The sequence below is a fragment of the Bradyrhizobium sp. genome (assembly GCF_030646015.1).
Lineage (GTDB): Bacteria > Pseudomonadota > Alphaproteobacteria > Rhizobiales > Xanthobacteraceae > Bradyrhizobium.
In genome coordinates this window covers 1-81,064 of record NZ_JAUSLT010000046.1, presented here as the reverse complement: position 1 = coordinate 81,064, position 81,064 = coordinate 1, and the positions used below count along the sequence as shown (strand labels likewise).

At 64.4% G+C, this 81,064-nt stretch carries 80 protein-coding genes and 1 other RNA gene; 36 read left to right on the top strand and 45 right to left on the bottom strand.

Translation table 11 applies throughout. The features are described 5' to 3' along the window. Nucleotides 1-161: 161 nt before the first annotated feature. From ruvB to Q7T45_RS07195, 5 genes are all read right to left on the bottom strand, one after another. Entirely contained in the window at nucleotides 162-1,211 is a 1,050-nt protein-coding gene (gene ruvB, locus Q7T45_RS07215; RefSeq protein WP_304869192.1) for a Holliday junction branch migration DNA helicase RuvB, read from the bottom strand. After that, a complete protein-coding gene (locus Q7T45_RS07210; protein WP_304869190.1) occupies nucleotides 1,208-1,714 on the bottom strand; it encodes a hypothetical protein in 507 nt (168 codons plus the stop codon). The genes ruvB and Q7T45_RS07210 overlap by 4 nt, the downstream gene beginning before the upstream one ends. Then, nucleotides 1,711-2,328: a Holliday junction branch migration protein RuvA gene (gene ruvA, locus Q7T45_RS07205; protein WP_304869188.1), complete on the bottom strand. Its 618-nt coding sequence runs from the start codon at nucleotides 2,326-2,328 to the stop codon at nucleotides 1,711-1,713. The genes Q7T45_RS07210 and ruvA overlap by 4 nt, the downstream gene beginning before the upstream one ends. Beyond that, the gene (ruvC, locus tag Q7T45_RS07200; RefSeq protein ID WP_304869186.1) at nucleotides 2,325-2,852 is read right to left on the bottom strand and encodes a crossover junction endodeoxyribonuclease RuvC; all 528 of its coding nucleotides are present in this window, start codon (nucleotides 2,850-2,852) and stop codon (nucleotides 2,325-2,327) included. Before ruvC ends, ruvA begins: the two co-directional genes overlap by 4 nt. A 207-nt stretch (nucleotides 2,853-3,059) precedes the next feature. After that, nucleotides 3,060-3,806, bottom strand: a complete 747-nt coding sequence (locus tag Q7T45_RS07195) for a YebC/PmpR family DNA-binding transcriptional regulator (RefSeq protein WP_304869184.1) — start codon at nucleotides 3,804-3,806, stop codon at nucleotides 3,060-3,062. Nucleotides 3,807-4,022: 216 nt separating this feature from the next. Between Q7T45_RS07195 and Q7T45_RS07190 the strand changes: the two genes are divergently transcribed. Further along, nucleotides 4,023-5,783 (top strand): methyl-accepting chemotaxis protein, encoded by a 1,761-nt coding sequence (locus Q7T45_RS07190; protein WP_304869182.1) that lies wholly within the window; start codon nucleotides 4,023-4,025, stop codon nucleotides 5,781-5,783. Nucleotides 5,784-5,792: 9 nt separating this feature from the next. Here Q7T45_RS07190 and Q7T45_RS07185 read toward each other — a convergent pair whose 3' ends face one another. The 6 genes from Q7T45_RS07185 to Q7T45_RS07160 all read right to left on the bottom strand — a co-directional run bounded on the left by Q7T45_RS07185 (nucleotide 5,793) and on the right by Q7T45_RS07160 (nucleotide 9,060). Then, nucleotides 5,793-6,434 carry a hypothetical protein gene (locus Q7T45_RS07185; RefSeq protein WP_304869180.1) on the bottom strand — a complete coding sequence of 214 codons (642 nt, stop codon included), beginning with the start codon at nucleotides 6,432-6,434 and terminating at the stop codon, nucleotides 5,793-5,795. 47 nt (nucleotides 6,435-6,481) lie between these two features. Further along, entirely contained in the window at nucleotides 6,482-7,309 is an 828-nt protein-coding gene (locus tag Q7T45_RS07180) for a TIGR00282 family metallophosphoesterase (RefSeq protein WP_304869178.1), read from the bottom strand. A gap of 4 nt (nucleotides 7,310-7,313) precedes the next feature. Then, complete coding sequence (locus Q7T45_RS07175) at nucleotides 7,314-7,898, bottom strand: 5-formyltetrahydrofolate cyclo-ligase (RefSeq protein ID WP_304869176.1); 585 nt, start codon at nucleotides 7,896-7,898, stop codon at nucleotides 7,314-7,316. 56 nt (nucleotides 7,899-7,954) lie between these two features. Continuing rightward, nucleotides 7,955-8,115, bottom strand: a non-coding RNA gene (gene ssrS / locus Q7T45_RS07170) — 6S RNA. 244 nt (nucleotides 8,116-8,359) lie between these two features. Continuing rightward, complete coding sequence (locus Q7T45_RS07165; RefSeq protein WP_304738311.1) at nucleotides 8,360-8,743, bottom strand: cell division protein ZapA; 384 nt, start codon at nucleotides 8,741-8,743, stop codon at nucleotides 8,360-8,362. Continuing rightward, complete coding sequence (locus tag Q7T45_RS07160) at nucleotides 8,743-9,060, bottom strand: DUF4164 domain-containing protein (RefSeq protein WP_304738314.1); 318 nt, start codon at nucleotides 9,058-9,060, stop codon at nucleotides 8,743-8,745. The genes Q7T45_RS07165 and Q7T45_RS07160 overlap by 1 nt, the downstream gene beginning before the upstream one ends. A gap of 288 nt (nucleotides 9,061-9,348) precedes the next feature. Here Q7T45_RS07160 and tkt point away from each other — a divergent pair, with 288 nt between their 5' ends. The 10 genes from tkt (at nucleotide 9,349) to Q7T45_RS07110 (ending at nucleotide 19,537) form a co-directional block, all read left to right on the top strand. Beyond that, nucleotides 9,349-11,331: a transketolase gene (gene tkt / locus Q7T45_RS07155; RefSeq protein WP_304869173.1), complete on the top strand. Its 1,983-nt coding sequence runs from the start codon at nucleotides 9,349-9,351 to the stop codon at nucleotides 11,329-11,331. Nucleotides 11,332-11,477: 146 nt separating this feature from the next. Next, nucleotides 11,478-12,485 (top strand): type I glyceraldehyde-3-phosphate dehydrogenase, encoded by a 1,008-nt coding sequence (gene gap / locus Q7T45_RS07150; RefSeq protein ID WP_304869171.1) that lies wholly within the window; start codon nucleotides 11,478-11,480, stop codon nucleotides 12,483-12,485. A gap of 139 nt (nucleotides 12,486-12,624) precedes the next feature. After that, complete coding sequence (gene pgk, locus Q7T45_RS07145) at nucleotides 12,625-13,827, top strand: phosphoglycerate kinase (protein WP_304869169.1); 1,203 nt, start codon at nucleotides 12,625-12,627, stop codon at nucleotides 13,825-13,827. Nucleotides 13,828-13,890: 63 nt separating this feature from the next. Beyond that, the gene (locus Q7T45_RS07140; protein ID WP_304869166.1) at nucleotides 13,891-14,100 is read left to right on the top strand and encodes an antitoxin MazE family protein; all 210 of its coding nucleotides are present in this window, start codon (nucleotides 13,891-13,893) and stop codon (nucleotides 14,098-14,100) included. Beyond that, nucleotides 14,097-14,420 carry a type II toxin-antitoxin system PemK/MazF family toxin gene (locus Q7T45_RS07135; protein ID WP_304869165.1) on the top strand — a complete coding sequence of 108 codons (324 nt, stop codon included), beginning with the start codon at nucleotides 14,097-14,099 and terminating at the stop codon, nucleotides 14,418-14,420. The genes Q7T45_RS07140 and Q7T45_RS07135 overlap by 4 nt, the downstream gene beginning before the upstream one ends. Nucleotides 14,421-14,480: 60 nt before the next feature. Next, nucleotides 14,481-15,548, top strand: coding sequence for a class II fructose-bisphosphate aldolase (gene fba / locus Q7T45_RS07130; RefSeq protein WP_304869163.1), 1,068 nt, complete (start codon nucleotides 14,481-14,483; stop codon nucleotides 15,546-15,548). A gap of 124 nt (nucleotides 15,549-15,672) precedes the next feature. Continuing rightward, nucleotides 15,673-16,725: a class I fructose-bisphosphate aldolase gene (locus tag Q7T45_RS07125; protein ID WP_304869161.1), complete on the top strand. Its 1,053-nt coding sequence runs from the start codon at nucleotides 15,673-15,675 to the stop codon at nucleotides 16,723-16,725. Between the two features lie 2 nt (nucleotides 16,726-16,727). Beyond that, nucleotides 16,728-17,408 (top strand): thiamine phosphate synthase, encoded by a 681-nt coding sequence (locus tag Q7T45_RS07120; protein WP_304869159.1) that lies wholly within the window; start codon nucleotides 16,728-16,730, stop codon nucleotides 17,406-17,408. A gap of 8 nt (nucleotides 17,409-17,416) precedes the next feature. After that, the gene (locus Q7T45_RS07115) at nucleotides 17,417-18,532 is read left to right on the top strand and encodes a tetratricopeptide repeat protein (RefSeq protein ID WP_304869157.1); all 1,116 of its coding nucleotides are present in this window, start codon (nucleotides 17,417-17,419) and stop codon (nucleotides 18,530-18,532) included. A 210-nt stretch (nucleotides 18,533-18,742) separates the two neighbouring features. After that, on the top strand, nucleotides 18,743-19,537 hold the full coding sequence (locus tag Q7T45_RS07110) for an inositol monophosphatase family protein (protein ID WP_304869155.1): 795 nt from the start codon (nucleotides 18,743-18,745) through the stop codon (nucleotides 19,535-19,537). Nucleotides 19,538-19,699: 162 nt separating this feature from the next. Here the strand turns inward: Q7T45_RS07110 and Q7T45_RS07105 are convergent, their stop codons facing one another. The 3 genes from Q7T45_RS07105 to Q7T45_RS07095 all read right to left on the bottom strand — a co-directional run bounded on the left by Q7T45_RS07105 (nucleotide 19,700) and on the right by Q7T45_RS07095 (nucleotide 25,310). Continuing rightward, nucleotides 19,700-22,849, bottom strand: coding sequence for a multidrug efflux RND transporter permease subunit (locus tag Q7T45_RS07105; RefSeq protein WP_304869153.1), 3,150 nt, complete (start codon nucleotides 22,847-22,849; stop codon nucleotides 19,700-19,702). Between the two features lie 6 nt (nucleotides 22,850-22,855). Then, nucleotides 22,856-24,058 carry an efflux RND transporter periplasmic adaptor subunit gene (locus Q7T45_RS07100; protein WP_304869151.1) on the bottom strand — a complete coding sequence of 401 codons (1,203 nt, stop codon included), beginning with the start codon at nucleotides 24,056-24,058 and terminating at the stop codon, nucleotides 22,856-22,858. Nucleotides 24,059-24,251: 193 nt separating this feature from the next. Further along, the gene (locus Q7T45_RS07095; protein WP_304869149.1) at nucleotides 24,252-25,310 is read right to left on the bottom strand and encodes a cyclopropane-fatty-acyl-phospholipid synthase family protein; all 1,059 of its coding nucleotides are present in this window, start codon (nucleotides 25,308-25,310) and stop codon (nucleotides 24,252-24,254) included. Nucleotides 25,311-25,668: 358 nt separating this feature from the next. Between Q7T45_RS07095 and Q7T45_RS07090 the strand changes: the two genes are divergently transcribed. From Q7T45_RS07090 to Q7T45_RS07080, 3 genes are all read left to right on the top strand, one after another. After that, nucleotides 25,669-26,667, top strand: a complete 999-nt coding sequence (locus tag Q7T45_RS07090; RefSeq protein WP_304869148.1) for a flagellar motor protein MotA — start codon at nucleotides 25,669-25,671, stop codon at nucleotides 26,665-26,667. 154 nt (nucleotides 26,668-26,821) lie between these two features. Then, complete coding sequence (locus Q7T45_RS07085) at nucleotides 26,822-27,853, top strand: peptidoglycan -binding protein (protein WP_304869147.1); 1,032 nt, start codon at nucleotides 26,822-26,824, stop codon at nucleotides 27,851-27,853. Next, complete coding sequence (locus Q7T45_RS07080; protein WP_304869144.1) at nucleotides 27,853-28,302, top strand: GNAT family N-acetyltransferase; 450 nt, start codon at nucleotides 27,853-27,855, stop codon at nucleotides 28,300-28,302. The genes Q7T45_RS07085 and Q7T45_RS07080 overlap by 1 nt, the downstream gene beginning before the upstream one ends. Before the next feature lie 164 nt (nucleotides 28,303-28,466). Here Q7T45_RS07080 and Q7T45_RS07075 read toward each other — a convergent pair whose 3' ends face one another. Then, nucleotides 28,467-30,326, bottom strand: a complete 1,860-nt coding sequence (locus tag Q7T45_RS07075; protein WP_304869142.1) for an ABC transporter ATP-binding protein/permease — start codon at nucleotides 30,324-30,326, stop codon at nucleotides 28,467-28,469. 203 nt (nucleotides 30,327-30,529) lie between these two features. Here Q7T45_RS07075 and rpmE point away from each other — a divergent pair, with 203 nt between their 5' ends. Next, nucleotides 30,530-30,757 carry a 50S ribosomal protein L31 gene (gene rpmE, locus Q7T45_RS07070; protein WP_304738358.1) on the top strand — a complete coding sequence of 76 codons (228 nt, stop codon included), beginning with the start codon at nucleotides 30,530-30,532 and terminating at the stop codon, nucleotides 30,755-30,757. A gap of 96 nt (nucleotides 30,758-30,853) precedes the next feature. Here rpmE and Q7T45_RS07065 read toward each other — a convergent pair whose 3' ends face one another. Together Q7T45_RS07065 and Q7T45_RS07060 are read right to left on the bottom strand one after the other, a co-directional pair. Then, nucleotides 30,854-31,375: a DUF1465 family protein gene (locus Q7T45_RS07065; protein WP_304869140.1), complete on the bottom strand. Its 522-nt coding sequence runs from the start codon at nucleotides 31,373-31,375 to the stop codon at nucleotides 30,854-30,856. A gap of 427 nt (nucleotides 31,376-31,802) precedes the next feature. Continuing rightward, nucleotides 31,803-31,994 (bottom strand): DUF1192 domain-containing protein, encoded by a 192-nt coding sequence (locus Q7T45_RS07060; RefSeq protein ID WP_304869138.1) that lies wholly within the window; start codon nucleotides 31,992-31,994, stop codon nucleotides 31,803-31,805. Nucleotides 31,995-32,098: 104 nt separating this feature from the next. Between Q7T45_RS07060 and Q7T45_RS07055 the strand changes: the two genes are divergently transcribed. Then, entirely contained in the window at nucleotides 32,099-33,100 is a 1,002-nt protein-coding gene (locus Q7T45_RS07055) for an NAD(P)H-quinone oxidoreductase (protein WP_304869136.1), read from the top strand. Nucleotides 33,101-33,219: 119 nt separating this feature from the next. Beyond that, complete coding sequence (locus Q7T45_RS07050; RefSeq protein ID WP_304869134.1) at nucleotides 33,220-36,096, top strand: EAL domain-containing protein; 2,877 nt, start codon at nucleotides 33,220-33,222, stop codon at nucleotides 36,094-36,096. A gap of 11 nt (nucleotides 36,097-36,107) precedes the next feature. Here the strand turns inward: Q7T45_RS07050 and Q7T45_RS07045 are convergent, their stop codons facing one another. The 3 genes from Q7T45_RS07045 to Q7T45_RS07035 all read right to left on the bottom strand — a co-directional run bounded on the left by Q7T45_RS07045 (nucleotide 36,108) and on the right by Q7T45_RS07035 (nucleotide 37,118). Next, nucleotides 36,108-36,401 (bottom strand): DUF718 domain-containing protein, encoded by a 294-nt coding sequence (locus Q7T45_RS07045; RefSeq protein ID WP_304869132.1) that lies wholly within the window; start codon nucleotides 36,399-36,401, stop codon nucleotides 36,108-36,110. A gap of 84 nt (nucleotides 36,402-36,485) precedes the next feature. Then, a complete protein-coding gene (locus tag Q7T45_RS07040; RefSeq protein WP_304869130.1) occupies nucleotides 36,486-36,839 on the bottom strand; it encodes a DUF2200 domain-containing protein in 354 nt (117 codons plus the stop codon). A gap of 30 nt (nucleotides 36,840-36,869) precedes the next feature. Next, nucleotides 36,870-37,118, bottom strand: coding sequence for a hypothetical protein (locus Q7T45_RS07035; protein ID WP_304869128.1), 249 nt, complete (start codon nucleotides 37,116-37,118; stop codon nucleotides 36,870-36,872). A 151-nt stretch (nucleotides 37,119-37,269) separates the two neighbouring features. On the opposite strand from Q7T45_RS07035, the gene Q7T45_RS07030 reads away from it, so the two are divergent. Further along, entirely contained in the window at nucleotides 37,270-38,754 is a 1,485-nt protein-coding gene (locus Q7T45_RS07030) for a diguanylate cyclase (protein ID WP_304869126.1), read from the top strand. Between the two features lie 160 nt (nucleotides 38,755-38,914). On the opposite strand, the gene Q7T45_RS07025 is transcribed toward Q7T45_RS07030, so the two are convergent. Next, the gene (locus Q7T45_RS07025) at nucleotides 38,915-39,796 is read right to left on the bottom strand and encodes a UTP--glucose-1-phosphate uridylyltransferase (RefSeq protein WP_304869124.1); all 882 of its coding nucleotides are present in this window, start codon (nucleotides 39,794-39,796) and stop codon (nucleotides 38,915-38,917) included. A 236-nt stretch (nucleotides 39,797-40,032) separates the two neighbouring features. Between Q7T45_RS07025 and Q7T45_RS07020 the strand changes: the two genes are divergently transcribed. Both Q7T45_RS07020 and Q7T45_RS07015 read left to right on the top strand, forming a co-directional pair. Next, nucleotides 40,033-41,445, top strand: coding sequence for a lytic murein transglycosylase (locus Q7T45_RS07020; protein ID WP_304869122.1), 1,413 nt, complete (start codon nucleotides 40,033-40,035; stop codon nucleotides 41,443-41,445). Between the two features lie 161 nt (nucleotides 41,446-41,606). After that, nucleotides 41,607-43,322: an SGNH family hydrolase gene (locus Q7T45_RS07015; RefSeq protein ID WP_304869119.1), complete on the top strand. Its 1,716-nt coding sequence runs from the start codon at nucleotides 41,607-41,609 to the stop codon at nucleotides 43,320-43,322. A gap of 130 nt (nucleotides 43,323-43,452) precedes the next feature. Here Q7T45_RS07015 and Q7T45_RS07010 read toward each other — a convergent pair whose 3' ends face one another. Beyond that, a complete protein-coding gene (locus Q7T45_RS07010; RefSeq protein ID WP_304738391.1) occupies nucleotides 43,453-43,821 on the bottom strand; it encodes a CsbD family protein in 369 nt (122 codons plus the stop codon). 57 nt (nucleotides 43,822-43,878) lie between these two features. Then, nucleotides 43,879-44,613 (bottom strand): SDR family NAD(P)-dependent oxidoreductase, encoded by a 735-nt coding sequence (locus Q7T45_RS07005; protein WP_304869117.1) that lies wholly within the window; start codon nucleotides 44,611-44,613, stop codon nucleotides 43,879-43,881. Nucleotides 44,614-44,715: 102 nt separating this feature from the next. Here Q7T45_RS07005 and Q7T45_RS07000 point away from each other — a divergent pair, with 102 nt between their 5' ends. Next, entirely contained in the window at nucleotides 44,716-45,495 is a 780-nt protein-coding gene (locus tag Q7T45_RS07000; protein WP_304869115.1) for an SDR family NAD(P)-dependent oxidoreductase, read from the top strand. 233 nt (nucleotides 45,496-45,728) lie between these two features. After that, entirely contained in the window at nucleotides 45,729-46,616 is an 888-nt protein-coding gene (locus Q7T45_RS06995) for a TauD/TfdA family dioxygenase (RefSeq protein ID WP_304869114.1), read from the top strand. 186 nt (nucleotides 46,617-46,802) lie between these two features. Here the strand turns inward: Q7T45_RS06995 and Q7T45_RS06990 are convergent, their stop codons facing one another. Further along, complete coding sequence (locus tag Q7T45_RS06990) at nucleotides 46,803-47,456, bottom strand: YqgE/AlgH family protein (protein WP_304741811.1); 654 nt, start codon at nucleotides 47,454-47,456, stop codon at nucleotides 46,803-46,805. Nucleotides 47,457-47,592: 136 nt separating this feature from the next. Between Q7T45_RS06990 and Q7T45_RS06985 the strand changes: the two genes are divergently transcribed. After that, entirely contained in the window at nucleotides 47,593-48,432 is an 840-nt protein-coding gene (locus Q7T45_RS06985) for a protein-disulfide reductase DsbD domain-containing protein (protein WP_304869113.1), read from the top strand. Nucleotides 48,433-48,651: 219 nt separating this feature from the next. Next, a complete protein-coding gene (locus Q7T45_RS06980; protein ID WP_304869111.1) occupies nucleotides 48,652-50,025 on the top strand; it encodes an oligosaccharide flippase family protein in 1,374 nt (457 codons plus the stop codon). Between the two features lie 99 nt (nucleotides 50,026-50,124). On the opposite strand, the gene Q7T45_RS06975 is transcribed toward Q7T45_RS06980, so the two are convergent. The 12 genes from Q7T45_RS06975 to cysG all read right to left on the bottom strand — a co-directional run bounded on the left by Q7T45_RS06975 (nucleotide 50,125) and on the right by cysG (nucleotide 61,474). Beyond that, a complete protein-coding gene (locus Q7T45_RS06975; protein ID WP_304869109.1) occupies nucleotides 50,125-50,913 on the bottom strand; it encodes a 3-hydroxybutyrate dehydrogenase in 789 nt (262 codons plus the stop codon). A 5-nt stretch (nucleotides 50,914-50,918) separates the two neighbouring features. Further along, entirely contained in the window at nucleotides 50,919-52,091 is a 1,173-nt protein-coding gene (locus Q7T45_RS06970; protein ID WP_304869106.1) for a DUF3734 domain-containing protein, read from the bottom strand. 92 nt (nucleotides 52,092-52,183) lie between these two features. Then, nucleotides 52,184-52,708, bottom strand: coding sequence for a CAP domain-containing protein (locus tag Q7T45_RS06965; protein WP_370691228.1), 525 nt, complete (start codon nucleotides 52,706-52,708; stop codon nucleotides 52,184-52,186). 53 nt (nucleotides 52,709-52,761) lie between these two features. Further along, the gene (locus tag Q7T45_RS06960) at nucleotides 52,762-53,811 is read right to left on the bottom strand and encodes a sulfate/molybdate ABC transporter ATP-binding protein (protein WP_304869197.1); all 1,050 of its coding nucleotides are present in this window, start codon (nucleotides 53,809-53,811) and stop codon (nucleotides 52,762-52,764) included. After that, nucleotides 53,801-54,646 (bottom strand): sulfate ABC transporter permease subunit CysW, encoded by an 846-nt coding sequence (gene cysW, locus Q7T45_RS06955; RefSeq protein ID WP_370691227.1) that lies wholly within the window; start codon nucleotides 54,644-54,646, stop codon nucleotides 53,801-53,803. The genes Q7T45_RS06960 and cysW overlap by 11 nt, the downstream gene beginning before the upstream one ends. A 204-nt stretch (nucleotides 54,647-54,850) precedes the next feature. Further along, the gene (gene cysT / locus Q7T45_RS06950; RefSeq protein ID WP_304869194.1) at nucleotides 54,851-55,657 is read right to left on the bottom strand and encodes a sulfate ABC transporter permease subunit CysT; all 807 of its coding nucleotides are present in this window, start codon (nucleotides 55,655-55,657) and stop codon (nucleotides 54,851-54,853) included. Nucleotides 55,658-55,711: 54 nt separating this feature from the next. Then, nucleotides 55,712-56,713, bottom strand: a complete 1,002-nt coding sequence (locus tag Q7T45_RS06945) for a sulfate ABC transporter substrate-binding protein (RefSeq protein ID WP_370691229.1) — start codon at nucleotides 56,711-56,713, stop codon at nucleotides 55,712-55,714. A gap of 113 nt (nucleotides 56,714-56,826) precedes the next feature. Further along, nucleotides 56,827-57,561 carry a phosphoadenylyl-sulfate reductase gene (locus Q7T45_RS06940; RefSeq protein ID WP_304869100.1) on the bottom strand — a complete coding sequence of 245 codons (735 nt, stop codon included), beginning with the start codon at nucleotides 57,559-57,561 and terminating at the stop codon, nucleotides 56,827-56,829. Continuing rightward, entirely contained in the window at nucleotides 57,558-58,073 is a 516-nt protein-coding gene (locus Q7T45_RS06935; RefSeq protein WP_304869098.1) for a DUF934 domain-containing protein, read from the bottom strand. Before Q7T45_RS06935 ends, Q7T45_RS06940 begins: the two co-directional genes overlap by 4 nt. After that, a complete protein-coding gene (locus Q7T45_RS06930) occupies nucleotides 58,060-59,715 on the bottom strand; it encodes a nitrite/sulfite reductase (protein ID WP_304869096.1) in 1,656 nt (551 codons plus the stop codon). Before Q7T45_RS06930 ends, Q7T45_RS06935 begins: the two co-directional genes overlap by 14 nt. Before the next feature lie 11 nt (nucleotides 59,716-59,726). Then, nucleotides 59,727-60,041 (bottom strand): DUF2849 domain-containing protein, encoded by a 315-nt coding sequence (locus Q7T45_RS06925; protein ID WP_304869094.1) that lies wholly within the window; start codon nucleotides 60,039-60,041, stop codon nucleotides 59,727-59,729. Continuing rightward, the gene (gene cysG, locus Q7T45_RS06920) at nucleotides 60,038-61,474 is read right to left on the bottom strand and encodes a siroheme synthase CysG (RefSeq protein ID WP_304869092.1); all 1,437 of its coding nucleotides are present in this window, start codon (nucleotides 61,472-61,474) and stop codon (nucleotides 60,038-60,040) included. The genes Q7T45_RS06925 and cysG overlap by 4 nt, the downstream gene beginning before the upstream one ends. A 220-nt stretch (nucleotides 61,475-61,694) precedes the next feature. On the opposite strand from cysG, the gene cysD reads away from it, so the two are divergent. The 4 genes from cysD to Q7T45_RS06900 all read left to right on the top strand — a co-directional run bounded on the left by cysD (nucleotide 61,695) and on the right by Q7T45_RS06900 (nucleotide 67,091). Continuing rightward, complete coding sequence (gene cysD, locus Q7T45_RS06915; RefSeq protein WP_304869090.1) at nucleotides 61,695-62,534, top strand: sulfate adenylyltransferase subunit CysD; 840 nt, start codon at nucleotides 61,695-61,697, stop codon at nucleotides 62,532-62,534. Between the two features lie 23 nt (nucleotides 62,535-62,557). Next, on the top strand, nucleotides 62,558-64,474 hold the full coding sequence (gene cysC / locus Q7T45_RS06910; RefSeq protein WP_304869088.1) for an adenylyl-sulfate kinase: 1,917 nt from the start codon (nucleotides 62,558-62,560) through the stop codon (nucleotides 64,472-64,474). A 145-nt stretch (nucleotides 64,475-64,619) separates the two neighbouring features. Then, entirely contained in the window at nucleotides 64,620-66,782 is a 2,163-nt protein-coding gene (locus tag Q7T45_RS06905) for a malate synthase G (RefSeq protein WP_304869086.1), read from the top strand. 108 nt (nucleotides 66,783-66,890) lie between these two features. Beyond that, on the top strand, nucleotides 66,891-67,091 hold the full coding sequence (locus Q7T45_RS06900) for a CsbD family protein (RefSeq protein ID WP_304869083.1): 201 nt from the start codon (nucleotides 66,891-66,893) through the stop codon (nucleotides 67,089-67,091). 63 nt (nucleotides 67,092-67,154) lie between these two features. Here the strand turns inward: Q7T45_RS06900 and Q7T45_RS06895 are convergent, their stop codons facing one another. From Q7T45_RS06895 to Q7T45_RS06885, 3 genes are all read right to left on the bottom strand, one after another. Continuing rightward, nucleotides 67,155-67,310 (bottom strand): Thivi_2564 family membrane protein, encoded by a 156-nt coding sequence (locus tag Q7T45_RS06895; protein WP_304869081.1) that lies wholly within the window; start codon nucleotides 67,308-67,310, stop codon nucleotides 67,155-67,157. A 148-nt stretch (nucleotides 67,311-67,458) separates the two neighbouring features. Next, on the bottom strand, nucleotides 67,459-68,097 hold the full coding sequence (locus Q7T45_RS06890) for a DUF2865 domain-containing protein (protein WP_304869079.1): 639 nt from the start codon (nucleotides 68,095-68,097) through the stop codon (nucleotides 67,459-67,461). 13 nt (nucleotides 68,098-68,110) lie between these two features. Then, nucleotides 68,111-68,905: a L,D-transpeptidase gene (locus tag Q7T45_RS06885; protein ID WP_304869077.1), complete on the bottom strand. Its 795-nt coding sequence runs from the start codon at nucleotides 68,903-68,905 to the stop codon at nucleotides 68,111-68,113. Between the two features lie 236 nt (nucleotides 68,906-69,141). Between Q7T45_RS06885 and Q7T45_RS06880 the strand changes: the two genes are divergently transcribed. From Q7T45_RS06880 to Q7T45_RS06860, 5 genes are all read left to right on the top strand, one after another. After that, entirely contained in the window at nucleotides 69,142-70,257 is a 1,116-nt protein-coding gene (locus Q7T45_RS06880; RefSeq protein ID WP_304869075.1) for an AI-2E family transporter, read from the top strand. 46 nt (nucleotides 70,258-70,303) lie between these two features. Beyond that, entirely contained in the window at nucleotides 70,304-70,636 is a 333-nt protein-coding gene (locus Q7T45_RS06875; RefSeq protein ID WP_304869073.1) for a YqjD family protein, read from the top strand. A gap of 121 nt (nucleotides 70,637-70,757) precedes the next feature. Then, nucleotides 70,758-71,225 carry a hypothetical protein gene (locus Q7T45_RS06870; protein ID WP_304869070.1) on the top strand — a complete coding sequence of 156 codons (468 nt, stop codon included), beginning with the start codon at nucleotides 70,758-70,760 and terminating at the stop codon, nucleotides 71,223-71,225. A 189-nt stretch (nucleotides 71,226-71,414) separates the two neighbouring features. Then, nucleotides 71,415-71,630 (top strand): hypothetical protein, encoded by a 216-nt coding sequence (locus tag Q7T45_RS06865; protein WP_304869068.1) that lies wholly within the window; start codon nucleotides 71,415-71,417, stop codon nucleotides 71,628-71,630. Nucleotides 71,631-71,951: 321 nt separating this feature from the next. Continuing rightward, entirely contained in the window at nucleotides 71,952-72,518 is a 567-nt protein-coding gene (locus tag Q7T45_RS06860) for a septal ring lytic transglycosylase RlpA family protein (protein ID WP_304869066.1), read from the top strand. 26 nt (nucleotides 72,519-72,544) lie between these two features. Here Q7T45_RS06860 and Q7T45_RS06855 read toward each other — a convergent pair whose 3' ends face one another. From Q7T45_RS06855 to Q7T45_RS06835, 5 genes are all read right to left on the bottom strand, one after another. Beyond that, nucleotides 72,545-72,763, bottom strand: coding sequence for an alkylphosphonate utilization protein (locus tag Q7T45_RS06855; RefSeq protein WP_304869064.1), 219 nt, complete (start codon nucleotides 72,761-72,763; stop codon nucleotides 72,545-72,547). Between the two features lie 195 nt (nucleotides 72,764-72,958). Further along, nucleotides 72,959-73,165 carry a DUF6494 family protein gene (locus Q7T45_RS06850; protein WP_304869062.1) on the bottom strand — a complete coding sequence of 69 codons (207 nt, stop codon included), beginning with the start codon at nucleotides 73,163-73,165 and terminating at the stop codon, nucleotides 72,959-72,961. Nucleotides 73,166-73,181: 16 nt separating this feature from the next. Next, the gene (locus Q7T45_RS06845; RefSeq protein ID WP_304869060.1) at nucleotides 73,182-73,448 is read right to left on the bottom strand and encodes a hypothetical protein; all 267 of its coding nucleotides are present in this window, start codon (nucleotides 73,446-73,448) and stop codon (nucleotides 73,182-73,184) included. A gap of 231 nt (nucleotides 73,449-73,679) precedes the next feature. Continuing rightward, nucleotides 73,680-75,605, bottom strand: coding sequence for a propionyl-CoA synthetase (locus Q7T45_RS06840; RefSeq protein ID WP_304869058.1), 1,926 nt, complete (start codon nucleotides 75,603-75,605; stop codon nucleotides 73,680-73,682). Between the two features lie 192 nt (nucleotides 75,606-75,797). Continuing rightward, nucleotides 75,798-76,574, bottom strand: coding sequence for a hypothetical protein (locus tag Q7T45_RS06835; RefSeq protein WP_370691226.1), 777 nt, complete (start codon nucleotides 76,572-76,574; stop codon nucleotides 75,798-75,800). Between the two features lie 189 nt (nucleotides 76,575-76,763). Between Q7T45_RS06835 and Q7T45_RS06830 the strand changes: the two genes are divergently transcribed. Further along, nucleotides 76,764-77,534, top strand: coding sequence for a hypothetical protein (locus Q7T45_RS06830; RefSeq protein ID WP_304869053.1), 771 nt, complete (start codon nucleotides 76,764-76,766; stop codon nucleotides 77,532-77,534). A 182-nt stretch (nucleotides 77,535-77,716) separates the two neighbouring features. Here Q7T45_RS06830 and Q7T45_RS06825 read toward each other — a convergent pair whose 3' ends face one another. Next, nucleotides 77,717-78,523, bottom strand: coding sequence for an SDR family NAD(P)-dependent oxidoreductase (locus Q7T45_RS06825; RefSeq protein WP_304869051.1), 807 nt, complete (start codon nucleotides 78,521-78,523; stop codon nucleotides 77,717-77,719). Nucleotides 78,524-78,737: 214 nt separating this feature from the next. Here Q7T45_RS06825 and Q7T45_RS06820 point away from each other — a divergent pair, with 214 nt between their 5' ends. After that, nucleotides 78,738-80,777: a TRAP transporter fused permease subunit gene (locus Q7T45_RS06820; protein WP_304869049.1), complete on the top strand. Its 2,040-nt coding sequence runs from the start codon at nucleotides 78,738-78,740 to the stop codon at nucleotides 80,775-80,777. A gap of 19 nt (nucleotides 80,778-80,796) precedes the next feature. Beyond that, the coding region (locus Q7T45_RS06815) for a TAXI family TRAP transporter solute-binding subunit (RefSeq protein WP_304869047.1) at nucleotides 80,797-81,064 on the top strand (268 nt) is incomplete at its 3' end.

Sequence of the window (81,064 nt, the reverse complement as noted above, 5' to 3'; positions counted from 1 at the left end):
CTGTCCCTCGCCGCGACGCTAGCGCATCCGCGAAACTCGGTTGCCCAACCGGCCGATATGCCATCCCAGCCCTCTCCACAGCTAGGTCGCCAGTGAATCGCAGATTCGCCTTTATGCAAAGCTCTCGCAAGCGGGAGAGGGAGAAGGCCAGCAGCCCGACGTCAGTCGTCGCTCTCCGAACCGCCGAACAATCCGAACTGCGACGGATCGCGCGCCGGCTCGGCGAGGCCGAGATGCTTGAACGCGTGCGTGGTCAACAAGCGCCCCCGCGGGGTGCGCTGCAGATAGCCGCACTGGATCAAAAACGGTTCGATGATGTCCTCGATGGCGTCGCGCGGCTCCGACAGCGCCGCCGCCATGGTTTCGACGCCGACCGGGCCGCCGCCGTAATTCATTGCGATGGTGGTGAGATAGCGCCGGTCCATGGCGTCGAGGCCGGCGGCATCGACCTCCAGCGCGCTCAGCGCGTGGTCGGCAATCTTGCGATCAATCGATGAGGCGTCGGCGGCCGAGGCGAAATCCCTGACACGGCGCAACAGCCGTCCGGCGATGCGTGGGGTACCGCGAGCGCGGCGCGCGATCTCGTTGGAACCGTCGGGCGTCATGCCGATGTTGAGCACGCGGGCGCCGCGGGTGACGATCTTTTCCAGTTCTTCCACGGTGTAGAAATTCAGCCGCACCGGAATGCCGAAACGGTCGCGCAGCGGATTGGTCAACAGGCCCGCGCGCGTGGTGGCGCCGACCAGGGTGAATTTTGCAAGTTCGATCTTGACCGAACGCGCCGCCGGCCCCTCGCCGATGATGAGGTCGAGCTGAAAATCCTCCATCGCCGGATACAGCACCTCCTCGACCGCGGGGCTGAGGCGGTGGATCTCGTCGATGAACAGCACGTCCCGCTCTTCGAGATTGGTCAGCAATGCCGCGAGATCGCCGGCCTTGGCGATGACGGGCCCCGATGTCGCGCGAAAACCGACACCGAGCTCGCGCGCCACGATCTGGGCCAGCGTGGTCTTGCCGAGGCCGGGGGGGCCGACGAACAGCACATGGTCGAGCGCCTCGCCGCGCTTGCGCGCGGCCTCGATGAAGATCGAGAGATTGGCGCGCGCCTGCGCCTGGCCGACGAATTCGGACAATAGCTGCGGGCGCAGCGCGGTATCGCCGACATCGTCGCTGCGGCGCTCGGGGGTCACGATGCGGGAGGGCGTGGTCATGCCGATATAGTAGCACGATGCAGCGGCTTCGCGAGCCACCAGCACAGGCTGGTGGGGACAACGGCAAGTGCGGCCAGCATTGCGAACAATGGCAGCGCCTGATCCGCCGAGCGGACGCTGGGCAGGATCACCGCGGATGATTCCGAGGGGATGAAGAACATCCCGCCGGACACCACGCCGGCGATCGCAACCGCCGCCGCGAGCCATGCCATCCAGATCGCGCCGATCCCGGCATAAACAGCGGACGATGCGAAAATGAGGCCGGTCACGGCCGATGGCGGGATCGATGCCATCACCGCCAGGAATGCCAGCAGCCACACCGCGATCGAGAACACCGGACGCAGGGCGCTGAGATCGACCAAGGCCAGCAACAACTGCAGCAGGGCCGCGCCGAATGCGACCACGATCAATGAGGTCAGCGCCGCGAACGCCAGCGGTCCGACCACGGAAAATATCAGGATAATGCCGATCAGCCGTCCGAGCCGGCGGAGCGAGGCGCTCACTTCGCCAGCTCCTTCAGCCCCAGCTTGATGAGCTGCGCGGTCTCCGCCCCCTCGCCCGCGAGGCGCGAGGCCCCGGCAATCGCGGCGGCCGCCTGCGGCTGGCCGTAACCCAGATTGACCAGCGCCGAGATCGCGTCGGTGACCGGGCGCGGCGCGCGGTCATTGTCGATCGCGCCGGACAGATGCACCAGCGCCGGATCGACATTGGCGAAGGCCGGCGCCTTGTCCTTCAATTCGGTGACGATGCGCTCGGCGACTTTCGGGCCGACGCCCGGCGTGCGCGTCACCGCGGCCTTGTCGCGCAGCGCGATGGCATTGGCGAGATCGGACGGCGGCAGCGTCGAGAGCACCGCCAGCGCTACCTTGGCGCCGACGCCCTGCACCGTCTGCAGCAGGCGAAACCATTCGCGCTCGGTGTCGCTGCGAAAGCCGAACAGTTTTATTTGATCTTCGCGGACATAAGTCTCGATCGACAGCACGGCCGCCTCACCGGGCGACGGCAGCGCCTGCAGCGTCCGCGACGAGCAATGCACCTGGTAGCCGACGCCGCCGACGTCGAGAATGACGTAATCCTCGCCGTAGGAATCGATCAGGCCTTTGAGTTTACCGATCATGCGCCGACCACCTTCAGCCGCAAAGCGGCGCTGCCGCGGTGATGCGCATGGGTGATGGCGATCGCCAGCGCGTCGGCGGCGTCGGCCGATTTCGGCTCGGCCTTGGGCAGCAGGATCTTCAGCATCATCAGGATCTGGTTCTTGTCGGCATGGCCGGCGCCGACCACGGTTTTCTTCACCTGGTTGGGAGCATATTCTGCCACCGATATCCCGAACATCGCCGGCGCCAGCATCGCGACCCCGCGCGCCTGCCCGAGTTTCAGGGTGGCGACGCCGTCCTTGTTGACGAAGGTCTGCTCGACCGCGGCTTCCGCCGGCTGGAAGTCGCCGAGCACGGCGGCGAGACCCTCATGGATCGCCAGCAGCCGGCTCGCCAGCGGCAGGCTGTCCGGCGGCTCCACCGAGCCGCAGCCGACGAAAGTCAACCGGTTGCCCTCGATCTCGATCACGCCCCAGCCGGTGCGGCGCAGGCCCGGATCGATGCCGAGGATACGGACGGGATGGCGAATCGGGGGTGATGTCATGGGGTAGTGATACCGCCGGAGGCGGATCGGCGAAACAGAAAGAGAACGTCATCCCCGCGAAAGCGGATGGTGCGTGCCCCGGACGCTGCGCAGCACGAAGTGATGCGCTGCAGAGCCGGGGCCCAAGCCACACAGCGTCGTGTCTCTGGGTCCCGGCTCTGCGGAGCAGCGCCAAGAGCGCTGCACCGCGTCCGGGACACGAGATCTCTACCCGCCCATCTTGGCGACCAGCGCGTCGGACACCTCGAAATTGGCGTAGACGTTCTGCACGTCGTCATGCTCGTTGAGCAGGTCGATCAGTTTCAGCAGCTTCTCGCCGGTCTCGTCGTCGACCGGCACGGTGTTCTGCGGTTTCCAGGTCAGCGCCGCCTTGCGGGCTTCGCCGAATTTCGCTTCCAGCGCTTTTGCCACCTCGCGAAAGGTTTCCTTGGAGGCGTAGATTTCGTGGCCGTTCTCGCTGGAAGCGACGTCGTCGGCGCCGGCCTCGATCGCGGCTTCCAGCATGGCGTCGTCGGAGCCGACCTTGGCGTCGTATTCGATGATGCCGGTGTGGTCGAACATGAAGGCGACCGAGCCGGTTTCCCCGAGATTGCCGCCTGACTTGGTGAAGAAGGAGCGGATGTCGGAGGCGGCGCGGTTGCGGTTGTCGGTCAGCGCCTCGACGATCACGGCGACGCCGCCCGGCCCGTAACCCTCGTAGCGGATTTCGTCGTAATTCTCGCCCTCGGTGCCGGTCGCCTTCTTCACCGCGCGCTCGATCGAGTCTTTCGACATGTTCTCCTGACGGGCGGAGATGATCGCGGCACGCAGCCGCGCGTTCATGGCGGGGTCGGGCGCGCCCATCTTGGCGGCGACGGTGATTTCCCGCGCCAGCTTGGAGAACAGCTTGGATTTCTGGGCGTCCTGCCGGCCCTTGCGGTGCATGATGTTCTTGAACTGGGAATGTCCGGCCATGCGGTCTCTTTTCGGATTCGTCCGGGAGGAAATGGGAAGAAGGCGCGGCGTTATAGGCCGGTAATCCGCCGAAATCAAAGATTTACCGGGGTTTTCGGTATGTCAGTAGTGGTTGCTGCCTGCGGAACAGGCAATCGTTAACCATGACTTCACGCTGAAATGAGACAATGCCAATTACACATTTCGTCCTCCCCAACCTTTCCCCGAGAGACGCCCATGGCATTCGGTTTGTTTCGAAAACGGCTGCCGGAACCTGCCGCGCCTGCTGCCGCGGCAGCATCTCCCGCCCCTCAAATTGCGGCCGATACCCCCCAAGCTCCCGAGCACGATTCGGCCAGGGAAATCCTCGAACTGCTCGAACTCGAACTGGGCGCGATGATCCGCCAGCTCGAACGCGCGGCCAATTCGGTCGCCGGCGGCGCCGAGGCCACCGCGGCGACGCTCTCCACCATTCGACAGCGCACCGATGCCCTGACCGGGCGCACCAGCGCCGCGCAGTCCACCGCGACCACCTTCTCGCTGGCCGCCGACAAGTTCACCCATTCGGCGCAAGGCATCGGATCGCAGGTGCGCGACGCCAGCAAGCTCGCCGATGATGCCAGCGCCGCCGCCCGCGAAGCCAGTCTCAATGTCGACCGCCTGAGGGAGTCCTCGGCCGCGATCGGCAATGTCGTCAATCTGATCGCGCAGATCGCCAGACAAACCACGCTGCTGGCGCTCAACTCCACCAACGAGGCGGCGCGGGCCGGTTCCGCCGGACGCGGTTTTGCCGTCGTCGCCACCGAGGTCAAGGCGCTGGCGGTGCAGACCCAGAACGCCACCGAGGAAATTTCCAAGAAGATCGACGCGCTGCAGAAGGATGCCGCGGGCTCGGTCGACGCGGTGCACCGGATTTCGCAGGCGATCGAAGCGATCCGCCCGGTGTTCGAGATCGTCAATGGCGCCGTGGCGGAGCAGACCGAAACCACCACCGAGATCTCCGACAACGCCGCCACCGCATCGAGCTTCATCGTCTCGGTCGGCGAGAGCGCCGCCGAAATCGACACCGTGACCAAGCAGGCCGAGGCCCATGGCGAAAGCGTCGCCAGCGCAGGCAAGGCCGTCACGATGTTCGCGCAGAAACTGAAGTCGCGCTGCGCGGTGCTGCTGCGCCAGGACGAACGCAAGGACCAGCACAAGGACCAGGCGCTGCCCTGCAACCTGGCCATGGAAATCCATAGTGCGCGCGGCACCATCGCCGCGCCGGCCTATGAGATCTCGATGGAAGGCATCCTGATCGGCGGACCGGACGCCGAAAAACTGCCGCTGAATCAAACCCTCGATGCCACGCTGCAGGATATCGGCGCGTGCCGGATCCGTGTCAGGGAATATTCGAAGGCCGGCGCCCGGGCGCGGTTCGAGGCCACGGACGCCGCGCTGAAGGAAAAGATCGAAGACAAGCTGTGGTCGATCCAGGACGAAAACACCGAATCCGTGACCCGCGCCATGGAAGCCGGCCGCGCGCTGACCAGGATTTTCGACGACGCCATCAGGAGCCGCGCCATCTCCATGGACGACATGTTCGACGAGAACTACGTCGAAATCGCCGGCACCAATCCGGTGCAGTATCGCACAAGGTTGCTGGACTGGGCCGATCGCGCGCTGCCGCCATTCCAGGAGGCTTTCCTGATCAAGGACGCCCGCATGGCGTTCGCCGCGATGATCGACCGCAACGGCTACCTGCCGGTGCACAACAAGATCTACTCGCATCCGCAGCGTCCCGGCGACGTCGCCTGGAACACGGCCAACAGCCGCAACCGCCGCATCTTCAACGATCCCGCAGGCCTCGCCGCCGGCCGCAACCAGCGCGCCTATCTGATCCAGAGCTACGCCCGCGACATGGGCAACGGCAAGACCATCATGATGCGCGAGATCGACGTGCCGATCCGCGTCAATGGCCGCCACTGGGGCGGATTCCGGACGGCCTACAAGCTGTAATTCAAACGCTCAGCGCGGGCTGGCCGGCAGTTCAAACCCCTTGTATTCCCGCTGCAGCATCGCCTTCAGCGCCGGCGTTTCCGGCCTGGCATCCTTTGCCGGCATCGGATCGCTGTCTGCCTTGATGAAATCCGGCGGCGTGCCCGGCAGTCTGTAGAGATTGAAGCCGATCCGGCGCACCGCGAAGTCGGCCTGCAGATGGCCGTCCGCCATCATCGCTCCAGCAGGCGCGAGGTAGAAGCCGTCTTCGCGATAAGGCCCGAGCACCGAGAACGTCACCGATCCCTGTTGCACGCCGCTGAGCTGGCTCGAGAGCTTTGTGAGCTGGGTTTGCTTGCCGTTGGAATCAACATTGACGCGGCGCAGTGGCAGCTCGGCCGCGTCCTGCGTCACCACGCTGACCAGCACCAGCACGTGCTTGGCGAGCTTGCGGTATTCATCGGCGTCGGCCGGCCAGCTGAAATCCACCGACGCCCCCCTCGCCGCACCCTTCGGTGCGGACTTCGCCGTTCGAACCGCGGATTTCTCCAGCCGCTCGGTCATCTCGGCCGACGTCACCGGGTTCTGCGCGACCGGCCGCCGGGTCAGCGTCTGCGCATGCGCGGCCGTGGAAAGCAATGCCGTCAGTATCCAGATCAGGGCAACCCGCAAGCCATCCTCCTTGCAGCGCGAGTTCGCGAAAGCCGGCCTTCGTGCGTTCAGGCTGCGCCCCAAAATCCCGGCATCGCCGGCTCCAGCCGGCCGCCGATCCGCACTGGCGCGACCTTGAGCGCGAGGCCGGTCGCATCATCGGTCTCGACCGCGACGCCGCTGAGCGTGGCGACGCCCGTGGCCGGCTCAAAACGGCCCGAGGGAATGCCGGTCGTGAAGCGGCGCAGCGGTTCTTCCTTCTGCATGCCGATGATCGAATCGTAATCGCCGGTCATGCCGGCATCGGTCATGTAGGCGGTGCCGCCGGTGAGGATCTGGTGGTCCGAAGTCGGCACATGGGTGTGGGTGCCGACCACGAGACTGGCGCGGCCGTCGCAGAAAAATCCGACGCCCTGCTTTTCGCTCGACGCCTCGCAGTGGAAGTCGACCACGATGGCATCGGCGGCCTCGCCGAGCGGACAGGCCTCGAGTTCGCGGTTGAGCACGGCGAACGGGTCGTCGAACGGCGTCATGAAGACGCGGCCGAGCGCGTTGATGACCAGCGCGCGCTTGCCGTTCTTGGTATCCACCAGTGCGGCGCCGCGGCCCGGCGTGCCCTTCGGATAGTTCGCCGGGCGGATCAGGCGCGGCGCGCGCTCGATGAACACCAGCGCCTCGCGCTGATCCCAGGAATGGTTGCCGAGCGTGACCGCGTCGGCGCCGGCGTCGATGAACTCCTGGTAGATTGCTTCCGTGATGCCGAAGCCGCCGGCGGCGTTCTCACCATTGACCACCACGAGATCGAGCGCCCAGTCGCGGATCATGCCCGGTAGATGTTCTGCGATAGCGGTGCGGCCGGACCGGCCGACCACGTCCCCGACGAAAAGAATGCGCAAGCTATCAACTCCGGAAATCGAATATCCCGGTTTCCGTTAGCACATAATCCAGCGGCACGTCGTGCGACAACGCCGGCACCGCCTCGATTTCCTGCGCCGCGAAGGCAAGGCCGATGGCCGTGATGGCTTTTATTTTGCGCAAATGCGCCAGCGTGTAGTCGTAATAGCCGCCGCCATAGCCGATGCGATGCCCGAGCCGGTCGAACGCCGCCAGCGGCACCACCATGACCTCGGGAACGACTTCAGCGGCGGCGGGCGACGGCTCCAGAATGCCGAGTGGCCCTAACATCAGCCGGTCGTCGGGAGACCATGCGCGAAAGGCCAGCGACTTGCCGCGCGCGACGATCGCCGGCAGCGCCAGCCGCGCTCCCTGTTCGGCAAGCTTGCGCATCAGGGGAACGGGATCGATCTCGCCGCGGATCGGCGAGTAACCCGAGACGATCATGCCCGGCGTGATCTCGACCGGCAGGCCGCGTTTGGCGACGGCCTTGGCCGCGGCGGCGCGCTTCTTGTCGCTCAATGCGTCGCGCTTCGCGAGAGCGGCGGTGCGCAGATCGGCCTTCGATCGCTCGGTCGGCAAAGCTGACATCCAGCGTGTTGGACGCACTTTCAGGAAATAACCCGGCGGCAAAAAAACAAGAAAAGTGCGAAGCCGTAATGGCCGTTGAAGCACTCGATCCCGGAGTTCCCTACGAAAGTAGGTGGGCACCATATGACCGGATCCACGGACCCGGCCAGGGACAGTTCCCGGAAGGATCGATAAGGCCCCGGGGATATATGGCTTCTGACGCGCGACACAGCTTCGCCCAGCCAATGTAGCTACGATGCGGCCAAACCGCCAGCGTTAACGGACCGATCTGAAGCGATGCTTTCTTCACCCTCCCCTGGAGGGGGAGGGTAGGCTCGCCATCGAGCGTAGCGAGAGGCGAGACGGGGTGGGGTGACAGTCGCTCAACTCGAACGTCACCCGAAACGATGGACCTTCACCCCACCCCGCCGCGCGTTGCACGCGCGTCGACCCTCCCCCTCCAGGGGAGAGTAAGAGCATCGCTACCCGATCAACACGCCGCCGCCGATGGTGCGGTTCAGCACGTGGGTGGTCTTCTCGATCCGGTCGGCGGCGGAGTTCAGTGCGTTGACCACCGCGATCTGCGTCGCCCTGGCGCGATCCGCCGAGGTCACGCGGACATCGCGCAGCGCGTCGAGTTCCTCTTCGAGATTGCGGATACGCTGGCCGGCATCGAGCAATTCGTCGCACACCGTCAGCGCCGCCATCACGGTGAGGCGCGCGTCGCCGATCTCGCCGAACTTGCCGCGCAGGCTCTGGATCCGCGTTTCCAGGCTTTCGGCGAGCTTCAGGAGCCGCGCCTCCTGGCCCTCCTCGCAGGCCATCCGGACCTGCCGGCCGTTGATGGTGACGTTGATGTGGTTCATCAGCTCTCTCCGGGATCGAGTACGGAGCGGATGGTGCCGATCGCCGCATCCAGCCTTTCGGCGATCTCGCGATTGGCGCGCTCCAGCCGGCGCGACTTCACCAGCGATCCGTCGAGTTCGTCGGCGAGCCGCGACCGGTCGGCGCCGAGCGCCTGGATCCGGGCCGCCAGTTCGTTCTCGTCACGGTCGGCTTCGCGCCGGCGCTCCACCGCGCTTTCCAGGGAATCGAGCGCCGACATCAGCCGCCGCGTCGCGGCGTCGATATCGGCGAACACTGGCTCGGCGTTGCCGGGGCCGTTGGCGGGACGATCGCTCATGAGTGACAGCGCGGACCTTCCGTGAAGCCGGCCGGGGCGCAAAATCCGCGTTCCGGCAAGCGTTTAGGCGGCGAAATTTACGTGGCAAGCGAGGCCAGCGCAACGCCGCTTAGAAGCTATGCACCGCTAAGCGGCTTTTCGCACCGGAAGCGCGCCTGCCTGCCTTGGACTCAGGGGACCGAGATGCTATCCAGCCCCTGACTTCCCGTTGCCTTCTGGCCAGTAACCGCGGCATCCACACGCGATGCGGATCGCCACCAAACATCTCATTTCAGGCGGATTTTCATCATGACGCAGGTCGATCATTCCCGTATGGCCAATGCGATTCGTGGCCTTGCCATGGACGCCGTCGAGAAGGCCAAATCCGGCCATCCCGGCCTGCCGATGGGCGCCGCCGACGTCGCCACCGTGTTGTTCACGCAGTTCCTGAAATTCGACGCCGTCGACGCGAAATGGCCGGACCGCGACCGGTTCGTGCTTTCGGCCGGACACGGCTCGATGCTGATGTATGCGCTGCTGTATTTGACCGGCAACAAGGACATGACGCTCGATCAGGTCAAGAATTTCCGGGTACTCGGCTCCAAGACGCCGGGGCATCCGGAAAACTTCGAAACCAGCGGCGTCGAAACCACGACGGGCCCGCTCGGCCAGGGCATCGCGACGGCGGTCGGCATGGCGCTGGCCGAGAAGATGCTCGCCGCCGAATTCGGCAAGAAGATCGTCAGCCATCACACCTATGTGCTGGCTTCCGACGGCGACCTGATGGAGGGCGTCTCGCAGGAAGCGATCGCCATGGCCGGGCACTGGAAGCTCAACAGGCTGATCGTGCTGTACGACGACAACGGCATTTCGATCGACGGTCCGACCTCGATCGCCGACTCGGTCGACCAGGTGAAGCGCTTCAAGTCCGCCGGCTGGGCCGCTGAGTCGATTGACGGCCACGATCCCAAGGCCATTGCGGCCGCCATCACGCGCGCCCAGAAATCCGGCAAGCCGTCGCTGATCGCCTGCAAGACCACCATCGGCTTCGGCGCGCCGACCAGGGCCGGCACCGCCAAGGCCCATGGCGAAGCGCTCGGCGCCGAAGAGCTGAAGGGCGCCAAGCAGAAGCTCGGCATTGCGCTGGAACCGTTTTCGGTGCCGGACGACGTGCTGAAAGCCTGGCGTGTGGCCGGCAGCCGCGGCGCGGCGGCGCGCAAGGCATGGGAAACGCAATTCGCCGGGCTCGGCAACCGCAAGCGCGCCGAATTCGAACGCCGCCTGCGGCATGAACGGCCGGCCTCCCTGGCGAAAGCGCTGAAGGCGCACAAGAAGGCCTTGCTGGAGACGCCGCAGAACATCGCCACCCGCAAATCGTCGGAACTCGCGATCGAGGCGATCGTGCCGGCGCTGCCGGAATTTCTGGCGGGCTCCGCCGATCTCACCGGATCCAACAACAACAAGGCGAAATCCGCCGTCGCCTTCTCGGCCAAGACGCCGAAGGGCCGCTTCATCCATTACGGCATCCGCGAGCACGGCATGGCGGCGGCCATGAACGGCATCTTCCTGCATGGCGGCTTCGCGCCGAACGGCGCCACCTTCATGGTGTTCACCGACTATGCCCGTCCGGCGATGCGGCTGGCGGCGCTGATGGGCGCCGGCGTGGTCTATGTGATGACCCATGATTCGATCGGGCTCGGCGAAGACGGCCCGACCCATCAGCCGGTCGAACACCTCGCCGCCTTGCGCGCGATTCCCAACATGCGCGTGTTCCGTCCCTGCGACGCCATCGAGGTGGCCGAATGCTGGGAACTGGCGCTGAACCGGACCGACGGTCCGACGGTGTTGGCGCTGACCCGCCAGAACCTGCCGCAATTGCGCACCCACGCGCCCGCCGAGAATCCGTGCAGCCATGGTGCCTACGAACTGGTCGCAGCAGGGGGCGACGCAAAAGTGTCGCTGTTCGCCTCCGGCTCCGAGGTCGAAATTGCAGTCGCGGCGCAGAAGCAACTGGCCGAGCGCGGCATCGCGTCGCGGGTGGTCTCGGTGCCCTCGCTCGAACTGCTGCTGGCGCAACCGGCGGATCGCCAAAAAGCCGTGATCGGCAACGCACCGGTCAAGATCGCGATCGAGGCCGCGGTGCGGTGGGGCTGGGATGCGGTGATCGGGTCGGATGGCATATTTGTGGGCATGCACGGCTTCGGCGCCAGCGCCCCCGCCAAGGAGCTCTACAAGCACTTCGGCATTACCGCCGAGGCTGCGGTTAACGCGGCCCTGAAGCGCTTGGGCTGACGGTTGAGATTGACCCGAAAAGGGTCTACCTAACGGTCATCTAATCCGCTCCCGCCCGGCCGAACCGGGCGTCCGCCGTAAAACCCTCGTGGATGGCTCGATGCCCTCCGCGGGGCTGACAGAGGTCATTGAAGGAGAGACAGCAAATGGCAATCCGGGTCGCGATCAACGGGTTTGGCCGCATCGGCCGCAACGTACTGCGCGCCATCGCCGAGTCCGGCCGCAAGGATATCGAGGTGGTCGGCATCAACGATCTCGGCCCGGTCGAGACCAACGCCCATTTGCTGCGCTTCGATTCGGTCCATGGCCGCTTCCCCGGCATCGTCACCGTCGATGGCGACACGATCAGCGTCGGCAACGGCAAGATCAGGGTTTCCGCCGAGCGCGATCCGTCGAAACTGCCCTGGAAGGAACTCGGCGTCGACATCGCGCTGGAATGCACCGGCATCTTCAGCGCCAAGGCCAAGGCCTCGGCACATCTGACCGCGGGCGCCAAGCGCGTGCTGGTTTCGGCGCCGTCGGACGGCGCGGACGCCACCATCGTGTTCGGCGTCAACCACGACAAGCTGTCAAAAGATCATCTGGTGGTCTCCAACGGTTCGTGCACCACCAATTGCCTCGCGCCGGTCGCAAAGGTGCTGAACGACACCGTCGGCATCGAAACCGGCTTCATGACCACGATCCACGCCTATACCGGCGACCAGCCGACGCTCGACACCATGCACAGCGACCTCTATCGCGGCCGGGCCGCGGCGATGTCGATGATCCCGACCTCCACCGGTGCGGCCAAGGCGATCGGCCTGGTGCTGCCGGAACTGGTCGGCAAGCTCGACGGCGTCGCGATCCGCGTGCCGACACCGAACGTCTCGGTGGTCGATCTCAAGATCGTGGCGCAGCGCAAGACCGACGTGAAGGAAATCAACGAGGCGATGAAGCGCGCCAGCGAGCAGCAGCTCAAGGGCATTCTCGGCTACACCACCGCGCCGAACGTCTCGATCGACTTCAACCACGACCCGCATTCCGCCACCTTCCACATGGACCAGACCAAGGTGCAGAACGGCACGCTGGTGCGCGTGATGGCCTGGTACGACAACGAATGGGGTTTCTCCAACCGCATGTCGGATACCGCCGTGGCGATGGGGAAGCTGCTGTAAGCCTCGCCTCGTGTCCCGGACGCGGTGCAGCGCGCAGCGCTGCTCCGCAGAGCCGGGACCCACACGCCGGGACTGATGTAACCATGGGTCCCGGTTCTGCAGCGCACCGCTTCGCGCTGCGCAGCGCCCGGGACAAGAGATGACAAAATCATTCCGCACCCTCGATGACGTCGACGTGAAGGGCAAGCGCGTGCTGCTGCGCGTCGACCTCAACGTTCCCATGGAAGACGGCCACGTCACCGACGCCACCAGGCTGGAGCGCATCGCGCCCACCATCAGCGAAATCTCCGGCAAGGGCGGCAAGGTCATCCTGCTCGCGCATTTCGGCCGGCCCAAGGGGCGCGACGCCAAGGACTCGCTGAAGCCGGTCGCGGCGGCGCTGGCGCTGGTGATCAAGAAACCGGTCGCCTTTGCCGAGGATTGCATCGGTGAGCCCGCGGCAAAAGCGATCGCCGCGATGAAGGATGGCGACATCCTGTGCCTGGAAAACACCCGCTTCCACAAGGAAGAGGAGAAGAACGATCCGGCCTTCGTCGCGGAACTGGCCAAGCTCGGCGACATCTGGGTCAACGATGCCTTCTCGGCCGCGCATCGCGCACATGCTTCCACCGAGGGCCTCGGCCACAAGCTGCCGGCCTATGCCGGGCGCACCATGCAGGCCGAACTCGACGCGCTGGGCAAGGCGCTGGAAGCGCCGACCAAGCCGGTCATTGCGATCATCGGCGGCGCCAAGGTCTCCACCAAGATCGACCTGCTGGAAAACCTGGTGACCAAAGTCGACGCGCTGGTGATCGGCGGCGGCATGGCCAATACCTTCCTGCACGCGCAGGGCGTCGGCGTCGGCAAGTCGCTGGCGGAAAAGGACCTCGCGGCGACCGCGCTGCGGATCATCGCCAAGGCGGAAGCCGCCAATTGCGCCATCATCCTGCCGGTCGACGCCGTGGTCGCCTATCACTTCGCTGCCAATGCGCCGTCCCAGGCCTACGGACTCGACGCCATTCCGGCCGACGGCATGATTCTCGATGTTGGGCCGCAATCGAACGCGCGCATACATGCAGCGATCGACGACGCCGCGACCTTGGTCTGGAACGGCCCGCTCGGCGCCTTCGAAATGCCCCCGTTCGACCGCGGCACCATAGTCGCGGCGAAGCACGCGGCGGAGCGGACCAAGGCCAAGAAGCTGATTTCGGTCGCCGGCGGCGGCGATACCGTGGCGGCGCTGAACCAGGCGGGCGTTGCCGGCGATTTCACCTATGTTTCGACCGCGGGTGGCGCGTTCCTTGAATGGATGGAAGGGAAACCTTTGCCCGGGGTCGAGGTTTTGAGGACCAAAGGGACGTAACTTGAAGCTTGGCCGCGCCCGGCCTATGTTACATGTAACACTTTTCGGTGAAGGATACGTGCCATGGCGGATGGAGCGAAGCGGGTCCAGAAGCACCGGGACAAGATGAAGGCGGCCGGGCTCAAGCCCGTGACGATCTGGGTTCCGGATGTGAACGCTCCGGGGTTCAAGGAACAAATCGCGCGCGAGATCGAGATCATTAATGCCGACGCCGAGAGTCAGCGCGTCATGGAGGAGATGTTGGCGCTTGCGGATTTTAGCGACTGGAAATGAAACAAGGCGACCTCATCTCCGTTTCGCTTCCGGGAGATTATGGCAAACCGCGGCCGGCACTCGTGATTCAATCGGATATCTACGAGCACTTGAATTCTGTGACCGTATTGCCGCTGACGAGCAATATCCTGAGCGCGGAACGCTGTCGCGTAGTGGTGGAAATGTCCGAAGAAAATGGCCTTCGACACACTTCTCAGGTCATGGTGGAGAAGGCGGCGACCCTGCCTCGGTCGAAAGCAGGACCGGTCATCGGTCGTCTCTCCGCCACCGACATGAGCGCCGTCAATCGCGCCCTCGCCCTTTTCTTGGGGTTTACCTGAGAACCGTCTAGTTTGATTTTGAACCGTGACATTCGCTGTCACCACAGGAGAACGGAACACATGGCACGCATCACGTTGCGTCAATTGCTCGACCACGCGGCGGAACACGATTACGGCGTGCCGGCGTTCAACATCAACAACATGGAGCAGGCGCTCGCCATCATGGAGGCCGCCTCCAGCCTCGATGCGCCCGTCATCATCCAGGCCTCGCGCGGGGCGCGGTCCTACGCCAACGACATCATGCTGAAGCACATGATGGATGCGGTGACCGAAATCTATCCGCATATCCCGGTCTGCGTGCATCTCGATCACGGCAACGGGCCCGACACCTGCATGACCGCGATCCAGGCCGGCTTCACCTCGGTCATGATGGACGGTTCGCTGAAGGCCGATGGCAAGACCGCCGCCGACTGGGACTATAATGTCGGCGTCACCAAGACCGTCACCGACATGGCGCATCTCGGCGGCATTTCGGTGGAAGGCGAGCTCGGCGTGCTCGGCTCGCTCGAGACCGGCATGGGCGACAAGGAAGACGGCCACGGCGCCGAAGGCAAGCTCTCCCACGACCAGCTGCTGACCAATCCCGACGAAGCCGTGAAATTCGTCAAGGAGACAAAAGTCGACGCGCTGGCGATCGCGATGGGCACCTCGCACGGCGCCTACAAGTTCACCCGCAAGCCGGATGGCGATATCCTCGCCATGAACGTGATCGAGGAAATCCACCGCAAGCTGCCGAACACGCATCTGGTGATGCACGGCTCGTCCTCGGTGCCGCAGGAGCTGCAGGACATCATCAACGCCAATGGCGGCAAGATGAAGCCGACCTGGGGCGTGCCGGTCGCCGAGATCCAGCGCGGCATCAAGAACGGCGTCCGCAAGATCAACATCGACACCGACAACCGGATGGCGATGACCGGACAGATCCGGAAAGTGCTGAAGGACAACCCGGAAGAATTCGATCCGCGCAAATATCTCAAGCCGGCGATGGAAGCGATGGCGAAGCTCTGCAAGCAGCGGCTGCAGGAGTTCAACACCGCGGGTCAGGCCGGCAAGATCAAGCGGGTGCTGACCACGGCCGAAATGGCCAAGCGTTACATCAAGGGTGAACTCGACCCGAAAGTGGCGTGACCGGTAGCCGGCAGGCCCTCCCCCGCGCCGCGCCGTTTTCCTTCGGTTTTCTGGACGGTTTCTTGGGTTTTGCCCGAGAACCGTCTATTTTGATCCGCAACACCGTGCTCGGGAGGACGCACCGATGAATCTCGCCGATCTGAACAAAATTGCCCTGGCCATGGTGGCGTCGGGCAAGGGAATCCTCGCCGCCGACGAATCGTCCGGCACCATCAAGAAGCGCTTCGACGCCATCAAGGTCGAGTCGACCGAGCAGTCGCGTCGCGACTATCGCGAAATGCTGTTCCGCTCCTCAGAGGCGATGCGCCAGTACATCTCCGGCGTCATCCTCTATGACGAAACCATCTGGCAGGACGCCGCCGACGGCACGCCGCTGGTCAGACTGATCGAACAGTCCGGCGCCATCCCCGGCATCAAGGTCGACGAGGGCACCCAGGCCCTGCCGGGCTGCCCCGGCGAACTGGTCACCGCGGGGCTGGACAAGCTCGCCGAGCGGCTGAAGAAATATTACGAGCGCGGCGCGCGTTTCGCCAAATGGCGCGCGGTGATCGATATCGGCGAGGGCACTGGCGGCCCGGGCGTTCCAAGCATGACCGCGATCCATGTCAACGCCCATGCGCTGGCGCGCTACGCCGCCCTTTGCCAGGCCGCGCAGATCGTGCCGATCGTCGAGCCGGAAGTCCTGATGGACGGCGGCCACGATATCGACCGCTGCTTTGACGTGACGCAGCGCGTGCTCAACAAGACGTTCCAGGAATTGCGGGTTCAGCGCGTCGCGCTGGAAGGCATGATCCTGAAACCCAACATGGTCATTTCAGGCAAGAAGTGCGCAAGACAGGCCTCGGTCGAGGAGGTCGCGGAGAAGACCATCCGGCTGCTGAAGGCCTGCGTGCCGGCCGCGGTGCCCGGCATCGCCTTCCTGTCCGGCGGACAATCCGACGAGGACGCGACCGCGCATTTGAGCGCGATGAACCGGCTCGGCGGCCTGAATGGTAACCTTCCCTGGCAGCTCACCTTCTCCTATGGCCGGGCGCTGCAGGCGGCGCCGCAGAAGGCGTGGTCGGGCAAGGCGGAGAACGTCGCCGCCGGCCAACGCGCCTTCACCCATCGCGCGCGGATGAATTCGCTCGCGAGCAAGGGCGAATGGCAGGCCGATCTCGAGAAGAAGGCGGCATAGATTTGGCCACTAAACCCGTTCCGCCGCGCCCCGTGCCGCGTCTCTATCTCGCGACGCCGGAGGTGGACGATCCCGCGGCGCTATTGGCCAGCCTTCCCGGCCTGCTGGCGGGTGCCGACATCGCCGCGGTGCTGCTGCGCCTGAAACCGACCGACCAGCGCACCATGATCTCCAGGATCAAGGCGCTGGCGCCGGTGATCCAGGACGGCGGGGCGGCCCTGCTGCTCGACGGCCATGTCGAGATGGTCGCCCGCGCCGGCGCCGACGGCGCGCATGTGACCGGCATCGAGGCGCTGGCGGAGGCGATACCGTCGCTGAAACCCGATCGTATCGCCGGCGTCGGCGGACTGCCGACACGGCACGATTCGATGGCCGCGGGCGAGGCCGGCGCGGATTACGTGCTGTTCGGCGAACCGGATGCGCAAGGGCAGAGGCCCGCGGTCGAGGCGATCGCCGAACGGCTGGAATGGTGGGCCGAGCTGTTCGAGCCGCCCTGCATCGGCTATGCGGCGTCGCTGGAGGAAGCCCGCGAATTCGCCGCCGCCGGCGCGGATTTCGTCCTGGTCGGCGATTTCATCTGGGCCGATCCAAGAGGTGCTGCGGCGGCACTCGAGGACGCGGAACAGACCATCAGGCAAGCGCACGCCGCCACGTCCGGAAAAGTCAAAGCCGAACAGGGATAACGCCGGAAATGAAGATCCTGCGCGCCCTATCGATCCCGACGATTTTTCTGGCGGGTTTGCTGATGCTCCCGGCAAGCGGCATGGCGCAGACTCCGCTGCTGCCGCCGCCCGGCGCGCCAAAGCCGTTGCTGCCGCCCCCCGGGATGCCGGCGCCGGTGGCGCCAGCGAAGAAGGACAAGCCGAAGCCGCCGGTGGCTGCCAAAAAGCCCGCGCCGGGCGCGACGCCGAAGCCGACGGCAACGCCGGCGCCGACCGCGACCGTCACGCCCGCCCCCGTGTTCGATGACCCCAACGTCGACCTGGTGTTCGGCGCCTACCAGCGCGGCCAATACAAGACCGCGTTCGATCTGGCGACCAACCGCGCGCAGTTCAACGGCGATCCCAAGGCGATGACCATGCTCGGCGAGCTCTACGCCAATGGGCTGGGCGTCAAGCGCGACTACGCCAAGGCCGCCGAGTGGTACAAGCGCGCCGGCGACGGCGGCGACCGCGAGGGCATGTTCGCGCTCGCCATGTTCCGGCTTTCCGGACGCGGCGGCCCGGTCAACCGCGAGGAGGCGGTAAAGCTGCTGGCGTCCGCGGCCAAGCTCGGCAATCCCAAGGCGGCCTATAATCTGGCGCTGCTCTATCTGGACGGGCAGACGCTGCCGCAGGACGTCAAACGTGCTGCGGAGCTGCTGCGCGTCGCCGCCGACGCCGGCAATCCGGAAGCGCAATACGCGCTCGCCACCTTCTACAAGGAGGGCACCGGCGTGCCCAAAGACCTCGAAAAGGCGGCGCGGCTGCTGCAGGCGGCTTCCCTGGCCGGCAATGTCGACGCCGAGGTCGAATACGCGATCGCGCTGTTCAACGGCACCGGAGCCCCGAAAAACGAGGCGGCCGCGGTGGCTCTGCTGAGCAAGGCCGCCAGACAGAACAGCCCGATCGCCCAGAACCGTCTCGCGCGCGTGCTGGTGTACGGACTGGGCGCACCAATGGACAAGATCGAGGGGCTGAAATGGCACATTGTTGCGAAAACCGCCGGCAAAGGCGATCCCGCGCTCGATGAGGCGCTTGCCGCCCTCAGCCCCGAAGACCGCACCAAGGCCCAGGATGCCGCCCGCAAATGGCTCGGCACCAAATGATCCGCCTTGACGCCACCACACCGGCAGGGCACCCACTCTGATCTCACCTCTCCCCCTTGGGGAGAGGTCGGCGCTCACGGCGATGCGAAGCATCGTCCGGAAAGCGCCGGGTGAGGGGATTTGAACCTCGCTGACACCATAACCCCTCACCCCTGCCCTCTCCCAACGGGAGAGGGGGCGCACCTTCAGCGCTGAAACACCGGCGGTACCATGCTGCAATCAGCCCTTATGAACGTCATGGTCAAGGCCGCGCGCCGCGCCGGCCGCAGCCTCAGGCGCGACCTCGGCGAGATCGAGAACCTGCAGGTGTCGCTGAAGGGACCGGCCAATTTCGTCTCGCTGGCCGACAAGCGCGCCGAGGAAATGCTGCTGACCGACCTCCTGAAGGCGCGGCCGGGTTACGGCTTCATCGGCGAGGAAGGCGGAACGCGGGTCGGCGACGACAAGACCCATACCTGGATCGTCGACCCGCTCGACGGCACCACCAACTTCCTGCACGGCATTCCGCAATTCGCGATCTCGATCGGCCTGCAGCGCGAGGGCGTCATCATCGCCGGGGTGATCTACAATCCCGCCAATGACGAGCTCTACACCGCCGAGCGCGGCAAGGGCGCCTTCCTCAACGACCAGCGGCTGCGCGTCGCCGGCCGCCGCCAGCTCGGCGACTGCGTAATCGCCTGCGGCCTGCCGCATATCGGCCGCGGCGACCACGAGCTGTCGCGGCTGGAAATGACCGCAATCCAGAACAAGGTGGCGGGCCTGCGCCGGTTCGGCGCCGCCTCCCTCGACATGGCCTTCGTCGCCGCCGGCCGCCTCGACGGCTACTGGGAACGCAACCTGCAGCCCTGGGACATGGCAGCCGGCCAGATCATCATCCGCGAAGCCGGCGGCACGGTGAGTGGGATTGAGGGTGACGATGATCCGCTGAAGAGCGGCAACGTGGTGTGCGGCAATGAGTTTATTCATGCCGAGCTGGTGAAGATTTTGAAGCCGCTGGGGAAGTAGAGGCTACCCGACAATCGTTCAGCCGTTTTCGCTGTCATCATCCGCGAAAGCGGATGATCCAGTACGCTGCGACGACAACGTCCAACCGCAGCATCACGGAGTACTGGATGCCCGCCTTCGCAGGCATGACGAGTGAGATTGCGGGACGCGCCCCGCGCTTCTCTACTGCTTCGACGCTTCCGCCGTGCCCTTCGCCTCGCTCGCCTTCGCCACGACCTCCCGATCCCCCGCCAGCACCCGCTGCACCACGACGAAGAACACCGGCACCATCAGCAGCGCCAGGATCACCACGGCGATCATGCCGCCCATCACGCTGGTGCCCAGCGCCTGCTGGCTGGCGCCGCCGGCGCCGGAGGCGATCACCATCGGCAGCACGCCGCAGACGAAGGCGAGGCCGGTCATCAGGATCGGGCGGAAGCGTAAGGTACAGGCTTCGACCGTGGCTTCGATCAGCGGTTTGCCCTGGGCGCGCAGATCCTTTGCAAACTCGATGATGAGGATGGCGTCCTTGGCGGCGAGGCCGATGATGGTGATCAGGCCGACCGTGAAATAGACGTCGTTGGGCAGGCCGCGCATGGTCGCCGCCAGCACCGCGCCGCAGATGCCGAGCGGCACCGTCAGCAGCACCGCCAGCGGAATGGTCCAGCTTTCATAGAGCGCGGCGAGGCAGAGGAACACCACCAGCAATGACAGAGCCAGCAGGATCGGCGCCTGCGAGCCCGACAGCTTTTCCTGCAGGCTTTGCCCGGTCCACTCGAAGCCGAAGCCGCGCGGCAGCCGGCCCGCGAGCCGCTCCATCTCGGCGATGGCGTCGCCGGAGGTGAAGCCGGGTTTGGCCTCGCCGCTGATGCGCACCGCGGGGTAGTAATTGAATCCGGCGATCTGGGTCGGGCCTTTCGACCACTCCACCGTGGTGAATGCGGACAACGGCACCAGCTGGCCGCGGCTGTTCTTGACGTTGTAATTGAGAATGTCGTCGGCGTTCATGCGGCTGGTGTCGACGGCCTGCACGATCACCCGCTGCATCCGGCCGCGGTTCGGAAAGTCGTTGATGTAGTTCGATCCGAGATTGGTCGAGATCGTGTTGTTGATGTCCTCGAAGGTGACGCCAAAGGCGCCGGCCTTCTCGCGGTCGATCGTCAGGTTGACCTGCGGTCCCGCCGGCAGGCCCTCGACGAAGACCTTCTGCAGCACCCGGCTCGCATTGGCTTCCGAGATCAGGCGGTCGGCGGCGGCGACCAGCGCCGGATAGCCCTTCTGGCCGCGGTCCTGCAGGCGGAAGGAGAATCCGGAGGAATTGCCGAGATTGTCGATCGGCGGCGGCTGCAGCGCGGAAATCTTGGCGTCGCGAATCGAGGACAGTTCACGGTTGACGTCGGCGACGATGGCGGCCGCGGAATCCTTCGCCGGACGGTCCGACCAGTCCTTCAGCGTGATGAAAGCCTGCGCGGTGTTGATGCCCTGGCCGAGAAAGCTGAAGCCGGTGAGGAACGTGACGTTCTCGACGCCCGAGCGCTGCGCCAGATATTTTTCGACCTTTTCGACCGCGGCCTCGGTCCGCGCATACGAGGCATCGGCCGGCGTCTGCACGTCGGTGGTGATAAATCCCTGATCGTCGACGGGGAGAAAGCCGCCGGGCAGGCGAAGGAAGCCCCAGCTCAGTCCGATCAGCAACGCGGCGTAAATCAGCATCAGTCGTCCGGTGCGCTGCAGCGACCAGCCCACGGTGCCGGCATAGCGCACCTTGACGCTTTCGAGCCCGCGATTGAACCAGCCGAACACGCCCTTGCGGGCGTGACCGTGGCCTGCCGTGACCGGCTTCAGCAGCGTCGCGCACAAGGCCGGCGTCAGCGACAGCGCCAGCAGCGCGGAGAAGCCGATGGCCGCGACCATGGTGACCGAGAACTGGCGATAGATGATGCCGACCGATCCCGGGAAGAACGCCATCGGCAGGAACACGGCGATCAGCACCAGCGTGATGCCGATGATGGCGCTCGATATCTGCGACATCGCCTTGCGGGTGGCTTCCTTCGGCGGCAGCCCCTCCTCCGACATGATGCGCTCGACGTTCTCGACCACGACGATGGCGTCGTCGACGAGGATACCGACCGCCAGCACCATGCCGAACATCGTCAGCATGTTGATCGAATCGCCCGCGGCCAGCAGGATCGCGCAGGTGCCGAGCAGCGCCACCGGCACCACGATGGTGGGAATGATGGTGTAGCGGATGTTCTGCAGGAACAGGAACATCACGATGAACACCAGCACCACCGCCTCGACCAGCGTCATCAGCACCTTCTCGATCGACGCCTTCACGACAGGGGTGATGTTGTAGGGAATTTCGTAGGCGATGTTGGCCGGAAAGAACTTCGACAGCTCCTTCATCTTGGCTTCGACCGCGCTGGCGGTGGCCAGCGCATTGCCGCTCGGCGACAGCAGCACCGAGAGACCGGCGGTCGGCTGGCCGTTGAGCCGGGTGTTGAACTGGTAGCTCAACCCGCCGATCTCGATCCGGGCGACGTCGCGCAAGCGCACCGTCGAACCATCCGCATTGGCACGCAGGATGATGGCGCCGAATTCGTCCGGCGAGGAGAGCTGGCCCTTGACCAGCACCAGCGCCGAGATCTTCTGCTCGGGCGTGCTGGGCTCGGCGCCGATGCTGCCCGAGGCCACCTGGGCATTCTGCGCCGTGATCGCCTTGTTGACGTCGTCGACCGTGAGGCCATAGCCGACCAGCCTGGCGGGATCGATCCAGATCCTTAAGGACCGCTCGGTGGAGTAGAGCGTGGCGCGGCCGACGCCGGGAATGCGCCTGATTTCGCCGAGCACGCTGCGGATCATGAAATCGCCGAGACCGACTTCATCGAGGCTCTTGTCGGTCGACTTCAGCGTGATGATCTGCAGCACCGCGCTGGAGGCTTCCTCGATCAGGATGCCCTGCTGGATCACCGCGCGGGGAAGCCGCGCCTCGACGCGCTTGATGCGGTTCTGCACTTCGACCGACGCCGTTCCGGTGTCGGTGCCGGGCACGAAGTTGGCGATGATCTCGACCTGCCCCAGCGAATCGCTGGTGGATTCGAAGTTCAGGATGCCGTTGGCGCCGTTCAGCTCCTCCTCGATCAGCCGCGTCACGCTGTTGTAGAGGTTTTCCGGCGAGGCGCCGGGATAGCTGGTCGAGATCGAGATCGAGGGCGGCGCGATGATCGGATACTGCGCCACCGCCAGCAGCGGAATCGAGATGGCGCCGATCAGACAGATGAAAAGCGCGACGACCCAGGCGAAGATCGGCCTGTCGATGAAAAAACTGGGCATCGACCGTTACCGGTGCGCTTGCTTGGTCTGCCTTGCCGTTGCGGTGTCGGCCGAGGCGTCGCCTTCGGTAAACAGCTGCGGCCTGACCTTGTCGCCGGCGGCGAACTTCTGGAAGCCCTCGACCACGACCTTGTCGCCGGCCTTCAGCCCTTCGGTCACGAACCACTGGCCGTCCTGCATCGATCCGGTGCGCACCGGCTGCACCACGACGCGGTTGTCATCCTTGACCACGAACACTTCGCTGCCGCCGCCGCCGTTGCGCTGGATCGCCTGCTGCGGCAAGGCGATCGCATCGGTGTCGATGCCCTGCTCGATCAGCACGCGGACATACATGCCCGGCAACAGCTCGCGCTTCGGATTGGGAAATTCGCCGCGCAACGTCACCTGCCCGGTATGGGCATCCACCCTGGCGTCCGAGAACAGCAGTTTGCCGGGCGAGGCGTAGACCGTGCCGTCATCCAGCACCAGGCGAACCCTGGCCATGTCGGGCGCGATGCGATCGAGTTCGCCGCTCTCGAGCGAGCGCCGCAGCTGATTGAGCTCGGTGACCGATTGCGTGAAGTCGGCATAGATCGGATCCAGCTGCTGAATGGTCGCGAGATTGGTCTCGTTCTGCACCACGAGCGCGCCTTCGCTGACCAGCGCCGCACCGACGACCCCGTGGATCGGGGCGCGGATCGTGGCGTAGCTCAGATTGAGTTTGGCGCGCGCGACTTCGGCCTTGCGTCCCTCGACCTCGGCTTCGGCCTGCCGCATGTTGCCGATGGCTTTTTCATTCTCGGCCTCGGAGGTGGCTTTCTGGCTGGTCAGGGTCGCAATTCGCCGCGCCTGCTGCGACGCTTGGTCGAATGCTGCAACGGCCTTGGCGAGCGCCGCCTCGCTGGACTGCACTTCGACCTCGAACGGCCGCGAATCGATCCGGTAGAGCGGATCGCCGGCATGGACCTCGCTGCCCTGATTGAACAGGCGCTCGATGACGATGCCGGAGACGCGCGGACGCACGTCGGAAACCCGGGTCGGCGCGACGCGTCCCGGCAATTCGCGCACCAGCGCGCGGGACTGTGGTCTGATGGAGACGATACTGACGTCGGGATCGGAGGTCTGGGCTGCCGCGACCGCGGAGGAAGGTTCATCGCAGCCGGCGAGAAGCGGCGCCATCGCAGCTAACATCAAGGCGATGCCTGCCGATTGCACACGAAATCCAGTCATGAAAGTGATGGCCCCAAGTTGTGAGTTCGGCGCGGATTGCGTTTCCGGCCGGCGCGGGCCGCAACGACACCGCTCTCTTGGGATCAAGTTAGATCAGTCTTGCTGCAATGCAATACGTTTCGCGGCGGCCCAATGTCACAGTCCGGTATAGCGTTGAACAAACAGTATTTTCCGATCTTCACTCGATCGTGAATCAGTTCGAATCCCGCCTTGAGACAGGAGTTCCATCGGCCGCCTTCATGCGATAATGGCTGACGCCCCATTCGCTGCCTTCGGCGTAACCGAACAGCCCCGATGTGGCGAGGAAGAACCAGCGCCAGCGCCGCATCCACAGCGGCGTATCGTTGCCGTACACGCCGCGCAGGATGCCCTCGATCTCGTCATGGTGCGCGTCGAAATTGGCCAGCCAGCCGAGCGCGGTGCGCTGATAATGCGTGCCGCTCCAGCGCCATTCCTTCTCGATCTCGAACAGGTCGGCATATTGCCGGATCAAATGATGGCTCGGCATCATCCCGCCGGAGAAGAAATGCTGCGCGACCCAGTCTTCCCCGTCGGCGCGATCGAACAAATAGGCGCCCGAGCGATGGGTGAAGATGTGCATGAAGAAGCGCCCGCCGGGCTTGAGCCATGACCGCACCCGAATCATCAATTCGCGCCAGTTCATGATGTGCTCGAACATTTCAACCGACACGATGCGGTCGAACTGCCGCCCCGGGTCGAACACGTTCATGTCGGCGGTGACCACGCGAACATTCTTCAGTCCGCGCGATGCCGCCGCCTGCTCGATATATTCGCGCTGCGACGGCGAATTCGACACCGCGGTGATCTCGGCGTTGGGAAACCGCCGCGCCATCGACAGCGCCAGCGAACCCCAGCCGCAGCCGAGTTCGAGGATCGCCTGCCCGTCGGCGAGATCGGCGTGCTCGATGGTCTGGCGCAGCGCTTCTTCCTCGGCCTCCTGCAGCGTCGATGCCGGCTCCTTGTAGAAACATGACGAGTATTTGCGGTTCGGACCGAGCACCTGCGCAAAGAATGTTGCCGGCACCTGATAATGCCGGGCATCGGCTTCGCCGGTGTGATCGGCGATGGCGCGTGCCGACATGGCGCCAGCGAACGCCGCGTCGCTCTCCGCGCCGGCGCTGGCGAGCCGCGTTGCGGTGCGCGAGCACAGCCGCTGGATCGCGGCGCGTATGATGACGTCAGGCAGCGGCACCCGTTCGGCCGTGCCGATCATTCTGGAAACGAAGCTCATGTGACCGCTCCCTTGTGTCGTGGCAGACATCGCGAAGGTCGTCGGTGATTCCCGTCCTTCGCACTGCAATATGGCAACCCAGCCGCAGCGGCCGGATCGCCACCAGGGCTGCGATCCGCCATTGCCGAGGGTCGCGAGCGACAGCGCGAGCGCTCCGGGCTACCAAACTGTCATGCGAAATCCCTGATATCCGCGCTAGACACCGCACATTCATGAACTACGCTCCTAACCAAGCCCCGGTTTCACCCTGGGTTCCACAGTCCACCCCGGATCCGGGGCGTATCTGAGCTTTTCTCCCGGTCCTGCTGTGCCATATTCAGGCTCGAAACCGGTTCCTCGCAACGGATGACACCGACAAATGCCTGCAGGCCCCTCTTCCCGCTCCGCGATGGAGACTGAACTGAACAAACTGTCCTCGCCCCGGATCTTCCTGGTGCGGATGGTGGTGTTCCTGGTGCTGTGCACCCTGCTGATGGTGGTGCTCTATAAGCAGATCATGGCGGCGTTTTTCGCCAATCCGGGTCTCAACGCGCTGATCGGCGCGGTGCTCCTGATCGGCATCATCCTGTCGTTCCGCCAGGTGGTCCGGCTCTATCCGGAGGTCGCCTGGGTCAACAATTTCCGGATCTCCGATCCCGGCCTCGCGGTCGAGCGGCATCCCACCTTGCTGGCGCCGATGGCGGCGATCCTCGGCGGCGAACGCACCGGGCGGATGACGATCTCGCAGCAGACCATGCGGCATCTCTTGGATTCGATCGCCACACGGCTCGACGAGGCCCGCGACATCTCCCGCTACATGACCGGCCTTCTGGTCTTCCTCGGGCTGCTCGGCACCTTCTGGGGCCTGATCGAGACCGTCGGTTCGGTCGGCAAGGTGATCGAGGGGCTGAAGGTCGGCGGCGACGCCGGCTCGCTGTTCGACACCCTCAAGGAGGGCCTGGCGGCGCCACTGAGCGGCATGGGCATTTCGTTTTCGTCGTCGCTGTTCGGCCTCGCCGGTTCGCTGATCCTGGGCTTCCTCGACCTGCAATCGAGCCAGGCGCAAAACCGCTTCTATACCGACCTCGAGGACTGGCTGGCCTCCACGGTGCGCGAATATACCCGCGAAGGCACCGGCGGCCCCGGCGGCGAGCTTCAGGCCGCGGTCGAACGGTTGCGGCTGACCCTCGAAGAGGGCGGCGCGAGCCGCGGCACCACCGCGGCGATGGCCAACCTCGCCGAAGCCATCCAGGGCCTGGTCACGCATATGCGGACCGAGCAGCAGATGATCCGCGAATGGGCCGACGGCCAGGGCGAGCAGAACCGCGAAATCAAGAAACTGCTCGAGCGGATCGCGCGCCAGCCCGAGAAGAATTGACTGGGAGTGACGTGCCCCGGACGCAGCGCAGCATGCAATGATGCGCTGCTGAGCCGGGGCCCATGCTTCGTCGGATGTTGTTATGGGTCCCGGCTGTGCGGAGCAGCGCGAAGAGCGCTGCACCGCGTCCGGGACACGAGATTGGAGACTTCTGATGGCCCTCGCCCGTACCCGCCGCAACGATTCCGGATTCAACTACTGGCCGGGCTTCGTCGATGCGCTGTCGACGCTGGTGCTCTCGATCGTGTTCCTGCTGTCGGTGTTCCTGGTGGTGCAGTTCTTCCTGTCGCAGGAAGTCACCGGCAAGGACAAGGCGCTGGAGCAGCTCAACGCCAAGCTGGCGCAGCTCAGCGAAATGCTGTCGCTGGAAAAGCTCGGCAAGCTCAATCTCGACGACCAGCTGTCGCAGCTGCGTGCGGGACTGTCCTCGGCGGAAGCCGAGCGCGACCGGGTCAAGGGCCTCTATGACGGGCTTGCCGGCGCCGGCAGCGACGCCGCCGGCCGCGCCAGCGAACTCAACAAGGCGCTGGATTCCGAAAAACAGGTGACCTCGCGGGCGCTGGCGCAGATCGAGGTCCTGAACCAGCAGATCAGCGCGCTGCGCCGCCAGCTGGCGGCGCTGGAGGAAGCGCTCGAGGTATCGGAGAAGCGCGACAGGGAATCGCAAGGGCGGATCGCCGATCTCGGACAGCGGCTGAACGTGGCGCTGGCGCAGCGGGTGCAGGAACTGTCGCGCTACCGTTCGGAATTCTTCGGCCGCCTGCGCGCCATTCTCGGCAACCGGCCGGACATCCGCATCGTTGGCGACCGTTTTGTGTTCCAGTCCGAAGTGTTCTTCGACACCGGCCAGGCCTTGCTGCTGCCCGAAGGCCGCGCCGAGCTGGACAAACTGGCGAGCGCGCTGACCGAGCTGGACAAGCAGATTCCCGCCGAGATCGCCTGGGTGCTGCGGGTCGACGGCCATACCGACGTGCGGCCGATTCTGAACAGCCCGGTGTTCAAATCGAACTGGGAATTGTCGTCGGCGCGCGCGATCTCGGTGGTGCAGTATCTGGTCTCGCTCGGCGTGCCGGCGCAGCGGCTGGTGGCGGCAGGCTTCGCCGAATTCCAGCCGCTCGACACCGCGACGACCGAAGAAGCCTACAAGCGCAACCGTCGCATCGAGCTGAAGCTGACGGAACGGTAGTGGCAGAAAAGTTTCAGCTTCGCCCGTATCGCGCCGACGACGAGGACGCCACGATCGCGCTGTGGCTCGAGACCTGGCGGCTCGCCTATCCCTCGATCGATTTCGACGCCCGCGTGGACTGGTGGCGCGAACGCTGGCGCAACGAACTGGTGCCCAACGCAGCGATCGTTGTTGCCGAACAGGCCGGCGCATTGGTTGGCTTCGTCACCATCGATGCTTCGGGCTATCTCGATCAGTTGGTGGTCGCGCCCGACCACTGGGGATCAAAGCTTGCCACCATGCTGGTCGATGAAGCCAAGCGCTTGTCCCCCGATGGCGTCACGTTGAAGGTCAACGCCGACAACAACAGGGCCATCCGCTTCTACGAGCGCAACGGATTTGTCCATGCGGGAGAGGATGTGAACCCGGGGTCGAAGCGACTGGTGCTGAAGATGGCGTGGAAGCCGTAGCGTTCTTCTTCCCTTCTCCCCTTGTGGGAGAAGGTGGCGCGAAGCGCCGGATGAGGGGTCTCTATCCCCAAGCAGACTACCCGTTGAGCCAACCCCTCACCCGTCCGCGATGCTGCGCATCGCGTCCACCCTCTCCCACAAGGGGAGAGGGGAAGAAAGAAACCTCACACCCCCTCGAACTGCAACCTTGCCAGTCTCGCATAAAGCCCGCCCGCGGCGACCAGCTCCGCGTGGGTGCCCTGTTCGACGATGCGGCCCTGGTCCATCACCATGATGCGGTCGCAGGACAGTACGGTGGCCAGCCGGTGCGCGATGACGAGCGTGGTGCGGTGGCGCATCAATTCTTCCAGCGCGGTCTGCACCAGGGTCTCGCTCTCGGCATCGAGCGACGAGGTCGCCTCATCCAGCAACAGCAGCGGCGCATCGCGCAGGATCGCGCGCGCGATGGCGATGCGCTGGCGCTGGCCGCCCGACAGCGTCACGCCGCGCTCGCGGAGCTGCGCCTCGAAGCCGCCGGGCAGCCGGCGGATGAATTCGCTGGCATGGGCCAGGTCCGCGGCGTGCTCGACTTCCGCATCCGTCGCGTCAGGCCGGCCGAAGCGGATGTTGTCGCGCGCGGAGGCTGCGAACACCACGGAGTCCTGCGGCACCAGCGCGATGCGGGCGCGCAACTCCCGCGGATCGGCCGCCCTGACCGGCACGCCGTCGAACGAGATCGCGCCGGAAGCCGGATCGTAGAAACGCAGCAGAAGATGAAACAGCGTGCTCTTGCCGGCGCCCGACGGGCCGACGATCGCAACCTTCTCGCCGGCGCGCACGGTGAGCGAAACGCCATCAACCGCCAGCGCATCCGGCCGGGTCGGATAGGCGAAGCTGACCTTGTCGAAACCGACGTCGCCGCGTGCCGGCTGTGGCATCGCGCGCGGCGACGCCGGTACTGCGATCGCCGACTTGACGCGGAGGATCTCGAACAACCGCTCCGAGGCGCCCGACGCCGCCGACAGCTCGCCCCAGACCTCGCTGAGCTGGCCGAGGCCGGCGGCGGCGAACGCCGCATACAGCACGAACTGGCCGAGCCTGCCCGGCGTGATCGAGCCGGTCAGCACGTCGTTCGATCCGACCCAGAGAATCGCCACCACGCTGGAGAACACGATGAAGATGATGACCGCGGTGAGAACCGCCCGCGCCCGGGTCGAACTGCGCGCCGCGGCATAGGCCTGTTCGACCTCGCCGCCGAACCGCGCATTGGCCAGCCCCTCGCTGGTGTAGGCCTGCACGGTCCTGATCGCGCCGATCAGTTCCGATGCATAGGATGTGGCTTCCGCCAGCGTATCCTGGGCGTTGCGCGACAGCCGCCGCACCCAGCGCCCGAACGCGACCAGCGGAATCACGATCACCGGGATCGCCAGCAGCACGAAGCCCGACAACCGGGGGCTGGTGATCACCATCATCGCGGTAGCGCCGATGAACAGCATCAGGTTGCGCAGCGCGATCGACACCGAGGCGCCGACCGCCGACTTGATTTGCGTGGTGTCGGCGGTCAGCCGCGAGATCAGTTCGCCCGAGCGCGCCGAATCGAAGAAGGCCGGCGACAGCGAAATCAGATGCGCGAACACGTCGCGCCTGAGATCGGCGACGATGCGCTCGCCGATGGTCATGACCAGGTAGAATCGCGCCGCACTGGCCCCGGCCAGCACCGCGACCAGCGCGATCATGACGCTGAAATAGGAATTGATCATGGCGATGCCTTCGGGCGAGAGCCCGAAGTCGATCATCCGCCGCACCGCGATCGGCACCAGCAGGGTCGTGATCGCCGCAATGGTGAGCGAGATGAAGGCCAGAATGGCGCGGCCGCGGTAGCGCCCCACATAGGGCATCAGCGCCAGCAGCGGGCGAAGCCTCGCGCTGCTTTTGGCCGGCAGTTCCGTCAGTCCGGCCTCGACGGAGGGTGCCTCTGCGAGCGCCAGATCGCGCGGCGGCGGCGTCTCGCCACGCCGCTCTTCAAGCCGTTCCACTGCGCTCATGAGATCCGGACCAATCGCTTTGCCAGCCACCAGATAGGCCCAGGCGCCGACGCTGGCAAATCCGGTAACATACTAATGCGGGATCCCCCGGGGGGCGGGGGCCGAACTTGGCTTGTTTTGGGGGCCTTGCTGCGTTATAGAGCGGCCCAAATCCGTCCCCACAGCCATCGATAGACAGGCGCCGGCGCGCCGAAGGATCTGCCATGAAAGCCGAAATTCACCCGGAATATCATATGATTACGGTCGTCATGACCGATGGCACCGAGTACCAGACAAGGTCCACCTGGGGCAAGGAAGGCGACAAGCTGAACCTCGATATCGACTCCAAGTCGCACCCGGCCTGGATCGGCGGCGCCCAGCAGATGCTCGATCGCGGCGGCCGCGTGTCCCGGTTCCAGAAGAAGTTTTCGGGCTTCCTCAAGAAGGATTGAGGGCTTTCAGGCCGCTCGCCTGATGCAGACATCAAAACGCCCCGGCTCGCGCCGGGGCGTTTTTCGTTGGGAATAGGGTCAGTCGATGCCGCGGCGTCAGCCGCTCTGGCGTTCGAACGCCGCCTTCAGGCGATTGAGCTGCGGCACCAGGGGATTGCCGATCGAGGCGCGTTCGGCCGCCGGCGCATGGATCGTGGTATCGAGGCGGCGGACCTTGGTCTGCAGCGCCATCGATCGGGCGATCAGCTCCTGCAATTGCAGCGGCAGCTTTTCGATGATGTCGTCCGGGCCGGGGTCGGCGGCCGAGAGCTTGACCTTGGTCTTTTCGCGGTTGGCCTGGCCCAGCGTCATCTCGCCTTCCTTGACCGCGCGGTGCAACAGCAGCCATGACGCCAGCTGCATCAGGCGGGTGGTCAGCCGCATGCTTTCGGTGGCGTAAGTCAGGCTGACGGAGCGGTCGAGCGCCTTCGCCTCGGTGCGGCCGACGCCGTCGAGATAGGCGGCGGTCTCCTCGACCAGATCCATGCCTTCGCGGAACAGGGTACCAAACGCCGCCGAGTTGGTGAGCCTCTCGCTGAACTGGACGAGAGCGGTTTCGCTTTGCGAACGGTCGGACATGGTTAACGCCTCACGCAACTGTTTACGCCGCCGGCTTGAATGGGCGCCGGCTTATGATGAACAAATCATTACGCGCCGGCCGGCGAGAGTCCAGCCGCAAGCGCTTTTATGGTTTCCAGTGAGGTACCGCGGACGCCAAAAAAAGAGCCGCCATTTCTGGCGGCTTTTGAAGTTGATAACAGGGAGGCGTCAAACAGAGTGGACAGGAGCCACTCGGTGTCCAAACAAGGACAATCAGAGTCATAATCGAGAAAGCTTAATGGACCGTAAATGAGCGGTTCTGTTCACGATTCCTTTGCCATGTCGGCCATTGGCCGAGGCCTGCGCCCCGAATGCGTTGCGCCCCGCCCTCTCATCCGTCGTCCCGGACAAGTGAGCGCAAGCGAACGCCGATCCGGGACGACGAGAGGGAGATCGAACTCAGTTCCTACGTCTTGAAAAAACTGTTCGCCGCATCCTTCGACGCGCGCTTCTTGGTCATCGCCGTCTGCAGCCGCTCGATCTCCGACGTCATCAGCGCGACGCGCTCGGCCAACTCCTCGACCGACAGCAACGACAGGTCCTGCCCGATCTCGTGGGTGACTTTCTTTCTCGGCTTGTCGTCGTCCTCGATAGCCATGCGTTACCTCGTGCTCAGCATTTTGGGGAGGCGGTTGCCAGCCGGAGCGCGGCTGGCTAATCAGGTGCCTCTTCGAATTTCCCATCCTGGCCCAAGGAAACACCATGGAAAAGCTGCCCGCGCAAATGACCGTCGTCGGCATCAGCAAGCCCGGCGGTCCCGAGGTTCTGGTGCCCGAGACCCGCGCGCTCCCGGTGCCGGGTCCCGGTGAAATCCTGGTCAAGGTAAAGGCCGCGGGCGTCAACCGCCCCGACGTCGCGCAGCGCTCCGGCGCCTATCCGCCGCCGCCCGGCGCCAGCGACCTGCCCGGTCTGGAAATTGCCGGCGAAGTGGTCGCGCTCGGCGCGGGCTCCGTCAGGCACAAGCTCGGCGACAAGGTAATGTCGCTGGTGGCCGGCGGCGGCTACGCGCAATATTGCATCGCACAGGACGCCCAGGCGATGGCGGTGCCGCCCGCTCTGTCGATGCAGGAAGCCGGCGCCATCCCGGAAACCCTGATGACCGTCTGGCACAATGTGTTCGAGCGTGGCGCGTTGAAGCCCGGCGAGACCTTGCTGATCCATGGCGGCTCGTCCGGCATCGGCACCATGGCGATCCAATTGGCAAAAGCGCTCGGCTCCAGGGTGATCGTCACCGTGGGATCGAAGGACAAGGCCGATGCCTGCACCAAACTCGGCGCTGACCTCGCCATCAACTACAAGACCGAGGACTTCGTCGAGGCCACGAAGAAGGCGACCAATGGCGCCGGCGCCAATGTCATTCTCGACATGGTCGGCGGCGACTATATCGACCGCAACTACGATGCCGCCGCGGTCGACGGCCGCATCGTCCAGATCGCGTTCCTGAGCGGGACGCCCAAGGCCACCGTTAACTTCTCCAAGGTGATGGTGAAGCGGCTGGTTCACACCGGCTCGACGCTGCGCCCCCGCAGCAATGCGGACAAGGCGGCGATGGTGGCCGCGATCGAGGCCAGGGTGATGCCGCTGTTGCGCGACGGCAGGGTCAAACCCGTCATGGACAGTACATTCCCGCTGGAAAAGGCCGCCGACGCCCATCGGCGCATGGAGACCAGCGAACATATTGGCAAAATTGTGTTGGCGGTTTAACGCTGTTGCGCGATGCGCAGCCGGAAACCCTTTGATTTCCCTCACTTTCATGTCATTTATCGCGCAACGCCGGTCGACCAGCTTCGCCCGGACATGTGACTGATTGCGGAGAACTGACATTGCGTCTGATCAGGTGCCTTGCGCCCCTCGCGCTGGGCCTCATGATTGTTGCCGCCGCGCCTTCGGCGCGCGCTGTCGACGCGGTCAGCGTTCGCAGTGACGCGCCCGCAATCGATCTCACCGCGATCCTCAGTCATCAGCGCAGCGATGCCGACCGCATCCAGGTTTCCACCGCGCCGGGCACCGACGGCATCGTCCGCCGCATCGAAGTCCGCGCCCGCGAAGGCGGCCAGAACTGGGTGGTGTTCGCGCTCGCCAACAACACCGACGACCAGCTCGACCGCCTGATCGTCGCGCCGCATTATCGCATCGTGTCGTCGGGGTTGCTGTGGCCCGATCTCGGACTGTCGCGCATCGCCACCATCACGCCGTCGACCGGCGACCGTCCCGAGAAACAGGAGAGCGCGACCGCGGACATCTTCCGCATCACGCTCGATCCCGGCGCCGTCATCACCTTCGTCGCGGAGCTGCGCACCGATAAATTGCCGCAGCTCTATTTGTGGGAACCGGACGCCTACAAGGACAAGGTCAATTCGTTCACCCTGTACCAGGGCATCGTGATCGGCATTTCCGGCCTGCTGGCGCTGGTGCTGACCATCCTGTTCGTGGTCAAGGGCAGCATCATGTTCCCCGCCGCCGCCGCATTGGCATGGGCGGTGCTGGTCTATATCGGCGTCGATTTCGGCTTCTGGGGCAAGGTGCTCGACATGTCGAACAACGCCGAGCGCGTCTGGCGCGCGGCGGGCGAAGCGATCCTGGCGGCGACGCTATTGGTGTTCCTGTTCGCCTATCTCAACCTCAGCCGCTGGCATGTGCGCTATTCCCACATCACCGTGGGCTGGCTGACCTTTCTCGGCTCGCTGGTGGCGCTGGCGCTGTTCGATCCGGCCGTGGCCTCCGGCATCGCGCGGATGTCGCTGGTGCTGATCGCCTTCGCGGGTTTTGCCCTCATCGTCTATCTCTCGACCCACGGGTTCGACCGCGCGGTGCTGCTGATCCCGACCTGGTTCCTCCTCGTGGTGTGGGTGATTGCGGCCGGCATGACGGTGGCGGGCTCCGTCACCAACGACATCGTCGGCCCTGCCTTGCTCGGCGGCCTCGTGCTGATCGTGATGCTGATCGGATTTACCGTGATGCAGCACGCTTTTGCCGGCGGCGGCGCCACCACGGGTGTCGTTTCCGACGTCGAGCGCCGGGCGCTGGCGCTGACCGGCTCGGGCGACCTGATCTGGGACTGGGACGTCTCGGCCGACAAGGTGTTTACCAGCCCCGAAACCGAGCAATTGCTCGGCCTCAAGCGCGGCACGCTGGAAGGCCCCGCCGCGAAATGGCTCGAGGTGCTGCACCCGCTCGACCAGGACCGATTCCGCGCGGCACTGGACAGCGTGCTGGACCAGCGCCGCGGCCGGCTGGTGCAGGATTTCAGGCTGCGCACACCGGACGGCCACTTCATGTGGTTTGCGCTCAAGGCGCGCCCGGTAGTCGGCTCCGACGGCGAGGTTTCCCGCGTGGTCGGAACGCTCACCGACGTCACCGAGCAGAAGAATGCCGAAGAGCGCATGCTGCACGATTCCGTGCATGACAATCTCACGGGCTTGCCGAACCGCAAGCTGTTCATCGACCGCCTCGGCGCGGTCGCCAATTTCGCCAAGACCATGCCGAACCTGCGGCCGACGCTGATGGTGATCGACCTCGATCGCTTCAAGCAGGTCAACGATTCCGTAGGGATCGCGGTCGGCGATTCGATCCTGCTGACGCTGGCGCGGCGGCTGACCCGCATCCTCAAGCCGCAGGACACGCTGGCGCGGCTCGCCGGCGACCAGTTCGGCCTGATCCTGATGTCGGAGCAGGACCCGGCGCGCATCACCGCCTTCGCCGAGACCATCCGCAAGACCATCCGCGCCCCGATCGCCTTCAACGACCGCGAGATCTTCCTGACCGCCTCGATTGGCCTCGCGCTGTCCGATCCGCAGACGCAATTGTCCGAAGAGATCATCAAGGACGCCGAGCTCGCGATGTACCATTCCAAGCGGATCGGCGGCGACCGCATCGACGTCTACAAGCCGGCGATGCGCGCGCGCAAGACCGACCGGCTGACGCTGGAAAGCGAATTGCGCCGCGCCATCGAGCGCAAGGAAATCACCATTCTGTACCAGCCGATCGTGCGGCTGGAAGATCGTTCGATCGCCGGTTTCGAGGCGCTGGCGCGCTGGGACCACCCGAAACTCGGACGCATGTCGCCGGTGGAATTCATCTCGATCGCCGAGGAAATCGGCCTGATCGTCGATCTCGGCATGTTCGTGCTGGACGAAACGGCAAAGCAGCTGGCGATCTGGCAACGCGCGATGCGCTCGCGCGAGCCGATCTTTGCCAGCGTCAACGTCTCGTCGCGTCAGCTGCTGCGGCACGATTTGATCCACGACATCCGCACCGTGCTGTCGCGCTCCTCGGTGGCCCGCGGCACGCTGAAGCTAGAACTGACGGAATCGCTGGTGATGGAAAATCCCGAGCACGCCGCGCAGATGCTGACCCGGATCCGCGAACTCGGCACCGGGCTGTCGCTGGACGATTTCGGCACCGGCCATTCCTCGCTGGCCTATCTGCAGCGCTTCCCGTTCGACACCATCAAGATCGACCAGTCCTTCGTGCGCACCACCAGCCGCGGCACCCGCCCGGTGATCCTGAAATCGATCATCGCGCTGGCGCACGACCTCGGCATGGACGTGGTGGCGGAAGGCGCCGAGACCGACTCGGACGCCGTCGAACTCTATCAATTGGGCTGCGAATACGCCCAGGGCTTTGCGTTCGGCGAGCCGATGGATGCGGATGCCGCGATGCGGCTGTTGACGGAAGAGCGGCTGGAGGCGGCGAGCTAGGCAGGGCCGCCTCAGAGATCTAGTACGACAGCGCCAGAAACGGCATCGGTAATACCGCGTCCGCCGCCCTGGTCCTCGAGCAGCGACCTGAAACTGTCGAGCGTCTTGATCATCGCCGGCCGTGCGGCAACCATCGCTTCCTGGCTGGACCAGACACCGATCAGGCAGAAGGTCTGCTCGCCGGTCTTGATGATGTGCCCGCTCTCCAGGCCGGGCCATCGGGCCTTGCCGTTGCGGTGCGCATCGAGGAAGGCGGCTTCCTCGCCAGCCTTCACCTTGAACTTGACGACATTGTAAACCTGCATGACGGGCTCCAAAAAATGCGTTGAGGCGGGTCCGTGCGTGGTATCAAGCGCCTTTCGGCCGACGTCCGCTTCGGCCGCTCAGGATCATTCCTTTCGCAGAATTTTATCCATTGTTTTTCCCTTCGCCAACTCGTCGATCAGTTTATCCAGGTAGCGAATTTCCCGCATCGTTGGCTCCTGGACATCCTCCACCCGGACACCGCAGACCATGCCTTTGATCAAGGCGCGCGAAGGATTGATCTTCGGAGCCTTTGCAAAGAAGGTTTCAAAGTCGGTCCGTTTTTCAAGCTGTGTTTCGAGCTGCTTTTGACCATAGCCGGTCAGCCAGGAGATGATCTCATCAACCTCGGCTTTGGTGCGTCCTTTTTTCTCTGCTTTCGCAACGTAGTGCGGATAGACGCTGGCGAAACTCGTCCTATAGATCCGGTGTTTTGCCATGGGTGCTCCAGGGGTCCCTAACCTTGTCGCTCACTTCATCTTCTTGAACCGCACGCTCTTGCCGTCCGCCAGCCGCGTCGCGATGTAGCCGCCGGCGAGGCAGGCTTCGCGTTGCGGCATCTTTTCCTGCGGGCTGCGCAGCGTTTCCCACCACGATGCGCGGTGCGCGGCGCGCGGCAGCGCGGCATCGATGATCTCCTCGATCTTTTCGAAGCTCAGTACGAATTCGGGCAGTGTCTGCTGTTTCAGGTAATCGCGCAGCGGGTCGTAATCGTTCACTTTTTGCCTCGGTGGTTCGTCTGCCCGGAAGGGCCCCGGACCCGCATTTTCCGGGTTCCAGTCAACGAATCGTTAACTCATTACCGCGTCGCTGTCGCCACTTAAGCCTGCGGCAACGAATCCGGTGCATTCAGAGTATCTGGAGCGAACCATGCGATTTGGATGGCGCAAGGAGGGGGCCAGGCGGCCCTGGCGGCTATCGGCGAAACTGCTGATCATCTCGTCGGTCGCGACGGTGATCGGCTTCTCCGCGATTTGCGCCAACGTCATGCTCGACATGCGCCGCGGCGAGGAAGCGCTGGCGCGCCAGATGCTGGAGAATCTCGCATCCGGCGTCGATTCCGACATCAACCGCAATATCGAGCTCTACGACCTGTCGCTGCGCGCCGCCGCCAGCAACATGATCCTGCCGGAAATCAAGGAGCTCAGCAAACCTATCCTGCACCTGATCCTGTTCGACCGTGCCGCCAGCGCCAGGCATTTCGGCGCGCTGCAGGTGTTCGACGCTGCGGGAGAACTGACCATCGATGCGTCGACGCTCGATCCGCGGAAGGAAAATCGCGGCGACGAAGAATACTTCCGGGTCCACCGGGACAATCCCGACTCCGGCCTTTTCATCAGCAAGCCCATGCTGCACCGCAGCGCCTATGCCATCGTGCTCAGCCGGCGCATCACCGACCAGGATGGAGGCTTTCTCGGCGTGGTCGCGGGCTCGATCCGCTTCAGCTATTTCCATGACCTGTTCGGCCGCCTGAGCCTCGGCCCTGACGATACCATCACCGTGCTGCGCCAGGACCGCACCATCATCATGCGCCGGCCATTCGACCTCGACATCATCGGCAAGAATTTGGCGGACCGGGCGAGCTGGAACCCGGCCAACATGAACAGCGGATCGTATGCGGGGGCCGGCCCCGTCGATCCGATACCGCGGCTGTATGTCCGGCATAATGGCGCGGGCCCGCTCAACGTCGTGGTCGGAAAGCCCCTGGACAGCATACTGAGCCTGTGGCGGACCGAGGCGATCCGGATCGCCGCGATCGTGGCGGCGCTGATCGTGTTCGTGCTCGGCGTGACCCTTTTTCTCGCCCGTGAAATCGGCCGCCGCGCCGAGGCGGAGGACAAGCTCGAGGAGCTTGCGACGACCGATGCGCTCACCGGATTGACGAACCGCCGCAAGTTCGATGCCTCGATCGATGCCGAATGGCGGCGCGCCACGCGTCAGAAAATTCCGGTGGGGCTGTTGATGATCGATGCCGATCACTTCAAGGTCTACAACGACACCTTCGGGCATCAGGCCGGCGATGAGGCGCTGATCGGCGTCGCCATCTGCATCTCGGATTCGGTGCGGCGCGCCGGCGATTGCGCCGCGCGTTACGGCGGCGAGGAATTTGCCGTGCTGCTGCCGGCGCTGTCGGCCGAAGAAGCGCTGGCGGTGGCCGAAACCATCCGGCTGAAAGTCGAGCAATGGTCCGACCACACCACGGTCAGCATCGGCGTCGCCAGCCTGACGCCAGGTGTCAGCCAGGATTGGTCCGAACTGGTCGGAGCCGCCGACAAGGCGCTCTACGCGGCCAAGGCCGGCGGCCGCAACCGGTGCGTGGTCGCCACCGTGCCGCAGCTTTCGCTGGTGGCGTAGGCGCGCTCTTCGACCTTGCCCGTAGCCCGGATGGAGCTCTTGCGAAATCCGGGACCCGTCCCGATCCGCTCCCGGATTGCGCCATCGGACGGCGCTTCACGCCGCCCGCTAGCTCCATCCGGGCTACGAGCTTGAAGGATGGGTCACAGGTGACGACCTCTCACTTCTCCAGATAGTGCTTCATCTCCGCCCGCAGGCCGTCGCGCAAATCGGCCCGCGCCATGCCGAAGGCGATGTTGGCGCGCAGGAAGCCTGCCTTGGAGCCGCAGTCATGCCGCTCGCCCTCGAACTCGACGCCGTAGAAGTTTTGCGTCCTGGCAAGGCCGATCATCGCATCGGTGAGCTGGATTTCGCCGCCGGCGCCGCGCTCCTGGGTTTCCAGGATCTTGAAGATTTCCGGCTGCAGGATGTAGCGCCCGGTGATCGAGAGATTGGACGGCGCGGTGCCCTTCGGCGGTTTCTCCACCATGCCGTCGACCTCGAACATGTTGCTGCCGAGGCGCTTGCCGACGCCGCAGATGCCGTATTGATGCGTCATATCGGCCGGCACTTCTTCCACCGCGATCACGTTGGATTTCTCGCCGAGCTTGTTGGCCGCCTCGATCATCTGCGCCAGACAGCCCGGCGTGTTCAGCACCAGCTCGTCCGGCAGCACCACCGCGAACGGCTCGTTGCCGACGATATCGCGCGCGCACCACACCGCGTGGCCGAGGCCGAGCGGCGCCTGCTGCCGGGTAAAACTCGTCGCACCAGCGGCGGGCTGGTCGCGCGCCAGGATCTCGATCTCGGCCTTCTTGTTGCCACGCGCCGCCAGCGTGGTGTCGAGCTCGAACATGCGGTCGAAATGATCCTCGATCACCCCCTTGTTGCGGCCGGTGACGAAGATGAAATGTTCGATGCCGGCCTCCTTGGCTTCGTCGAACACATACTGGATCAGCGGCTTGTCGACGATGGTCAGCATTTCCTTCGGCATCGCCTTGGTGGCGGGCAGGACGCGGGTGCCGAGGCCGGCGACCGGAAAGACGGCTTTGCGGATTTTCATGAGGGGTCAGGATGCCTTTAAGGAATCTGGTAAGGGGGCTTTTAATTGGGCTTTTGGCGACCGTGCATTTCGACCGCACGTTGGTAACCGGTTTGCAGCCGGGAACAAAGGCGGATGTATGATGATAGTTCCCCAGCCTCCCCGCAAAGGGGCAAGAAACGAAACCCCACCTTTGTTAAGCTATTGGAAACCGTAGCAGGGCCTTCTGGCCACGGGATTCGGGGAATAGGCAGACCATGCAGCGGACAGGATTATCGAGGATTGGCTTGGCCGGCGCAGCCGTGCTTGCGACGGCGCTGTTGTTCGCCGGCGAGACTCTGTTCGCTGGCGCGGCCTGGGCCCAGTCGACAGGGGGCGGATTCACGAATCCGTTCGGCAATTTGTTCTCCGGCCAGAAATCCGCGACGCCGATGCAGCCCCAGGCGCAACCGGCGCCCGCCGGCAGCAGCGCCCCGTTGCCGTGGACCGGCGAGGACGGCGCCTCCGGCCACCCCCTGATGACGGCATCCGCGATCCGCGAGGCGGCGGCGAATTTCGACAATTGCGTTGCCGGCATGTGGCCCGATGCCGCACGGCGCGGCGTTTCGCAGGCGAACTTTCAAAAATTCACCGCGGGATTGCAACCCGACCTGCGCATCATGGACCTGATGGATTCGCAGCCGGAATTCACCAAGGCGATCTGGGACTATCTCGACATTCTCGTGAACGACAATCGCCTCGCCAAGGGCCGCGAGATCCTCGCCAAATACAAGCCGCAGTTCGACGCGGTGGAGAAAGCCTACGGCGTCGACCGCTATATCGTCGCCTCGATCTGGGGCATCGAATCGAATTATTCGACGATGATGGGCGACCGCAGCGTGCTGAATTCCACCGCGACGCTGGCCTGCATCGGCCGCCGCCAGAAATACTTCAAGGACGAATTCCTGGTCGCGCTGGAGATCCTGCACCGCGGCGATCTGCGGCCGGAACAGTTGCGCGGCTCCTGGGCCGGCGCATTCGGACCGACCCAGTTCATGCCGACCGCGTTCAAGCGCTACGCGGTCGACGCCGATGGCGACGGCCGCCGCGACGTGGTCGACAATCCCCACGACCTGATCGCCTCGACCGCCAACAATCTGAAAAAGGACGGCTGGCAGACCGGCCAGACTTGGGGCTTCGAGGTCGTGATGCCCAAAAACTTCAACTACATGCTGGCCGACCGCGCCAAGGCGATGACGATTGCGCAATGGGAGCATCTCGGGCTCACCCGCGCCGGCGGCAAGCCGTTCCCGAATCCGGCCGACAAGGCCTATCTGCTGGCCCCGGCCGGGGCCGAGGGGCCGGGCTTCCTGATGCTGCAGAATTTCCGGGTGATCATGAAATACAACCCGGCGGAGGCCTATGCGCTGGCGATCGGCCATTTCGCCGACCGCCTGCGCGGCGGCGCGCCGTTCGTGCAGCCCTGGCCGCGGCAGGAACGCACTTTGTCACGCACCGAGCGGCTGGAACTGCAGCAGCTCTTGGCCCAGCGTGGCTTCTACCGTGGCACCCCCGACGGTCAGTTCGGCGGTCACACCCGCGAGGCCCTGCGCGGCTTCCAGGCCTCGATCGGGGCGCCGGCGGACGGATTTGCCTCCGCAGGCGTGCTGGAACGGCTCAGGGGGCGGTAAAAAGCCGCTTCCGGCCGACGAAAGTAACCTTGACCAGGACATTTCCGGACCGACCTTGACGGCGGCGGCCGAAGCCCGGTCTATGGCGGGAAATCTGCCCGCTTGCGGCCTGATTCCGCTATTATAGCGTTGGCCTGATCTTCAAATCGCGATCGATCCGAATGCAAAAGCCCAAATCTTCTTTAGGGAAGTCCTTTTTCCGGGTGTTCACCGAAAGCGGCCCGCTGATCGTGCTGGCGGTTGCGGTCGCGCTGCTGGTCGGGATCGTCGGGCCGGCATCCGCGCAGTTCTTCAATTTTGGCGGACCACCCCGGCCGGCTCCGCCGCCCCAGCGCGGTGGTGGCGGCGGCGGCTGGTTCGGCGGCGACCTGTTCGCGCCATTCCAGCAGCAGGCGCCGAAACGGGTCGAGAATTTTTCCAGGGCGCCGCCGCCGGACAAGCGCGACCCGAACATCGTGCCGGAGCGCAACGTGCTGGTGCTCGGCGACGCGATGGCGGACTGGCTCGCTTATGGTCTCGAGGATGCCTATTCGGAACAGCCGGACATGGGCGTGATCCGCAAGCACAAGACCGTCTCCGGCCTGATCAAGTATCAGCCCAAAGGCGAGCCTTCCGACTGGGCCGCCGCGGCAAAAGGCATTCTCGCCAGCGAGAAGCCGGACGCCATCGTCGTCATGCTCGGACTCAACGACCGCGTCGCGATCCGCGAAGCAGCGGTCGACAAGTCCAAGAAAGAGAACGACAAGAAGGACCCGCGCGCCAAGGCTGATGCCAAGACCGATGCCAAGACCGACGCTAAACCCGGCGACGCGAAACCCGCGGCGAAGCCGGATGATGTGGCCGACGCCAAAGCGAAGCCGGAGAGCAAGCCGGCCGATGCCGACGCCGCCGACGATACCGACGGCGATCTGCCGTCGATCGTAGCACCCGAGAAAAGCGCGCGAACCGGCAGCGGTCTCCATGAATTTCGCGATGAACGCTGGGTCGAACTCTACGCCAAGAAGATCGAAGAGATGATCGCGGTCCTGAAATCCAGGGGCGTGCCGGTGCTGTGGGTTGGCCTGCCCGCGGTGCGTGGCCCCAAGGCGATGTCGGACACGCTGTTCCTGAATTCACTGTATCGCGACGCCGCCGGCAAGGCCGGCATCACCTATGTCGACGTCTGGGACGGCTTCGTCGACGAAGCCGGCCGCTTCCTGCTGCAGGGCCCGGACTTCGAAGGCCAGATCCGCCGGCTGCGCGCCCATGACGGCGTGTATTTCACCAAGGCCGGCGCGCGCAAGCTCGCGCATTATGCCGAGCGCGAGATCACCCGGCTGATGGCGGCGCGTTCCGGACCGATTGCGTTGCCGACCGAACCCGCGACACCCGATGCCAACGCGCTGCCCGGTCAGCCGGCGCCGCGGCCGCTGGCCGGACCGATCCTGCCGCTGGTGGCCTCCTCCGTCGGAACCGATCAACTGCTCGGAGGCCCCGGCTCGCGGCCGGCCGCGGTCGATGCGCTGGCGGCGCGAACGCTGGTCAAGGGCGAACCGCTGGCGCCGCCCGCCGGCCGCGCCGATGATTTCGTCTGGCCGCGCCGCGAGGTCGGACGCGAACAGGCCAAGGGGGATACGCCGGTGGCATCGACGGCGCCGGATGGAACGGCGGCTGCTCCGGGCGCGCCGCCGAAACCGGTGGTCAAGAGGCTCCGCCCGGCACAGCCGGAGGCGCCGGCGTTTGGGAATTTCTTTGGTTTTGGCGCCGCGCCGGCCCCGCGCCAGGTGGCGCCGCCCCCGCCGCCGCCGCGTGGACCCCTCGCCCCGGCCGCACCGCGTCCGCCGAGCAATGTCGGACGGTCCGCCGCGGTCCCGGGCGTGTTCGCGCGCTCACGATAGTCACGAGTCATTCCGGGGCGATGCGAAGCATCGAACCCGGAATCTCGTCGTAAACTCTGGCCTAATACTTCTGGATTCCGGGTCTGCGCCTGGCGGCGCATCCCGGAATGACGAGAGAAACCGCTCGCCCTCAATACCGCCAGCGCGGCGGCGGCCGGCGTGGCGGACGCGTCATCAGCATCGCCAGCGCAAAGCCGATGCCGCCCGCGATCAGCAGCGCACCGAGCGGATTGTCCTGCACCCTCTTCGCCACGGCTTCCGAACCCTCACGCAGGGTCTCGCCGCTGTTCTCATAGGCATCCTTGGCGAGACCGGCGGCGGCATCGGTAGCGTCGCGCGCGGCATCCTTGGCCTGACCGTACAGGTTCTGCACCGTGCCCGCAGCCTCGCGGATGCGGCCCGACGCCTCGGTCTGGGCATCCCCGGCGATCTTGCCGGCGGCGCCCTCGACCTTACCGGCGAAATCCTTGGCCGAACCGGCAATTCGATCCTTGTCCATCGTGTTTACTCCTGAGCTGATTCTCGCGGAGCTAACTGACGAAACCGGCTCCGGTTCCTAGAGAATGAGTCCCCCGTCGACGATCAAGGTTTGCCCGACAATGTAGGACGAAAGCGGCGAGGCCAGGAACAATGCGGCACCCGCCATGTCGGCCGGCGTACCCAGCCGCTTCAGCGGGATCCGCTCGATCGCGCCCTCGAGCCGCTTCGGATTTGCCGTCGTCACCTTGGTCATCTTGGTATCGACCAGACCCGGCGCGATGCCGTTGACGCGAATGCCATCCTCGGCCCACGCCTGTCCCAGTGTCCGGGTCAGGCCCATGGCGCCGGTCTTCGAGGCGTTGTAGGCCGGATTGCCTTTGGTCGAGTGATAGGCGGCGGTCGAACTGACGATGATCAGCGAGCCCTTCGCCGCACTCAGCATGTCATGGAATTTGCCGGCGCAAGCCATCAGGCTCATCAGGTTGACCTCGAGCACCTTGCGAAACCCGTCCATTTCGAATTCGCCTCTCCGGTAGATCACCGCACCCTGCGCCAGCACCAGCACATCGAGCCGGTCGAACGACGGCTTGAAATTCTCGATCGCTTTTGCGTCTCCGACGTCGAGCCGCGCATACTCCAGACCATCGAGATGCGATCCCTCTTCCGGCGAATAATCCGACGCCGAAGCGCGGGTGCCGCAGACCTGCACGCGCGCGCCCCTGCTGCGAAACGCCTGGGCGATGCCGTTGCCGATGCCGCTGGAGCCGCCGACCACGAGAACCTGCTTAGCCTTGAAATCCAGTTCGTTCATCGCGCGCGCCTTCCGTTCTTTTTCGCCTGGTTTGACCTCTCTGGGGATCGGTGCCAGCCTTGTCAATCCTGCAAGCCGCAGGACCTCATCAGCGAGTATCCGATGTCCGAATTCAAACAGCTCAGCCGCTCGGTCAAGGGATTGACCGTGCTCGTCACCGGCGCGGCCAGCGGCATGGGTCGCGCCACCGCTCGCGTGTTCGCGGCCGAGGGCGCCAATGTCGCGGTCACGGATTATTCGGCCGATGGCGCGCGGGCCGTGGCGGACGAGATCGCAGCCAGCGGCGGCAACGCCAAGGCCTGGACGCTCGATGTCGCCAGCCGCGACGACATCAACGCCGTCGTCAGCGCCATTGCCGCGCATTTCGGCGGGCTCGATATCGTCATCAACAATGCCGGCATTTCGGTGCGCGTGGCGATCGACGATGACGGCTACGAGGAAGCCTGGGCCAGGGGACTGGCCGTGATGCTGACGGCGCATCCGCGCATCATCCGCGCCGCGCTGCCGCATCTGCGCAAATCGAAAAGCCCCCGGATCGTCAATATCGCCTCCACCGAGGCGCTCGGCGCCACCGCCTTGCACAGCCCGTATTCGGCGGCGAAGGCCGGCGTGGCCGGCCTGACGCGATCGCTCGCGGTGGAACTCGGCCGCGACGGCATCACCGTGAACTGCATCTGTCCCGGCCCGATCAGGACCGCGATCACGGAGCGGATTTCGGAGGAGCACAAGACCATCTACGCCAAACGCCGCACCGCGCTCGGCCGCTACGGCGACCCCGAAGAGGTCGCCCATATGACGCTGAGCCTGTGCCTGCCGGCGGCGTCGTTCCTGACCGGCGCCGTGATCCCGGTGGACGGCGGCCTGATGGCGCGGAATGCGTGACGCCGTTCCCCGGACGCTGCGCAGCACGAAGTGATGCGCTGCTGATCCGGGGTCCATCTGGCAACAGGTGATGGTGTAGATGGGTCCCGGCTCTGCGGAGCAGCGCCAAGTGCGCTGCACCGCGTCCGGGACACGAGCCATGCATCGCCATCCGTTGACATCATCCGGTCAGGGAGTAGTTTTTTGTCCAACAGGGCGGAATAACCGCCCGCCTCGATCAGGAGAAACGCGCCATGGCCATCACGATCCGGCAGCTTCACCCGCATTTTTTCGGCGAGGTTTCGGGGGTTGACCTGCGCAAGCCGCTGACGCCGCAGGATGCGCACGACATCGAGGCCGGCATGGACAAATACGCCGTGCTGCTGTTTCGCAATCAGGACATCACCGACGAGCAGCAACTGGCGTTCGCGCTGAATTTCGGCGAGCGCGAGAACGCGCGTGGCGGCACCGTCACCAAGAAGGAAGATTACCGGCTGACGTCCGGACTGAACGACGTCTCCAACCTCGGCAAGGACGGCAAACCGCTGCCAAAGGATCACCGCACCCATCTGTTCAATCTCGGCAACAGCCTGTGGCATTCCGACAGTTCGTTCCGCCCGATTCCGGCGAAATTCTCGCTGCTGTCGGCGCGGGTGGTCAACCCGAAGGGCGGCAACACCGAATTCGCCGACATGCGCGCGGCCTATGACGCACTCGACGACGAGACCAAGGCCGAGATCGAGGACATGATCTGCGAGCACTCGCTGATGTATTCGCGGGGTTCGCTCGGCTTTCTCGATTACACCGATGAAGAGAAAGAATTGTTCAAGCCGGTGCTGCAGCGGCTGGTGCGCACCCATCCGGTGCACGGGCGCAAGTCGCTGTATCTGTCGTCGCATGCCGGCGCCATTAAGGGCATGACGGTGCCGGAAGCGCGGCTGCTGCTGCGCGACCTCACCGAGCACGCCACGCAGCGCGAATTCGTCCACGTCCACAAATGGACGCTGCATGACCTCGTGATGTGGGACAACCGCCAGACCATGCACCGCGTCCGCCGCTACGACCAGTCGCAGCCCCGCGACATGCGCCGCGCCACGGTGGCCGGAACCGAGCCTACGGTGACGCAGCAGGCGGCGGAGTAAGGGACGCGGGATCAAATACCTCGTCGTCCCCGCGAACGCGGGGACCCATACGCCGCGCTGTCTCTTGTGAAATGAGACCGCCGATAAGGCGCGATTGGGCAACCATCGTGCTCTTACAATTACCTACCGGGATTATGGGTCCCTGCGTTCGCAGGGACGACACCGCGTTTGTGTCAGGCACTGCCGCTACGCATGCCCGGCTTCATTCGACAGCATGCCGGGATCGATGCCGATCTTGCGCAGCGCGCGCAGGTATTTTTCCTCGACGTCGCGGCCGAAGATCAGGTCCGGATCGGCGTCGCAATGCAGCCAGCCATTGTCCTGGATTTCGGTTTCCAGTTGTCCCGGCGCCCAGCCGGCATAGCCGAGCGCGAGGATCGCGTGCTTCGGGCCGGCGCCCCTGGCGATCGCCTTGAGAATGTCGACGGTCGCGGTCAGGCAAATGCCCTCGTCGATCTGCAGCGTCGCATCCTTGATGAAGAAATCGCTGGAATGCAGCACGAAGCCGCGGCCGGTCTCGACCGGACCGCCTTTCAGCACCTTCATGCTCTCGGCATTTTCGGGCAGCTTGATCTGGTCGGCTTTCTTGATGATGTCGAGCTGCACCAGCAATTCGGGGAAGTCGATGCTGCCGGCCGGACGGTTAACGATGATGCCCATGGCGCCTTCGGACGAATGCGCGCAGAGATAGATCACCGACCGCTCGAACCGAGGGTCGCCCATGACAGGCATTGCGATCAACAACTGACCGTCGAGATAGCCCTGATTGGACAAATTGTCGCCAGCGCCGGCGGCAGCTTGACGGCGAGCAGTCCTCGTTCTTTTGCCTTCAGGGTCCATCCGCAAAGGACTCTCGTGTTGATGTCCATCCTGATATTGGGTGGCCGTTCTGTCAATCAAGCATCGCGCCGTTTTTCACCCTGCATCACAAGCAATTCAATGGTTTACCGCCTCGCCAGCCTGTAAAGACGGTCTCATGACCGTCATAGTTCCCCTGCGGGCCGCGCTCGGCCTGGCCGTTGCCGTATTTGCGTCATCCCTGGCGGCCGAGGTCCATGCCGGGGATTCGTCGCCATGGCAGCGGGACGGCCACTCCGCGGTCCGGTTGCTGGCGGGCTCGCGCAGCGGCGCGGTGCTGCTCGGCGGCATCGCGTTTCAGCTGCAGCCAGGCTGGAAAACCTACTGGCGGACGCCCGGCGATTCCGGGGTGCCGCCGCGTTTCGATTTCTCGAAATCGGACAATGTCGAAGCCGTCACGGTGCTGTGGCCGGCCCCGATGAAGTTCGATGACGGCGCCGGCGGTCAATCCCTGGGCTACAAGACCCAGGTCGTGCTGCCGTTGCGGATCGTCGCCAAGAATGCCGACAAGCCGGTCACGCTGCGCGCCGATATCAGTTACGCGGTCTGCGAAAAGCTCTGCATTCCCGTCGAAGCCAGGGCCGAGCTTGCCTTCACCAGCGTTGCGAGCACCGAGGACAGCGCGCTGTTCGCCGCCCTCGACACCGTGCCGAAGCCGGCCACTATCGGCGATCCCAATCCGCTGACCATTCGCGACGTCAAACGCGACGGAAAGGCGAACGTGCTGGTCGACGTGGCCGTGCCCGACGCGCGCGAGGTCAGCCTGTTCGTCGAAGGACCGACGCCGGACTGGGCGCTGCCGGTTCCGAAACTGATCGAGGGCGGGTACCCCGGGGTCAAGCGTTTCGGCTTCGAGCTCGACGGCCTGCCGCCCGACGCCAAGCCGGAAGGCGCCGCGCTTAAGTTCACGCTGGTCGGCGGTGACAAAGCGTACGAGTTCAATGTCAATTTGAATTAGTCGTCGTTCCGGCGAACGCCGGAACCCATACGCCGAGGCGGATGCGTTCGGGCACCTGGGTCGACACCTTTTGCAACACTCAAGTCCTGTGGTTATGGGTCCCTGCTTTCGCAGGGACGACGCTGATACTGCCGCAGGCCACCGATTCTTAACGAATAGTTGATAGGCCCAGACATCGCCGCGCCGCCCGCGGCTTCAGGGATTTTCGCTGTGGCCGTGATGGACACTGATTCCGCACCCGCCCTGCCCGCAGGCCCGATCGCGCGGCTGCGGTCGATGCTCGGCCGTCTTCTCGGCGGCACCAGCGAAGCCTCCGTCACCAAACGCCTCGCCGGCACCGTGTTCATCATTCGCGTCGTCAGTGCAGCGATGGCGTATCTGTCGCAAATCCTGCTGGCGCGCTGGATGGGCGGCTCGGATTACGGCGTCTACGTCTATGTCTGGACCTGGGTGCTGCTGCTCGGCAGCATGATGGATTTCGGCATTTCAGCGTCGGCGCAGAAAATCATCCCGGAATATCGCGCCAGCGGCGACACCGCCTTGCTGCGCGGTTTCCTGTCCGGCAGCCGCTGGATGACGTTTGCCGTGTCCGCCCTCGTCTCGGCATTGCTGGCGGGCATTGTCAAAATGCTATCGCCCTGGCTCGATCCGAATTCGGTGGTGCCGCTGTACATCGGCTGCATCACGCTGCCGGCCTTCGTCGTCGCCAACACCCAGGACGGCATCGCGCGCTCGCATGACTGGATGCGGCTCGGCCTGATGCCGCAATTCATCGTGCGACAGTCGCTGATCATCGGCTTTACGGCGGGCGCCTTTGCGCTCGGCTTCAAGCTCGGCGCCACCGCCGCGATGCTGGCCAGCGCCGCCGCGGTGTGGATCGCCATGATCGGGCAGATGGTCGTCTTGAACCGCCGGCTCGCCGGCCATGTCGAGCCCGGCCCAAAAGCTTACAATTTCCGCGGCTGGCTCGCGGTTTCGTTGCCGATCCTGCTGGTGGAGAGCTTTTATCTGCTGCTGTCCTACACCGATGTGCTGGTGCTGCAGCAGTTCCGTTCCTCGGAAGAGGTCGGCGTCTATTTCGCCGTCGTCAAAACGCTGGCGCTGGTGTCCTTCATTCACTACGCGATGTCGGCGACGACCGCGCACCGCTTTGCCGAGTATCACGCGCAGGGCGACAGAGCGCGGCTGTCGGCCTATGTCGCGCACGCGATCAAATGGACGTTCTGGCCGTCGCTGGCCGCGACCATCGTGCTGCTGGCATTGGGCAAGCCGCTGTTGTGGCTGTTCGGGCCGCAGTTCGTGGTCGGCTACGACATCATGTTCATCGCCGCCATCGGCCTCGTGGTGCGCTCGGCGATCGGCCCGGTCGAGCGGCTGCTCAACATGCTCGGTCACCAGATGATCTGCGCGCTGGCCTATGCGCTGGCATTCGTGGCGAACCTGGTGCTCTGCATCCTGCTGGTGCCAAAATTCGGCGGCCATGGCGCGGCAGCGGCGACCTCGATCGCCCTCGTGTTCGAGACGATGCTGCTGTTCTGGATCGTGCGGCGTCGGCTCGGGCTTCACGTGCTGGCGTTCGGGAAACTTAGCTAGAGTCGTCATGCCCGGACTTGATCCGGGCATCCATCATCGTCACAAGATTCCTTGATTGATGGATTGCCGGGTCGAGCCCGGCAATGACGGCATTTGAGCCTACCCCGCGGTCCAGCCGCCGTCGATCGACAGGTTCGTTCCGGTGATCTGCGCCGCGTCGTCGCCGCACAGAAACAGCGCCAGCGCCGCGACCTGCTCCGAGGTAACGAACTCCTTGGTCGGCTGCGCTTGCAGCAACACGTCGCGGATGACCTGTTCCTTGGTCAGATTGCGTGCCTTCATGGTGTCGGGAATCTGCTTCTCGACCAGCGGCGTCCAGACGTAGCCGGGGCTGATGCAGTTGCAGGTGATCTTGTGGGTGGCGAGCTCCAGCGCCACGGTCTTGGTGAGGCCGGCGATGCCGTGCTTGGCCGACACATAGGCCGACTTGAACGGCGAGGCGACCAGCGAATGCGCCGAGGCGGTGTTGATGATGCGGCCCCAGCCGCGCTTCTTCATGCCGGGCACCGCGGCGCGAATGCCGTGAAACGCCGAGGACAGGTTGATCGCGATGATCGCGTCCCACTTCTCGATCGGGAAGTCCTCGACCGGCGACACGAACTGGATGCCGGCATTGTTGACGAGGACGTCGACCGAACCGAAAGTGCTTTCGCCGAGCGCGATCATGCCGGCGATTTCCGCGGGCCTGGTCATGTCGGCGGGCGAATGCACCGCCTTGACCCCAAAGTCGGTCTCGATGGCCGAGCGCTCCTTCTCGATGTCGGCGGCAGCGCCCATGCCGTTGAGAACGATATTGGCGCCGGCGCCGGCGAAGGCGCGCGCATATGCCAGTCCGATGCCGCTGGTCGAGCCGGTCACCACCGCGGTCTTGCCTGTCAAAATACCCATTCGATTCACTCCTTGTTGCCATTGAGGGTGCCGTCCCTCGCGAGATCGTAAGTCATCATGGTTTCGTCGGATTGCGGCCGCTCCAGCATATCCCTGTGGCGCATCGACAAATGAACGTCGCGCTCGCCCGAGCCCCAATGCTCGACCATCCCGACGCGTGAAAAATCGTAATCCTTCGAGGAGGATTCATAGTTCTTGCTGCGGTAGATCAGGTGCACCACCGTGACGGTGCTTTCCCTGGTGGCTTCACACAGGATTTCGACCGACGGATCGTTCCTGAGATAGTCCGGCAACTTGCCGATCAATTCGCGCAACGCCTTGCGGGTGTTGTGAACCTGCTTGTTCTTGTCGGTATTCATGCGGGTGCGGCTGGAAAAGCGGATGTCCTTCTCGCGCTCGGCGGCCTCGAGCAGCGATACCGGCAGCTCGCCGCGCGCGCTGAACAGGTCGACCTGGAAGATCAGGAGATCGCGGCTGGTTTCCTCATCCAGCACGTAATCGAGCGGCGTATTGGAGGCGATGCCACCGTCCCAGAAATGCTCGCCGTCGATCTCGACCGACGGGAAGCCCGGCGGCAGGGCGCCGGATGCCATGATGTGCTCCGGCCCGATCTTCTTGCCGAGCTTCTTCATCTCGTAATTGTCGAAATACTTGAAGTTGCCCGACGCCACGCCGACGGCGCCGATGCTGATTCGCGTTTTCAGGTCGTTGATACGGTCGAAATCGACCAGCCGCTCCAGCGTCTGCTTCAGCGGCGCGGTGTCGTAATAGCTCAGCGACTGCGGGCTGCCCTGCGGCCACAACGGCGCCGGCGGGACACGCGGCGTGAAGAAACCGGGAACGCCGAAGGTGGCGATCAACGCGGCGCTGGTCTCGTTGAACAGCGATCGCGCACGGTCGCCCTTGCCGACCGGAGTCCAGGGCACCGGCGAGGAGACCATCTCCCAGAATTCCTTGAGACGCGCCACCCGCTTCTCGCGCGGATTGCCGGCGATGATCGCGGCGTTGATGGCGCCGATCGAGATGCCGGCAATCCATTCCGGCTCGAAATCATGGTGGCACAGCGCCTGATAGGCGCCGGCCTGATAGGAGCCGAGCGCGCCGCCGCCCTGCAGAACCAGTACACGCTGCGCTTCCGCAGGCGTCCTGGCCGGCGCGGGATGGGGATGATCCGTCATGAGCCTCGATCGAACATCAGAAAACGATTGTACCGTGGCGGCAGTTGGCGACGGCGTCAATCGGCCAGGCCGCGCAGCAGATCACGCCGTAGTTATCGCTTTTCGGACGATGCAAGAATGAGCGTCCAGAACACCTTGTATTTGGTGTTGGGAGCATAGGTCGCCGCGATGCCTAAATTTGTGACACCGTTCTTCAGCATATTGGCCTTGTGCGGGGGCGAGTCGCGCCAGCCCGAAAAGGCTTCCGCCATGGTGTGATAGCCGGCGGAGACGTTTTCCACCGCCACCGTCGCGGGATAGCCCGATGCATTCAGGCGTTTCGCCAGTGGTCCCTTGACGTCGTGATCGAGCTTGTTGCGGCTGGCCATCGCCTGCGACTGCTGCTCGGCGAGCTTCATCAATTCGGGATCGACCGCCACGGCGCCGAGGCCGTTATTCTGCCGGTAGAGCGAGATCATCGAGGCCGCGGCCTGAGGATCCAGCCGGGCGCCGCCATTGGCCATGCTGAGATACATGGTGGGCTGTTCGGTAGTCGTAGCCACGTCCGCAGCGCAGCCGCCCAGCGCCAGCAGCCCTGCTATCGCGACCGTCGCGCGCGTGATTCGAAGGTTCCCCATGGCTGGGGTTGTTGCACAGGAACCGTGGCTGAATGGTGAACGGCGCGGCGTTTTCAGTCCTGCCCCGCAAAAATCCGGTAGCGGCGGGGGTGCAGGCTGACGATATCGCCGGGCTGCAGTTCGCGGTCCCGGGGCGCGTCGATCTCGATCACGGTGGTGCCCTCGCCCGCCGAGAGTGCTACTTCGGCGCGCTGGATCGGGCCGAAGGTGCGGACATGCCGCACCGCGCCCTCGAATGCGCCGCTGCCGGCCGGCCCGATCGCCATGTCGTGCCGACGTACAAACAGTTTCGATGGCCCGGAGCTGACGCCGTCGGCGGCGATATTCAAGGGCTTGCCGCCGAGCCGCACACAGCCATCGCGCACTTCGACCGGCAGCACGATGGATTCGCCGATGAAGCTGTGCACGAACGCGGTCGCCGGATTGTCGTAGACGTCGCCGGGCGTGCCGATCTGCACGATGCGGCCCTTGTCCATTACCACCACCCGGTTGGCGACTTCGAGCGCCTCTTCCTGGTCGTGGGTGACGAAGATCGAGGTCACGTTGATCTCGTGATGCAGCGAGCGCAGCCATTGCCGCAGTTCCTTGCGCACCTTGGCGTCGAGCGCGCCGAACGGCTCGTCGAGCAGCAGGATGCGCGGCTCGATCGCCAGCGCCCGGGCCAGCGCGATGCGCTGGCGCTGGCCGCCGGAGAGCTGGCTCGGGTATCGGCTGGACAGCCAGTCGAGCTGCACCAGATCCAGCAATTCCTTGACCCTGGCGCGGATCGCGGCCTCGTCCTTGCGGACCGCGCGGGGCTGCACCCGCAGGCCGAACGCGACGTTCTCGAACACCGTCATGTGGCGGAACAGCGCGTAGTGCTGAAACACGAAACCGACGTGGCGCTCGCTGGCGCCGTGGGCCAGCGCGTTTTCGCCATCGAATGAAACCTCGCCGGCGTCGGGCCAATCCAGTCCGGCAATGATCCGCAGCAGCGTGGTCTTGCCCGAGCCCGACGGCCCGAGCAGCGCCAGCAGCTCGCCATTGGCGACCTTCAGGTCGACATGGTCGAGGGCAGCAAACGCGCCGAATTTCTTCACGATATTCTTGACTTCAATCACCAGGTAGCTGTCCTTCGTCCAGATGCCGCTCGAGAATGGTCTTCGCCACCAGCGTGATCAGCGCCAGCATCGCCAGCAGGGAAGCGATCGCGAACGACGCCACGAACTGATACTCGTTATAGAGGATTTCGACCAATAGCGGCATGGTGTTGGTTTCGCCGCGAATATGCCCTGATACCACCGAGACCGCGCCGAACTCGCCCATCGCCCGCGCGTTGCACAACAATACGCCGTAAAGAACGCCCCATTTGATATTGGGCAAAGTGACGCGGAAGAAGGTCTGCAGGCCCGAGGCGCCGAGCGAGATCGCGGCCTCTTCCTCCTGGGCGCCCTGCTCCTGCATCAGCGGTATCAGCGCCCGCGCGACGAACGGAAAGGTCACGAAAATGGTGGCCAGCGCAATGCCCGGCACCGCGAACAGGATATGGACGTCATTGGCCTGCAGCCACGGCCCCCAGAATCCCTGCGCGCCGAACATCAGCACGAACACCAAGCCCGAGATCACCGGGCTGACCGAAAACGGCAGATCGATCAGCGAGATCAGGAAGGTCTTGCCGCGAAACTCGAATTTCGCAATGGCCCAGGCCGCGATCACGCCAAACACCAGATTGAGACCGACCGAAATCGCCGCCACCATCAGCGTCAGCTTGATGGCGGACAGCGCTTCCGGCTCGGACAGCGCTGAAAAATAGGCGAGAATCCCCTTGGAAAACGCCTGCGCGAATACCACGACCAGCGGCAGCACGACGAACACGGTGAGGAAAGTCACCGCAATCGCGATGATGACGACGCGAATGATTCTGGGCTCGGTCCGCAGATCCTCGCGTGCCGTACTCAATGAAATTTGTTGAGCGTTCATCGTCGGTGCCCCAACACAGGCAGTGCGCCCCCTCTCCCATGGGGAGAGGGATGGGGTGAGGGGGTACGGTCTATCGAAAGGCCGTACTCCCTCACCCGGATCGCTAAAGCGATCCGACCTCTCCCAGAGGGAGAGGTGGTTTGAACCCGCTGCTTCGTTTCCCGAAAATTCATCCGACGATCCCTAATACGCCGGCGTGCGGGTTTGTGCCCAGCGCTGCAGGCGGTTGACTGCGAAGATGATCAGGAACGACGCCACCAGCATGACGACGGCGATCGCGGTGGCGTCGGCATAGCGGAATTCGGAGAGCCGGATCACGATCAGCAGCGGCGCGATTTCGGAGACGTTCGGCAAATTGCCGGCAATGAAGATCACCGACCCGTACTCGCCGACGGCGCGCGCAAAGGCCAGCGCGAACCCGGTCAGCAGCGCCGGAATCAGGCTCGGCAGGATCACCTTGGAAACGGTGTGCCAGCGGTTGGCGCCGAGGCTGGCGGCGGCTTCCTCGATTTCGGCGTCGAGGTCGATCAGCACCGGCTGCACCGTCCGCACCACGAAGGGGATGCCGATGAAAATCATCGCGATGAAGATTCCAAGCGGCGTGAACGCCACCTTGATGCCGAGTTCGGCCAGCGGCGCGCCGAGCCAGCCTTTTTGCGCGAACAGCGAAGTCAGGGCGACGCCGGCCACCGCGGTCGGCAGCGCAAAGGGAATGTCGACGATGGCGTCAAAGATCCGGCGGCCCGGAAAACGGTACCGCACCAGCGCCCAGACGATGATCATTCCCATCACCAGATTGACGATCGCGGCGGCGAAGGCGAGCCCGAATGAAATCTTCAGCGCATTCAGGGTGCGGCGGCTGGTGAGGATGCCCCAGAACTGGTCGAGGCTGAGCTCAAAACTCTTGAGGAACAGGCCCGCGAGCGGGATCAGAATGATGACGGAGAGCCATGTCAGCGTCAGTCCCATGGTGAGACCGAACCCCGGCAGACTGCTTCGTCGCGCGCCTCCGTTGCTCACAATGCCCCCTGCCCCCCGGCCAGATCAGTTCTTGTAGATCTGGTCGAAAATGCCGCCTTCGGCGAAATGTTCCTTCTGCGCCCTGGTCCAGCCGCCGAACAATTCGTCGATGGTGAACAATTCGACCTTGGCGAAAGATTTCTCGTATTCCTTCGCAATCTCCTGGTCGCGCGGACGATAGGAGTTACGTGCGGCAATTTCCTGACCTTCCCTGGTATACCAGTACTTCAGGTAGGCCTCGGCCGCGGCCCGGGTGCCCTTCTTGTCGGCGACCTTGTCGACCACCGTGACCGGCGGCTCCGCCAGGATCGACAGCGGCGGCGCGACGATCTCGAACTTGTCCTTGCCGAATTCGCGCTGGGCCAGGAACGCCTCGTTCTCCCAGGCCAGCAGCACGTCGCCGACGCCGCGCTCGACGAAGGTGACAGTCGAACCGCGCGCGCCGGTATCGAGCACCGGCACGTTCTTGAAGATATCGCCGACGAACTGCCTGGCCCTGCCTGCGGACTCGAATTTCTTCAGCGCGTAACCCCATGCGGCCAGATAATTCCAGCGTGCGCCGCCCGACGTTTTGGGGTTTGGCGTGATCACGCTGACGCCGGGTTTGATCAGATCGTCCCAATCCCTGATGCCCTTGGGATTTCCCTTGCGCACCAGAAACACGATCGTCGAGGTGTAGGGCGACGCATTCTGCGGCAGGCGCTTCTGCCAGTCGGCCGGAAGCAACCCCTTGGCCGCGATGGCGTCGATATCATAGGCGAGCGCGATCGTGACGACGTCGGCCTGCAGGCCGTCGATCACGGCGCGCGCCTGCGAACCGGAGCCGCCATGCGACTGCTTGATCTCGATGCTCTTGCCGGTTTCTTTCTGGTAGGCGCGCGCAAACGTCTTGTTGAATTCTGCATAGAGTTCGCGCGTCGGATCGTAGGACACGTTGAGCAGCGACACATCGGCGGCCAGCGCAGAACCTGCCCAGAGCAGTCCCGCGACGAGGGGCAGAATACGGCGGACCATCTCGATCTCCATTCGCACCGACGACGGCATTGTCATCGAGAAGCACGCGAACATAACTCGCGATGAATGGCCTTTAAGTCAACGAAACCGCATTTCAATGTTTGTGGCGTCGCAGCGTCATTGTCCTATGAAGTCTTGACCGTATGGATGCCGCATTCTGTCTTGGCTCTGCCGCGCCAGCGGCCGGCACGCGCATCCTCGTCCGCCGAGGTCCGGCTGCTGCAGGGCATGCACCCGACCGAGAGATAACCCGATGCCGCGAGCGGATGCGGCGGCAGTTTTGCAAGCTTGTAGATCGCCTCGATCTCTTCGCGCGAGACGTTGGCGAACGGATTGAATTTCAGTCTGATGCCGTCGTCCTCGACCACGGCAATGTCGGCGCGCAGCCCGCCCTGGAAACGCTTGCGTCCGTTGATCCATGCCGAGAACGGCGCCAGTGCGCGGGCCAGCGGCTCCACCTTGCGGATCCGGCAGCAGGCATCGGGATCGGAGAACCACAATTCGCGGTCGGGATCCTCGCGCAACAGCGTTTGCTCCAGCGGCTTGATCGAACGGACGTCGCGCAGCCCCAACGTCGCGACCAGCGTGTCGCGATAGGCCAGCGTCTCCTCGAACAGCCAGCCGGTATCGAGAAACACCACGGGTATCGCCGGATCGACGTCGGCCATCACCTTGAGGAGCGCCGCCGATTCGGTGCCGAACGACGACACCACGGCGAGGCGCTCGCGGCCGACGATCTGCAGGGCGGTTGCGATCACCTGCGCGGGCGAAGCGGTCCGCAACTCGGAAGCGAGTTCCGCGGCCGGCGGCAAACCACCCGCCGCCCGCCCGGCTACAGCCTGCTGCGCGCGCGCGTTCATTGGCCGGCACTCTCGGAATGGCGCAGTTGCATGCGCCGGTGCAGCGCGGTGATGCGGCCGTCGCCGGTCGGCTGGTAGAACACCGAATAGCGCTTGACCGTGGCGGCAAAGGCTTCCGCGTCACTTTCCTTGTTGACCTGGAAGGCGTCGAAGCCGGCGCGCAGCATGAATACGAACTGGTCGCGCAGCACCTGCCCGGTGGCGCGCAACTCTCCGCGATAGCCATACCGTTCCCGCAACACGCGGGCCTGGCTATAGGCGCGACCGTCGCGGAAATTCGGGAACACCAGCGCGACCACGGCGAGCCGGTCGAGCCAGGGCACCAGGTCGTCGATATCGCGGTTGTTCGGCCAGATCACGCCGGTCTTGCCGGCCCGGCCCGACAACGCCTCCGCATCGCCGAGAAAACGCGCGGCGGGAATCAGGATCCCGCCATCACCTGGAATCTCGGCGTCGTCGGCCACATGGACCAGCGCGTCGGTGGCGATTTTCCCGCCCTTAACGAGTGGCATAGACCCGCTCCCTGAAAGGTTCGACGCCCAGCCGCTTCACCGCATCGATGAAAAGTTCGTCGGGACGCGCGCGCAGCGCAAGATAGGCTTCGACGATATCCTCGATCACGTCGGCAACATCGCCATAGGGCACGGCGGGCCCGATCAGCGTTCCGACCTCGGCCTTCTCGTCGGCGCGGCCGCCGATCGTGATCTGATAAAATTCCTCGCCGTTCTTCTCGACGCCGAGAATGCCGATATGGCCGACGTGATGGTGGCCGCAGGCATTGATGCAGCCGGAAATATTGATGTGCAGCCGCCCGATCAGATTGGCGGTGTCGTGATTGGCGAAGCGCCGGGTCAATTCCTGCGCGATCGGGATCGAGCGGGCGTTGGCGAGCGAACAATAATCCAGCCCCGGGCAGGCGATGATGTCGGAGACCAGATTGACGTTCGGCGTGGCGACGCCGATCTTGTCGAGCGCCTTCCACAACGCCGGCAGGTCGCGCCGCGCGACATGGGGCAGCGCGAGGTTCTGCTCGTGGCCGACGCGGATTTCACCGAAGGAATATTTGTCGGCGAGATCGGCGATGGCATCCATCTGGTCGGCGGTGGCGTCGCCGGGCGGACCGCCCACCGGCTTCAGCGACAGCACTGCGATCGCATAGCCCGGCACCTTGTGCGGGAAGGTCGAATTCTTGCGCCAGGCCTCGAAATGCGGGTCATGCGCCGCCTTCTTCAGCTCGTCCGGCATGTGCGGCAGCTTTTCGTAGGCCGGATAGCTGAAGCGCGAACGGATGTCCTCGATCACGGAATCATCGATCGCCAGCGCGCTGTCGCGCATCTGTAGCCATTCCTCCTCGACCTCCTTGGCGAACTTCTCGATGCCGAGCTCGTGCACCAGGATCTTGATGCGCGCCTTGTAGATGTTGTCGCGGCGGCCGTACTGGTTGTAGACGCGCAGGATGGCTTCGACATAGCTCAGGAGATCGTGGCCATGCACGAACGGTTTTATCGTCTTGCCGATGAAGGGGGTGCGGCCGAGGCCGCCGCCGACCAGTACCTCGAAGCCGGTTTCGCCGGCGGCATTCTTGTAAAGCCGCAAGCCGATATCGTGCACCTTGATCGCGGCGCGGTCGTGATCGGACGCGGTGATCGCGAATTTGAACTTGCGCGGCAGGAAGGAGAATTCCGGATGCAGCGTGGTGTACTGCCGCAGCAGCTCGGACCAGATGCGGGGATCCTCGATCTCGCCCGGCGCGACGCCGGCCCACTGGTCCGAGGTGACGTTGCGGGTGTTATTGCCCGAGGTCTGCATGGCGTGAATGCCGACGTCGGCAAGATCGGCCAGCGCATCGGGCAGTTCGGCGAGCTTGATCCAGTTGAACTGGATGTTTTGCCTTGTGGTGAAATGGCCGTAGCCGCGATCGTATTTGCGCGCGACATGCGCCATGCGCCGCAGTTGCTCCGACGACAGCGTGCCGTAGGGGATCGCGACCCGGAACATGTAGGCGTGCAATTGCAGATAGACGCCGTTCTGCAGCCGCAGCATCTTGAATTCGTCCTCGGTGAGTTCGCCGGACAGCCGGCGCTTCACCTGATCGCGAAATTCCAAAACGCGTTCGTTAATGAGCGTGCGATCGAGTTCGTCATATGCATACATGGCTGATGGCCTTACGCCGGGACCGGAAGGTCGATAGTGACCCCCGCCGAGCGGATGTGTTCGCGCAGATTGCCGGGCTTGATCTTGCCGGAGTCCTTGAGTTCGACCGGCGCGATATAGGCACCGATCGCACCGACATCGTCGGCGACGGATTCGGCCAGCAGCGCCCGGGCCTCATCGGCGGTGCGAACGATCGCCGCGTCCGACAGTTCGGCCGACCAGCCCTTGGCGGCGGTGCGCCAGATCACGATGCCATCCCAGGTGCGGTTGGCGGTGATGACGGACGGCCCTGATATCTTGATCTTTTGTTGCAGCGGAGAGGTCATGCGGCGGTTTCCAGCAGTTTGGAGAGCACTCGATTGGGATTGGCTTCGCGCCACGGCGCGGAATGCGCGACGACGTCGCCGATGATGAGGATGGCCGGGCCGCCGTGGATCTTCTCGATGAGATCGGGCAACTCCTGCAACGTTCCGACCGCCGCCTGTGCATCCGGCCGCGTCACCCGCGCGAACACGCCGACCGGGGTTTGCGGCGAACGGCCGGCGGCGAGAAGCCCGGCACGAACCGATGGCGCCGCGGTCATTCCCATGTAGACGACGACCGTCATCTTCTCGTCGGTCAGCGTAGACCAGTCGACGGCTTCAGCATCCCTGGCCTTGTGCGCGGTGAGAAACGTAATGCGCAGCGCCTCGTGCCGGAAGGTCAGCGGCACTTCGAATTGCGCGGCGGCGCCGAGCCCTGCGGTAATTCCCGGCACCACCGAATAGGCGACGCCGGCCGCGCGCAGCGCTTCGACTTCCTCGCCGCCGCGGCCGAACACGAAGCCATCGCCGCCCTTCAGGCGCACCGCGCGCTGGCCCGATTTCGCGGATTCGATCAACAGTCTGTTGATGGCGTCCTGGCCGATGCCGGGCTTGCCGACGCGACGGCCGACCGGCACGCGCGACGCATCGCGGCGCACCCGATCGAGAATTTCCGGTGAGACCAACTCGTCGTAAAATACCACGTCGGCGTCCTGCAGCGCGCGCAATGCCTTGATGGTCAGAAGGTCCGGATCGCCGGGACCGGCACCGACCAGCGTCACTTTGCCCTCGGCCTTGCCCGATGCGAGCGCGCCGGCAAAGGCGGATGCGTCGGGAATATCGTTCAGCGCGGCTTCTGCCTCATCCTTGCGGCCGGCGAGCACCAGCGCGCCGATCGGGCCATCGAACACGCGCTCCCAGAAACGACGACGCAGCGCAAATTCGGGAATGCGGCCGTTGATGGTTTTGCGCCAGCGGCCGATGAACGTGGCGAGATCGCCGATTCGGGCTGGCAACACCGCTTCGATGTGCTCGCGCACGCGGCGTGCCACCACAGGCGAGGCGCCGCCGGTGCCGACAGCCACGACCACGTCGCCGCGATCGACGATGGCGGGAAAAATGAAAGTCGAATGGGCGAGATCGTCCATCACATTGACGGGAAGGCCGACCGCTTTGGCCCGCGCCGACATCGCAACCCCGATGTCGCCGGCGCCCGCGCACAGGATGGCGATGACGCCGTTCAGATCGGAGGTCAAAGGATCGCCCTGCGCCAGTTCGATCCGCGCCGCCTCGTCAACAGCAAGCCCGCTCACATCATGCTGGCCGTCGGTCGCGAAGTAGCGGATGCGCGCACCCGCCGCTGCCAGCAGACGCAATTTCGCCCGCGCCAGATCGCCGGCGCCAACAAGCAGCACCGGTCCGGTTTGCAGGTCGAGAAAGACGGGCAGGAATCGCATGCGACACTCGTTGCCCCAACTTACGGGGTTGACTAGAATTATTTTCTATATATGTCTCTTACAGCACGCGCAAAGAGAAAATTTTTCTTCTCTACTGCAGTGCAACTATAGAATTTTCGCCTCCAGAGGCCAAGGGGCAGAGATGCATCTTCTCGACAACGAATCCACGATCGCCCGGTTGCGCCGCGCCGACCCGCCAAAGGGCTCTTCGGCCGCGCCTATGTCGTCCCAAATTTCGTCCAATGGGCGCCTGCCTCCCCCCACCATGGACCACCTCGACGCGCTCGAGGCGCAGAGCATCTACATTTTCCGGGAAGCCTTCGCGCGGCTGAAGAAGCTGGCGCTGCTGTGGTCGCTCGGCAAGGATTCCAACGTCATGATCTGGCTGGCGCGCAAGGCCTTCTTCGGCCGCGTGCCGTTCCCGGCCCTGCATGTCGATACCGGCAAGAAGTTTGCCGAGATGTACGCGTTTCGCGATCGCTACGGCAAGGAATGGGAACTCGATCTGAAGATCGAACCCTGCCCTCTGCTGGAGACCATCGACCCGACCCTGCCGCCCGCGGCGCGATCCGCCGCGCGGAAAACCGAGGGGTTGAAGCTCGCGCTCGCCAAATACGGCTTTGACGGATTGATCGCCGGCATTCGCCGCGATGAGGAAGCCACCCGCGCCAAGGAACGCGTGTTCTCGCCGCGCGGCACCGAAGGCGGATGGGACGTGCGCGATCAGCCGCCGGAATTCTGGGACCAGTTCAACGCCTCGCCGCCGCCCGGCGCGCATTTACGCATTCACCCGATCCTGCATTGGACCGAGGCCGATATCTGGGCCTACACCCAACGCGAGAACATTCCGATCATTCCGCTGTACCTGGCGAAGGACGGCAAGCGCTATCGCTCGCTGGGCGATCAGGACATCACCAACCCCGTGGCTTCGACCGCCTCGAATATCGAGGAAATCCTGATCGAGCTCGACGGCACAAGGGTGCCCGAGCGGGCGGGCCGCGCGCTGGATCATGAAACCGAAGACGCCTTCGAGCGGCTGCGCGTCGCCGGCTACCTCTGACGGATATCGAATTGAGCGCTCCCATGAACATGATCATCCCCACCGCGACACTGGCCACGCCGAACGGCACCACGCGCCCGCAGGTCCGCATCGTCATCGTCGGCCATGTCGATCACGGCAAGTCGACGCTGGTGGGTCGTCTGCTGCATGAAACCGGCAGCCTGCCCGAGGGCAAGCTCGAAATGCTGAAAGCGGTCAGCGCCCGCCGCGGCATGCCATTCGAATGGTCGTTCCTGCTGGATGCGCTGCAGACCGAGCGCGACCAGGGCATCACCATCGACACCACCCAGATCAGCTTCCGCACCCGTTCGCGCGACGTGGTGCTGATCGACGCGCCCGGTCACGCCGAATTCCTGCGCAACATGATCACCGGCGCCTCGCAGGCGGACGGCGCGGTCCTGATCATCGACGCGCTGGAAGGTGTGCGCGACCAGACCCGGCGCCACGGCTATCTGCTGCATCTTCTCGGCGTCAAGCAGGTCGCGATTGTCGTCAACAAGATGGACCGGGTCGATTTCAGCGCCAGCAGGTTCAAGGAAATCAGCGACGAGATATCAGCGCATCTGATCGGGCTCGGCGTGACGCCGTCGGCGGTGATTCCGATTTCCGCGCGCGACGGCGACGGGGTTGCCGAACGCACGCCGCGGATCGAATGGTATGACGGCCCCACCGTGGTCGAGGCGCTCGATGCGCTCGAACCGGCACGGCCGCTGGAGACGCTGGCGCTGCGGCTGCCGGTGCAGGCGATCTACAAATTCGACGACCGCCGCATTGTCGCAGGCCGCATCGAATCCGGCAGCCTCGCCGCCGGCGACGAGATCGTCATCATGCCCGCCGGCAAGATCGCGAGGATCAGGAGCGTCGAGAGCTGGCCGGTGACCCCGCTGCAGGGAAGCCCGGGCGCCGGGCGCTCGGTCGGCATCACGCTCGACCGCGAGTTGTTCGTCGAACGCGGCGACGTCATCGCCCATGTCGGAAGCACGCCGCGCGACACCAGGCGGATTCGCGCGCGGATTTTCTGGCTGCACGACAAGCCGCTGGTGGAAGGCGCCTCGATTCTGGTCCGGCTCGGCACACGGGAAACCCGCGCCACCGTGGTCGCGATCGAAAAGGCGGTCGACCCCGGCGAACTCTCCAGCGTCGAGACCAAGGCAATCGCGCGCAATCATGTCGGCGAGATCGACATTTCGCTGGCGCAACCGATCGCCGCCGATCCCTACACCGACAATTCGCGCACCGGACGCCTCGTCATCGAGGTCAACGGCCGCATTGCCGGCGGCGGCCTGGTGCTGTCGGTCGCGTCAGGCCAACGCGCCATCCCCGTCGATATCGTGCCGGTGGAGTCCGCGTTGCGGCCCGACGAACGCTCGGCGCGCTACCGTCATAACGGTGCGGTGCTCTGGCTGACGGGATTGCCGGGCTCCGGCAAATCGACGCTGGCGCGCGCGCTGGAACGCCGGCTGTTCAGCGCCGGCGGCTCGCCAGTACTGCTGGACGGCGACACCTTGCGCGCCGGGCTCAACAGCGATCTCGGTTTCTCCGCCAGGGATCGCAGCGAAAACATTCGTCGGCTTGCCGAGGTCGCGGTTCATCTGGCGCGCAACGGCCACATCGCCATCGTCGCCGCGGTCTCGCCGGCGCGCGAAGATCGCGCCGCGGCGCGCCGCATCGCCGACACCGCGTTCCGCGAGATCTACGTCGCAACGCCGGTTGACGTGTGCGAGAGCCGCGATCCCAAGGGCCACTACGCCAAGGCGCGTGCCGGCGCCCTGCACGGGTTTACGGGCACCGGCAACGACTACCAGCCGCCGGCCGGCTGCGAGTTGACGATCGACACCTCGAGGCGCTCGGTCCCCGACGCCACCGACGAGATCGAGCGGATGCTGGCGCGATCCGGCGTTCTGTTCGACGAACTGGTCGATCTCGCCGCCAATATCTGAGACTTTCGGACGCCCCTTTGGGGCCTTCTCATCGAGCCGGTCTATGGCTAAAAGGGCCCCGAAAACTGCCCTTTGGCGCGCTTTTTGCTGTGTTCACCCCTGAAAACAGCCTGTAAACCGCCATTTCCCGCCAAGAAAGCCCATCATGAATCGTATCGATGCCCATGGACTGAAGATCGCCCCCGTTTTGTTCGATTTCATCGCCACGGAGGCGACCCCCAAGACCGGGATTTCGCCCGACGCGTTCTGGGCGGGGCTGGCAGCCATCCTCACGAATCTCGCGCCGAAGAACCGTGAATTGCTCGCCTTCCGCGACGCCCTGCAGTCGAAGATCGACGGCTGGCATCGCGCCCACAAGGGCAAGCCGTTCGACATGAATGCCTATACGGCTTTCCTCAAGGAGATTGGCTATCTGCTGCCGGAACCTGCGACCCACACGGTCGAAACCGCAAACGTCGATGAGGAAATCGGAAAAATCTGCGGGCCGCAGCTGGTGGTGCCGCTTACCAACGCACGCTACGCCCTGAACGCCGCCAATGCGCGCTGGGGCAGCCTGTACGATGCCTTCTACGGCACCGATGCGATCCCGCACGATCCGGGCGAAGCCGGCAAGGGTTACAACAAGGCGCGCGGCGACAAGGTCATCGCCAAGGCAAAGGCCTTTCTCGATGCCGCCGTGCCGCTGGCGACCGGAAGCCACACCGATGCGACCTCCTACGGCGTGATCGCGGGACAGCTCGCGGTCAAACTGAAGAGCGGCAACGCCACCGCGCTGAAAGACAGCGCGCAGTTCGCCGGCTACCAGGGCGACCCCTCAGCGCCGACCGCGATCCTGCTGGTCAACAACGGCATGCACATCGAAGTCGTCATCGACCGCGGCCACATGATCGGCAAGGACGATCCGGCCGGGGTCGCCGACATGATCCTGGAATCGGCGGTTAGCACCATCCTCGACATGGAGGACAGCGTCGCCGCCGTCGACGCCGAGGACAAGGTGCTGGTCTATCGCAACACCCTCGGCCTGATGGACGGCACGCTGTCGGCCGACTTCGAGAAGGGCGGCAAGACGCTGAAGCGCGCGCTCAATCCCGACCGCGTCTACACCACGGCGGACGGCAAGCAACTCACCCTGCACGGCCGCGCCCTGCTGTTGATGCGCAATGTCGGCCATCACATGTTCACCGACGCGGTGCTCGACGCTTCGGGCGCCGAAATTCCGGAAGGCATTCTGGATGCCGCCGTCGCCGGCCTGCTCGCGATCCACGACCTCAAGGGCAAGTCGAAGACGAAGAACAGCCGCACCGGCTCGGTCTACATCGTCAAGCCGAAGATGCACGGCCCCGACGAGGTGGCGCTGACCTGCGAACTGTTCGGCCAGGTCGAGAAGATGCTCGGTCTGCCGGAAAACACCATGAAGGTCGGCATCATGGATGAGGAGCGCCGCACCACGGTCAACCTCAAGGCCTGCATCCAGCAGGCCTCGAAGCGGATCTGCTTCATCAACACCGGCTTCCTCGACCGCACCGGCGACGAAATCCATTCCTCGATGGAAGCCGGTCCGATGATCCGCAAGAACGACATGAAGGCGCAGCCCTGGATCAAGGCCTATGAGGACTGGAACGTCGACAACGGCCTGATCGACGGCCTGCCCGGCCATGCCCAGATCGGCAAGGGCATGTGGGCCGCACCCGACAAGATGGCGGACATGCTGACGCAGAAGATCGGCCATCCGCAGGCCGGCGCCACCACCGCCTGGGTGCCGTCGCCGACCGCCGCCACGCTGCACGCGCTGCACTATCACCAGGTCAACGTGCAAGCGCGCCAGCAGGAATTGAGCAAAGGCGGCCCGCGCGCAAAGCTGTCGGACATTCTCACCATCCCGGTGTCGCAATCGAACTGGGCGCCCGACGACGTCAAGCAGGAGATCGACAACAACTGCCAGGGCATTTTGGGTTATGTCGTGCGCTGGATCGACCAGGGCGTCGGCTGCTCCAAGGTGCCCGACATCCACGACGTCGGCCTGATGGAGGACCGCGCCACCTTGCGGATCTCGAGCCAGCATCTGGCGAACTGGCTGCATCAGGGCGTCATCACCAAAGAACAGGTGATGGAATCGCTGAAGCGGATGGCGGTCGTGGTGGACGGACAGAACAAGGGCGATGCCGAGTACCGGCCGATGGCGCCCGGCTTCGACGGCGTCGCCTTCAAGGCCGCCTGCGACCTGATCTTCAAGGGCCGCGAGCAGCCGAACGGCTACACCGAGTTCATCCTCACCGCACGGCGCCGGGAAGCCAAGGCGGCGGGTTGATCGATGTGAATAGACAGCGGCAGGCCGACGACAGCTTGCCGCATTCCCCTCGGAACGTCCTGCTCACCCGGGCGTTGATCGCCCATCTCAACACAAGAGGAGATGACGATGGATTGGAACCGGGTTGAAGGGAACTGGAAGCAGTTCAAGGGCGCCGCCAAGGAGAAATGGGGCAAGCTCACCGACGACGACCTCGACGTAATCGAGGGGCGCCGTGAGCAGCTTGAGGGCAAGCTGCAGGAGCGCTACGGCTTCGCCAAGGATCATATCCGCAAGGACGTGGACGACTGGTTCAAGGCTCTGAAGTAACTCCGACGACAGAAAAGCCCCGGCCTCGGCCGGGGCTTTTTTTGTTGAGGTGTCGCGATCGGTCTAAAACACCGCGAGCATTTTCAGCAGCGAGATCACGCCGATGACGATGACGACGACGCGGGCGATCTGCTTGGCGCGGCCGTCCAGCGGCAGCAGGTTGATCAGATAGAGAATGAGAATAACGACGAGAAATGTAACGAGTGCGCTGATGAGCATGCGGGTCCCCTGAGGCGTCGTGAAAGCGCGATTGGCTGCTTATTCAACGCCAATGGACCTGCCGGGTTCCAGGGGCGGAACCTTATTTTTAGTACAAAAAATCAATGATTTCAACGGCTCCGTAGACAACATTCATGCGGTGTAGTTCTCACTCCCTCGCCACCACCGGCAGGCGCTGGTAGCGGGCCTGGACACGGTCAGAGGCCGGCGAGAAATTAAGCGACGCGCCGCGCCTGTCGGGCCGGCCGGCGACCATCAACCCGCCCTCGCCCGCGACGATGTCGCCACGTCGCAGGGTCGGATCGTCCTCGATCTTGACCGAGGCGAGCCCGATCTGGTCCTTGCCGTTGCAGGTGCATCCGACGACCAGTTCCTCACGATAGCGAAACGCATTCGGCAGTTCGGAATAGGGTTTTCCGGTTTCGGTCGCGGCATGGTCGATGCTGCTGCCATAGACCAGCTTGGTGTCGCTGGCCGGGCAGAAGTTGTTGCATGCCTCGGCGCGGCTCTTATTGTCCGGCCCGTTGACCGGGAAATAGCGTCCGTCGCAGGTGCGCACGCAATAGGCCTGGCCGACACCGTAACGCGGGCGGGCCTCGCGCTGCGGGGCGACAACCGGACCGTCATCGGCCGCGAACGGCATGTGGATTTGCGGCGCGCGCGAGCGGCCGAAGCCGCCGAACAGCTGGGAGAAAAAGTCCTGCGCCTGAGCGGCCGGCGCCAGCGCCGAGGCGCACAGCAACGCCGCTGCACTCCACGCCAGCCGCTTGCCCAAATGCCAGTTCATAGCGGTCTCCCGATCAATACAGCGACGACGTCGAAAGGTTCATCGCCTGGCGGCCCGGGACGGCCGTCGTTGCGACCGGACGCTGCGCCGCCGCCGGACGAACGCTGATCGTCGTCCTGGTCGCCGGGCTGCGCGTCGCCATGTGCGGCGCGTTCTTCGGCAGCACCACCACCTTGGTGCCGATGGTGACGCGGCTGAACAGGTCGGCGACGTCTTCATTGGTCAGCCGGATGCAGCCCGAGGAGACGAACTTGCCGATGGTCGAGGGATCGTTGGTGCCGTGAATCCGGTAGATGCTGGAGCCGAGATACATGGCGCGCGCGCCGAGCGGATTGCCCGGGCCGCCCGCGACGAAGCGCGGCAGATAGGGCTGGCGCGCGATCATCTCGGAGGGCGGGGTCCAATCCGGCCACTCGGCCTTCCTGGTAATGTTCTGCACGCCGGACCAGGTGAAACCCTCGCGACCGACGCCGACGCCGTAGCGAACGGCGCGACCCTGGCCGAGCACGTAATAGAGGTAGGTGTTGCCGGTATCGATCACGATGGTGCCGGGGGCTTCGTGCGTGTCGAAGGCGACGATGGCGCGCTTCAAACGCTCCGGCATCACGACTGCATCGTCGCCGTCATCCGCGGGCTGCGCCGGTGCGACCATCAGATTGTCCGACGGAAATGCCATCGGCGCGTTGGAGGCATAGCCGAGCAGCTGGGCGCTCGCGCTTTCGAGCAACGCGGGCGACAGCATCAGTGCTGTGCCAAGCACCAGCGCGCCGGTGGACGAAAAAAGCCTGCCTGCGGATGTCTGTGCCATGACCTGCCCCAATGCGATGCGCATCAATTGATGCTCTGGCCAATCAACCCGGCCGGGGCTGCAAGGTTCCGTTCGACTCAAGGCACAGGGTGGCCTGTCAACCAGCCGGCGCTTCACGTTATTGCGACGGAACTTTCGGTTCCCACGCGGGTTATGTGGCCTGTCGCCCGGTTCGTCAGCGCACCGCGACCCTGTTCAAATTTGTTCACATTCGCCGTAGCGCGGGGGAGAGCCAATTGCGTGTCCTTCCCAATGAGCGTGCGTCCGCTGACCCGGCAGGCAAGCCGCTGTCCGACAGCAAAACCGAACAGCCGCCGGTGATCCGGCGTGCCGAGGTAGTGGCATTCGCGCTGGTCGCGCTTCTCATTATCTGCATCGTCGCCGTGCTCTATGCCGCCAAGGCGTTTTTCCTTCCGGTCATGATGGCGTTCGTGGTCGGCACCATGCTGGCGCCCGCGGCACGCCATCTCGAACAGCACCGCATTCCGCGCGCCGTATCCGCGGTCATGATCGTGTCCGCAGCCTGCGCGGTGGTCGCCTTCATGATCGGCCTGATCGCCGCCCCGGTCATCGAGTGGAGCGCGCGGCTTCCCGAACTGGGCTCGCTCATGAAGGACAAGCTTCATGTATTCGATCGCCCGTTGTGGCTGTGGCAGCAAATGCAGCTGTCGCTGGGCGGATCCGAAACCCTGCCGGGCGCCTCGTTCCAGTTGCCCAAGATCGAGTGGGTGCAGCCGACCCTGGAATTCCTGTCGCCCACCTTCGCCGAGTTCCTGCTGTTCCTGGTGACGCTGATCCTGTTCATCGTCAGCTGGCCGGACCTGCGCCGCGCCATGGTCATGACCTTCGGTGACCGTGAATCGCGGCTGCGAACCCTGCGCATCGTCAATGCGATCGAGGAGCATCTCGGCGGCTATCTGCTGATGGTGACCATGATCAACATCGGCGTTGGCGTGGCGACCGGCATCATCTGCGCGGCGACGGGGATGCCGAACCCGGCCGCGCTCGGCGCGCTGGCCGCGACATTGAACTTCATCCCGATCATTGGTCCGGTCTTCATGTTCGCGATCCTGACCGTGGTCGGCGTCGTCGCTTTCCCGACGCTGGCCGGCGGACTGCTCGCGCCCGCTCTGTTTGCCGGGATGACCTTTCTCGAGGGCCATTTCCTGACGCCGGTGATCGTCGGCCGCCGCCTGCAGCTCAACGCGCTCGCCGTGTTCATCGCGCTTGCGTTCTGGACCTGGCTGTGGGGACCGATGGGCGCCTTCCTGGCCTCGCCGATCCTGATCGTGGCGCTGATCATCAAGGTGCATCTGATGCCCGACGATTCAGTACAGCTGCCGGGACATTGATCCCCGCCGCGGTTTCAGCCCGGGAACTTCCCGCAGACCCGGACGTTTGTGGCTTACGCAATACGAATGCTTTGAGAAGGATGTAGCAGCCGTGAAAAACGATATTTCCGCCCTGACCGACCAGATCACCGACGTGCTCAATACGTTCGCCGGCAGCGCCAGCAAGCAGGCGCGCCGTGGCTACAAGGAAGCCCGCGCCAATGTCGACTCGGCGTACGACGATATGGCCGAGCGCGGCAGCGCCATGATGGATTCCGCCTATGACGCGGCCTCTTCGCTGGAGGAATCACTGGAAGATGTCATTACGCAGCGCCCGCTGGCGACCGTGGGTATCGCGCTCGGCATCGGCTTTCTGATCGGCGCGGCATGGCGGCGGTAGAACTGATGCTGGTCGAATGGGCGCCGGTAGCGGCGTGACTCGAAGATCCAGACTGACCGGATGGTGGCGCCGAGGCGCCGCCATCGCGTTCGCTTAAATTCCTTTCAAATCGGGGCGTTGCATGTTTGGGCGAATGATCGACGATATCAAGGAGAGCACCGGCACCGCCCTGCGGCTGACCTCGCTGGCCGCGGCGGCCGCTTTCGCGCTGCTGGTCACCACATCGTTTCTGTGCGCGGCGCTGTTCGTGTTCGTCCTGCAGAAATATGGTCCAGTCGAAGCGTGCCTGGCGGGGGCCGGATTGTTCTTCGTGGTCACGCTGATCGCGGCCGTCTGCTACAAGGTGCGCCAGAACCAGATCCAGGCCCGCGCCGAGGAAGCCGCCAAAGAAGCCGCACGGTCGGCGAAATCCGCGGCCTCGCACATGCTGGCCGATCCGATGCTGCTGGCCGCCGGCCTCCAGCTGGTCCGCGCCATCGGCGTCAAGAAGCTGATCCCGATTCTGGCGATCGGCGGGCTGGCACTGGGCTTCATGATGAGCCGCGGCGCGAGCGAAGCCGGCGACGAGGCGGAAGCGCCGGCGGAGTGAGCATGGAGATTCAATGCGCGACGCAAGTCGCAATTCCTGGACTAAATCTCTCAACGTCGTCCCTGCGAACGCATGCGTTCGCAGGGACGACGGGCGAGGGATTCCGTTTTCAAAACTCCGTAATAACCCGGAGATACTTTCTTCCGTCAAAAGCGGACAAGACCGGCTGACGACAGGACGATATCGAAAATGGCGGTTATCATATTTCTACTGGCGATCCTGCTCGGCGGTACCGCTTTCCTGTTCAAGGAAGCCGCTTCGCAAATTTCGATCGGTGCGCCCTGGGCCGGCGAGGTCTGCTCCACCTCGCAGATGTTCTGTCATCATCCGGAATACATCGCCTATGCCGGCTTCGGACTGATGGTGCTCGCGATCGGGACCAAGCTCCGCAACCTGGCGCACTGAGCGCCATCAACGCGTTGCAGCTCTCCGGCGCAGGTTGATCCTGTTGAAGATGCGTTCGAGCCGATTACAGACGCGTAGAAATACGGCTCAAGCAATTCGCATGAGCGCAGTCATGCTGCTGACGCAATCTCTGCCTAGTCGGTGAGAACCAAGCACACCTGTGCGAGTACAAGCTTGGTTTCCACAACGGTTCCGTCGCCACGATTGGCACGTATCCGCAAAAATTGGCGTGAGTTCGCCAACGCATCCGCATCCGCGTTGGCTTGACCCTGTTTTGCGGCATCGAGAACCGAACGACCCAGAAAATCCAGTCGAGGAGTCATGATGTTGTTTCGCTCGGGCGCCGCAATTTGCGGCGCCGTGGTTACGCTGGCCATTTCTGTTGCCGTCGCACGAAGTGAAATCAATGCGGTTCATTCAAGCGCCGTCGTCGATGCCGCTTCCGGGGATGCGATCGTTGGCGCAGCATCTACCTACAATCCGTTCCGCCCCGGATGGCGCGAGGGCGGTCCGAGCACGGCCTCCGGCGAGCGCTATGATCCCTCTGTCTGGGCGGCCGCCATCAAGACGAGCTTGCGCGAGAAATTTGGCGGGGTCCAGTTTGGCGCGAGGCCGAAATATGCCCTCGTCGAGGCTGCAGGCAAGAAGATCATCGTCAAGATAAATGACGTGGGGCCACTCATGCCCGGCCGCATCATTGACCTCAATGAACGGGCGATGCGCCATTTCGATCCAAGCCTGCAACTCGGGGTCATTCATGACGTAAGAGTCAGTCCTCTGTCCGGCGACTATTGGAGCCCCGGACCGGTCGGCCGAACATTGCAAGCGCAGGAAGTCGAGCCTGAACAGCGGGAACCCCTCGATGACGTCCCCGCCGCTGATCTTTGAGGCGATGCTATCTCCGGCGGAAAGCATCACGCCTTCTTCAGAAACTCCGTGCGCAGCACCAGGCCCTTGACCTTGTCGGTGCGGCCTTCGATCTCGTCGGCATTGTCGGTGAGGTGAATGCCCCTGATGACGGTGCCACGCTTGAGGACTGTCGACGAGCCCTTCAGCTTGAGGTCCTTGATCAGCGTGACGCTGTCGCCCTCGGCGAGCAGTGCGCCGTTTGAGTCGCGTACCTTGATGTCCATGTGGTGATGTCCTTTATGAAAATGGTGAGGCACCTCTTCCCTTCTCCCCTTGTGGGAGAAGGTGGCGCGGATGAAATCCGCGCCGGATGAGGGGTCTCTATCCGCGGAGACAGACCCCTCACCCGTCCGCGATGCTTCGCATCGCGTCCACCCTCTCCCACAAGGGGAGAGGGAAGCAAGGCCGCTCGATTCGTACTACCCCAGTTCGATCTCTTCCGTAATCTCGTGCGTCAGGCTAACGCCGCCGACGGTGAGAACCATTTTCGCCGGCAGCTTTTCATTGCCCTTGAGGCGGCCGGCCGCGATTGCGTCGCGCACCGCCTTCTCGATCTCGCGCTGCGAGGTGATGCCGACCTTCTTGAGAAAGCCGCGCAGGCTGCTGTTGAATTTGTCTTCGTTCATGGTGGTCTCCCTGGATTCAAGGCCGTGTCGGATTGTTGAGCATGTATTCGCCGAGATTGCGCTGCCGCTTGTCGGCGCGCGAGTTGGCGTTGGCGCGCTGGACGTCGCGGTCCTTGCGGCAATTGACGTAGTCCGGCGAGCCCGCCGCATGGCTGCGGGCGCAGAACGCGTCGTCGTCGCCGCTGCTATCGACCATGGTCGGCTGCCCGCGCTCGAGGCAGCCCGCGAGCAGGGGCGCGAGGAAGAGGAGTGCCAGAAAGGTTCGTGAGGAGTTAGGGCGCATTTTTCGATCCGTTGTCCCATTTCGTCATTGCCGGGCTTGACCCGGCAATCCATCGAAATCAAGGCATTTTCCTTGATCGGGGCAGACAAGGGCCCTCCGTCGTCATTGCGAGGAGCGCTTGCGACGAAGCAATCCATTCTTTCTTCGCGTGGTGAGATGGATTGCTTCGCTTCGCTCGCAATGACGTTGACGGGCCGGAGTGGGACCCGTTCGCTGCGCTCGCAATGACGATCACACCCTGCCCTTCAGCGCGCCCTCGATCTCCTCCAGCACCTTGGGATCTTCGATGGTGGCTGGCATCGCCCATTGATCGCCGTCGGCGATCTTCTTGATGGTGCCGCGCAGGATCTTGCCAGACCGCGTCTTCGGCAGCCTTCCCACCGTGATCGCGAGCTTGAACGCCGCGACCGGGCCGAGCTTTTCACGAACCAGCGCCACGATCTCCTTTTCGATCTCGGCATGGCTGCGTGTCACGCCGGCCTTCAGCACCAGGAAGCCGCAGGGCACCTCGCCCTTGATGGCGTCCTTGATGCCGAGCACCGCGCATTCGGCGACGTCGGGATGCGCGGCGAGAATCTCCTCCATGCCGCCGGTCGAGAGCCGGTGGCCGGCGACGTTGATGATGTCGTCGGTGCGGCCCATCACGAAGACATAGCCGTCTTCATCCATGTAGCCGGCGTCGGAGGTTTTGTAGTAGCCGGGGAATTCGGCGAAATAGGCTTCCCGGCAGCGCTCGTCCTGCTCCCACAGCGTCGGCAGGCAGCCCGGCGGCATCGGCAGTTTGATCACGATCGAGCCCATGGTGCCGGCGGGCAGCGGCTTCGAGGCTTCGTCGACCACCTCGACCTGATAGCCCGGCATCGGCACCGTCGGCGAGCCGTGCTTGACGGGCAGCATGCCGAGGCCGACCGGATTGCCGGCGATGCACCAGCCGGTTTCGGTCTGCCACCAGTGATCGATCACCGGCACCTTCAATTGCTGCTCGGCCCATTCCACCGTCGGTGGATCGGCGCGCTCGCCGGCCAGGAACAGCGTGCGGAATTTTGAAAGATCGTATTGCCGGATGAACTTGCCGTCCGGGTCTTCCTTCCTGATGGCGCGGAACGCGGTCGGCGCGGTGAACAGCGCCACCGCCTTGTGCTCCGAAATCACGCGCCAGAACGCGCCGGCATCCGGCGTGCCGATCGGCTTGCCCTCATACATGATCGAGGTCGCGCCATGCAGCAGGGGGCCGTAGATGATGTAGCTGTGGCCGACCACCCAGCCGATGTCGGATCCGCACCACCAGACTTCACCCGGCTTGACGCCGTAGAGGTTGAACATCGACCATTTCAGCGCGACCAGATGCCCGCCATTGTCGCGCACCACGCCCTTGGGTTTGCCTGTCGTGCCGGAGGTATAGAGAATATAGAGCGGATCGGTCGCCAGTACCGGCACGCAGTCCGCGGACTTCTTCGCGGCGATGGCTTTGGCTCGCAGCTCGGCCCAGTCGTGATCGCGGCCGGCAACGAGATCGCAGCCGTGCTGCGGCCGCTGCAGGATGATGCAGGTCTCGGGCTTCACGCTGGAAAGCTTTATCGCTTCGTCGAGCAGCGGCTTGTACTGCACGATGCGGCCGGGCTCGAGCCCGCAGCTTGCCGAGAAGATCAGTTTCGGCTTGGCGTCCTCGATCCGGGTGGCGAGTTCTTTCGCGGCAAAACCGCCGAACACCACGGAATGCACCGCGCCGATCCGCGCGCAGGCCAGCATCGCCACCATGGCTTCCGGCACCATCGGCATATAGAGGATGACGCGGTCGCCTTTGGTCACCCCGAAATCCTGCATGATGGCGGCCAGCGTCTTCACCTCATGCAGCATCTCGGCATAGGTGAATCTGGTGATGGCGCTCGTTCCCGAAGAACTGGCCAGCGGCGAATCATGGATCAGCGCCAGCTGATCGGCGCGTCCGGCAGCGACATGGCGGTCGAGCGCGTTGTAGCAGGTGTTGACCACGGCGCCGGCGAACCAACGGCCGTAAAGCCCCATGGCGGGGTCGAACACCTTCTTCGCCGGCTCGATCCAGTCGATCTCGCGCGCCGCCTCACCCCAAAAACCCTCGGGATCCCGCAGCGAGCGGGCATGGACCTCGTGGTAGCGGCTGGTGTTCTGGATGTTCATGGCGTCGCTCCCGGCTAACTTAAGTCCCTTGTCTCACTCAGGAAACAAGACGTGGATGGCCGGGACAAGTCCGGCCATGACCGAGATCAAATCCGGTCATTTTCTTTTGCGGCATTGTCACGGGATGACCCGACAATTCAAGGCGAAAACGCTGCGATATCAGACTAACCGGCGCTCGTCGGGTCGACCGGCCTAGTATCCGTCGACCCCCACTATCTCCTGCAGCCGTTCCTTCATCGCCTTGCGCAGGTCGTAACCCGGCTTTCCAAAGCTCGCATTGCGGCGGGCGATGAATTGGTCCTGCTTGCGCTGCAAGGCACGGACGGCGCGCGGGCCGACCTTGGCGGCGTCGCGCATCACCAGGGCATGCACGCCATCGATCTCGCGGTCGAGATCGGCCAGTTCCGGACTGGCGCAGATCGCCTTCTCCACCGGACGTTTGGCGGTGGCGCAGTTGAAGCTCGGCTTGTTGGCGACCGCTATCAGCACGCCCAGGCGCTCCAGTTCCTGCGCCAGCGATCTGTAACTGGCTTTGGCTGCCGCGTGGTCCGGGTTCAGCTTGATCGCGGAAGCGAAATCGGCCAGCGCGCGGCGCCGGTCGCCCTTCTTGCGCCAGAGTTCGCCCTTGATATTGAAGATATCCGCAAGCCCCGGGTCGAGCCACAGCGCCGCGTCGTAATCGCTGATCGCGTTGTCGATCATGTCCTTGCGCTCATGAGCACCGCCGCGCGCGACCAGCGCCTTGATGCGGTCCGGCTTCAACGTCCTGGCGCTGTCGATCAGCACGCCGCACGCGGCGATGATCCTGTCGGCGTCGTTGGCTGTCGCTGCCGCGACGCACGGCGCCGGATCCACCTCCGGATCGGTGGATGGCTTGGCGCCGGTCGCGAAGGCGCCATGGAGCGAGGCCACCGACAGCACAAAGGCAACGGCCACGTTGCGGATCCGGACTGCAGGACGAAGTCGCATCGATCTACCCGGCAAAGTGCCTTCAATATGGGAGAGATTCGCGTCCGGCAATAGCCGCGCTAACCGGACTGCGGCCGAATTGCGTTCCGATCGGCATCCGGCTGCGCATGACTGCTGCGGCTTTTTTTCTTGAACCATTTGCCTGTTACGGAGACTCATCTACTCGCATTTTGGAGACTGAATTCCCCCATGACGACCTTAATCGACGACCAACGCACTCATGCGAGCGCAACCTCCCACGCCCAATACTTCTACTTCTATATGGCGCTGTCCTGCGTCGCCGTCGCCTTCCTCGGCTTCGCACCGACCTACTTCGTGCCGATGGCAGCGGGAAAATTTCCGCCGATGCCGGTGGTGCATTTTCACGGCCTGCTGTTCTTCGCCTGGACGCTGTATTTCGCATTCCAGAGTTGGCTTGCCGCATCGGGCCAGGTGGTGCGGCACCGGACCACGGGCATGATAGGCGTGTCGCTGGCGACCGCGATGGTGATCTCCGGTTTCCTGGTAGCGGTCAGCGCGATGAAGCGCTCCGCCGAGATCGGCATGCGTGATGAAGGCATCGCGTTCGTGATCGTGCCGCTCAGCGGCATGCTGTTTTTCGCTGTCGTGTTTACGCTGGCGATCGGCTATGTCAGGCAAAAGGAAATCCACAAGCGCCTGATGCTGCTGGCCAGCATCTCGCTGCTCGACGCCGCGGTGGCGCGCTGGTTCCTGACGTTCCTGGCGCCTCCGGGACCTGCCGGCCCGCCGCCGGTGCCGGTCACCATCCCGCCGGCTTTCGTCGCCTATCTCCTGCTGGTGGCCGCGATCGTCTATGACTGGCGGACCAACGGGCGTCCGCATCCGGTCTATGTCTATGGCGGCATCGCGCTGATCGCCGTGAAACTCCTGAACTGGCCGATCAGCACCACCGCAGCATGGCACTCGCTGGCGGGCGGAATCCTGGCGATGGCGCAGTAGCGAACTCTCGTGCCCCGGACGCTGCGCAGCGCGCCGCACTTGCGGCGTGATGCGCTGCAGATCCGGGGCCCACGCGTCATCAGAAAAATATGGGTCCCGGCTCTGCGGAGCGGCGCAAAAGCGCCGCACCGCGTCCGGGACACGGATGCTACTCCTGCGCGCTCGATTCTATCGCTCAGCCCCTAATTCCCCGCCTTCACGGTAATCCCGCCATCGACGATCAATTCCAGCCCGGTGACGTATTTCGATTCGTCGGAGGCGAGGAACAGCGCGGCGTTGGCGACGTCCCAGGCGTCGCCCATGTGCCCCATCGGCACCTGGGCGTCGCGCGCGCGCCACATCGCCTCGACGTCGCCGGCGGCATAGCTCGAGGCGAGGCCGGCGGAATGCTCGACCATCGGCGTCTTCATCAGGCCCGGCAGGATGGCGTTGACCCGGATATGCTTGGCGGCGAATTCGACCGCGGTGGTCTTGGTCATCTGGTTCATCGCGGCCTTGGAGGTGCCGTAGCTGACATAGGAAATGCCGAGATGGCGGATCGAGGCGATCGAGGAAATGTTGATGATCGAGCCGCCGCCCTGTTTTTCCATCACCGGGATGACATGCTTCATGGCGAGGAAGGCGCTTTTCAGGTTGACGTCGAAGACATGATCCCAGCTTGCCTCCGGCACGCTCACCACGCTGCCCATCTCGGCGATGCCGACATTGTTGTCGAGCACGTCGATGCGGCCATAGGTTTTCAGGCAGGCGGCCACCATCGCCTCGACATCTTCCGATCGGGACGCGTCGGCGGTGAAAGCCGCCGCCTTGCCGCCCTCTGAGGTGATGATATCGACGGTCTCCTGCGCGGCCTTGCCGTTGCGGTCGACGCAGAACACCTGCGCGCCCTCGCGCGCAAAGGTCACCGCGGTCGCCTTGCCGTTGCCCCAGCCCGGGCCGATCGAACCGGCGCCGACCACCATCGCTGTCTTGCCCTTGAGCCGTTCCATCGACTTCTCCCTGTTCTTGACGTGTTGGCGCCTTGTACCCCGAATGGAACCCCGAGGTCACGCCCCCGGCAAGCCTCCGGGCACGGCATCGGAAAAGTCCCCGAATCCCCCGCCGGAAACCCTTGCAACGGTTGCCGAAAACCGGGATCAATGCGCCGCAATCAAGGACCCGGCCGACGAGGTCAGGCCATGGTGCAAGCGTTTCGGGGGAAGCATGGCCACAGACCAACCAAAGCCGGGCAAATCATCGCCCAATGACGACGTCGTCGCCATTTCCGATGAGGCGCTGCAGCGGGCCGAGGCGTTCATCGAAGCCGACGAGGGCGCGGCCAACCGGCTGATGGGCTGGTGGGGACGGGTCTCGACCACCCTTGCCGTGGTCATGAGTCTGTTCCACCTCTACGCCGCCTATGCGATCGTTCCGACCCAGGAACTGCGCTACACCCACGTCGCCTTCACTTTGGTGCTGAGCTTCCTGCTGTTTCCGCTGGCGACCCGGTTTCGCAACCGGGTGCGCTGGTGGGACGTGGTGCCCGGCCTGTTCGCGGTGGCGACCATCGTCTATGCGCTGTGGGGCGGCGAGGATTTTACCGACCGCGCCACCTCGCCCGAACGCCTGGACGTCATCGTCGGCGTCGTGTTCATCATCCTGCTGCTGGAGGCGACCCGCCGCACCACCGGGCTGATCATGCCGGTCGTCGCTGTGATGTTCATCGCCTATGCGATGCTCGGCCCGCATCTGCCGGCGCCATGGACCCATCGCGGCTACGAATTGCCACGGCTGGTCGGCCACCTCTTCATCACGCTGGAAGGCATTTTCGGCGTCGCGGTCGACGTCTCCGCCACGCTGATCATCCTGTTCACGATCTACGGCGCGTTCCTGCAGCAATCCGGCGCCGGCAAATTCTTCATCGACTTTTCGCTGGCGCTGATGGGCGGCAAGCCGAACAGCGCCGGGCGCACCGTGGTGCTGTCGTCGTTCCTGCTCGGCGGCCCCTCCGGATCGGGCGTCGCCACCACCGTGATGATCGGCACCGTCGCCTATCCGATGCTGGCCAAGGCGGGCTTCGAGAAGAACGCCGCCGGCGGATTGCTGGCAGCCGGCGGGCTAGGCGCCATCCTGTCGCCGCCGGTGCTGGGAGCCGCGGCCTTCCTGATCGCCGAGTTCCTCAAGATCAGCTATCTCGACGTGATCTGGATGGCGACGATTCCGACCTGTCTCTATTATCTGTCGCTGTTGATCATGGTCGAACTGGACGCCAAGAAGTACGGCGCCAAGGATGTCGACTTCACGCCGGAAATGTCGCTCGGCCAGATGACGAAGCGTTACGGCTTTCACTTCATCTCGCTGCTCGCCGTCGTGGTGTTCATGGTGATCGGCTACTCGCCCGCGCTGTCGGTGTTCTACGCTACCGCCGTGACCTTCGCGCTGAGCTTCCTGCGCAGGGAGACCGCGCTGGTGCCGACGAAGCTGGTCAAGGCGCTGGCCGACGGCTCGATCGGCGCCTTGAACGCCGCGACCACCTGCGCCTGCGCCGGCATCGTCGTCGGTGTCGTGACCCTGACCGGCCTCGGCCTCAAATTCTCGTCGATCGTGATCGCCTATGCCGGCGGCAGCCTGTTGCTGACCGCGATCTATACCGCGCTGATCGTGTGGATCATCGGCCTCGCGGTGCCGGTGACGGCGTCCTACATCATCTGCGCCGTGATCGCCGCCCCCGCATTGATCAAACTCGGCGTGCCCGATTACGCCGCCCACATGTTCATCTTCTATTACGCCGTGCTGTCGGAAGTGTCGCCGCCGACCGCGCTTTCGCCGTTCGCCGCCGCCGCCATCACCGGCGGCGATCCCTACAAGACCACGCTGCAGTCGTGGAAATACACGCTGCCGGCATTCCTGGTTCCATTCGTGTTCGTGCTCGACCCGCAGGGCGTCGGCCTGCTGCTCTCGATCCCGAAGGGCGGATCGTGGGTCGACATCGTCGAAATCACAATCAAGACAACGCTCGGGCTGGTGGCGCTCGCCGCGGTTGCGCAGAACTGGGCGCTGCGACAAAATAAGCCGATCGAGGGCGTCCTGCTTCTGCTATCGGGACTGCTGCTGGTTTTCCCCAGTCTGATCGAGGCTATCGTCGAATCGATTATCGGACGTGACATCAGCTATACTTACGTGCCGGGCCTGATCATCGGCCTCGGCGTGCTGCTGTGGCAGGCCAGAACACCAACACCAAAACGACCGGCCCTCACCGTTTAAGAATCAGGGAGTGAACTTAATGATGACGAAGACCAAGAAGACCGCGGCGATGCTGGCGATTACCCTCACGGCGGGGCTCGCGCTCGCCGGCATGGTTCACGCCCAGCAGAAGACCATGTCGATCGGCACCGGCGGCACCGGCGGCGTCTATTATCCGCTCGGCGGCGCCGTCGCCAACGTGCTGTCGAAGAACCTGCCGAACGTGCAGGCCACCGCGGAAGTCACCGGCGGATCGGTCGACAAACTCAAGCTGATCGCGTCCGGTCAGAGCGAGATGGCGTTCACCA

Excerpts from the sequence above, each read along its gene's own strand:
- ruvB (WP_304869192.1), bottom strand. The coding sequence starts at position 1,211 with ATGACCACGCCCTCCCGCATCGTGACCCCCGAGCGCCGCAGCGACGAT.
- ruvA (WP_304869188.1), bottom strand. The coding sequence starts at position 2,328 with ATGATCGGTAAACTCAAAGGCCTGATCGATTCCTACGGCGAGGATTAC.
- ruvC (WP_304869186.1), bottom strand. The coding sequence starts at position 2,852 with ATGACATCACCCCCGATTCGCCATCCCGTCCGTATCCTCGGCATCGAT.
- Q7T45_RS07195 (WP_304869184.1), bottom strand. The coding sequence starts at position 3,806 with ATGGCCGGACATTCCCAGTTCAAGAACATCATGCACCGCAAGGGCCGG.
- Q7T45_RS07190 (WP_304869182.1), top strand. The coding sequence starts at position 4,023 with ATGGCATTCGGTTTGTTTCGAAAACGGCTGCCGGAACCTGCCGCGCCT.
- Q7T45_RS07175 (WP_304869176.1), bottom strand. The coding sequence starts at position 7,898 with ATGTCAGCTTTGCCGACCGAGCGATCGAAGGCCGATCTGCGCACCGCC.
- Q7T45_RS07165 (WP_304738311.1), bottom strand. The coding sequence starts at position 8,743 with ATGAACCACATCAACGTCACCATCAACGGCCGGCAGGTCCGGATGGCC.
- Q7T45_RS07160 (WP_304738314.1), bottom strand. The coding sequence starts at position 9,060 with ATGAGCGATCGTCCCGCCAACGGCCCCGGCAACGCCGAGCCAGTGTTC.
- tkt (WP_304869173.1), top strand. The coding sequence starts at position 9,349 with ATGACGCAGGTCGATCATTCCCGTATGGCCAATGCGATTCGTGGCCTT.
- gap (WP_304869171.1), top strand. The coding sequence starts at position 11,478 with ATGGCAATCCGGGTCGCGATCAACGGGTTTGGCCGCATCGGCCGCAAC.
- pgk (WP_304869169.1), top strand. The coding sequence starts at position 12,625 with ATGACAAAATCATTCCGCACCCTCGATGACGTCGACGTGAAGGGCAAG.
- Q7T45_RS07140 (WP_304869166.1), top strand. The coding sequence starts at position 13,891 with ATGGCGGATGGAGCGAAGCGGGTCCAGAAGCACCGGGACAAGATGAAG.
- Q7T45_RS07135 (WP_304869165.1), top strand. The coding sequence starts at position 14,097 with ATGAAACAAGGCGACCTCATCTCCGTTTCGCTTCCGGGAGATTATGGC.
- fba (WP_304869163.1), top strand. The coding sequence starts at position 14,481 with ATGGCACGCATCACGTTGCGTCAATTGCTCGACCACGCGGCGGAACAC.
- Q7T45_RS07125 (WP_304869161.1), top strand. The coding sequence starts at position 15,673 with ATGAATCTCGCCGATCTGAACAAAATTGCCCTGGCCATGGTGGCGTCG.
- Q7T45_RS07115 (WP_304869157.1), top strand. The coding sequence starts at position 17,417 with ATGAAGATCCTGCGCGCCCTATCGATCCCGACGATTTTTCTGGCGGGT.
- Q7T45_RS07110 (WP_304869155.1), top strand. The coding sequence starts at position 18,743 with ATGCTGCAATCAGCCCTTATGAACGTCATGGTCAAGGCCGCGCGCCGC.
- Q7T45_RS07105 (WP_304869153.1), bottom strand. The coding sequence starts at position 22,849 with ATGCCCAGTTTTTTCATCGACAGGCCGATCTTCGCCTGGGTCGTCGCG.
- Q7T45_RS07100 (WP_304869151.1), bottom strand. The coding sequence starts at position 24,058 with ATGACTGGATTTCGTGTGCAATCGGCAGGCATCGCCTTGATGTTAGCT.
- Q7T45_RS07095 (WP_304869149.1), bottom strand. The coding sequence starts at position 25,310 with ATGAGCTTCGTTTCCAGAATGATCGGCACGGCCGAACGGGTGCCGCTG.
- Q7T45_RS07090 (WP_304869148.1), top strand. The coding sequence starts at position 25,669 with ATGCCTGCAGGCCCCTCTTCCCGCTCCGCGATGGAGACTGAACTGAAC.
- Q7T45_RS07085 (WP_304869147.1), top strand. The coding sequence starts at position 26,822 with ATGGCCCTCGCCCGTACCCGCCGCAACGATTCCGGATTCAACTACTGG.
- Q7T45_RS07075 (WP_304869142.1), bottom strand. The coding sequence starts at position 30,326 with ATGAGCGCAGTGGAACGGCTTGAAGAGCGGCGTGGCGAGACGCCGCCG.
- rpmE (WP_304738358.1), top strand. The coding sequence starts at position 30,530 with ATGAAAGCCGAAATTCACCCGGAATATCATATGATTACGGTCGTCATG.
- Q7T45_RS07065 (WP_304869140.1), bottom strand. The coding sequence starts at position 31,375 with ATGTCCGACCGTTCGCAAAGCGAAACCGCTCTCGTCCAGTTCAGCGAG.
- Q7T45_RS07060 (WP_304869138.1), bottom strand. The coding sequence starts at position 31,994 with ATGGCTATCGAGGACGACGACAAGCCGAGAAAGAAAGTCACCCACGAG.
- Q7T45_RS07055 (WP_304869136.1), top strand. The coding sequence starts at position 32,099 with ATGGAAAAGCTGCCCGCGCAAATGACCGTCGTCGGCATCAGCAAGCCC.
- Q7T45_RS07045 (WP_304869132.1), bottom strand. The coding sequence starts at position 36,401 with ATGCAGGTTTACAATGTCGTCAAGTTCAAGGTGAAGGCTGGCGAGGAA.
- Q7T45_RS07040 (WP_304869130.1), bottom strand. The coding sequence starts at position 36,839 with ATGGCAAAACACCGGATCTATAGGACGAGTTTCGCCAGCGTCTATCCG.
- Q7T45_RS07030 (WP_304869126.1), top strand. The coding sequence starts at position 37,270 with ATGCGATTTGGATGGCGCAAGGAGGGGGCCAGGCGGCCCTGGCGGCTA.
- Q7T45_RS07025 (WP_304869124.1), bottom strand. The coding sequence starts at position 39,796 with ATGAAAATCCGCAAAGCCGTCTTTCCGGTCGCCGGCCTCGGCACCCGC.
- Q7T45_RS07020 (WP_304869122.1), top strand. The coding sequence starts at position 40,033 with ATGCAGCGGACAGGATTATCGAGGATTGGCTTGGCCGGCGCAGCCGTG.
- Q7T45_RS07015 (WP_304869119.1), top strand. The coding sequence starts at position 41,607 with ATGCAAAAGCCCAAATCTTCTTTAGGGAAGTCCTTTTTCCGGGTGTTC.
- Q7T45_RS07010 (WP_304738391.1), bottom strand. The coding sequence starts at position 43,821 with ATGGACAAGGATCGAATTGCCGGTTCGGCCAAGGATTTCGCCGGTAAG.
- Q7T45_RS07005 (WP_304869117.1), bottom strand. The coding sequence starts at position 44,613 with ATGAACGAACTGGATTTCAAGGCTAAGCAGGTTCTCGTGGTCGGCGGC.
- Q7T45_RS07000 (WP_304869115.1), top strand. The coding sequence starts at position 44,716 with ATGTCCGAATTCAAACAGCTCAGCCGCTCGGTCAAGGGATTGACCGTG.
- Q7T45_RS06995 (WP_304869114.1), top strand. The coding sequence starts at position 45,729 with ATGGCCATCACGATCCGGCAGCTTCACCCGCATTTTTTCGGCGAGGTT.
- Q7T45_RS06990 (WP_304741811.1), bottom strand. The coding sequence starts at position 47,456 with ATGGACCCTGAAGGCAAAAGAACGAGGACTGCTCGCCGTCAAGCTGCC.
- Q7T45_RS06985 (WP_304869113.1), top strand. The coding sequence starts at position 47,593 with ATGACCGTCATAGTTCCCCTGCGGGCCGCGCTCGGCCTGGCCGTTGCC.
- Q7T45_RS06980 (WP_304869111.1), top strand. The coding sequence starts at position 48,652 with ATGGACACTGATTCCGCACCCGCCCTGCCCGCAGGCCCGATCGCGCGG.
- Q7T45_RS06975 (WP_304869109.1), bottom strand. The coding sequence starts at position 50,913 with ATGGGTATTTTGACAGGCAAGACCGCGGTGGTGACCGGCTCGACCAGC.
- Q7T45_RS06970 (WP_304869106.1), bottom strand. The coding sequence starts at position 52,091 with ATGACGGATCATCCCCATCCCGCGCCGGCCAGGACGCCTGCGGAAGCG.
- Q7T45_RS06965 (WP_370691228.1), bottom strand. The coding sequence starts at position 52,708 with ATGGGGAACCTTCGAATCACGCGCGCGACGGTCGCGATAGCAGGGCTG.
- Q7T45_RS06945 (WP_370691229.1), bottom strand. The coding sequence starts at position 56,713 with ATGGAGATCGAGATGGTCCGCCGTATTCTGCCCCTCGTCGCGGGACTG.
- Q7T45_RS06940 (WP_304869100.1), bottom strand. The coding sequence starts at position 57,561 with ATGAACGCGCGCGCGCAGCAGGCTGTAGCCGGGCGGGCGGCGGGTGGT.
- Q7T45_RS06935 (WP_304869098.1), bottom strand. The coding sequence starts at position 58,073 with ATGCCACTCGTTAAGGGCGGGAAAATCGCCACCGACGCGCTGGTCCAT.
- Q7T45_RS06930 (WP_304869096.1), bottom strand. The coding sequence starts at position 59,715 with ATGTATGCATATGACGAACTCGATCGCACGCTCATTAACGAACGCGTT.
- Q7T45_RS06925 (WP_304869094.1), bottom strand. The coding sequence starts at position 60,041 with ATGACCTCTCCGCTGCAACAAAAGATCAAGATATCAGGGCCGTCCGTC.
- cysG (WP_304869092.1), bottom strand. The coding sequence starts at position 61,474 with ATGCGATTCCTGCCCGTCTTTCTCGACCTGCAAACCGGACCGGTGCTG.
- cysD (WP_304869090.1), top strand. The coding sequence starts at position 61,695 with ATGTCGTCCCAAATTTCGTCCAATGGGCGCCTGCCTCCCCCCACCATG.
- cysC (WP_304869088.1), top strand. The coding sequence starts at position 62,558 with ATGAACATGATCATCCCCACCGCGACACTGGCCACGCCGAACGGCACC.
- Q7T45_RS06905 (WP_304869086.1), top strand. The coding sequence starts at position 64,620 with ATGAATCGTATCGATGCCCATGGACTGAAGATCGCCCCCGTTTTGTTC.
- Q7T45_RS06900 (WP_304869083.1), top strand. The coding sequence starts at position 66,891 with ATGGATTGGAACCGGGTTGAAGGGAACTGGAAGCAGTTCAAGGGCGCC.
- Q7T45_RS06895 (WP_304869081.1), bottom strand. The coding sequence starts at position 67,310 with ATGCTCATCAGCGCACTCGTTACATTTCTCGTCGTTATTCTCATTCTC.
- Q7T45_RS06890 (WP_304869079.1), bottom strand. The coding sequence starts at position 68,097 with ATGAACTGGCATTTGGGCAAGCGGCTGGCGTGGAGTGCAGCGGCGTTG.
- Q7T45_RS06885 (WP_304869077.1), bottom strand. The coding sequence starts at position 68,905 with ATGGCACAGACATCCGCAGGCAGGCTTTTTTCGTCCACCGGCGCGCTG.
- Q7T45_RS06870 (WP_304869070.1), top strand. The coding sequence starts at position 70,758 with ATGTTTGGGCGAATGATCGACGATATCAAGGAGAGCACCGGCACCGCC.
- Q7T45_RS06865 (WP_304869068.1), top strand. The coding sequence starts at position 71,415 with ATGGCGGTTATCATATTTCTACTGGCGATCCTGCTCGGCGGTACCGCT.
- Q7T45_RS06860 (WP_304869066.1), top strand. The coding sequence starts at position 71,952 with ATGATGTTGTTTCGCTCGGGCGCCGCAATTTGCGGCGCCGTGGTTACG.
- Q7T45_RS06855 (WP_304869064.1), bottom strand. The coding sequence starts at position 72,763 with ATGGACATCAAGGTACGCGACTCAAACGGCGCACTGCTCGCCGAGGGC.
- Q7T45_RS06850 (WP_304869062.1), bottom strand. The coding sequence starts at position 73,165 with ATGAACGAAGACAAATTCAACAGCAGCCTGCGCGGCTTTCTCAAGAAG.
- Q7T45_RS06845 (WP_304869060.1), bottom strand. The coding sequence starts at position 73,448 with ATGCGCCCTAACTCCTCACGAACCTTTCTGGCACTCCTCTTCCTCGCG.
- Q7T45_RS06840 (WP_304869058.1), bottom strand. The coding sequence starts at position 75,605 with ATGAACATCCAGAACACCAGCCGCTACCACGAGGTCCATGCCCGCTCG.
- Q7T45_RS06835 (WP_370691226.1), bottom strand. The coding sequence starts at position 76,574 with ATGCGACTTCGTCCTGCAGTCCGGATCCGCAACGTGGCCGTTGCCTTT.
- Q7T45_RS06830 (WP_304869053.1), top strand. The coding sequence starts at position 76,764 with ATGACGACCTTAATCGACGACCAACGCACTCATGCGAGCGCAACCTCC.
- Q7T45_RS06825 (WP_304869051.1), bottom strand. The coding sequence starts at position 78,523 with ATGGAACGGCTCAAGGGCAAGACAGCGATGGTGGTCGGCGCCGGTTCG.
- Q7T45_RS06820 (WP_304869049.1), top strand. The coding sequence starts at position 78,738 with ATGGCCACAGACCAACCAAAGCCGGGCAAATCATCGCCCAATGACGAC.